The organism is Larkinella bovis, assembly GCF_042655385.1.
In the GTDB taxonomy this organism is placed as follows: domain Bacteria; phylum Bacteroidota; class Bacteroidia; order Cytophagales; family Spirosomataceae; genus Larkinella; species Larkinella bovis.
The window spans coordinates 173,015-288,357 of sequence record NZ_JBHSMA010000002.1; the positions used below are offsets into that span (position 1 = coordinate 173,015).

82 protein-coding genes, 2 tRNA genes and 1 pseudogene (2 of these 85 running past the window's edge) are annotated in these 115,343 nt (G+C 54.9%); 52 read left to right on the plus strand and 33 right to left on the minus strand.

The window, feature by feature from the left end:
• Positions 1-75: the 5' portion of a TerC/Alx family metal homeostasis membrane protein gene (locus tag ACFPMF_RS08095; protein WP_379842949.1), read on the minus strand. The gene continues 999 nt to the left of window position 1, outside the view; the window shows 75 of its 1,074 coding nt (coding positions 1-75); the start codon lies at positions 73-75; its stop codon lies off the left edge, out of view.
• Positions 76-477: 402 nt separating this feature from the next.
• Between ACFPMF_RS08095 and ACFPMF_RS08100 the strand changes: the two genes are divergently transcribed.
• The 4 genes from ACFPMF_RS08100 (at position 478) to ACFPMF_RS08115 (ending at position 1,948) form a co-directional block, all read left to right on the plus strand.
• A tRNA-Gly gene (locus ACFPMF_RS08100) sits at positions 478-553 on the plus strand.
• Between the two features lie 46 nt (positions 554-599).
• Positions 600-685, plus strand: a tRNA-Leu gene (locus ACFPMF_RS08105).
• Positions 686-1,047: 362 nt separating this feature from the next.
• Positions 1,048-1,209, plus strand: a complete 162-nt coding sequence (locus ACFPMF_RS08110; protein ID WP_379842952.1) for a helix-turn-helix domain-containing protein — start codon at positions 1,048-1,050, stop codon at positions 1,207-1,209.
• 448 nt (positions 1,210-1,657) lie between these two features.
• Positions 1,658-1,948: an integrase core domain-containing protein gene (locus tag ACFPMF_RS08115; RefSeq protein ID WP_379844554.1), complete on the plus strand. Its 291-nt coding sequence runs from the start codon at positions 1,658-1,660 to the stop codon at positions 1,946-1,948.
• A gap of 637 nt (positions 1,949-2,585) precedes the next feature.
• Here ACFPMF_RS08115 and ACFPMF_RS08120 read toward each other — a convergent pair.
• Together ACFPMF_RS08120 and ACFPMF_RS08125 are read right to left on the minus strand one after the other, a co-directional pair.
• Positions 2,586-5,264 (minus strand): permease prefix domain 2-containing transporter, encoded by a 2,679-nt coding sequence (locus ACFPMF_RS08120; protein WP_379842954.1) that lies wholly within the window; start codon positions 5,262-5,264, stop codon positions 2,586-2,588.
• A gap of 3 nt (positions 5,265-5,267) precedes the next feature.
• Positions 5,268-5,603: a PadR family transcriptional regulator gene (locus ACFPMF_RS08125; RefSeq protein WP_379842957.1), complete on the minus strand. Its 336-nt coding sequence runs from the start codon at positions 5,601-5,603 to the stop codon at positions 5,268-5,270.
• A 270-nt stretch (positions 5,604-5,873) separates the two neighbouring features.
• Here ACFPMF_RS08125 and ACFPMF_RS28040 point away from each other — a divergent pair.
• The 8 genes and pseudogenes from ACFPMF_RS28040 (at position 5,874) to ACFPMF_RS08175 (ending at position 18,190) form a co-directional block, all read left to right on the plus strand.
• Positions 5,874-6,865, plus strand: a pseudogene (locus ACFPMF_RS28040) (transposase).
• Between the two features lie 909 nt (positions 6,866-7,774).
• Positions 7,775-10,948, plus strand: coding sequence for a PVC-type heme-binding CxxCH protein (locus ACFPMF_RS08145; RefSeq protein ID WP_379842962.1), 3,174 nt, complete (start codon positions 7,775-7,777; stop codon positions 10,946-10,948).
• Positions 10,949-10,984: 36 nt separating this feature from the next.
• On the plus strand, positions 10,985-11,785 hold the full coding sequence (locus ACFPMF_RS08150; protein ID WP_379842965.1) for a 3-keto-disaccharide hydrolase: 801 nt from the start codon (positions 10,985-10,987) through the stop codon (positions 11,783-11,785).
• Positions 11,786-11,813: 28 nt separating this feature from the next.
• A complete protein-coding gene (locus ACFPMF_RS08155) occupies positions 11,814-12,896 on the plus strand; it encodes a Gfo/Idh/MocA family protein (RefSeq protein ID WP_379842967.1) in 1,083 nt (360 codons plus the stop codon).
• Between the two features lie 28 nt (positions 12,897-12,924).
• Positions 12,925-13,917, plus strand: coding sequence for a 3-hydroxyacyl-CoA dehydrogenase family protein (locus ACFPMF_RS08160; protein WP_379842970.1), 993 nt, complete (start codon positions 12,925-12,927; stop codon positions 13,915-13,917).
• 171 nt (positions 13,918-14,088) lie between these two features.
• Positions 14,089-15,912: a hypothetical protein gene (locus ACFPMF_RS08165; protein ID WP_379842973.1), complete on the plus strand. Its 1,824-nt coding sequence runs from the start codon at positions 14,089-14,091 to the stop codon at positions 15,910-15,912.
• A gap of 17 nt (positions 15,913-15,929) precedes the next feature.
• Positions 15,930-17,186: a mandelate racemase/muconate lactonizing enzyme family protein gene (locus tag ACFPMF_RS08170; protein WP_379842975.1), complete on the plus strand. Its 1,257-nt coding sequence runs from the start codon at positions 15,930-15,932 to the stop codon at positions 17,184-17,186.
• Between the two features lie 311 nt (positions 17,187-17,497).
• Positions 17,498-18,190, plus strand: coding sequence for a GDSL-type esterase/lipase family protein (locus ACFPMF_RS08175; protein WP_379842978.1), 693 nt, complete (start codon positions 17,498-17,500; stop codon positions 18,188-18,190).
• 60 nt (positions 18,191-18,250) lie between these two features.
• Here the strand turns inward: ACFPMF_RS08175 and ACFPMF_RS08180 are convergent, their stop codons facing one another.
• From ACFPMF_RS08180 to ACFPMF_RS08230, 11 genes are all read right to left on the minus strand, one after another.
• Positions 18,251-19,027 (minus strand): SDR family oxidoreductase, encoded by a 777-nt coding sequence (locus ACFPMF_RS08180; protein ID WP_379842980.1) that lies wholly within the window; start codon positions 19,025-19,027, stop codon positions 18,251-18,253.
• A 27-nt stretch (positions 19,028-19,054) separates the two neighbouring features.
• Positions 19,055-20,011 carry an aldo/keto reductase gene (locus ACFPMF_RS08185; protein ID WP_379842983.1) on the minus strand — a complete coding sequence of 319 codons (957 nt, stop codon included), beginning with the start codon at positions 20,009-20,011 and terminating at the stop codon, positions 19,055-19,057.
• Position 20,012: 1 nt separating this feature from the next.
• Entirely contained in the window at positions 20,013-20,819 is an 807-nt protein-coding gene (locus tag ACFPMF_RS08190) for an HpcH/HpaI aldolase family protein (protein WP_379842985.1), read from the minus strand.
• A 73-nt stretch (positions 20,820-20,892) separates the two neighbouring features.
• On the minus strand, positions 20,893-21,849 hold the full coding sequence (locus tag ACFPMF_RS08195) for an NHL repeat-containing protein (protein ID WP_379842987.1): 957 nt from the start codon (positions 21,847-21,849) through the stop codon (positions 20,893-20,895).
• Between the two features lies 1 nt (position 21,850).
• Positions 21,851-22,603, minus strand: coding sequence for a phytanoyl-CoA dioxygenase family protein (locus ACFPMF_RS08200; protein ID WP_379842989.1), 753 nt, complete (start codon positions 22,601-22,603; stop codon positions 21,851-21,853).
• Positions 22,604-22,674: 71 nt separating this feature from the next.
• Entirely contained in the window at positions 22,675-24,021 is a 1,347-nt protein-coding gene (locus ACFPMF_RS08205) for a hypothetical protein (protein ID WP_379842992.1), read from the minus strand.
• A 9-nt stretch (positions 24,022-24,030) separates the two neighbouring features.
• Positions 24,031-25,113: a dipeptidase gene (locus tag ACFPMF_RS08210; protein ID WP_379842994.1), complete on the minus strand. Its 1,083-nt coding sequence runs from the start codon at positions 25,111-25,113 to the stop codon at positions 24,031-24,033.
• Complete coding sequence (locus ACFPMF_RS08215; RefSeq protein ID WP_379842996.1) at positions 25,110-26,075, minus strand: 3-hydroxyacyl-CoA dehydrogenase family protein; 966 nt, start codon at positions 26,073-26,075, stop codon at positions 25,110-25,112. The genes ACFPMF_RS08210 and ACFPMF_RS08215 overlap by 4 nt, the downstream gene beginning before the upstream one ends.
• Before the next feature lie 38 nt (positions 26,076-26,113).
• A complete protein-coding gene (locus ACFPMF_RS08220; protein WP_379842999.1) occupies positions 26,114-27,433 on the minus strand; it encodes an aspartate aminotransferase family protein in 1,320 nt (439 codons plus the stop codon).
• Between the two features lie 8 nt (positions 27,434-27,441).
• The gene (locus tag ACFPMF_RS08225; protein WP_379843002.1) at positions 27,442-28,419 is read right to left on the minus strand and encodes a 3-hydroxyacyl-CoA dehydrogenase family protein; all 978 of its coding nucleotides are present in this window, start codon (positions 28,417-28,419) and stop codon (positions 27,442-27,444) included.
• 14 nt (positions 28,420-28,433) lie between these two features.
• Complete coding sequence (locus tag ACFPMF_RS08230) at positions 28,434-28,823, minus strand: RidA family protein (RefSeq protein WP_379843005.1); 390 nt, start codon at positions 28,821-28,823, stop codon at positions 28,434-28,436.
• 199 nt (positions 28,824-29,022) lie between these two features.
• Between ACFPMF_RS08230 and ACFPMF_RS08235 the strand changes: the two genes are divergently transcribed.
• The 12 genes from ACFPMF_RS08235 to ACFPMF_RS08290 all read left to right on the plus strand — a co-directional run bounded on the left by ACFPMF_RS08235 (position 29,023) and on the right by ACFPMF_RS08290 (position 43,454).
• Positions 29,023-29,895: an AraC family transcriptional regulator gene (locus tag ACFPMF_RS08235; RefSeq protein ID WP_379843007.1), complete on the plus strand. Its 873-nt coding sequence runs from the start codon at positions 29,023-29,025 to the stop codon at positions 29,893-29,895.
• A 145-nt stretch (positions 29,896-30,040) separates the two neighbouring features.
• The gene (locus ACFPMF_RS08240) at positions 30,041-33,262 is read left to right on the plus strand and encodes a SusC/RagA family TonB-linked outer membrane protein (RefSeq protein ID WP_379843010.1); all 3,222 of its coding nucleotides are present in this window, start codon (positions 30,041-30,043) and stop codon (positions 33,260-33,262) included.
• An 11-nt stretch (positions 33,263-33,273) separates the two neighbouring features.
• Entirely contained in the window at positions 33,274-34,749 is a 1,476-nt protein-coding gene (locus tag ACFPMF_RS08245; protein WP_379843012.1) for a RagB/SusD family nutrient uptake outer membrane protein, read from the plus strand.
• Between the two features lie 28 nt (positions 34,750-34,777).
• Complete coding sequence (locus tag ACFPMF_RS08250) at positions 34,778-35,827, plus strand: hypothetical protein (protein WP_379843015.1); 1,050 nt, start codon at positions 34,778-34,780, stop codon at positions 35,825-35,827.
• 148 nt (positions 35,828-35,975) lie between these two features.
• Positions 35,976-37,193, plus strand: a complete 1,218-nt coding sequence (locus ACFPMF_RS08255; RefSeq protein ID WP_379843017.1) for a sialidase family protein — start codon at positions 35,976-35,978, stop codon at positions 37,191-37,193.
• Between the two features lie 22 nt (positions 37,194-37,215).
• On the plus strand, positions 37,216-38,481 hold the full coding sequence (locus ACFPMF_RS08260; protein WP_379843019.1) for an MFS transporter: 1,266 nt from the start codon (positions 37,216-37,218) through the stop codon (positions 38,479-38,481).
• 10 nt (positions 38,482-38,491) lie between these two features.
• The gene (locus tag ACFPMF_RS08265; protein ID WP_379843022.1) at positions 38,492-39,526 is read left to right on the plus strand and encodes a hypothetical protein; all 1,035 of its coding nucleotides are present in this window, start codon (positions 38,492-38,494) and stop codon (positions 39,524-39,526) included.
• Between the two features lie 5 nt (positions 39,527-39,531).
• Entirely contained in the window at positions 39,532-40,491 is a 960-nt protein-coding gene (locus ACFPMF_RS08270) for a dihydrodipicolinate synthase family protein (RefSeq protein WP_379843024.1), read from the plus strand.
• Between the two features lie 41 nt (positions 40,492-40,532).
• A complete protein-coding gene (locus ACFPMF_RS08275; RefSeq protein ID WP_379843027.1) occupies positions 40,533-41,435 on the plus strand; it encodes a hypothetical protein in 903 nt (300 codons plus the stop codon).
• A 163-nt stretch (positions 41,436-41,598) separates the two neighbouring features.
• Complete coding sequence (locus ACFPMF_RS08280; RefSeq protein WP_379843030.1) at positions 41,599-42,522, plus strand: Gfo/Idh/MocA family protein; 924 nt, start codon at positions 41,599-41,601, stop codon at positions 42,520-42,522.
• On the plus strand, positions 42,522-43,310 hold the full coding sequence (locus tag ACFPMF_RS08285; protein WP_379843033.1) for an SDR family oxidoreductase: 789 nt from the start codon (positions 42,522-42,524) through the stop codon (positions 43,308-43,310). The genes ACFPMF_RS08280 and ACFPMF_RS08285 overlap by 1 nt, the downstream gene beginning before the upstream one ends.
• 18 nt (positions 43,311-43,328) lie before the next feature.
• Complete coding sequence (locus tag ACFPMF_RS08290; RefSeq protein ID WP_379843035.1) at positions 43,329-43,454, plus strand: hypothetical protein; 126 nt, start codon at positions 43,329-43,331, stop codon at positions 43,452-43,454.
• Between the two features lie 5 nt (positions 43,455-43,459).
• On the opposite strand, the gene ACFPMF_RS08295 is transcribed toward ACFPMF_RS08290, so the two are convergent.
• Complete coding sequence (locus ACFPMF_RS08295; RefSeq protein WP_379843038.1) at positions 43,460-46,351, minus strand: putative Ig domain-containing protein; 2,892 nt, start codon at positions 46,349-46,351, stop codon at positions 43,460-43,462.
• Between the two features lie 411 nt (positions 46,352-46,762).
• Here ACFPMF_RS08295 and ACFPMF_RS08300 point away from each other — a divergent pair, with 411 nt between their 5' ends.
• Entirely contained in the window at positions 46,763-47,683 is a 921-nt protein-coding gene (locus ACFPMF_RS08300) for a sugar phosphate isomerase/epimerase family protein (RefSeq protein ID WP_379843040.1), read from the plus strand.
• A 735-nt stretch (positions 47,684-48,418) separates the two neighbouring features.
• A complete protein-coding gene (locus tag ACFPMF_RS08305) occupies positions 48,419-49,057 on the plus strand; it encodes a response regulator (RefSeq protein ID WP_379843042.1) in 639 nt (212 codons plus the stop codon).
• Here ACFPMF_RS08305 and ACFPMF_RS08310 read toward each other — a convergent pair.
• Complete coding sequence (locus ACFPMF_RS08310; protein WP_379843044.1) at positions 49,047-51,143, minus strand: tetratricopeptide repeat-containing sensor histidine kinase; 2,097 nt, start codon at positions 51,141-51,143, stop codon at positions 49,047-49,049. The genes ACFPMF_RS08305 and ACFPMF_RS08310 overlap by 11 nt on opposite strands.
• Before the next feature lie 418 nt (positions 51,144-51,561).
• On the opposite strand from ACFPMF_RS08310, the gene ACFPMF_RS08315 reads away from it, so the two are divergent.
• The gene (locus tag ACFPMF_RS08315) at positions 51,562-51,981 is read left to right on the plus strand and encodes a hypothetical protein (RefSeq protein WP_379843047.1); all 420 of its coding nucleotides are present in this window, start codon (positions 51,562-51,564) and stop codon (positions 51,979-51,981) included.
• A gap of 252 nt (positions 51,982-52,233) precedes the next feature.
• Here ACFPMF_RS08315 and ACFPMF_RS08320 read toward each other — a convergent pair whose 3' ends face one another.
• Positions 52,234-55,716 carry a PVC-type heme-binding CxxCH protein gene (locus ACFPMF_RS08320; RefSeq protein WP_379843049.1) on the minus strand — a complete coding sequence of 1,161 codons (3,483 nt, stop codon included), beginning with the start codon at positions 55,714-55,716 and terminating at the stop codon, positions 52,234-52,236.
• Positions 55,717-55,726: 10 nt separating this feature from the next.
• Positions 55,727-56,968, minus strand: coding sequence for a GDSL-type esterase/lipase family protein (locus ACFPMF_RS08325; protein ID WP_379843051.1), 1,242 nt, complete (start codon positions 56,966-56,968; stop codon positions 55,727-55,729).
• Positions 56,969-57,378: 410 nt separating this feature from the next.
• Between ACFPMF_RS08325 and ACFPMF_RS08330 the strand changes: the two genes are divergently transcribed.
• From ACFPMF_RS08330 to ACFPMF_RS08380, 11 genes are all read left to right on the plus strand, one after another.
• On the plus strand, positions 57,379-57,717 hold the full coding sequence (locus ACFPMF_RS08330) for a hypothetical protein (RefSeq protein WP_379843054.1): 339 nt from the start codon (positions 57,379-57,381) through the stop codon (positions 57,715-57,717).
• A gap of 225 nt (positions 57,718-57,942) precedes the next feature.
• A complete protein-coding gene (locus tag ACFPMF_RS08335) occupies positions 57,943-58,569 on the plus strand; it encodes an RNA polymerase sigma factor (RefSeq protein WP_379843056.1) in 627 nt (208 codons plus the stop codon).
• Positions 58,570-58,650: 81 nt separating this feature from the next.
• Positions 58,651-59,754 carry a FecR family protein gene (locus ACFPMF_RS08340; protein ID WP_379843058.1) on the plus strand — a complete coding sequence of 368 codons (1,104 nt, stop codon included), beginning with the start codon at positions 58,651-58,653 and terminating at the stop codon, positions 59,752-59,754.
• A 121-nt stretch (positions 59,755-59,875) separates the two neighbouring features.
• Complete coding sequence (locus ACFPMF_RS08345) at positions 59,876-63,382, plus strand: SusC/RagA family TonB-linked outer membrane protein (protein WP_379843060.1); 3,507 nt, start codon at positions 59,876-59,878, stop codon at positions 63,380-63,382.
• Positions 63,383-63,470: 88 nt separating this feature from the next.
• On the plus strand, positions 63,471-64,982 hold the full coding sequence (locus ACFPMF_RS08350; RefSeq protein WP_379843063.1) for a SusD/RagB family nutrient-binding outer membrane lipoprotein: 1,512 nt from the start codon (positions 63,471-63,473) through the stop codon (positions 64,980-64,982).
• A gap of 66 nt (positions 64,983-65,048) precedes the next feature.
• Positions 65,049-66,008 carry an amidohydrolase family protein gene (locus ACFPMF_RS08355; RefSeq protein WP_379843065.1) on the plus strand — a complete coding sequence of 320 codons (960 nt, stop codon included), beginning with the start codon at positions 65,049-65,051 and terminating at the stop codon, positions 66,006-66,008.
• A complete protein-coding gene (locus ACFPMF_RS08360) occupies positions 66,005-66,778 on the plus strand; it encodes an HpcH/HpaI aldolase family protein (RefSeq protein ID WP_379843068.1) in 774 nt (257 codons plus the stop codon). The genes ACFPMF_RS08355 and ACFPMF_RS08360 overlap by 4 nt, the downstream gene beginning before the upstream one ends.
• Positions 66,779-66,897: 119 nt before the next feature.
• Positions 66,898-68,343 (plus strand): GntP family permease, encoded by a 1,446-nt coding sequence (locus ACFPMF_RS08365; RefSeq protein ID WP_379843070.1) that lies wholly within the window; start codon positions 66,898-66,900, stop codon positions 68,341-68,343.
• A 53-nt stretch (positions 68,344-68,396) separates the two neighbouring features.
• On the plus strand, positions 68,397-69,371 hold the full coding sequence (locus ACFPMF_RS08370; RefSeq protein ID WP_379843073.1) for a 2-hydroxy-3-oxopropionate reductase: 975 nt from the start codon (positions 68,397-68,399) through the stop codon (positions 69,369-69,371).
• Positions 69,372-69,445: 74 nt separating this feature from the next.
• Positions 69,446-70,561 (plus strand): mannonate dehydratase, encoded by a 1,116-nt coding sequence (locus tag ACFPMF_RS08375; RefSeq protein ID WP_379843076.1) that lies wholly within the window; start codon positions 69,446-69,448, stop codon positions 70,559-70,561.
• 25 nt (positions 70,562-70,586) lie between these two features.
• Positions 70,587-71,909 (plus strand): enolase C-terminal domain-like protein, encoded by a 1,323-nt coding sequence (locus ACFPMF_RS08380; protein WP_379843078.1) that lies wholly within the window; start codon positions 70,587-70,589, stop codon positions 71,907-71,909.
• A gap of 89 nt (positions 71,910-71,998) precedes the next feature.
• On the opposite strand, the gene ACFPMF_RS08385 is transcribed toward ACFPMF_RS08380, so the two are convergent.
• Positions 71,999-72,415, minus strand: coding sequence for a hypothetical protein (locus ACFPMF_RS08385; protein WP_379843081.1), 417 nt, complete (start codon positions 72,413-72,415; stop codon positions 71,999-72,001).
• 183 nt (positions 72,416-72,598) lie between these two features.
• Between ACFPMF_RS08385 and ACFPMF_RS08390 the strand changes: the two genes are divergently transcribed.
• From ACFPMF_RS08390 to ACFPMF_RS08400, 3 genes are all read left to right on the plus strand, one after another.
• Positions 72,599-72,952 carry a hypothetical protein gene (locus tag ACFPMF_RS08390; protein WP_379843083.1) on the plus strand — a complete coding sequence of 118 codons (354 nt, stop codon included), beginning with the start codon at positions 72,599-72,601 and terminating at the stop codon, positions 72,950-72,952.
• A 159-nt stretch (positions 72,953-73,111) separates the two neighbouring features.
• Positions 73,112-73,618, plus strand: coding sequence for a molybdopterin-dependent oxidoreductase (locus ACFPMF_RS08395; protein ID WP_379843085.1), 507 nt, complete (start codon positions 73,112-73,114; stop codon positions 73,616-73,618).
• A 400-nt stretch (positions 73,619-74,018) separates the two neighbouring features.
• The gene (locus tag ACFPMF_RS08400) at positions 74,019-75,839 is read left to right on the plus strand and encodes an SGNH/GDSL hydrolase family protein (RefSeq protein WP_379843087.1); all 1,821 of its coding nucleotides are present in this window, start codon (positions 74,019-74,021) and stop codon (positions 75,837-75,839) included.
• A 7-nt stretch (positions 75,840-75,846) separates the two neighbouring features.
• Here the strand turns inward: ACFPMF_RS08400 and ACFPMF_RS08405 are convergent, their stop codons facing one another.
• Both ACFPMF_RS08405 and ACFPMF_RS08410 read right to left on the minus strand, forming a co-directional pair.
• Positions 75,847-78,225 carry a TonB-dependent receptor gene (locus ACFPMF_RS08405; RefSeq protein ID WP_379843089.1) on the minus strand — a complete coding sequence of 793 codons (2,379 nt, stop codon included), beginning with the start codon at positions 78,223-78,225 and terminating at the stop codon, positions 75,847-75,849.
• Between the two features lie 100 nt (positions 78,226-78,325).
• Complete coding sequence (locus ACFPMF_RS08410) at positions 78,326-78,997, minus strand: dioxygenase family protein (RefSeq protein ID WP_379843091.1); 672 nt, start codon at positions 78,995-78,997, stop codon at positions 78,326-78,328.
• Between the two features lie 216 nt (positions 78,998-79,213).
• Here ACFPMF_RS08410 and ACFPMF_RS08415 point away from each other — a divergent pair, with 216 nt between their 5' ends.
• The 4 genes from ACFPMF_RS08415 to ACFPMF_RS08430 all read left to right on the plus strand — a co-directional run bounded on the left by ACFPMF_RS08415 (position 79,214) and on the right by ACFPMF_RS08430 (position 82,074).
• Entirely contained in the window at positions 79,214-80,278 is a 1,065-nt protein-coding gene (locus tag ACFPMF_RS08415) for a sensor histidine kinase (RefSeq protein ID WP_379843093.1), read from the plus strand.
• A gap of 5 nt (positions 80,279-80,283) precedes the next feature.
• Positions 80,284-80,757, plus strand: coding sequence for a hypothetical protein (locus tag ACFPMF_RS08420; RefSeq protein ID WP_379843096.1), 474 nt, complete (start codon positions 80,284-80,286; stop codon positions 80,755-80,757).
• A 12-nt stretch (positions 80,758-80,769) separates the two neighbouring features.
• A complete protein-coding gene (locus ACFPMF_RS08425) occupies positions 80,770-81,258 on the plus strand; it encodes a hypothetical protein (protein ID WP_379843098.1) in 489 nt (162 codons plus the stop codon).
• A gap of 99 nt (positions 81,259-81,357) precedes the next feature.
• Positions 81,358-82,074 carry a LytR/AlgR family response regulator transcription factor gene (locus ACFPMF_RS08430; RefSeq protein WP_379843101.1) on the plus strand — a complete coding sequence of 239 codons (717 nt, stop codon included), beginning with the start codon at positions 81,358-81,360 and terminating at the stop codon, positions 82,072-82,074.
• 42 nt (positions 82,075-82,116) lie between these two features.
• On the opposite strand, the gene ACFPMF_RS08435 is transcribed toward ACFPMF_RS08430, so the two are convergent.
• The gene (locus ACFPMF_RS08435; RefSeq protein WP_379843104.1) at positions 82,117-84,873 is read right to left on the minus strand and encodes a DUF1553 domain-containing protein; all 2,757 of its coding nucleotides are present in this window, start codon (positions 84,871-84,873) and stop codon (positions 82,117-82,119) included.
• A gap of 130 nt (positions 84,874-85,003) precedes the next feature.
• On the opposite strand from ACFPMF_RS08435, the gene ACFPMF_RS08440 reads away from it, so the two are divergent.
• The 3 genes from ACFPMF_RS08440 to ACFPMF_RS08450 all read left to right on the plus strand — a co-directional run bounded on the left by ACFPMF_RS08440 (position 85,004) and on the right by ACFPMF_RS08450 (position 89,607).
• Entirely contained in the window at positions 85,004-85,909 is a 906-nt protein-coding gene (locus tag ACFPMF_RS08440; protein WP_379843106.1) for a LysR family transcriptional regulator, read from the plus strand.
• 67 nt (positions 85,910-85,976) lie between these two features.
• Positions 85,977-87,173: a threonine synthase gene (locus ACFPMF_RS08445; RefSeq protein WP_379843109.1), complete on the plus strand. Its 1,197-nt coding sequence runs from the start codon at positions 85,977-85,979 to the stop codon at positions 87,171-87,173.
• Between the two features lie 232 nt (positions 87,174-87,405).
• A complete protein-coding gene (locus ACFPMF_RS08450; RefSeq protein ID WP_379843111.1) occupies positions 87,406-89,607 on the plus strand; it encodes an outer membrane protein assembly factor BamB family protein in 2,202 nt (733 codons plus the stop codon).
• An 85-nt stretch (positions 89,608-89,692) separates the two neighbouring features.
• Here the strand turns inward: ACFPMF_RS08450 and ACFPMF_RS08455 are convergent, their stop codons facing one another.
• From ACFPMF_RS08455 to ACFPMF_RS08500, 10 genes are all read right to left on the minus strand, one after another.
• A complete protein-coding gene (locus ACFPMF_RS08455) occupies positions 89,693-93,526 on the minus strand; it encodes a CotH kinase family protein (RefSeq protein ID WP_379843114.1) in 3,834 nt (1,277 codons plus the stop codon).
• Positions 93,527-93,631: 105 nt separating this feature from the next.
• A complete protein-coding gene (locus ACFPMF_RS08460) occupies positions 93,632-97,051 on the minus strand; it encodes a DUF7133 domain-containing protein (RefSeq protein WP_379843116.1) in 3,420 nt (1,139 codons plus the stop codon).
• A 263-nt stretch (positions 97,052-97,314) separates the two neighbouring features.
• Positions 97,315-98,532: a lanthionine synthetase LanC family protein gene (locus tag ACFPMF_RS08465; protein ID WP_379843119.1), complete on the minus strand. Its 1,218-nt coding sequence runs from the start codon at positions 98,530-98,532 to the stop codon at positions 97,315-97,317.
• The gene (locus tag ACFPMF_RS08470; protein WP_379843122.1) at positions 98,520-99,791 is read right to left on the minus strand and encodes an HlyD family secretion protein; all 1,272 of its coding nucleotides are present in this window, start codon (positions 99,789-99,791) and stop codon (positions 98,520-98,522) included. Before ACFPMF_RS08470 ends, ACFPMF_RS08465 begins: the two co-directional genes overlap by 13 nt.
• Before the next feature lie 3 nt (positions 99,792-99,794).
• A complete protein-coding gene (locus tag ACFPMF_RS08475; RefSeq protein ID WP_379843124.1) occupies positions 99,795-102,029 on the minus strand; it encodes a peptidase domain-containing ABC transporter in 2,235 nt (744 codons plus the stop codon).
• Positions 102,026-105,199: a lantibiotic dehydratase gene (locus tag ACFPMF_RS08480; protein ID WP_379843127.1), complete on the minus strand. Its 3,174-nt coding sequence runs from the start codon at positions 105,197-105,199 to the stop codon at positions 102,026-102,028. Before ACFPMF_RS08480 ends, ACFPMF_RS08475 begins: the two co-directional genes overlap by 4 nt.
• A gap of 147 nt (positions 105,200-105,346) precedes the next feature.
• On the minus strand, positions 105,347-105,487 hold the full coding sequence (locus tag ACFPMF_RS08485; RefSeq protein ID WP_379843129.1) for a class I lanthipeptide: 141 nt from the start codon (positions 105,485-105,487) through the stop codon (positions 105,347-105,349).
• Positions 105,488-105,668: 181 nt separating this feature from the next.
• The gene (locus ACFPMF_RS08490) at positions 105,669-106,607 is read right to left on the minus strand and encodes an LLM class flavin-dependent oxidoreductase (RefSeq protein ID WP_379843132.1); all 939 of its coding nucleotides are present in this window, start codon (positions 106,605-106,607) and stop codon (positions 105,669-105,671) included.
• A gap of 119 nt (positions 106,608-106,726) precedes the next feature.
• Positions 106,727-106,873 (minus strand): class I lanthipeptide, encoded by a 147-nt coding sequence (locus ACFPMF_RS08495; protein ID WP_379843134.1) that lies wholly within the window; start codon positions 106,871-106,873, stop codon positions 106,727-106,729.
• A gap of 256 nt (positions 106,874-107,129) precedes the next feature.
• Positions 107,130-108,698, minus strand: a complete 1,569-nt coding sequence (locus tag ACFPMF_RS08500) for a glycoside hydrolase family 43 protein (RefSeq protein WP_379843137.1) — start codon at positions 108,696-108,698, stop codon at positions 107,130-107,132.
• A gap of 128 nt (positions 108,699-108,826) precedes the next feature.
• Between ACFPMF_RS08500 and ACFPMF_RS08505 the strand changes: the two genes are divergently transcribed.
• Positions 108,827-109,048, plus strand: coding sequence for a hypothetical protein (locus tag ACFPMF_RS08505; RefSeq protein WP_379843139.1), 222 nt, complete (start codon positions 108,827-108,829; stop codon positions 109,046-109,048).
• A 14-nt stretch (positions 109,049-109,062) separates the two neighbouring features.
• On the opposite strand, the gene ACFPMF_RS08510 is transcribed toward ACFPMF_RS08505, so the two are convergent.
• Complete coding sequence (locus tag ACFPMF_RS08510; RefSeq protein WP_379843141.1) at positions 109,063-112,890, minus strand: PVC-type heme-binding CxxCH protein; 3,828 nt, start codon at positions 112,888-112,890, stop codon at positions 109,063-109,065.
• 281 nt (positions 112,891-113,171) lie between these two features.
• On the opposite strand from ACFPMF_RS08510, the gene ACFPMF_RS08515 reads away from it, so the two are divergent.
• The 3 genes from ACFPMF_RS08515 to ACFPMF_RS08525 all read left to right on the plus strand — a co-directional run.
• Positions 113,172-113,789: an RNA polymerase sigma-70 factor gene (locus ACFPMF_RS08515; RefSeq protein WP_379843144.1), complete on the plus strand. Its 618-nt coding sequence runs from the start codon at positions 113,172-113,174 to the stop codon at positions 113,787-113,789.
• Positions 113,790-113,871: 82 nt separating this feature from the next.
• A complete protein-coding gene (locus ACFPMF_RS08520) occupies positions 113,872-114,864 on the plus strand; it encodes a FecR family protein (protein ID WP_379843147.1) in 993 nt (330 codons plus the stop codon).
• A gap of 11 nt (positions 114,865-114,875) precedes the next feature.
• A protein-coding gene (locus ACFPMF_RS08525; RefSeq protein WP_379843149.1) for a SusC/RagA family TonB-linked outer membrane protein crosses the window boundary here: on the plus strand, positions 114,876-115,343 show its 5' end (the start). It continues 3,057 nt past the right edge of the window; only the first 468 of its 3,525 coding nucleotides appear in the window; the start codon lies at positions 114,876-114,878; its stop codon lies beyond the right edge, outside the window.

Here is a 115,343-nt window from a genome sequence, read left to right on the forward strand (position 1 = left end):
GGCTCCCAGGTCAAAGGCCATGACGAGCAGGACAAACAGGGCAAAACAGGTGAAAAATATGGTTTCGTAACTCATGAGTCAAAAATAACGAATTGTTGGGTTGGTGAGCGTTTGGTAGTTAAGACTAATGCAACATCAAAATTCGCGAAACGATCAGACAATTGTAAACCAAACTGGATAGGTGGTAAAATAACCGGATTGACCAATACAACTGCAATATACGGCTAATCCCTAACAGCTTAGGAGTTTGGTTGATTCCTTATTTTCCCTCCATGTAACCCAACAGCGGCAAGGCGGTTTTAAGGATCCGGTTTTCGGTCCAGTTTTTTAGGTTTTGGGAAAGATTTTAATTGGTTCATTATCAGAACAGAACTGGGTTGGCGGCTGATTTTGTCAATTTTTTTTCAAGAAAGTACTTGCCAAACGTCGAAGACCCCTTATATTTGCATCCACAAAACGCCGGTTAACGGCGAGAACGCGAAAGTAGCTCAGCTGGTAGAGCGCGACCTTGCCAAGGTCGAGGTCGCGGGTTCGAACCCCGTCTTTCGCTCCAAAAGCACCCTTCGCGGTGCTTTTTTTGTAGAATGCGGCCCCACCGCGCCGGGATGGCGGAATAGGTAGACGCGCAGGACTTAAAATCCTGTGGGCAGTAATGTCCGTACGGGTTCGATTCCCGTTCCCGGTACAAAACTCCTCTAACAAAGGAAATAAAAGAAACAAAAAGCCCTGAAAATCAGGGCTTTTTGTGTTTTGTGCCCTTGCCCGTTTTCCTATAATTTCCTTTGATCTGCGTTTGTTTGTTACTTATTTGTTACTCGGTTTGGTTGGATTTTCGTAAATTAACCTCGGAAAGAAAACCCATTGGCAGCAAATGGCGGTTGCCCTCAGAAAGAAATCACAGTTTAACGGCAAGATCAGTCTGTACGTGGACATCTATACCGGTGAAGAGCGTAAATACGAGTATGATGGTTCGAAATATCCGCTACAGTTGAGGTAGTTCTTCGTTTCTGGGAAATATGCTATTTTTGGTTAATCAATCTCTCACCTATGATAGCATCTTCCGTCCAAGCCCGTCAAACTTGGCTGGCGGTGTATCGACAAGTGGGCTCTGTAAGCGTAGCCGCTCGTCGATGTGGCATTGCCCGCTCAACACTCCAGCGGTGGATTAAACGACAAGCCACGGAAGGATTGACGGACCAATCTCGTTGACCCCACCATCTAGCCCGTCAGAAGTTTGATGACCAGGTGGAGGATCTGGTGCTTCAAATTTGTGACTCATTCGATGTAGGCAAAATTCGGATTAGCTCTCTTCTTTTTCAACAGCATAACCTCCGTTTATCCGCTTCAACTGTGGCCCGTATTCTCAAAAAGCATCGATGAGAGCCCATTAAGCGCTACCGTAAACAGCAATCCCTATTCGTTCATTCCCGTCCAGTGCCGGGAGATCATGTACAGCGGGGTGGCCCGCGCCATGGATATTTGTAAAATAGCGTCAGGGATCTATCAGTACACAGCCATTGATGATTGACACCTATAAACGCAGAACAGCCGCTAACTCGGTTGATTTTTGGAACGGGTACTCGAACAGTTTGTTTATCCCATTCAACGCACCCAGACAGATCGAGGCCGGGAATTTTTCGCTCATTCTTTTCAGGAAATGCTTCAGGAGTATTGTATCGCAGGCGAATGGCAATTCTACTATAATTACCAGCGACCACACAGTTCACTAAATGGCAAAACACCTGCGGAGGCTGCTGCTGAAAAGTCACCAGAAACACTGTTCTTTTGCCAAATACGATCCGGCAAAGAACGGATTCGAGAACAGTCGTACTATTGGGACAAGAAACGTGATGCTTTAGGAAACAGGCAAAAACATAGTTTTGTTTTATTTTTCTTCCCCTCCAACTGTAGCGCATCTATAGGACCACTACACTTTAGCCGGAATTGAATCAGGGTTGATAAAACACCACTATCAGACGGTTGTTTTAATGGACTAAAGTTGTTCTCAATTATGAGCATGATATGGCTTTACAAAACATTCAGTATTGATTGCTGTTTTATAACTATCTAAAAATCAGTCGAAATAGCATATATATGAAAAACCACTTTTTCACATTCTTTTTGGTAATAGGGGTATTAGGTTGCTTTGCGGGCTACTGCTACGCTATTTTTGATTGGGTGAGAGATTATCAAGCAGGGATTTACAGGAGTGACCCAATTGAGGCATTGTATGAAACTACAGCCCTTATTATGTATAGTTTCCTTGGCTTTCGTTTTTCAAACAAAAGAATGAACCTCTTTTAGGGAAGTTTTCTTTACTTGATTTTTGTATCACAAACTCATCTTCATAACAGAAATTGGAACGTTGATTTGTGATACAGGTTTTTGAGACCGGTATCTAAAACTGTATCAACCATACCTCATAAAGCCATCAAGTCAATAATAGCTTACACCGCACCACTGCAGAATCATTTTGTTAGGAACATGTTCTCCTTCTCGCCACTGGTAATCGGTCGTTACAGTCTCGTCATGTTGGCGCAGAATAGAATTAATTGTCTCGCCATCGTCCCAACCTGCCAGCTTTTTTACTCTGCTTTTAAAACGTTTACTGGTTCAATTTGCCCCGCTCGAATGGTTTGGGATAGGACAGTCAGAAGTCCGACTATAGCAACCAAACCAAAGGCTATGCTTATATTTATAAGACCCAAATCAAGGTTACTGCCCATTTCTGTTCTTAGTAAATTGCCACAAAACAAGCCAGATGGAACACCAATAAGGCCGGCAATGAGGATAAGTATGCCAAAATTCTTGGTAACTATCCACACCAATTTTATATTGGTTGCTCCTAATATTTTTCTGATACCCAGTTCTTTATTGTGCGTTTCGACGGAGTAACTGGCTATGCCTAAAATCCCTAAAGCAGCGATTATCAGGATAATCAGGGCCGATCCTCCAAAAATTTCCATTTCTCCACTGATTTCTCCTGAATAACGATACGCTTTTAAGTTATAAAGATTTGCTGTTTTCTCCGGAAAATGATCTTTCCATACCGATTGAATAGCCTTGGTCGCTTCCATTTCTGTATTTGGCTTTATTTTTATGGTCAAGGTGGTTATTTCATTTGGCAAATACCGATAGATTAAAGGGAGTTGTTGGCCAATAATGTCATTGGGTATGATGCCAATGACTTGTACAGAGGCAGAGTCCAGCAAAAGATTTTGTCCCACCAGGGGCTGTGATTTAGATTCCAGTAATTTTGCTGCAGCTTCATTCACTAACACATACTGCTCCGTACTCCGGGGCATAGTTGAAGGAAAATTTTGCCCAGCTAGTAAGCGGATACCTTCTGTTTCAATTGTTCGTGGGTCAATACTTACGTAATTTATTTCCAGCGTTTTATCGTTTACCGTTACAGAATCTTTACCCATTTTAATGGGCTCATAGTACCAGTTAGTGGCCAAAGTCGTTTCTACCTGACTTAACTGACTTATTTCGTTTTGCAGGTTTTGATATTTTTCACCTTTTAAATCCAGCGTCAGAACATTGGATGGCACAGTTGAGCTGATGATTGCATTGTTTTTTCTATCATAATCGCCGACTATGACAACCAATATCATAAACATAATGGTCACCGAAAATTGAACGACAATCAACGCTTTGTAAACAGCAACACCCCGGAATAGCTTAATATTCTTCATTTTACGCAAAACCTGAATAGGCTGAAACGCTGACAATAGCCAGGCCGGAAATGCCCCTGCGACTAAGCCAGTGATAACTGCGTAGGTCATCAAGGTCAATAGTAAGGCTATATCCCAGGAGAATGTCACATCATCCATATCGGGTATATAGTGGGCCAAAATAGTAACACATGGCACTGTAAACAATAAAGCAAAAAGGGCAACTAGGGTCGATTCCATTAAAAATTGACCGATGACTTGTCCTCTTGTTGCGCCTATGGTTTTGCGAACACCTACTTCTTGCGCCCGGGAGAAAGCACGCGCCAAGGCCAAACTGATATAATTGAAAGCAGCTAAAAGGGTTAACGATAGAATGATGACTAGCTGTGTTTTTACGTCTTCCCAACTAGTGCCCGCATTGGGATTATTTTTAAGATCGATTTTTCCAGGGGTAATATCTTCGAGGGGTTGTGCCAAAAATTGAAGAGTGCTCTTATCCACTTTCCGGCTATAGTTCCGGAGCGTTGCATTAAGTTGCTCTACATTACCTTCTGATTTTAAACGGGCATACATTGCTGAACTCTTGAAGGCTCCCCAATCTTGTGAAATACTACTGATTGCTCCTTTTTTTTCAAGCATTTCAGCAGAACGAATTGATAGCATTGCCTCAATGGGCAGATGTGTTTCTAATGGCGGGTCCTGGATTATTCCCCCAACGGTATAAGCACCCAACTTTTCCAATTGAATAGTTTGTCCTAAGACATTGGTGCTGCCAAATATTTTTTTTGCTGTTTTTTCAGTTAAAAAAAGAGAGGTGGGATTAATGGCAAGGCTTTGTGCATTGCCGGACAACAGTTTAAAGCCAAAAACATCAAAAAAAGAAGGCTCTGAAAATTTTATGTCAAGCGGTACGTCACCTCTGTCGGTTTGCAGGTTATGCTTTCCTGCCAGCCGTATTTTTACCGTTTTTTCAACCAAGGAGATGCTGTCCAATTGAGTTACCAACGGCAATGGAGCGGTTGCCCATTTGGTTGGTTCCCCCTCAGTTGTTTCCTGGGTGAGTATGCGTACGATTTGATTTAATTTTGGATGAAAATGGTCTGTATCAAAAGTGGCTTTCAGGCCTGTAAAAAGAATAACGCCAACCGCCATACTCAGTGACAAGCTCAGTATATTGACTAATGAAAACAGTTTGTTTTTCCAAAGGGTGCGCCAGGCGATTTTAAAATAATTGCGAATCATATCCGGATTGCTTAGAGATGGTGAGGGGTGTTCAGGAGTAAAGTAAGCACGGGTGGTAGCGAGTCGCTTTGGAAAGAAGGTTCTCAGCCAGTGGGTTCGCCTGGCCAATCGTCGCTTGAGGTAATAGGGCCGAATGACCTTTAGAGCTTCCAACCCATACCACCAGCGAGCCCGGCGATGGCCGACTTGGTCAACCTGCTGGGCAAACTGCTCCTCGAGATCTCCCTGCAACTCTTCCAGCAGCTCAGCGGGCGTCAACCAACTCAGTAGGCGGTCGGCCCAGCGGGGCGGGCGCTGGGCCGACTCTCGGTGCTCCGGTAGGCGCTGAGGTGAAGGCTTGTTCATGGGTTATGAAAAGAAAGGGGTGGGTAGGGCTTCCCAAAATCCTATCCGCAGTTGACGCATCTCCCGCAGCACTTGCTGCCCAGCGGCCGTCAGGGTGAATAAGCGTTTGCGCCGTCCGCCCCGGGCTAAGGTAGCTCCGCCTAATTCAGAGCCAACGAGGCCTTTTTCCTCCAGGCGATACAAGACCACATGCACCCCCGTCACGGACGTGGTTCGTTGGGTTCGTTGCTGGAGTTCGTCGGCAATCGTGACGCCATAGGCCCCTGTGGGTTGTTGTTCCAGGAGGGCAACGGCGAGTAAGACTAACTCTTCAAACTCGCCCAGGTAGGTTCGGCTCATCCCAAACAGGCTAAAAAAATGTATTTCTTTAGTACTTGTTGAACAAATAAAATGCCAATAATATTAAATGGTTGATTATCAGAAGCATATCTTGATTAATAGGGGTTAAATGTCCGGAATCGAACAAATACTGTCCGGAATAGGTCACCATAAACCGTTTATATAACCTCGGATATACACATGGGGACATTCTCATAAAACGCCCGTGGCTGTTGCACAACTATTCCAGTGCGTGCTCAATAGGTGGAGTTTTTGTACTTTCAGCTATCTATGCAAGGTAGAAAACACGACCACGAAAACCTCATCACCTCTTTTCAGCTTTCCAGCCGCATTCCGAAGGATAATTTCTACCATCGGCTGAAGGAGACGCTCGATCTGAGGTCCCTGTATGAGCACACCAAAGCCTGTTATGGCTCAACTGGCAATCCATCGATTGACCCCGTGGTCTTCTTTCATGCTCATCAGCTACCTGGAGAAGATTACTTCTGACCGAAAGCTGATAGAACATTGCTCTATGCGCATGGATATGTTGTATTTCCTAGGCTACAACCTGGATGAGCCCCTTCCCTGGCATTCCACCTTGAGCCGGACCCGGCAACTCTACCCGGAAGCACTTTTTGAGTTACTATTTGACAAGGTATTCCGCTTGTGTGTAGCTAATGATATGCTAGCCGGTCGACGAGTAGCCCTCGACTCAGCTCCTGTTAAAGCCAATGCCTCCATGGAAAGTCTATTAGAAAAACAACCTCAAAGGCCAGGGCAGGGCCTATGCTGCTTCCGCAGGCTGAAGATCGCAATGGATCCGTAGACTTGTTACCCAAACCCAGCAACCGTCAAGCTGCGTCGGTAATCACAGCTGCTGATCATCAGTTAAGACAGTTGAAAAAGCGCCAGCAGAATTCAACCTGCGTTCCCAAGAGTCAATGCCGACAGCTTATCCGAACGGCCAATGATTCCTTCTACCGGCGAGCCCTGGATCGCCAGCAAAGTCGGCGGGGCAAACGCATGAAACGGCTTCGTCAACGGACGTGGAGCCGGTTTTAGGCAGTCTGGTGGATTCCTATGGATTACGGAAGGTGAATATACGGGGTAAAGCCGGGGCTCACAAAGTGATGCTGATGGCGGCAATTGCCTTCAACCTGAAGAAGTACATGAAGTTTACGTCCAAGTGCACTCTCAGCCAGGCCATAGCGCTGAAAATGGAGTGGTCATTGGCTTCTCAAGCGACTTTTCTGAGCTTTGACGTACGTTTTCTCAACTGAGATGGAAAGGTGACAATGGTCGAAAATTCTTTTCGCCTATTCAGAGAATGAAAAAGCGATGCAGCAAGCAGCGTAACAGCCACGCTCCATTTTTGGGACATTCAATACTGTCAATGAAACGAGTGTTATTTTAAGATTTCATTACAGTAATCGCGTGCAACCGCCCAATTACAACCAGTAATCTTTTGCAGGTATCGGATCGCTTCGTTTGGGCCGACGTTTCGTAGTAGCCGCTCAACTTCGTTTTCTTCTTCGGTTAATCACTTCGGTTCGATATCGGACGTTTTCTTTACTAAATACCAATAAAGAGTTGTTGAAGAAATTGCATTCCTCCTACAATTGAATTACTCCTGATTTAACCTTACAGATTTGAAGCTTTCTTCAGGCATAAATGTAAGATAACGCATCTTGTACCTTTTCAACCAGCTTTCTTTTAGATTGCCGCCACATTTTAACAAAGGGCCCCTGGCAATGGTGGGCTTGCTCCGGCGTTCTGTAACCGCAGCTCGCATGTGGACGGATGTGATTGTAATACACAGGGTCAGAAGGGCAATCGCAAGTAGGAAAAACGAACCCTGGGTAGAAGCGGGCTGAAGGCCTGCCACCGTCAACAGGAGTCTCTTCCTTCTTCGACCCTAACAGCGTATTGATTGTGTTGTGGGGCGAAGCCAAAACACCCGAGCCGGGACGGCAATAAAATAGGGGATTTCAGAAATTGAACAATCCGGTGTACGATCGGTCGGTTCAGCTCGCATAAAAACGGTTGGAGCAGGAGAAGATTTTTGGGAGTAGTAATAATTGGCTGACATTCAGTAAATTTCCCGGCCAGGACCCCAAACAGGTTCCTGGAGCCTCCGGGTCGGCTAAAACCAGCTTTTTCGAACGGCTTTTTCCATGATCCTAAACCGTATGTCATCCTTTTTTTTATCCCGTAAAACCCGGTTTTTCCGCCAGGCGCACCGGCTGATGCACGGCAGCGTTGTCCTGCTGGCGGGCGTTGTTCTGACCGGATCAACAAACCCGCAGCCCCGCGAAACCCTCGGCTTTCAGGTGCCGGAGGGCTTCACGATCGAACGGGCCGTTTCCCCGAACTTGCTCTCGTACCCTATGTTTGCCAGTTTCGACGGCAGTGGGCGGCTTTTTGTCTTCGAGTCCACCGGCCCCAATGTGATGGGGACGGAAAAAATGCTCGCGGAACCTTCGTACCACATCCGACTCCTGGAAGATACCGACGACGACGGCCAGTTTGACAAAAGCCGGATTTTTGCCGAAAACATCCCGTTTCCGAAAGGGGGCGTATTTTACCGGGGGAGTTTGTACGTGGCCGAATCCCCGAATCTGGTGCGCTATACGGACACCAACGCGGATGGCGTATCCGATCAACGGGAAGTCATTCTGACGGGCTGGACGCTGCACGCCAACGGCGCCACGCTGGGCGGCCCGTTTTTGGGACCGGACGGCTGGCTGTACCTGACCGACGCCCGCCGGGGTTTTTCCATTACGACCAAAGAAGGTCAGCTCCTGAAAGGAAAAAGCGCCCGAATCTGGCGCTGTCGGCCCGACGGAAGCGGGCTGGAAGCGATGTCAGGGGGCGGTTTTGATAATTCGATCGAAATCGCTTTCATGCCCTCGGGCGAGACCATCGGGACGATGACGTATTTTGTCGACCCCCAGGACGGCCAGCGGGACGCCCTGATGCACTGGGTGGAAGGCGGCACCTATCCGAAACCGAATCCCGTGATTGCCGAAGATAGGCTGAAACTGACCGGCGATCTGATGCCGGTAATGACCAAAATGCCCCGGGTGGCCCCGTCCGGTTTGATGCGCTACCGGGGTGATGGGTTTGGCCGTGCTTATCAGGACAATCTGTTCAACGCCGAATTCAATACCGGCCGAATCATGCGGCACCTCGTTTCGCCGGATGGCGCGACGTATAAAACGGTGGATGAGGTTTTCCTGAAATCGACCAGCCCGGATTCTCACCCGACGGATGTGTTGCAGGATGCCGACGGCAGTATGCTCGTGGTGGTGACGGGTGGCTGGTTCATCGAAGGCTGCCCCCTGTCGCGGGTGGCCAAACCGGAAGTGCAGGGCGGTATTTACCGCATCCGAAAAACCGGTGTGTCCAAACCCGGCGATGCCTGGGGTAAAAAGCTGGCGCTGGCCAGTTTAGCGCCGGATCCATTAGCAACCTATCTGAAGGACGCCAGACCGGTTGTGCGCGATAAGGCCACCGAGCAGCTGGTGCTGCGCGGCCATTCGGCGGTCAATTCCATTGTACGGACCTTGCCGACACTCTCATCGGAAGAAGGGCGGGCGTCGGCGGTTTTTGCCTTGTCCCGGATCAATACCCCGGCGGCCTGGAATGGGGTTCGCGCGGCTTTGAACGATAAAAGCAGCATCGTCCGGACGGCAGCGGTGCGGGCGCTGGGGTTGCAGAAAGATGCGAAATCGGTCGATAAACTGCTGAGCCTGGTTCAGAATGATGCGCTGTCGGTCCGGCGGCAGGCGGCAACGGCGCTGGGGCAGATCGGTAACCCAAGGGCGGTTCCGGTTTTACTGACCGCAGTTGCCAAAACGACCGACCGGTTTGTCAGCCACGCGATCATTCATTCGCTGATCCTCCTCCAACAACCGGCTGTGCTGGTCAACGCCCTGGAAAGTCCCGCGCCCCCAACCCGCATCGCGGCCCTGATTGCGCTCGATCAGATGGACGGAAAACCGCTGCAGAAAGCACACCTGGCGGCTGCGTTGGCGGCCAAAGAGCCGGAAGTCGCCAAAACCGGCATCTGGCTGGCGTCTCACCACCCGGAATGGTCGGATATCGTGATCGGTTTTCTCGAGAAAAGCCTGAAGAACGGTGCGCTTTCGGATGCCGATGTAGGTTCGGTTCGGGAACTGATGTTTACCTTCGCGAAAGAACCGGCCTTGCAGAACTTTGTGGCCACGCAACTGGCCGATCCGGCCACCACGGCATCCCGGAAAGCACTGCTGCTGGATGTGATCGCTCGCTGTTCCCTGAAAAAACTGCCGCAGGCCTGGGTGACCGCCATCGGGAATCAACTGCAAACCAACGACGCCGTCCTGCTTTCTCCGTTGCTGGGTCTGATCGAATCCCGGCGGATTGAATCGCTCAACCGGCCTCTGAACCGGATCGTTCAGGAGGAAAAAACACCCGTCGATTTTCGGCTGAAGGCCCTGAGCGCCCGCATCATGTCGGCTCCCGCGCTGTCCGGGGCTGAGTTTCAGATGCTGCTGACCTACAGCGGTTCCGAGTTCGAATCGCCCGTCCGTCAGCAGGCGGTTCGGCTGTTAAACCGGGCCGAACTGACGAATGAGCAGTTGCTGGTTATTGCCCGCGACCAGATCGGCAAAACCGACGCGTTTCTGCTCCCGGCCTTGCTCGGAACGTTTGAAAGCAACCGGGATGAGCAGGTAGGCCGGGAACTCATTACGGCTTTGCAGGCGGTTTCGGGTCAGCTGGATAATCTGCCGGAACAGGATTTTCAAAATCTGCTGAAAGGCTTCCCGGCCTCCGTTCAGACGCTGGCGGCTCCGTTGCGCGAAAAGCTCCACGCGCAGCACGCTGAACGGCTGGCGCACCTGCAGAAAATGGCCACACAACTGAAAGGGGGCGATGTGGGCGAGGGCAGAAAACTGTTTTTCGGGAAAGCGTCGTGTTCGAGCTGCCATGCGGTCGGGCCGGAAGGAGGGCGGTTTGGCCCGGATTTGACCAACATCGGCGAGATCCGGTCTTCGCATGATATTCTGGAAGCCATCGTGTACCCGAGCGCCAGTTTTGCGCGGGAATACGAGACATTCCGCGTCGTGACGAAAACCACTTCGTATACCGGGATCATCAAGGAGCAGCTTCCCGAATCGATCGTGATTGAGATTGGCCCGGCCCCCGGTTTACGGATCGCCCGTTCGGAAATTACGGGCATTGAACCGCAGACGCTGTCCATGATGCCGCCGGGGCTGGATCAGCAACTGAAGCCGACCGAAATGGCCCATTTAATCGCCTTTCTCGAAGCCCTTCCGTACCGGCTGGACCGGATGATTCAGGCCAGTCAGAAAAAATAAGCCCAAACCGGGTCAAAACGTAAGATAGTTTTTCAAATGAGAAGAGTAGTTTTTCTTTTTGGGGTCGTTTTTTCCCTATTGGCAACAACCGAAAATACGGTTGCACAGTCGAAGCGGTCGAAAACCGTCCGGCTTTTCAACGGTAAGAATCTGGACAACTGGTACGTCTTCATCGAGAAGCGGGGGCGGGACCAGGATGAGAAGAAAGTCTTTTCGGTCGAAGATGGATACATTCATATTTCGGGCGAAGAATACGGCAGCATCGTCACCAACGATGAGTTTGAAAATTATCAATTGACCGTTGAATTCAAATGGGGTGATAAAACGTACGCGCCCCGCGCCGACCGTGCCCGCGACAGTGGTGTTCTGCTGCATTCGACGGGGCCGGATGGTGGCTACCGGGGCATCTGGATGTGTTCCATTGAAGCCCAGATCATTGAAGGCGGAACCGGCGATATGCTGGTAGTGGGTGACGGCACCGACACCTACGCGCTGACAGCCCCCATTGCTCCCAGAAAGGAAGGCGGAGGGCGCGTTTTTTCGCCGACCGGAACGCCCTTGACCATCCACAGTGGCCGAATCGACTGGTATGGCCGGGACCCCGACTGGAAAGACGTAAAAGGTTTTCGGGGGGCAAACGACCTGGAAAAACCGCTCGGCGAGTGGAACACAATGGTGTGCGTGGCCGAAGACGACCGGGTTTCGGTGTACCTGAACGGCACGCTGGTTAATCAGGCCACGCAGGTAAAACCGTCGAAGGGTCGCATCCAGATTCAGTCGGAAGGCGCCGAACTGTTTGTCAGAAAAGTAGAACTCCGTCCGTTAAAACGAAAATAAACCCGATTCCTGATAAAAAACAAGTAGTATGTCCGATCAGTCGAAACCGTTGCGCGTCCTGGTGGTAGGATGCGGAAATATGGGCTCCTCCCACGCAACAGCCTATCATACCCTGGATGGCTTTGAAATCTGCGGCATTGTCTCCACCGGCAAAAGCAAGGAAATTCTGAATGAAAAACTGGGGGGCGGTTATCCGCTTTTCAATGAGTTTGAAACCGCGCTGGCAACGACGAAACCCGATGCGGTTTGTATTTCCACCTATCCCGATACGCACGAAGCCTTTGCCGTCAAATCGTTTGAAGCGGGCTGCCACGTCTTTATTGAAAAACCGGTGGCCGACTCGGTGGCCGGGGCCGAACGCGTGGTCGCAGCGGCCGTGAAAGCCGGGAAAAAACTGGTGGTGGGCTACATCTTGCGGCACCATCCGTCCTGGGAAAAATTTGTCGCCCTTTCGCACGAGGTGGGCAAACCGCTGGTGATGCGGATGAACCTGAACCAGCAGAGCGACAGCAGCATGTGGACGCTGCACCGGAACCTGATGAAGAGCCTCAGTCCGATTGTGGATTGTGGGGTCCATTACATCGACGTGATGTGCCAGATGACCCGGTCGAAACCGGTGCAGGTCTACGCCATCGGGGCCCGGCTGACGGAAGAAATCCCCGCCGGAAACTACAATTACGGCCAGTTGCAGATCCGGTTTGAAGACGGTTCGGTCGGCTGGTACGAAGCCGGCTGGGGGCCGATGGTGAGCGAAACCGCCTTTTTCGTCAAGGATGTGTTCGGACCGAAAGGCAGCGTTTCCATTGTGGCCAAAGACGCCGGGGGCGAAGGTAAATCGGCGTCCATCGAAGCGCATACCAAAACCGAATCCATCCGGGTGCATCATTCGGACCTGGATGCCAATGAAAAATTTGCCAAACCCGACACCTGGATTAATCTGGAAGACGAGCCGGATCATCAGGAGCTCTGCAACCGCGAGCAGCGGTATTTCCTGAAGGCCATCCGCGAAAACATCGACCTGACGGATCACATGCAGGATGCGGTCAACAGCCTGCGCATTGCCTTCGCCTGCGACGAATCCGTTCGGACGGGCCAGGTTGTTGTTCTGTAAACCTGTTTTTCAAGCCCCATTATAACGTATGAATCTTGTTCCCTCCGAAATGCCCGTCGGCATTGTTGGCCTTGGGCTGATGGGTTGCAGCATTACGACCTGTTTACTGATTGCGGGCCATCCTGTGGTGGCCGTCGCGCCGATTCCGGATGACCTGACCCACGCGCTGACCCGCATTACCGAACACCTCGAACGGTCGCAGCAACATGGTTTGATTCCGCACCCGCCAGCTTTTTACCTACCGAACTTACTCATCACGGAGGACTACGCGGACCTTCGACCCTGTCGGCTCGTCATCGAATGTACCATCGAAAACCGGGCGATCAAGGCGTCGGTGTACCGGAAAGTGGAGCAAGTGATTGCTTCCGATGCCCTGCTGGCCAGCAACACCTCGGCCATTCCGATCAGTGACCTTCAGAAACTGACGCAGCACCCCCGGCGGTTTTTTGGGCTGCATTGGTCCGAACCCGCACACACCACCCGGTTCCTGGAAATCATCTGCGGCAACGATAGCGAGATTGCGCAGGGTGAATACCTCTACGAGCTTGCCCATTTGTGGCAGAAAGAACCGATTCTGGTGCGGAAGGATATTCCCGGTTTTATCACCAACCGGCTGATGTACGCCATGTACCGCGAAGCAATCAGCCTGGTGGAAAACGGCTATGCCACGGTGGAGGATGTAGACCGCTCGTGCCGTAACAATGCGGGATATTTCATGACGCTGGTCGGGGTGTTTCGCTGGATGGATCTGACCGGCGTTCCGGCGTACCATACCGTGATGAAAGACCTGCTGCCGACGCTCAACAACAGCACGGAAGTGCCGAAACTGATCGACGATATTGTGAAAAGTGGGGGGCGGGGTGTTGCCAATGCCCACGGTTTTTATGAATACACGCCGGAGGAAGCCAAACTCTGGGAGGAAACGTTTACGGAGTTCACCTATAAGATTCGGCAGATCGCGCTCCAGTATCCGGCGGATTATGTGAAGCAAAAGCTGAAAGAAAAAGAAGCGGACCACTGAGCCGATCGTGACGGGTTTGAAATCCCGCCGGGAATTGAAAGATAATACCAGAATTCCATAGAAAAGTAAAAGAAAGGGGCAGGCGCAGCGGCTAATTTTGTCAGGGATCGGTTGATTCCGTCGAAAAACCGGCGCGAAAACCGCCTGACTGAATTTTTACCAACGTTTTTCATGGAATCTGAATCGTCCAAAACCCGTCGGGATTTTTTGCGCAGTGGTTTGGTCAGTGCGGCCACAGTACCCGCCTTACCGAATTGGCTGACCACTACCCCGGCTGAACCCCAAACCGCCCCGCCCAAAAAACCGCTGCTCGATAACCACCGGAATCTGTTCAACGGCGACACCTGTACTTTTTTTTATAATCCCGAACTCTGGCAGCCCGAAGATTATTCGCTGAAAACCGTGGCGAATCCCCGCACCGGCAAACTGGGAACCAAGCCGGTAGCGGTAGGAGGACCGTTCAAAGCTTCCGCCATCCATCGTTTTGTCGATCAGCTGGCCGACAACGGCATTGACACGTTCGTGATCAACGCCAATGCCAACCGGGCCTGGTATCCCAGCAAGAAGTTTCCGAGCATCCTCGACGGGTACAAACGCGGGGATCGCGACTTTTTCCGTGGCCACGCCATCTGTCAGGGCATTCGGGAGCCGGAGGCCGTGGAGGAGTTTCTCGACAACTTCACGCGGTTTATGGACCGCTACCAGGACTTGATCGATGCGGGCGTGGACTGGCTGGCCGAAACGGCCAAAGCCTGTCGGCGCCGGAAAATCTCACCCTGGGTCAGCATCCGGATGAACGATATGCACGGAGCGGCCAATCCCGAAGGCAGTTTTTTCAACCATCCGCTGTTCAAGCAGCAGGAAATGCGGTTGCAACGAGCGTTTTACGGGTTTCAATCCCAGACAGATCGGCAAGGCTTCAACTTTGAGAAGGCCGAAGTGCGCGCCATGATGTGGGAGCAGATTCGGGAAGTGGTGGAGGACTACGACTACGAAGGGCTGGAACTGGACTGGTGGCGTCAACCACTCTGCTGCGAACCCAACGCGTCGCCCGAAACGATTGCCATGATGAACGACTGGTTCCGCCAGATCAAGGCCCTCACCCAACGAAAGGCGAAGAAAACCGGTAAACCGTACCCGTTCGGGATGCGCATTCCGGGATCGCTGGGCGCCTTGAAAGCCATCGGGATCGATATCGTCACGCTTTGCCGGGAAGGGACGCTCGATTTCATCATTCCGGGGGGATACTGGCCCACGACCTGGGACATGCCGAACGACGAGTTTCGGCAACAGCTGGGCGACCGGGTGACGATTTATGGCTCCATAGACGATGGAGCCAACAGCCTGACGACGCAGAATGAATCGGGAACTATCAAAGAGCGGATGCGGTACATCAGTGCCAGCCCGGAAATCGTGCGGGCCAATGCGGCCGGAAAACTGGCCACGGGCGTTCACGGTATTGAGTGGTTTAATTTTTTCTGTACCGACCAACCCAATATCCCGGGTATGCGGGCTGATTACACGGCCTTACGCAACATCGATAAGCTCAGCTTCTTACGCGGGAAACCCAAGCAGTACTGTTTCAGCACCGCCGGGGCATATTTTAACCCAACGCCATTTGAACAGCCCGCGCAACTGCCCGCCAGTATCGACCCGTTTGCGCAGCGTCCGTTTCGCCTGGCGATGTGCGCCGAACCCACCGACCAGGATCTGGAGCTGGTGGTTCAGGTGGTCCTGAAAGCCGGGGATAAACCGGTTCACCTCCCGGTTTCGGTCAACGGTTGCTGGCCTAACCTTAAAAACGAATCGACCCAGAAACTGCTGTTTCCGTGCGGTCCGCTGACGCATCTTACCCCCGACCATGTGGGCTACAAGTACCAGTTTCCGGTTTCCCTTATCACGGAGGGCTGGAACAAAATCGTGGTCGAAAACCAGAGCCGGGCAACCATTACCGTATTCGCCATTGAAGTGGCCGTCTGCCCCAAAACCGTTTAACGAACCAGCCGGCTACCATGAAAATCACCCAGGTAGAAACCATTTTGCTGACCGGCCCCTGCACGAACGATCCGTATCTTTCCGAAGCGAGGAAGGTACGGAGTGCGGCTTTTATTCGCATTGAAACCGATGCGGGGCTGAGCGGGTTGGGCGAAACCTATGCCGGTTATTTTTTCCCGGAAGGCGTGCCCGCCATCGTGGACTTTTTTGCCCCGATCCTGATCGGCCAAACCGTCGATAACATTCCGGACGTGTGGCAGCGGATGTACCAGTGCGGCAATTTCTGGTGCCGGGTCGGTTTGGGCGCCATCGTTCTGGCGGGCATCGAAGCCGCGCTTTGGGATTTGAAAGGCAAAGCGTTGGGTGTCCCGGTTTATAAACTGCTGGGCGAGAGCTGGAAAGACGGTTTTCCCGAAACCGCGACGCAACCGTTTACGCCCCCGGCGCAATTGCCCGCCTATGCCACGGGCGGGCCAAGTAATTATCCGCTGGAAAAACTGGCAGATAAGATTGCTTTTTACCAATCACTCGGTTTTCAGGGCGTTAAAATCGGGGCTGGAGCCTATTGGAAAGATCAGGGTTTTGCCATTTCCATCGACCCCGCCGAAGCCGCCGACCTGGAAGCGAAAAAAGCGGATTACGTCCGCCAGCAATTCGGCAACGACCTCCGACTCCTGTTCGATGCGCACATGGGCAACAGCCCGACACTAACCTGGGGGCTGGAAACCGCCACCGCCGTTGCGCGCGCCCTGGAACCGTATAACCTGTTTTTTCTGGAGGAACCGTTGCACTATACCCACCCGGACCTCTATGCCGAACTCCGCCGGAACACCAGAACCGTCATTGCCGGGGGCGAATGCCTGACGGCGGTTTGCGAATGGCAGACGTTCATCGAGCACGACAGTTTTGGCGTGGGCCAGCCGGATGCGTCGTTTACGGCGGGGCTCGATCAGTTCATGCAGGTAGCCGCGAGTCTGGCGCAGCGCGGACAGAAAATTGCGCCCCATGCCTGGGGAGCGGGCGGTTCGCAGATGCAGAACATTCACGCCGGTTTCGCCTGTCCGAATACGGTGATTCTGGAAGTGGCTCCGGCTTACGGTCCGCTGCATAGCGAGGTCATTGGCGATAGTTTGCTGCTGAAAAACGGGCATGTTCAGCGCCCCGAAAAACCGGGTCTGGGTATTGAACTGACGGAAGAAACCATCCGGCGGTTTCCGTTCGTGCCCGGCACCGGAGAATTCAACAGCGTTCCCGGTAAAATCCTGACCACCTGATCACGATGCTGAACCTAATGATTAATATGTACGGTGTACGAACCGGTACTTCGACAGTGGCGAACTGTACCGAATGTTTCGGTGGAGGTGATGACGCCCCCGGAAGAAAAAGTACGGCCCTTGCCGACAGAGCAGATTCGGGAGTGCGCGGGTAGTCCATTTTTCTACAAAATGTCGGACGGTTTCTCCGAGGCAAGACCCTCCTGAATGCATTAATACCGGCTCAATTAGCCGGTCCGTAGCAGATACTGTTTTATGGTAATTTTCGGCCCCGTTCAACCGGTGAGCTTGATCGATCACAAATGAATACAATGATTCAAAAACGACACAAATACACCTTACTCATTGGGTTGGTACTGCTTTGGAACAGTGCAACCTTCGCCCAGCAGGTAAAATGGGACAGCACGGCCCGGCCCGATGTGTATAAAGCGCAGGTCGAGCTTTTTCGTTCGCTGCCCCATTCCCGCATGGACATCGTATTTCTGGGGAACAGCATTACGTTCTGGGCGGCCTGGAACGATTTACTGGGTGACCTTCGGTATAAAAACCGGGGTATCCCGGGCGATATCACCTTTGGTGTTCTGGAGCGTCTGGACGAGGTGATTGACGGAAAACCCGCGAAAGTGTTTATCCTGATCGGCATCAACGACCTCGCCCGTCAGATTCCGGATGATGTTATTCTGGAGAATTACCGCCGGATGGTGCGCCGGTTGAAAGCCGGAACCCCCAAAACCCGGATTTATTTCCAGACCCTGCTGCCGACCAACGATACTTTCCAGAAACTAAAAAATCACTACAACAAGGAGAAAAATATCCAGTATCTGAACCAGGCGCTGAAAGAAATGGCGCCCCGCGAAGGGTTTGAAGTGATTGACCTTCACGCTCATTTTGTGGACGAAGCCGGGAAACTTCGGAAAGAATACACCTGGGATGGCGTTCACCTGACGCTGGCCGGTTACCAGAAGTGGGCCGAGATGCTGCGGAAAGGGAAATACATTCCGTAAGAGAAGCGGTTTTATACCCCGACCATTCTGCAACGGTCGGGGTACGAAAAAAACACAGGTTTAGGCATTAAGCCCACCATCCATCAGGATGTTCTCTCCATTGATGTAGGCACCGGCCTGCGACGCCAGGAGCACGATCAGGCCCTTGATGTCGTCGTTGTTGGCCATGCGACGCAGCGGCACTTTTTTGGTGTAATTTTCCAGAAACCGCTCCGGCTGATTATTGAACAAACCGCCGGGGCTGATGCAGTTGACCCGTACGTTTTTCCCGGCCAGCACCTGCGCCATGTATTTCGTTAAGTTGAGTAAACCAGCATTGTGAAAGAAATAGTCGGGTGGGGGAGTGCCCATGGTGGTGCCTTCGTAATTGGATAAATCAGGGCCGAACATTCCCATCATCGAGCCGATGTTGATGATGCTGCCCCCTCCGCTTTCCACAATCAGATCGGCCATTTCGCGCAGAATATCCATCGACCCTGTCGCATTGACGCGCATTGACTCGGCAAAGTCCTCAATGGGCGCATTATAGCCTTTCATCGGCCGCGAAACCGCATTGTTGATAAAAACGTCCAGCCTTCCGAACTGCGAACGGATTTGTTCTTTCAGCGCCCGAACCGAAGCCGGATCGCCCTGATCGACTTGCAGCGCGTGAACATCCAGACCCTGCGCCTGAAACCGGGCGGCTACTTCCTGCCCGGCGGCCAGATTTCGGGACGCCATTAAAACTGTCGAATCGGCTTCGGCCAGTCCTTCTACGATGCACTTGCCGTAGTTACCGGCTCCGCCCGTTACCAGGCTAACTTTATTTTTTAAGCTCAATAAGTCTTTGACATGCATAGAAATACGTGTTTTTAAAGAAAACCGCTACGTTAACCAGCCCATCCGGTCCCAGTGCGGAAGGTCCAGAAAGGCGGGGTCCGGGTACGCCAGCTTTTTAGCCCGTTCGGCGGTTTCAGTCGATAATTCCGGTCCATTGACGGCCGCCAGCGCCTGGTGCAGGTACGTCAGTTTGTCGATCCCGACCAGAATGGACGACACTTCCGGAAAAGCCAGCGCAAACCGAATCGCCAGCGTGGACAGATCCGGAACCGGTTCCTGAACCAACTCGTCAAACCGTCGAATGTGGTTTTCCACGTCAACCAGGGCCGGGTGCAATTGCTGGCCTTTGCTGGTGAGCAGCCCTTTCAGCAAAACCGACCGAATGACGATGCCGACGCCTTTTTCCCGGGCCTGCGCGAACAAAGCCGCCTGCCGCTGGTCCATGAGGTTGAAAGGCAATTGAATAACATCCCACACCCCGCTTTCAATGGCTTTCTGCGTTTCTTCGACGGAATAGGTGGAGACGCCCGTGCTGCGGATAGCGCCCTGCGCTTTTAAATCAGCAAAAATCCGGGGCAAGTCTTCATTCGCCAGAATACCCAGATCCGCCTGATGGAGCATGAAAACATCCACGTAATCGGTCTGTAAAGCCGTTAAACTTTCCAGCAGCGACGTTTTGATGATCTTTTTCAGCGCATCACCGTCCGGAAGTTCGCCGTTGCAGTCCCGCAGGTGCCGGCATTTGGTGCCGATTACCACCTGGCTGCGCCGGTCCCGAAAAGCTTTGCCCATGATGGTTTCACTGGCTCCGTATAGCCGGGCGGTGTCGAAAAAGGTAACGCCCGAATCGGTGGCTGCATGGAGCAGCTGGATCGCTTCCGTCTCGGAAAGCATATCCTCCGCGCCTTTCACGCCAATACCGTAGGGTAATCCAATCTCTACACCCCCGAACGCCAGTTCGGAAACCGTGATGCCGGTGGCTCCTAAAACGCGTTTTCTCATGTTATTTGTAACCGCCCTGCACTGGTTGGGTCGTTGTCGTTTCGTTGTTAAACCGGCTGACCAGACTGTGACAATAGGTACTCATGCCCACCACATCGGCGCCCACGCTCACAAACTGATAGCCCATACTGACAAATTCTTCCAGCCGGTCGATGCTGCCGGTGGTGGCGGCAAACTTGCCGTGTTTCCGGCAAACCTCCGCGACCCGTTTGCGGGCCTCCACGAGCTTCGGGTGGTTCCATTCACCGGGGGCACCAATGGCCTGACTGAAATCACCGGGGCCGAAAAACAGCATGTCCACCCCATCCAGCGCGGCAATTTCGTCCAGTTCGTCCAGCGGTTCGGGGTCTTCGATTTGCAGGACCACAAACCGTTGCTGATTGGCCTGCTGGAGGTACTCGTTGAAATCCAGGTTCGTATATAACCCGTCGGCATTACCACCGTCGATGGCCCGCATCCCAAGCGGGTGAAAGCGAGTCATTTTAATGACGTTTCGGGCATCTTCCACCCCCATGCAATGCGGTACCATAATACCGGCCGCATCCAGTTCCAACGGTTTTACATAGTCACTATAACTGCCGCGCGGCACCCGAACCATGACGTCTGTATTGTGGGCTTTCGCAGCCCAGACGTGCGTAGCCACTACCGACCAATCCTGAGCAAGGTGCTCACGGTCGACCCAGAGGCAGTCAAATCCCGCCATGGCGGCCAGTTCAGAAACCTGTCCGTCGCCAAAATTCACTTTTAAACAACTCACCACTTCACCGGCTCGTAACTTCTTCAATACCCGGCTTTCACGCATTTTCATAGCAGAATTTCATTTTGGGCTAAACCGCCCGTCTGGCTTTTCTAGTTTGGGTTAGCAAAAGAGCAGTAGCTTGTTACACCCGCTTCAGTTGCATAGGATACACTTTGTTGGCATTCCACTGACAAACGTAAACATTTTCGTCCGCATCGATGCAAACGTCATGGGGATGAATAAAAACCGGATTTTGCTGGGATTGCGGTTGTAATAGACCCGCGCGATAAACCGGTTCTGTACCGCCGGGCGTCGAAACAACCCGATCGTTTTCATCCAGAATGGTGATGTAACCGGAGCCAAAATTCCGGTTGGTTATCGAGCGAAAAACCGCAGCATACACCAATGGACCGTGAATGACTGGTCGGCAGACGAACGAACCGGGCAGCGAAATGGTACTTAGATAGCTTCCATCCAGCGTAAACCGCTTGAGCGTATTGTGATTCCGGGAGGTGATCAACAGGGTCGGCTGGTCCGGTTTTCGGGTGTCGAGCGCGATGCCGTGGACGCAGTCAAACTGCTCGTTCGCATCACCGCGTCCACCCCAATGCCGGATGTATTCCCCCCGGCTGGTGTATTGAATAACGTATTGCAACCCGTATCCGTCGGTGACGTATAGATCGCCAGTTGGGCCAATGGCGGTTTGTGTGGGCAGAAACTGCTCTGGCGACGTATAGTGACTGATTTCGCGGGGATAATCCAGCACCATCACCACTTTGCCCTGAAGCGTCATTTTGATGACCTGATGACGTTCAATATCGGTGATGAACAGAAATTCTTCCCCGTTTTCGTTCGAAAGCGTTAATCCGTGTGCGCCGGGATAGGTCGTGCCCCAACTGTCTAGCAACCGGCCCGAGCGGTCGTAGATCAGGATGTTGTTTCTGACTTCGTTGGTCAGTAGAAATAGCCGCCCGCTGGCGTCGATCACCATTTCGTGGCAATCGTTCACCGGGTGAGTGACCGGATCGAGTTTCCCCCAATCGGGAAAAACCCGGTACTGGTACGTACTGTGTCCGATAACAGGCGCTTCGATCACCATTTTATACACTCAATTCGGCTTTTAATTTTTGCTGGTAAGCCGCTTTGGCTTCGGTATCTTCCTGCGCCGATTCGGCCCAGTAAATAAACCCGATAGCCTTGCGGGTACGGGTTTCACTCCGGTTGGCTTCGGCCCAGTGAATGGTCATCGAGTGGTGAATCAGCAGATCACCCGGTTTGGCCGGAAAGGCCACGGCGTTGGCCTGATCGTCGGCGTTCCAGAAATCGGTAATTCCCTGCGAGAAACCGAGCGTTTGGGTTCGGCCATGCGGACGAACCCCGTGAAGGTGCGAACCGGTCACGTACCGAACGCAGCCATTTTCGGCATCAACGTCTTCCAGCGCCAGCCACATCGTCACGGCTTCCGCCGGTTTGAGCATGAAATAATAATTGTCCTGGTGCGGGGGCGTTGGTTTACCGATTTTGGGCGGTTTGTTGAAATATTCCAGTGTTTTAGGAATCACGGCGTCTTCCAGCAGAAATTCGGCGAGTTGCTTGAACTTGCTGTTGTGCAGCATGACCTCAAAATACGGGTCATATCGCTGCATGTCAATCAGCTGCTTTAAGGTCGTTGGATCGTTTTTGTCTTCGTAAAAGATATGATTGACGGGCAGAGTCTGGGCGGTTGAACGGATAAAATTCGTAACCTTTTCATCCAGTTCACGCACTTCTTCGGGTGATAAAAAACCGGGCAGGAAAACATACCCATTGGTTCGGAACGACTCTTTCAGGGCTTGTTTGTCTGGTGTTTCCATCGCAGATTAAAGGTTAGGAATTGTTTATTGTTGTCTGTTTATGCCGAATAAACCGGGCGTTTGGTCCTGGGTTATAGCAATTCGTTCAGCCGGTTCCGAATGATTTCTTCGGCACCCAATTCCAGAAAACTGGTTCGGCAACGCCAGGTTTCGTAGCCGCCCCGTTCGATTTCGTGGGCGGGCGGAATGTAACCGATATACCCGTTTGCCATCGTAATTGTAAAATAGGATGCCCGGTTTTCCTTGAGTCGAAGGCCGGTTTCGGCAAAAAACTCCCCGCCTAACGCCCCAATCTGGCCGGTACCGATCCGGAGGGCCTGCACCGGGAACAAAATCGTGTCCGGATATTCATTCAGCAAGACCTGTTCGCGGGCGTAAATCCGGCGCAACACGTCCATATCCACCTGCTGAATGGTTTCGTAGTACGTTTCGGCAACCAGCTTTTTAGCGGCTTCCAGTTCTTCCGCCGACGGTTTTCGGACGCCCGCTTCCACTTCGGCATACCGGGCCGACAAAGCCGGGTTTTCCTGCCAGGCCACGGTTTGCAGGGCGTCGCACACTTTTCTGGCGATGTCTTTGCCGATCAGTTCACTTTTGGCGAAATGCTCTCTCGGGTAGCGATCGGGGTCCAGAAAATCCCAGATGTTGGCTTCACCGCTGGTTCCGTTACTCATCATGCCGACAAAACGCGAATCTGCACCCAGGAGCCGACCGATTTCGTCGGAGAACACGCCGAAATAATCCGCCGTGATGGTGCCATTTTCCCAATCGCCGACGTAGTGCAGCGAATAGTTGGCGAGTACGCTAATCCACTGATTATCCAGTCCTTTTACAGCCAGAAAACCAACCTGCGGGTCAACGGGAACAACCCGGCGATCAATCTGGTGCTCGTCGCCGAACGGATTGGTTTTCACCCCATCGAGTCCGCCCGTGACGGGATTGAGGGCCCGATAGCCTTCCTTCATGAAAAACCGCCTACAAACCACGTGTTCCGGCACGTCCACCGCGCCAAATCCGATTTTTGCCGGACGCCGATTTTGCAAAGCCGCTTTGACGGATTCAACAATCAGACCGGGCAGCTTCTGTCGGTATGGCAAATCAGCCGCGCCCAGCAGCAGGCTGGCCACCGAGCCGGCCGCGTGCGTGTGGGTACTGGAGATTAAAATGTTGGCAGGAAGGATGCCGGTTTCGGCCTGAATGCGGGCTTTTACCTCATCCAGAAAATCCTTCGGCATGGCGCAAATATCGACGATGACGAGGACGATAGTCGTATCTCCCTGTTGCAGTACCAGTGCTTTGGTGTACAGCGGATCGTGGATGTAGCGGGCGTAATGGGTAATGAAATCACCGTTAATCAGCGTTCCCAGCGGGGGTGTAATATCCACCTGGGCCGCTCCGGCCTGAAAAGCTGCGTTCATGGGTAAGGGTTATTGCCAGGCCCGGCGCAAAAACCGGAGCCAGTTTCCGTGAAAAATGTTGTCGATGTCGGCGGGCTGATAACCGCGCCGGACCAGAATATCTTCGTATTTTCGTAAATCCGCAATCGAATTCATATCCCAGGGCGATTGTTCGGTACCAAAAATACCGTCGAGATCGCTGCCGATGGCTACGTGCTGACTGTTTCCGGCGATCTGGCAGATGTGGTCCCAGTGATCGACGAGCTGCTCCAGCCGGATGTTCAATTGCCAGGGGTCCGACACCGTGTCAATAAACCGGATATCCATCGCCCAGCAGTCCAGCATCCCGCCAATGACCGCATCGCGTTCAATAAGCCGACGAATCTGCTCGTCGGTTAATTGCCGCTGGGTCGGCACAATGGCCCGCACGTTGTGGTGGCTCGCCCAAACCGGTCCCTGGTACAGATCCAGCGCCTGATCGAAGCCTTCGTCGGTCAGGTGGGTCACGTCCAGAATCAGGTTCAGTTGGTCCATCTCCTTCAGCAAATCCAGTCCCAACGGCGTAATCGGCCCTTCCATTTTTGTGCCCGGCGCGTAGCGTCCCGGCCCGAAATGCGACAAACCCAGTGCCCGTAAACCATAGTCATAGGCCCGGTGCAGGTACGAAATATCCACCAGCGAATCCGCCCCCTCCAGGCTCAAAATGTAGCCAACTGGTTTTTTCTCGTCCGGTATTTCGGTGTTATTCCACAATGCCAGGTGGTTGTCCAGTTCGGTCAGGTTGGTGATCTGCACCATTTCGCCGAGGGCTTCCATTTCGCGGTACCAGATCAGTTGGGCCTGTGTCATGGCCCAGGCCTGCTGCGGAGAATGCCAGCCGGGCAGCGAACTGCCATAGGGCGTCACCCGCGACAACTGCGTGGCCACCACCAGCCCAATGCCGCCTTTCCGCAGTTCCGGCAAACAAACCGTGCCTTTGCCCCGGTCGGGCTTGTCGCGCATTCCCATTTCGCGCTGCCGGATTTCGACCAGTGGCCGCGAAAGGTCGCGATTCCATTCCAGGGCGTTCATCGCCAGGTCGAGGTGGGCATCAAAAATCAGGCGTCTAGTCATTGGACAATGGAATGATTCGCCGAGGATTGATTAACTTCTTCGTAATTGAACGGATAACGGCTGATCAGCTCCTGAATTTGCTGGCTGAACTCCCGGAAGGAGTATTCCCACTGCTGCGCTTCTCCCTTTTCGTACGAATAGAACCCTTTTCCGGTACCCATCCCCAATTCGCCCTTCTGCACCAGGTCTTCAAAAAAGCGGGGAATATGACGGGCTTTGGACAATTCGGGAAATAAGTCCTGCATCACGACGCCGTAGATAAACGTTCCCATCAAATCCATATACCGGAAGTGGCCGCCAAACGGCAGGTAATACCCCGGGTCGTTGCGGCAGGCCCGGTCAACATCCTCGGCTGAAACGTAGCCCCCTTCAATCAGGTAGAAGGCTTCCCGAATCATGGCGCACAGCATACGGGTCCGAATGCCCCGGTCGCTGTGAACCACATAGGGATCTTTTTGCCAACCGGCTTTCGCCTGTTCGCAGAAACCGTCGACCCGCTTAGGGTCATTCTGTTCATTGGCAATAATTTCCAGAAAATAGGTCGTATCGGCAGGTTCGGTCCAATTGGCGCCAATGATCCGCTCCGGATGACGGCTTCCCTGCTGAAGCGTACTGAGCGGGATGCTTTCGGTATTGATGGCAATCAACGCATCCGGCGAAACCACTGTTTCCAGTTGCTGAATCTGTGCCCTTTTCTGAAACTCATTCTCGTCCGTACAGACAATAATCAGATTAAAATCACCGGCTTCGTCCAGCCGTTCGATCACCTCCACCGATGCATCCCATTTTGGGATGGTGATCGTTTGGGGCGAAATTGGCCGGCACTCGGTTTCCTCAAAGCGGTTGCTGGTATACACCGCCACAGGGTGACCGGCCTGCCGCAGGCAGGCAATAATTCCCGTAGCTGCTTTGCCCCAGCCTGTTACCAAAATGGCGTCTCTTTCCGCGGATATATTACCCATACTATTGTTTGTTAATAGGCTTTCGCATGAGTCGCCTTCTAGCTCTTGCTTGTTTCTACTGCCATGCTTTCCAGCACCTGGCGGGCAGTCTGGATGGCGTGGTCGATGTCGGCTTCGGTATGGGCGGCACTGATGTACCACAGCCCCCGGCCAATCACGCGAACCCCTTTATCGTGCATGGCTGCAATGAATTTACCCAACTTGGCTTTGTCGTACGACAGCGTTGCCCGGTAATCCGTGACGGTTTCGAGATCGGTAAAACCGGTGTGAAACATGGGCCCCAGGCCTTGCACCCGCAAATTCTGGCCGGTTTCAGCCGCGGCTTTCGTCAGTCCCGCCATCAGTTTCTGTCCCAACCGATAGAGCCGTTCATGCGGTTGATCCCGCTCCAGCACCTGAATCGTCGCCAGGGCAGCCGCGACGGTTGGGTTACTGGCGTTCATGGTCCCCGCGTGAATGACCTTAGCCTCTTCGATCAAACTCATCCACTCCCGTTTGCCAACGATGGCGCTGATCGGGTAGCCACTGGCAATAGCTTTCGCAAAAATGGATAGGTCCGGTGTGATGCCAAAATAGTGTTGTGCGCCCCGAAGCGATACCCGGAAACCGGTAATCACTTCATCGAAAATGAGGGCGATACCGTATTGATCGCAGAGGTCGCGCAGCCCCTGTAAAAACCCTTTCTGGGGGGTAATACAGCCGTTGTTGCACATGATCGGCTCGGTAATGATGGCGGCCAGTTCGTGGTGATGTTCGGCCACGGTTTTCCGCACCAGTTCCAGGTCGTTCCAGGGCAGGATGATAAATTCGTCGCGGGCGTGGTCGGCCAGACCGGCGCTCCAGGGAAACACATTCGGATTTTCCCGATCTCCCATCGCTTCGGCCGAAGGAGCCGAAAGGCCCCAGGCTACGTTGTCGAGCCAGCCGTGGTAATGGCCTTCGAACCGGAGAAATTTGGACTTGCCGGTTTTGGCGCGGGCGACCCGGAACGCAGTTTGGACGGCTTCCGAACCGTCCAGGCAAAACCGCATGAGTTCAGCCGACGGAATCAGTTCGGCCAGTTTTTCGGCCAGTTCAATTTCCCGGATATGCTGTCCGGCAAAAAGCTGCCCCTGATCGGAATAGTCGTTAATGGCCTGTAGCACCTCCGGGTGCGAATGCCCCAGGAGCAATGGTCCCTGGCTCAGCGTAAAATCCAGGTATTCGTTGCCGTCGACGTCGTAAATCCGGCTGCCTTTGCCGTGCGTATAGAAAATGGCGTGCGGGTGATTGTATTTGCGAAATTCGGAGGAAACCCCTCCGGCCAGCACATTTTTGGCCCTTTTGAGCAAAGCCGCCGATTCGGAATAAGTTGTCATGGTTGGATCTAGCCAATTCGCCGGTCGGTCCGGAAGGGATACCGGGCGGCCAGTTGAAAAATATCTTTGTTAAAAACCGCAAAAGCGTGATCCCATTCCTTCGCTTCTTCGGCCGTATAATCGTACAAGCCCTGCTCGCTCTGCGTGCCGCGTAACTGCTTGTCCACCAGTGGTCTCATTAACTCGGGTACGTTATCGGAATTGGAGAGCAGCGGAAAAATACGCCGGAAGATTTCGGGGTAGTCCTGTAGCCCCGTATAGTCCATGCGCCGGAAAATGCCCATCATCGTAATCCAGGAACCGGCATCGTAGCGGAAGGCTTTATCGACATCGTCCATGCTGGCCGCCCCCGTCTCCACCAGGTGAAAGGCTTCCCGGTAAATGGCGTACATCAGCCGGTTGGTTACAAAACCGCGAATGTCTTTTCGCAGCAAGGTGGGCTCTTTTTTCCAGTAATGAGCCAGTTCAAACACCCAGTTGGCCCGCTCCAGCGACGTCAGCGTACCGCAGGTAATTTCCATAAACCGGGTCATGTAGGCCGGTTCGGCCCAATGAATACCCAGAAACCGTTCCGGATTCGGCACGTACTGCTGCAACTGGCTGATGGGAATGGCCGAGGTATTGCTGGCAATCACGGCATTGGTGCTAACCACGTCGGCTATTTTCTGATAAACGGTTTGCTTGATAGCAGGCCGTTCTGTGACGCACTCCAGCACCAGCTGGCAGTCGCTCAGAATGCTGTAATCGCCCGAAACCGTCAGTTGGTTTATATACGCTTCGGGTGATTTCGTCAGCAAATCCGCTTCCTTACCGTGTTTAATCTGATTCAGGATCCGCTCGGGGGCATCGGCCAGTTCGGTCGGCAAGGGCGCAATGGCCTTCACCGGATGACCCGCCAGCAGGAGAGCGGCCACAATACTGCTCCCCATCAATCCTAACCCTACTACGCCCACACTAATCTCACTCGTTTGTATCATTTGGTCCATTCGCCGAACGATTTTCAGGCCGGGAGTTTAACAATGCAATCAATTTCCACTTTCAATCCTTCGGCCAGCACCGACTGCACGGTGGTCCGGGCGGGCTTAATACCCGGAAAATAGCTGGCATACACTACATTATAGCGGTCGAATTCGGCAATATCAGCCAGGTGAACCGTACACTTAACAATATCGTCCATCGTTGCTCCCGCCGATTCGATGATGGCTTTGAGGTTTTGCAGGGTGCGATGGGTTTCGTCCTCAATCGTTCCCAGCACAAATTGGGACGTTTTAAAATCAACGGACGCCTGTCCGCTGATAAACAGGAAACCACCGGCAACAACTCCGTCCGAATAGGCACCGGTTGCAAAGGCCGGGTCGCGGTCGGGATGGATCACTTTAGTTTTACTCATGCGTGAAAATCAGATAGAAAGGTTGTTGTTGGAAATCCGGATTTACCGGATCACGAACTCACAACAAAAGTAGTTGTGTGAGTTTGCTATTTCTGTTACTTTTAATCCTATTTCTGATACTATTTTTCAGAGCATTCCGCCGAATTCAGGAATTTCGGTATACTTAGGGACCTCTTTTATATCATTAGTCATTTTTGCCATGAAAACAGTTGAATTTCGGTTACCGCAAGAATATGACAAATCTTTTATTGTTTTTCAGGAGGTTGGCCAATTTTTTCCTTGTCCCTGGCATTACCACCCGGAATACGAATTAGTTCTGGTTTTAAAAAGCACCGGTCGCCGGATGGTGGGCGACCATATCGGGTATTTCGACGCCGGTGATCTGGTCTTTATGGGGCCGTCGCTACCCCACGTCTGGGTAAACGATCCGGAGTTTATAAAGGGCGAGGCCGGGTATCAGGCCGAAGCCATTGTGGTACAGTTTGTCGACCATTTTCTGGGAAAACCGTTCATGGAGATTCCGGAGATGGAGGCCTTCCGAAACTTTCTGAAGCGGTCCAGCCGGGGCATGGAACTGACCGGGGCCACACGCGACAGGATTACGGAAATCATGAAGGGGATGATTTCCATGAATGGCCTGCGACGGCTTTCGGCTTTGTTGGAAATCTTTGATATCCTGGCAAATACGGCTGAATATGAGATGCTGGCCAGTCCCGGTTACGTCCAGAATGTGCACCTCAAATCGTCGGATCACCTCCGGAAAATTAACCAGTATATTATGCAGAACTTCCAGGAAGAGATTACGCTTCCCGAAATTGCCAGTGTGGCCAACATGGCCCTGACGACGTTCTGTTGTTTTTTCAAGGAGCATTACCGCGTCTCGTTTGTCGAATACCTGAACACCGTCCGGATTGGCCACGCGTGTAAATTGATCTCGGAAAAGGATTTAAATATCGTGGAAGCAGCCGCCGAAAGTGGGTTCAATAACCTGGCTAATTTCAACCGGCAATTTAAAAAGATTAAACATATGACGCCTAGTGAATACCGCAGAACGCTGAATGTAGCCGTTTGATGGACTTTCGCACGGTAAAAAAGTACTGGTACGGCTTTTCTGAAAAATAGTATTACAAATACAAATAAAAGTAGCAGATTCCGATAGAGACGAAACTTACTTTTGCTTTTGTCAAAATTAGGCACGAATTTCTATTTGGGATACTATGAAAAAGAGAATTTTACCTGCTTTTTTTATCGGAAAGCGCGTTTTTTTGCTGGTTGCCCTACTTTGTTGGAGCTTGGCGGTTTCTGCCCAGCAGGCCCGCTCGGTCAAGGGCAAAGTTACCGATGAGCGCAATGAAGGACTGCCCGGTGTCAGCATTGTGGTGAAAGGAACCACTTCAGGAACCACCACGGACGTTAATGGGCAGTATACACTCAACCTTCCCGACGACCGGGCGGTTTTGGTGTTTAGTTTTGTGGGGTATGTATCCCAGGAAATCCCGGTTGGTGGTCAGGCAGTACTGGACGTCACCCTGAAAGGCGACAGTAAAACGCTGAACGAAGTGGTGGTAGTGGGTTACGGCTCGCAATCGCGGGAAACCCTGACCACCTCCATTAGTAAAATCGACAACAAGGTCTTGGAGAATGTTCCGATGGCGAACCCGGCCTCGGCCCTGCAAGGGTCGGTTTCGGGCGTTCGCGTTCAGAGCACGTCGGGCCAGCCGGGGGCCGCACCCCGAGTAATCGTCCGGGGGGGAACCTCCATCAATAACCCGGATGGAGCGGCCCCGCTGTACATCATCGACGGGGTTATCCGGACGGATCTGAGCGACCTGAACGCCGACGAAATCGAAAGCATGCAGGTCTTGAAAGATGCCGCTTCGACGGCCATCTACGGTGCCCGCGGTTCCAACGGGGTAGTTATCGTGACCACCCGCCGGGGAAAATCGGGGCAGGCCCGGATTTCGTACAGCTATGACCTGACCGACTCCCGTCCGGGCAAACTGTATAAGCTGGCCAATGCCCGGGACTATCTAACCATCAACCGCCTGGGTGTTTTTAGTGACGATGCCAAATTTGGCAGCTATGCGTCGCGGTTGACGCTGCCCATGGGGTACGGTACGGGCAACGATTTGACCAAGAATACGGCCTTTACCACGCAGTACCTGACGCCGGCCAACCAGCATAAACTGAACGAAGGCTGGCAGAGCATGCCCGACCCCGCCGACCCGACCAAAACCCTGATTTTTCAGGATACCGATTTCCAGTCGCTGCTGTATCAAAAGGCCCTCTCACATAACCACAACCTGAACATTTCAGGCGGAAATGACAAATCGACCTTCAACGTCGGGCTGGGTTATCTGAAAGCCGATGGAACGGTCATCACCACGAAATATGACCGGTTAAGCCTGAATATGAGCGGTGAACTGAAAGTTCGGGACAATCTTAAAATAACGTCGAGTGCCATCTATTCCCGGGCTTCCAATAACGAGCCCTACAGCTCCACCGCCGTTATTTTCTACCGGAATGCGGGTCTGGCTCCGACCGCCAAGCTGTATTTTGAAGATGGGACCCTGGCGCCCGGCACGAACAACGCGATCGGAAACCCGCTGTATCAGATGACTACGCGGGTCAACGAAAATGTCAACGAAAAACTGACGCTGTCGTTCGGCGGGCGGTGGGATATTGCCCCCGGTCTGGCGTTCGAACCGCTGGTATCCATGTATAACACGACGGGTAACTCGTACAATTTCCAACCGGGTTACTGGAATGGCCCCACGGCGTATGTCGATTCCCGGGTGGCATCGGCCAGCAGTTCCAAATGGCTACAGTATCAGGTGGATGGGGTTTTCTCCTACAACAAGACCTTTAACCGGGTGCACAACCTGGATGCCCGGGCCGGTTTTGCGTATTATGACCGCAAAAACAGCGCGTTGAGCGCGAGTGGCCGGAATGCGTCAACCGATTTAATTCCAACGCTGAACGCTTCCGGGGAAGCCGTATCTGTCAGCAGTTCAATTTCGAAACATGTCATTATGGGCTACTTCGCCAGCGCCAATTACAATTATGACATGAAGTACCTGGTTTCGGTCAACATGCGCTACGACGGAGCTTCCAACCTGGGCGAAGCCTATAAGTGGGGCTTTTTCCCGGGGGTTTCGCTGGGCTGGAATGTGCACAATGAGAAATTCTGGGGCTGGTCGAATAATACGTGGTCGCAGTTGAAACTCCGGGCCAGTTACGGGGTCAACGGGAATATCAGCGGTTTGGGTGACTTTACGGCCCAGGGTGCTTACGGTGTCGGCGCCAAATATGCCGGCGCTGCGGCCATTCAGAATACCGTTATTGCCAATAAGGACTTAAAATGGGAACAGTCGAAAACGTTTAATATCGGTACCGATCTGGGCTTTTTCAACAACCGTGTAACCCTGATTGCCGATGTCTATAACCGGGTGACTGATAATTTGCTGACCAGCCTGCCGCTGCCTAACTCAACGGGTTTTTCGAGCGTATTGACGAACCTGGGTAGTCTGCAAAACCGGGGCTTTGACCTTGAACTCGGCGCCCGGGTGTTAGGCCCCTCTTCGCCGGTTCAGTGGCAGTTGAGCTTCAATGCTTCCAAGACCAAAAACAAGATTCTGAAGCTTCCCTATAACGGGGCGGAAAATAACCGCGTGGGTGGTTATCTGGTGTGGGATGATGCCGCGCAGGACTATCGCTGGAAAGGCGGTTTGCAGGAAGGACTCCGAATGGGTGAAATCTATGATCGTCAGTTCGTTCGGGTCTATCCGACCGATGAAGCCGCCCAGAGTGGACCGGTTGCCACCTACATTGTGGGAAACAACAAAAAGCAATACGGAGGAGATGTTGAATATTATGATGCCGACAAAAATGGCCTGATCGATTCCCGCGACAAGACGTACATGGGCAATCAGTTCCCGGTCTGGACGGGTGGGATGGCTAATACCGTCAGCTACAAAAACCTCTCATTGTACGTCCGGATGGATTACACGGCGGGGCATACCATCTTCAACTGGGCGAAAATGTTTCTGGATGGCAACATGTATGCCGATGGCAACCTGACGCAGGACATGGTGGATCGTTCCTGGAAAAAGCAGGGCGACATTGCCGAACTGCCCCGTTCCTACTGGGGGGGAGAGCGTGTACAGCGTAACCTGTTCGACGGCACAACAACGGGTGGTACGTCCCTTTATTATGGTTCCGGCGACTTCCTGGCCCTGCGCGAAATAACCCTGAGTTATGGAGTCCCGACCTCGTTCCTGAGCAAGTTCAAAGTTGCCAATCTCCGGTTCAACGTGACGCTCAATAACATTCATTACTTCACGAAGTACAACGGTCTTAACCCGGAAGAAGGCGGAAAAGACGACGGGCGGTATGCCCTGCCAAAGAATATCATTTTCGGAGCTAAACTGTCATTCTGATCGAACGCGCTATGAAAAGTCTTAAAATAGTATTGAGTATCAGTTTTATTCTGATTAGTTGTTTTTCCTGTAACGTCCTGGATGTGAGTCCGGTCAGCGTTATTACCAACAATTCGTTCTGGAAAACCGAGAACGATGCCGAAGGCGCCCTGAACGGGATGTATGTGAACCTGCGCGCCATTGAAGATGCCCTTACGGCGATCGGTGAGCAACGCTCCGAAATCTTCCAGGGCGGAGTGTATGGCACCGGTGGCAACGATATGCTGCACAATGCCCTGAGTGCGGATCAGCCCCTGCACACGGATTGGCGGATTTATTATACGGTGATCAACTCGGCCAACCTGATTCTGAAATATGTTCCGGGGATTACGTTCAACTCGGAAGCTACGAAGAATTCGATTCTGGCCCAGGCCTATACGATGCGGGCCTTTACCTATTTCGCCATGACGAAAACCTGGGGCGATCTGATCATCCGCACGGAGCCAACCGAAAGTGCCAGCGCCGACGTAACCGTAAAAGAACGTTCTCCGCAGGCTGACGTCTTCAAATTAATCAAGGACGATCTGGACAAAGCCCTGCAACTTTATCCCAATAACAATTTCCCGACCGGGCGTTTCAAATGGTCGAAACCGGCGGCCCAGGCCGTAAAGGCTGACGTCTACCTCTGGACGGCCAAGCGGTTGAACGGTGGTCAGGGGGATTTTACGACGGCACTGGCCGCAATCGGTGAAATCGAGAAAGCCGATGTGTCGCTGTTGCCCAACTATGGCGATCTGTTTCAGTATACCAATAAAGGCAATAAAGAGATCGTTATGGCCATTCGGTTCCAGGATCTGGATGGAGCGGCCAATAACCACTTCTGGCGTCAATGGATTATCGGCAGCGCCGTACCGGCCAATACCGACTCGGAAACCCTGAAAATAATCAATCCCGTGGGCGGTGGACAGGGTTTGCTGGTGGTGACGGATCTGGTCCGGAAGCAGTTTACGGAGGATGATACACGTAAAAAGGCCAGTTTCCACGAAGTGTATACCACCGACGCCAGCGGGAAGTCTACCTTTTACACCACGCTGACGATGAAAGGCCAGGGGCTCATCACGGGTGGAAACCGGCTCTTCCTGAGCGATATTATCCTGTATCGGTATGCGGATATTCTGCTGATGAAAGCAGAAGCCAAGAATGCACTGGGTCAGGACCCCTCCACCGAAATCAATCTGGTGCGGCAACGGGCCTATAAGGAAAACGCCAGCAAACACGTATTCGTTAACGGTACGAAGGAACAGAACGACGAGGCCATCCTGAAAGAGCGCCTGCTGGAACTGCTGTTTGAAGGCAAACGCTGGTGGGATCTGGTTCGATTCGGAAAAGCTTTCGATCTGGTGCCGAACCTGCAGAGCAAAAAAGGGCAGAACCATTTGCTGCTTTTCCCCATCGCCAACGGCGTATTGAGTCTGGAGCCTAAAGTGAAGCAGAATCCCGGTTATTGATTACCCGTTCCTAACCCCTTAACCACGAATGAAAATAGGAAAATACATATTGCTCTGGCTTGGGCTGATGGGCGTCGCAACCGTTCATGCGCAGCAGAGTGATGAAATCAGCGTGACCAAAATCTGGGATAAAAGCCCCCACGACGCTTTCCCGGACCTGATCAAATTCAAGAATTATTATTACTGCACAGTGCGCGAAGCCTCCGACCACGTCAGCAATAAAAGCGACGGGAAGGTTCGCGTCATTCGCTCCAAAGATGGCAAGCAGTGGGAATCGGTCAACCTGTTCGAATCCGACACGGAAGACGTCCGGGAGGCCCGCTTGTCGGTGCGTCCCGACGGAACGCTCATGGCCATTGTGGCCGCCGGGAAATTCCGGGATGGTCGCTACTGGACCTTAACGCCCTATGCTTCCTTTTCCGATAAGGCCGGCGAGAATTTCACGCCCTTGCAAAAAGTGACGTATGGGACAGGAATCCAACCCACGCTGGACTGGATCTGGCGCGTAACCTGGCATAAGGGCGTTGGCTACGGGGTCATGTATTCGATCACGTACACCGACGTCAACGGCAAGTGGAAACGTGACATGTATGCCCAGGTTCTGAAAACGACGGATGGGAAGAGGTTCGATAAGGTAGCCGATCTGCCCGTTGGGGGCAGTCCCAATGAAGCCACCATCCGGTTTGATGCCAAGGGGAAGATGTACATCGTAATCCGGCGTGAAACCGAAGATCAACTGGGTGTGCTCTATGCCAGTCTGCCGCCCTATCAAAACTGGAGCTATGAGAAACTGAATATCCGGCTCGGTGGTCCGAATTTCCTCTTCCTCGATAAGAACCATTTTGTTCTGGGGACCCGTTTCCACGAAGCAAAAGGCGCTTCGACAGCCCTTCATGTGATGGACCTGAAAGGGAATATTAAAAAAACGATCACGTTACCGAGCAGTGGCGACAATAGTTACCCCGGCCTGGTGATAGAAAAGGATACCTTACTGGTGGCGTATTATTCAAGCCACGAGAAAAAATCAAGCATCTATTTGGCCCGGGTACCGCTAAAGCTGCTTCGTGTGACCGACTAGAGACTAGCTGATCGACCCGGTTCCAGGTCTGAAGGTCTGCCGGAGAGTTGCTACCAATGGAAATAAATGGGAGCCAGGACCCGCCAGTACGAAAGTGCTTGGGGACTACGGTCTGGCTCCCGCTTTTTTAATTTGTTAACTTTTGTCTATGAAAAAAGTGTTTAAGCCCGCCTTCTGGCTATTCCTGACCTGCATCGCTTCTGTGGCGATGGCCCCTAGAATCGTATCGGAACCAGAACCTGTTATACCCAATGAGGCCCCGCGCGAAGCAAAACCGCAAGCCCGGAAAGTAAAAGACTTCGTCATTTATCAGGACGAGCGGTTTTACGCTTCGTTTCCTTCCATCATCAAAAAGCCGAATGGAGAGCTTTTTCTAGCCTTCCGGCGGGCACCAGACCGGAAAGTTTTTGGTGAAAAAGGAACTTCCCACGTCGATCCGAACAGCTATTTGGTGGCCCTGCGCTCGAAAGACGGTGAAAACTGGACGAAAGAGCCGGAACTGATTTATTCCCACGCCTTCGGCGGTTCGCAGGACCCCTGCCTGCTGCAACTGAAAAACGGCGAGATTCTGTGCGCCAGTTACGGCTGGTCCTTCCTGCGTCCCGAAGGGGTTAAAAACCTGAAAGAGCCGTTCTTTAAAGGGGGCGATGCCTATTTCCTGGGCGGCTATCTGGTTCGCTCGACCGACGGTGCCAAAACCTGGCAGGGACCGATTTATCCGCCACACATTGCCCCGGAAATCAATTTCAGCGCCTACAAAGGCGAACCCCTGCCAGCCTACAACCGGGGTGCGTTATACGAAGGCAAAAGTGGTCGTATTTACTGGATTGTGGCTTCCAGCGATTCCAATTCACCCAAGAAAACCTCCAATCACCTGATCGTATCCGATGATAAGGGGCTGACCTGGAAATACCAGGGGGTGGTCGCCATTGATGACAAGGCGTCTTTCAATGAAGCATCGGCTTATGAAACCCCCAAAGGTGATATTATTGGTTTTCTGCGCACCGCCGACATGGACGATCAGGCGTGTATTGCCCGCTCGACGGATGGTGGAAAAACCTTCAAGTGGGAGAAAATGGGCTTTCAGGGACACCCCATGCAAGCGCACCGGCTGCCCGACAACCGGGTACTGGTCGTTTACGGCTATCGCCATAAACCGTATGGCATCCGGGCACGCATCCTGAACGCGGAATGTACCGATTATAAAACCGCCCCTGAAATCGTCCTGCGGGAAGATGGCGGCAACGGCGATATTGGTTACCCCTGGTCGGTGCAACTGGATAAAAACCGGGTGCTGGTTACCTATTATTACAACCTGAACAACGGTACCCGGCACATTGCCGGATCAATTCTGGAACTGAAGTAAACGATTACCCACCGTAACAATCATGAAACCCGAAACGATCGAGATTTCTCCGAAAACCGCCGTCCTTCCGGCCCGGGCCTGGCTGGTCGTGGCGCTGCTCTGCGTGGTCGGCTGCCTGAATTACCTCGATCGCATCATGATCACCACCATGCGTGATTCGATCAAGGCCGCAATTCCGATGACCGACGCGCAATTTGGTTTACTGACGGCAGTTTTCCTCTGGGTATACGGTTTGCTGAGCCCCTACGCCGGTTTTCTGGCCGACCGGTTCAACCGGAGCCGGGTCATTATCGGGAGTCTGTTCGTCTGGTCGCTGGTGACCTGGCTGACGGCCCATGCCACCACCTTTGAAGAACTGCTGGCGACCCGGGCGTTAATGGGCATCAGTGAAGCCTGCTACATTCCGGCGGCTATGGCGCTCATTGTCGACTACCACCGCGGAGCAACCCGCTCCCTGGCTACGGGGATTCACATTGCCGGGGTCATGGTGGGGCAGAGCCTCGGTTTTCTGGGCGGCATGATTGCCGAAAACCGCGATTGGAGTGCGGCTTTTAGCGTCTTCGGTCTGGTTGGTATAGCCTATGCCGTAGTGCTGGCGTTTTTCCTGCGCGATGCCCCCAAATCGGTGGAAGCCGAAACCGTAGTTCATAACACCGAGGAGCCGGTGCGGTTCGGAGAAGCCGTCCGGAATCTGTTCAGCAAACCGGCCTTTAGTCTGTTGCTCCTGTTCTGGGCATTACTGGGTGTGGTCGGCTGGCTGATTGTGGGTTGGTTGCCAACCTTTTACCAGGAACAGTTTAACCTGTCGCAATCGCAGGCCGGTCTCTACGCCACCGGCTATTTCCACACGGCGGCCCTGGTGGGCGTTCTCGTGGGCGGGGCGCTCACCGACCGCATCAGTCGGGGCAACCCACGTGGCCGGATTCTGGTCCCGGCCCTGGCACTCTGCATTGCGGCCCCGGCCATTTTTCTGGCCAGTACCACCCCGGTTTTGGTGGTCGCCATTGTAGGGTTTATCTGCTACGCTTTTACACGGGTGTTTGTAGATACGAACATGATGCCGATTTTGTGCCTGATTGCCGACGAGCGGTACCGTGCCACGGGCTACGGGATCCTGAATCTGGGTAGTTGCATCGTGGGCGGATTTGGACTCTACGCCGGAGGGATGTTGCGGGATGCGCAGGTCAGTTTCAGCCAGCTATTTCAGGTCGCAACGGTTTTGCTGCTGATTTGTGCAGCCACGCTGTTCTGGCTCAAATCCAAAACGAACCTAAAGTCGGAAGAATAAGCCCCTCCCAATGAAAAAGTTACTGCTATTCCTAACCCTAACCGTTTTCCGTTCTGCGCCGATTTGGGCGCAGAACGGTCCTTTTCCCGACTACGTGAGCGTGACCAAAATCTGGGATCAGCCGCCCCACAGCGCGTTTACGGACCTGGTTTTGTTCAACAACGAATTTTACTGCACGTTTCGGGAAGGTCTGACCCACGTTGATACGACCAACAGCGGCAAAATACGCGTGCTGAAATCCAAAGACGGAAAAGACTGGACCAGCGTCGCGCTGCTGGCCATTCCCAAAATTGATCTGCGCGACCCCAAACTGACCATCACACCGGATAAGAGACTGATGGTGACGCTGGCGGGTGCGGTTTTTGGACCAACGGACGGAAAGGTAAAGGTGCAGTGGATCAAGCCCATGGTTTCCTTTTCGGATAAAAAGGGTGCAAATTTTTCGGCCCCGCAGCAATCGACGCTGGACCCGGCTATTTCGCCTTCCAAAGACTGGATCTGGCGAACGACCTGGCATAACGGCATCGGGTACGCCATCGACTATCAGGTTGTAACCGATGATCAATGGGTAATTTACCTGCTGAAAACCAAAGACGGGATTCGGTACGACAAAGTCTCCGATTTCGACGTAGACGGAAAGCCCAACGAAGCCACCGTTCGTTTCGACAAAACCGGCAGGATGTATGTCCTGATCCGGCGCGAATCGGAAGATCAGATGGGCGTTATGGCGGAAAGCAACGCACCGTATACGAACTGGGCGTACCACAAAATGGCGATCCGGCTGGGCGGGCCTAACTTCCTGTTTCTGAACGACCAGAGGCTGGTAATTGGCTCCCGGAATTACGCGTCGCCGAACAAGATGGCGCTGTATCTGACCGACCGGCGCGGCAACATCACCAAAACGATTCCCTTTCCGAGCAGTGGCGACGCGAGTTACCCGGGCATGGTGATTTACCAGAATAAACTCTGGGTGTCGTATTATTCGACCCACGACGGCAAATCGGCCATTTACCTGGCCCAGGTTCCGCTCGACAAACTCCACTAGTGCCGATGGTGACAAAAACTGCATCCGCCCACCGTCCGCTGGAATCCGCCGATATTCGTGGTATCTGGGGAACCTTGATGCTGCCTGTCCATGAAGATGAAGCCATCGACCTGGGGCGGCTGGAGCAGGGACTCGAACGAATCCTTGAATTTGGCATCAGTGGCCTCTATTCCAACGGCACAGCGGGTGAATTTTACAACCAGTCAGAGAGTGAGTTCAGGCGTATTAACCGCATATTGGCCCGGCGCTGTCGGGCGGCCGGAATACCGTTCCAGATCGGCGTCAGCCACATGAGTCCCTGGATTTCGCTCAGTCGGCTGAAATGGGCCGTTCGGCAGGAACCGGGTGCGGTGCAGGTGATTCTGCCCGACTGGTTTCCGCCCACCGAAGCCGAGATGATTTCATTCTTAAAGAAAATGGCTGCCGTTTCGGCAGAAGTGCGACTGGTCTTGTACCATCCGGGCCATGCCAAAGTCCGGTTAACGCCGGAGCAATTCGGTCGGCTGAAAGACGCGGTGCCGCAACTCGTGGGCGTTAAAGTGGGCGGAGGGGATGCGGTTTGGTACCAGCAGATGCGGGAACACATGGCCGATCGACTGGCGGTTTTTGTGCCGGGCCACCGGCTGGCGACCGGTTTTCGGGAAGGCGCTCACGGTTCGTATTCCAACATCGCCTGCCTGCATCCGCAACTGGCGCTGGATTGGTACCGACTCATGCAAACCGACCTGGACGAAGCCCTGCGTTGGGAGTCTGACATTCAGCAGTTTATGCATGGGTATATTCTGCCGTATATTCTGGAACAGAACTATTCCGATCCGGCCTGCGACAAGTTTCTGGCGGCTGTGGGCGGTTGGTCCGCCGGTGATACCCGGATGCGCTGGCCGTACCGCTCCATTCCGATGTCGGAGGTGGCGGTGGCCCGGGCCGCAGCCCGGCAATTGATTCCGCATTTTCCAACCGACTAAGCCCAATGAACCAACTTCGAACTCTGCTTTTTCTTATTTTTATGATGATTACTAGTGCTGAAACGCCAGCCGCCGATCCGCCAGCTACCGATGCCTTGCAGGATCAGTGCCTGGTTGAACTTCGAAATTTGCTCCGCACCGAGAAAGAATGGATTAAAGTCCACGCGGCCGAATTTCTCCTGTGGGTTGGTGAACCCGAGGGGGTCCAGGTGGTTTACCTGAACGAATTGCAGCAATTTGCGGCTAAACCCCAATACCGGATCGGCATCTGGCGGGTCCTGGCCCAGGCGGCTGCCACCCCGGAGGAAAAGAAAAAATGGACCGATCAGATTGCCGACGCGTTTACCGACCCCGTGGGTCCCGACCGGATTCATGCCGCCGAAACCCTGGCGAAGCTGGGGATTTCACCCACGACCCTTGACGCCGATGTGACCCGCCGGGCCATCGCGGGCGAAAACCGCCCGCTGTCGCTGTACACCTTATGGGGGGCGTCGCTGTCAGACGCCCAAACCGCAGCATCGAATCGCCAGAAATTTATGGCCCTGGCGCTGGATCGGCAGGAAGAGGCTGCACCCCGGAGACTGGGGGCGTTTATCCTGCGCCGGTTGGGCGGGTTGACCAGCTCCGAATGGAAGCAACTGGCCGAAGCCGCTTTGTCGGAACCGCTTTCGTCGGGCATTCAGTTGAACCTGGTGCATGCGGCTTTGGTCACGGCGTCTCCGAGTGCAACCCGGTCGGAACCGTATCGTCTGCTGCGGATCAAAATGCTGGCGGCCCAACAATCGGGATCCGTTGGAGACCTCATGGAACTGGCCGCGGCTCTGGCCGAAAAAGGTCAGCCGGCCGATGTGGCGGTTTTAACCCCGCTGCTCAAACATGACTTCGCGGATCTGCGCGCCAGTGCGGCCTACGCCATCTTGAAAATTAAAAAACGATCCAAATAAGACGATAGACACCACCGGTTTGGCCCGCCAGCTAGTGCGCGTGATAGGCTAGAAGGTCCGAACGAGGGGCTGTTTCCTGAGCGGTTTAAACCGCGATCGATTTTCAACTAACCCATTTTTTTGACAACCCGGGGTGTAAGCCGCGGGTTTATTCCGTACCACTGTGATAAAATTAGGAATTATTGGCATGAGTCCGGGCAACGCCCACCCGTACTCGTGGTCGGCCATCATCAATGGTTTTTTTGACGCCGACGAAATTAACCGCGTGGGGTATCCCGGCGTATCGGCCTACCTGACCGCCAACCGCGATTTGCTGGGCATTCCGGGCGCGCAGGTGACGCACGTCTGGGCGCAGGACCGGGCCATTTCGGAAAGCATAGCCAAAGCCGTTCAGGTCGAGCACGTGGTCGACGAAATGACGGATCTCATCGGTCAGGTGGATGCGGTTATTCTGGGCCGCGACGATCCGGAAAATCACGTCGAAATGGCTAAACCGTTCATCGATGCGGGCGTACCGATTTTTATCGACAAACCGCTGGCAAGCAGCCGGAACGATCTCGCCTATTTCTCGGAGCAGGTCGCCAATGGCAAGTTCATTATGTCGTGCTCGTCGATGCGCTACGCCACCGAACTGCGGGCGGTGAAGAATGAATTTGCGGCCCTGGGGAAGCTGCAACTGGCGACCTCGGTAGGCAAGAAGGACTGGATCAAATACGGCGTTCATATGCTGGAGGGCTTGTTTATGGTGCTGGATGATCCGACGCCGGTTTCTGTCCGGCACGTTGGGCGCGATGGGGGTGATGTAGTCTATCTGGAATTTGCCGATGGCTTGCAGGCTACGGTACATTTATTCATGGACATTGCCCTGACCTTCCAGATTTCGCTGTTCGGCAAAGACGGCTGGCGGCTGATCGAAGTCAAAAACTGGTTCGGAATGTTCCGCGATAACCTGATCGAGTTTGTTCGTTCTGTGGAGGAAAATAAACCGCGTTTGTCGTTCGACAAAACCGAAAATATCATCCGAACCCTGCTGGCCGCCCAGGAAAGCCTGGCGCAGGGCGGTCGCATCGTTTACCTGAATTCATAATGGATTTATTCACGAACGCCTTCGGTTTACACGGAAAAGAAATCTGGGTAATTGGCGGAGCCGGTTACCTGGGCCAGGCCACGGTCCGGTTGTTGGAGGCTGCGGGGGCCAGTGTTCTCTGCGCCGATCTGGAAAACCGGGCCTTCACCTTTGTGGAGCAGGCCGGTTTGGGTACGAAGGTAACCCCGGCTTCCCTCGACATTCGGCAGGGGGCAGCCATTGAGGAGTTTGTCGCGACTCATATCGAAAACCGGGGAGTGCCGCACGGCCTGGTTAATCTGGCATTTGCATCGACCGGTAAAAAGCTGGAAGATCTCACGGAACAGGATTTTGACGAGGTGAATCACGGGGGCCTGACGGCTACGTTTCTGCTGGCCCGTCAGGTTGGGCAGGCGATGGCCCGGTTAGGACGCGGGAGTATGGTACTGTTCTCCAGTATGTACGGTTCCGTGTCGCCCGATCCGGCGGCCTACGAAGCGCCAATGAACAAAAACCCGATTGAATACGGCGTTGGCAAGGCCGGCATCATTCAGATGACCCGCTACCTGGCTGTTCACTGGGGGCGGCAGGGGGTGCGCTGCAACTGCATTTCGCCCGGACCCTTTCCGAATCCGACGGTCCAGCAAAGCGAACCGGCTTTTGTGGAGCGGTTGGCGCAGAAAACCCCACTGGGCCGCGTGGGCCAATCGCCCGAAATTGCGGGTGCGGTGACGTTCCTGTTGTCGGATACCGCTTCCTACATAACCGGTCAGAATCTGTTTGTCGACGGCGGCTGGACAAGCTGGTGACGAGAATGAGTCTAAACAATGATAACCGACCGGGAAGGCGAGGGCCCCAACTCCGGTTTTTCGGACGGGGAGGAAGTCGCAGTACGGATGCTTTTAAAACACAAAAACCGCCGGACTCCGGCGGTTTTTGTGTTTGATGCCTAGACCTGTCAGGGCTTTAGCAGTTTCAGCGTCACCGTTTGGGCCGCACTCGTGCCCCGGAGCAGGAGCAGACCCGCCGGTTGTTGATCTACCCGAAACGTCTGTCGTTCGCTGGTTCGGGCCTGTTCCACGAACCGCTCCGCCACCAGGCGGCCCTGGCTGTCGTGGAGCTGTAGCCGGAGCGGTTTTCCGGCGATGCCCCGAATGTCAACCTCAACGGTATTTCCGTTAATGGGGTTGCCGAGCACGACCAACTGAAAACCGCCGGTGGTTTCGGCCGATAAGCGGGCGGGGGCGCACTGGTACGTTTTGGGAGATCCTTTCAGGACGAACGTGCTGCCCAGCACCCGCGCCCGTACCGGATCGCCATTCTGTAAACCGGCTGGGGCCGTAAAGTTATACGCGTGGGCACCGTTGCCTTTGCCCGCATCTTTCAGGTCGGGCCGGTAGATATTCGCCACGGTACTTCCCAAAACCGTCGTGCTGGCTGGTGAGCCGGCTTCCAGGTAAAATTCCACCGTCAGGGGCGTATTCGGTTTTTTACGATCCCAGACCCAGCCCCGGATGCCCCCGCAATCCAGTTTGTCGAGGTACCCGTCGAAATCTCCGGTGACAGGGGTGCCTTCCTCGTTCACCGTCAGCTTGAAGCTGACGCTGTTGGTGGCGCCCGGGGCGTCGGTAGCCGAATACGTCAGCAGGAACGTGCCGGCGGTGGTGGGCGTCCCGCTGATGACGCGCGTAGAAGCATCCAGACTTAAACCGCTGGGCAGACCGGTCAGGGCGTAGGTCAGCGGACCTTCTTCCGGATCGGTGAAGGCCACCAGGGTGGCGGAGAAGGGGACACTGACCTGGGCCACGAGCGGGGTGATCAAAACCGTCGGCAGGGGCGCAACGGGCGGTTTATTATCGGGCGGAACCGTGCTGTTCGTACAGATAATAGCTTTCGGGGTATCCTTCAGGACAAAATCACTACCGGTTACCGTGGCGGAGAGCAGAATCGACGAACCCTCTTTCAGCGCGTCGGGGATCGGAAACCGGAAAGCGTGTTTGCCGTTGCCCTTGCCTTTATCGAGCAAATCGGGACGAAAATCACCGGCAGCCAATGTCGTCAGATAGGTTGCGCCATTGTAAATATCGACCGAAATAACAGTGTTGGGTTTGTTCCGATCCCAGGCCCACCCCCGGAAACTGTCGCAATCGGCCCCGTAAACATAGCCGTCGAACGACCCGCTGGCCGCTCCCGGCGTGACCACGACGGTGGCCGACCCGGGTCCGCTGGCGCAGCTCCCCACCGTGCAGGTGGCCGAATAGACCAGGGTTCCGGCCACGGAGGTGGACACGACAATCGGGCTTCCGGTGCCGGTCGTACCGATGGAATTTTTCCAGTTGATGGTACCGCCCGCGCAGCCAGTGACGCCCAGATGAACCGCCGGGGCGTTTTGGGCGACCGTTAGGCTGGTTTCGCCAGCGGAAGAAACAACCGGAGGGGTGGGGGCATTGCCCTGGTATTCGAAAGCGCCGATGTCGATGCGCTCATTATTGAAAAACCGGGGGTTACCGGCCTGATCGGTGGTGCCGCTGGTCGTGGTGGTGCTGGCCGGATCACCCGCGTTGATGGCGGGAGAGCAGGCTTTGAGTGGCAGATCCGCATCGCTTACGAACGGCGATTCCGCAGTGGTCAGGTTGCCGGTTCCGGTATAATGGGCCACCGCCGGATCGAAGAGACAGTAGTGGGCGTTGAAAAGATGGCCGCCACTCAGACCGGTCAGGGCTTCATTTTCGTCGTTATCCCAGAAGATGCAATTCGTAAACGTCACGTTACCAGTGCTGCCATTATAGACAACTCCACCGCCACTGATAGCCGTATTTTTCGTAAAAGTGCAATTGGTGAACGACTGAATGGTGTAGTTGAACGATACGCCCCCTTTATCGGCCGAATTGCCGGTAAAAAGACAATTGGAGACTTTCGGACTGCCGCCCTCGTTGGCAATGGTTCCGCTGTTGCTGGTGGCCGAATTGCCGGAAAAATGGCAACGGCTTACGACCGGACTGCTGCTCCCGCCGGCCGTAGCGCCGTTGTACAGGGCGCCCCCGATTCCGGCGGTATTGCCGGTAAACTGGCAGTGGGTAATGATCGGGCTGGCGGCATCGCCAAAATCCGCCTGATTCAGGATCGCTCCCCCGCTTGGTGCAGAATTGCCGGAAAAAACACAGTTCGTAATAACCGGGCTGGCCGTACCGGCTATTGTCACATAATTGTACAGGGCCCCACCAAAGGTACTGGCGAAATTTCCGGTAAAGTGGCAGTTTCGAACCGTGGGACTGCTGCTTTGGTTGGCCATTCCGCCCCCGGTTTTGTTCAGATCACCGGGCCCATCGGCATAACCGCCCGTAACCACAAAACCGTCGAGGATGGCGCTGGTGGTTAGGGTCGTGGTGAGGTTGTTGACCACGTGGTACGAATTGTCCGTGGTGCTGCTGCTGCCAATCTCTCCGCTGAGGGTGGTACTGGAAGGAGTCGTCAGGTCGACGACCGGACGCTCGCCCAGTGTCAGTTCGGTTCCCGCAAAACCGCCGTAAAGGGCGACGTTGTTTCGCATCGTAAAACTGATCGAACGGTTGAGGTCGCTGGTCGGTTTGTAAAGGCCAGCCGCCACCCAAACCTGTACTTCCTGATTCCCGTTGCCGGAGGAATAGGTACTCGCGGTTTCGATGGCGGTTTGCAGTTGCGTGCCGCTGAAGGCGTTTTCCCAGGACGAGCCATCCTGCAGCGTGCTTCCTCCGCTGGTGGTGACGTAATAGATTTTCTGGCTGTATGCCGTCAGGCCTGTCAGGAAAAGCAGCCCAAGAACCATCAAGAAACAGCGACGGAGCCGTCCGGTACGTAAAGAAGTGTTCATCAGAAAGGCGTTTGGTGTGTGAAGGGAAAAGCGGATTCGTGCAGGAAAGGTCGTTAGTTACCGGGCGGCCGGCCCGCCGAAGTTAATAACCGGGGCGGCCGGGTTCATAACTGACGAAAAAGAGCGACCCAAAGGCACAACTGCGTACCCGGTTTTGGATGAGACTATGGTCATTTTTTTTCCGCTGGTCAGTTCGCCAGCAGAGACCCGCGAAAAATACGAATCTGCCAGCGGGAACCCTTGTTAAATTTATTTAGCGAGCCAGAAAATCAGCGCGTTATATGCGAGTGTTCGTGGGTAGTTCGGGCCTTGGCTGTCCGGAAATTCAGTAAATACCGGTGGGGGCTTGTCTTTTACAGGCGTGTGGTTCGGGGAGCGGTTTTCAATTTCGGTTTTAGAAGCCTTGTCGATATGGATAAACGAGCAGTAAACCGTCGGAATTTTCTTGAACTCGCGCTGGCTGGTGCGCCGGTTGTCGCCAGCAGCCCGTTGGCGACGCCGTTGCGAACCCAGGCTGCGATGCCGAAGAACATCCGGTTAAGTTGCAATCTTTACTCGTTCAACGAACCGCTGACCAGTGGTAAAATGACACTGGAGCAGGTGCTGGTGTTTTGTTCCGAGCTTGGTTTCGACGCGGTTGACCCAACCGGTTATTATTTCCCCAACTACCCGGCCTTGCCCGACGACAGCTTTGTGTACCAGATCAAGCGGAAAGCCTTTCGGCTGGGCCTCGACATCAGCGGAACCGGTGTTCGCAATGATTTTACCGTGCCCGATCCAGGCCGCCGGAAAGCAGAAATCGAGCTGGTTCGAAAATGGGTTGGTTTTGCGGCCCGGTTCGGAGCTCCCGTTCTGCGGATTTTTTCCGGAACGGCGAAGGAACTCAAGCCCGGCCACCAGCGCGATGAGGTCATAAATTGGGTGGTCGATGCCATCGGCGAATGCGCCGATTATGCCGGGCGGCAGGGCGTGATGCTGGTCCTGCAAAACCATGCCGATTTCATTCAGACGGCGGAGGATGTGCTGACGATTCTGCAACGCGTGAAGTCCGACTGGTTAGCGGTCAACCTTGACATCGGTAGCTTCAAAATCGGCGATCCCTACGCGCAGATTGCCCGGGTGGCCCCCCACGCAGTGACCTGGCAGCTCAAAGAAAATCTGTTTGTCGAGGGACGGGAAGTCGAAACCGATCTCACCAAGATCGTGCAGATTGTGCTCCAGTCGGGCTACAAAGGCTACCTGCCCATCGAGACGCTCGGCAAGGGCGATCCGCGGGTGAAAGTCCCGGTTTTTTACGAGAAAGTAAAAAAAGCGTTGATGGGAGCGGGATAAGCTCCCGGTCCTTCCCGGTTTTGGGGTGTTAAATGGATTGTATTTTTTAAAGATTTTTTTATTCTTTAAAGTGCAGGCCTACCCGGATTGATCCTTGCCTGTCAGTCGGTTTGGTCGTTCATTCGATTAAAACCAACAATTGGCTTTCCCGAAAAAGGAAGCGGTTTTGCTCCCGAGTATTACAGCTACCGGGATGGATTGGCCGGCCTTTTGCCACCTATAAAGATCGTTAAAAGACTACTTTCCGGCCTTCGGCGGTAGATATAATTTTTTTAATAAGCTTAACGTATATAGTAACGGTTAGTTGTAACGTTTTAATTATTAAACTATATTTGGAGTATAAATAAGTAGTAGTGAAGATTTTATAGGATAGTTATTCACTTTCGGGTCGTTCTCTTTTGAGCCATACAGATTCCTCGTAGGGGCCTCTGTATACTACCTGAGAGCCATCGTGTATCCGTCAGTGGGTTGACAAACCTGAAGGTCAATTTCAACGTAAAATCCATTTTTTTCTGTTTACCTATGCCTGGCCTCACCCGCCAGGCTTTTTTGTGGTGCCCTTACCGGAATCTAAAGCCGGGTGAAATCAGCCCGGAAATGGCTTAGAAGACTGCCGAAATCCGCCGAAAAATCACCCGGTTTTTCAGGTAACTTCCTTTTACTCAAAAGTTCAGGGAGTTCTCTGAAAAAAAAACGAGTATTGTTGCAGATTTTGCTTTGAACCCTTTTTGACGAATGAACTATCGAATTGCGCTTCTGGATGATCACCAGGTGGTGCTGGAAAGTTTTGCGAATTTGCTGGCAACTTCCAGTCGCTTCCGGGTAGTCGGGATGGCCTCCGACAAACGATCCCTGCTCCATATTCTGGAACAGAACCGCCTGGAGGGTGAGCCCGTGGATGTCCTGGTGACCGACCTGATTATGCCGGATCTGAACGGTGCTGATCTGGTGCTTGAGTTAAAAAAATACGATCCGAACCTCGCCATCCTGGTGCTGTCGGGCTCCGATGATCCGGAGCAGATCCGGCGGGCCTTTCAGGCGGGTGCCAACGGTTTTGTGACCAAAACCGCCGATAAAGCCGAGCTGTTCGACGCCATTCTGGCCGTGGCGGCTGGTCGCCGGTATATGGACAGCCGGATTATGCTGTTCGAGGAAAAGGCACGGACGGTGGCGGCCGACGCCCTGCTGACCGATCGGGAAACCCAGATTGTCCGGCTGATTCTGGACGAATTATCCAGCAACCAGATTGCCGAGCGGCTTTTCATCTCGTTCAATACGGTGGAAACCCACCGCAAGCGGATTTACCAGAAGCTGGGCGTTACGACGGCGCTGGGTCTGATGAAATTCGCGCTTCACCAGGGATTCATCCGGTAGTCAGCGGAAGTAGTACCCGGGCGGAGGTTCCGGTTTCGGCCCCGGATTCGAGCCAGAATTGAGCACCGATCGTTTCGGCGCGTTCCCGGATATTATCCAGCCCGAGCCCCCTGGTGATTCGGTTGTTCATGCCGATCCCGTCGTCGTTGACCTGCACAGCCAGCCAGTCGTCGTTTCCTACCAGCTTGATCTGCGCCTGATTAGCCCCCGCATGCCGCAGAATATTGGTACAAAGTTCCAGGCAGATAACGTACAGGTTGAACTTGACCTGCGGACTCAGTGACAGGTGTAAAGCGGGTTCATACTTCAGTGAAAACCGGGTTTTTTCCGCCAGATTCAATTTTTTGACCAGGCTTTTGAGCGACACCAGCAAATCCTGCTGGAGCAGTTGGTCGGGCTGGAGGTTGCGCGACACCTGCTGGACCTGCGTAACGGCGTCGTTGAGCAGGGTCAGGCTATTCTCGTACCGTTTTCGTTCGCGCGGGGGCAGGATGTCGGCATCGATAGTCTGGAACGTCATTTTGGTGGCACCGAGCAGGCTGCTCACCCGGTCGTGGAGCTCGGTGGCCACGCGTTTTCGCTCAATGGTCTGGCCTTTCAGCAGGGCGGCTTCAATCTCCCGGTTTTTGGTCCGCAGGGCCTGGTTCGAGCGTCGGAGCCGCAGGCTGTAGTAAAGCAACAGGAGCCCCAGCAGGCTGATGATGGCGAGACCGGTCAGCAGGAGATTGCGCAGGTTTTCCTGCGTCGATAGGCCCAGGCGCAACTGGTCGATTTTTAATTGTTTGATAATCGCCTGCTTTTGCGCTGCGGCATTTTTCAACTGCTGGCTTTCCAGCCGGTGTTGCAGGTCGCGGGTTTGCGAGATCCGGAGCAGTTCCTTGGTTTTGAACGTATGATTCAGCCGGTCGATTTCGCCCTGTTTCGCCAGCATCTGATACCGCTGTTGTTGCACCAACTGCTCCTGCCGGTGCGAGGCTTCGAGTCGCTCCCGGTCAAATTTAGCTTTCGTCCGCAGGCTTTCGGTCTGGTTGATGGCCTGCTGTTCCTCCCATTTCTTGGCGTTATAGAGCCGCTGGTAGTCAAAGGCATTCTTCCAGTCCTGCTGGTGCTGGTAGGCTTCGACCAGCACGGAATACGCCGTTAGCATGGGCGCATACACTTTCTGGTTTTTCGACAGGGCTTCTTTGGCGCAGGCAATCGCTTCCGGATATCGGTTCAAGCCGAGGTACGAAACCGCCAGATCGGCCAGCGCATCGGCCTGGGGGAGCGGGGAATTGAGCTGCCCCCAGTACGCTACCGACTGCTTAAGGTACGGAACGGCCTGCGAAAACTTCCGCTGGCTGTTGTAAATCTGACCGAGATCGTTGCTCAGAAAAGCCTTGTTCGACAGGGCCACTTTCGGCTGCTGGTTGAGCACTTCCCACGAAATCACGTAGTGCTTCTCGGCCTTGTCCAGTTGCTGCTGCCTTTTATAGGCTTCGGCCAGCAGACGATGCAGGTCGGAGAGGTGAACCGGGTCAATTTTTTTGTCTTTCTCGAACCAAACGATGCTTTTCTGCAAATACCCGACAGCCTCGCTAAACTCCCCGATGGAACTGTTGATGTGGCCCAGGTTCCGGTAAATCCGCCAGAAATAAAGGCCGTAGGTGGCTGGGGCAGATTCAATCAGCGCCAAAAGCCGGTAGTTCAACTTGAGGGCTTGCGGATAATCGATTTTGTACACCCGGTAATAGCGTTCGATCAGCAGCAAGCCTTTGATCTGATACTTTATATTCCTTTTCCGTTCGGCCACCTGAACCAACTGGCTGGCTTTCAGCAGGGCACTGTCGCGGTGCGCCATGCCGTTAAAATGGACGGTTGCGATGAAACACTGAAACTCCATGCGGGCGGTATCGACGGTGGGCGAGGGGGGCAGCCGGTCCAGATCGCGCAACCGGTTTTTGGTGGCCTGTAACAGGCTGTCGACATAGCGCCGATCCATGCCCCGGTCGAAGTCGAACGGTGGCGTATCGTAACGCTGGGCCCGGGCGAATCCGAAGACGCCAAGCCCTGCCAACAACAGGATTACTTTCTGGAACGATTTCATGGTGTGTAGTGCCGTCTGTATGCTTAACCTGCTTTCAATCACACGTTTACCTGGCGGACTGTCTAAAATCACCGAATTCCGTGACACAAAATCACCGATTTCCGGGATTTTCTCTGACGCAGGAAAGAGAGACCTTTGTGCTGTTAATCGTTTGATCCACACGGTGAAATTAAAACCTCCAGCGCGTTATCCGATCGATCACTTACTGAACGGTAACTAATGGGTCGGTCTGGTCGGTTTTCGCGTTTGAAAGCCCCGTTTTACCCGCCCGGTTTCAAGTCTTCCAATCCTGATGCCACCGACCGGTCGTCTCCCGGGATGCAATAACGATCGTTTTATGGCCAGTAGGAATGGGGGAGCGATTGACGGTTTTCCACTCGCTTTTCGACGGGTATTCACACCATTTTTACACAAAACAATGAAAATCACAACACAACAAATCGTGAGCACAATCCTGGTGAGCCTTTTTCTGACGGCCGCAACTCCGCGGGTCCAGGCCACCGATACCGAAACCGGTAACGCAGCCGCCCAGTCATTCGAGGTGGGGATGTACGTAGGCATCAGCAAAAAACTGAATCTAGCCGTTTTAGTCCGGGGAACAAAGCCCGTTATGATCTCGCTGAAGGATTCGAATAACCGGGAATTGTTCCGCACCCTTCGGAAACGGTCCGAGACGAGCCACCGGCTACGCTTTAATTTTGAAAATTCCGTATCCGGGGTTTATCACATTGAGGTCAGCGACGGGCAGCAAACTGTCGTTCGGGAGGTGGAAGTGGTGGAAACGGCCCCCGTGGAAGCCCAGCGTTACATTGTCTACAATCCGTCGGTCGCCCGGTAAGATTCGTTTTCTGACGGACGGATACTGACTGTCTTCCTTTTTGGAAAAAAGGCCACCGCTTGAAAACCGTACGCCCGCGCAGGGACGACGGAACCGGAACCGGCTATGATCCCGGTAACCGATTCCGGCCCGTCAACCTGGTTGCCCCAACCGGCTGGCAATAGTTTTTAGTAAATGGTTTTTAATAATTGGTTAAGAGAGCGAAAGAGAAGCTGGCATGGATAGACCGGCTTCTCTTTTTTGTTTGCGGGTCTACCGGCCCATCACCAGTCGGGTTTGCGCGGCATTGCTCTCGGCATCAAGGAGCTGGACGTTTAAGGGGCCATCTTTCTGGGCGCTCCGGTCGATCGCCAGCGTCAGGGTGTGCACACCCGCTGGCAGGTCGGTCACCACACCCTGCGGACTCAGTTTAAGCGATTTACTGCCTATCCAGGCGCTCATTCCGGCGGTAGAATTAAACGCCAGCTGCACGTTTCCTTTGCTCACCACTTCAATGTCGAACCGGACGACGCTGTAGCGTTTGGCCGCGCTGGCGTCAACAACCGGCACTTCATCCAGCGGCAGATCGCCGGAAACTTTGCTGTACATCGGTTGCCAGTAGGCTTTGGCGTTGTCTTTCACCAGATAACCGGGCCCTTCCGCCAGCAGTTTTTTACTCAGGTCTTTCGTAGGCGCAACTGCGTTCCAGCGCCGGACAAACCGGGTTGTCGGTACGCGGAATTGGCCTGATTCGCCCAATTTAGACAGAAAGCCGACCAGATTGATGAACTCCTGCTTATCCAGACCGGCCGTTAACCCTGCGGGCATCAGCGTACCGGGCACTTTCTCGATGGCGCTGATCTGGCTTTTAGGTACCGAAACTTCCGAACCGGAAACATCCCGCAGCACAATTTCCGACGGGGCGTTGCTGACAATGTAGCCCATGATTTCACCGCCATCTTTTTTCACCAGCCGTTGCAGTTCATACCCTTCCTTGATGGACTGGTTCGGGTAGAGGATGGAACGAGTAATGGTTTCGATGGGGGAACTCGTTCCGAGGCTGCTCAGATCCGGCCCAATCCGCCCTCCGGCTCCACCAATGGCGTGGCAGGCCATACAGGTCAGCGCGGCCCGGCGGTAGACCAGTTCTCCCTTCTCCGGATCGGCGGTTTCACGGACAGCAGTTGCCAGCCGCGCGATTTCCTGATTGTTTAGTTCCTGGGGCATTTTTTCGGCGGGCAACACCCCACCCGATGCTTCGAGGGCTTTTGCCAGCTGTTTCACTTCCTCCGTATTGCGCAGGAAATACGACACCCGGCGTTGCAGCACCTGCCGGCCTTCTTTGGCCCGGTTTTCCGGTATTTTCCGGGCGTTCAGTTCGTCGGTGAGTGCCTGGGCGTTGGCTTTGCTGGTCAGAAACGCCTGGAACAGGTCGGCAACATCCGTCTGAGCCGGTAAGGTCCGCAGCAGATCGGCCCCGATTCGGGCGGCTTCCGACGCCTTGATCGCAACCATCTGGGCGGTGGCCGCGACGCGCAGTTCCGCCGGATTTTTGGCACCCGTCAGGTCGGCAATGGTCTGGCGGGCTTTGTCGGTTTTCAGCGCTGCCAGTGCTCCTAAGGCTGCTTTACGAGTATTTTTATCGCCTTTCTGGGCCAGATTGACCAGCGTGCCGCTCAGGTCTTCGAGCCGCCACGCACCGATCAGGCGGATGGCGCTCGTTGCCACGGCATCGTCCTCGTTTTCAATAAAACCGGTAATGCGGTTCAGGTTTTGTGCCGGTTTGGCCCCCCGGCGGGCGGCTTCTTCGAGTGCACTCAACTGCGGGCCAAGGTTTTTGGTCGCGCCGGAATTGCTCTGCACGGCTTTGTCAAGCAGGATCGTCAGGTCGGCCGGTGAGCCAAACCGGGCGATTGAACCCAACACGTCTTTCTGGTATTCTTCCGGAATCTGGTCCTTCTGGTATAACTGGGCCAGGTGCGAAACCGCATCCGGGCCACTGGCCGATTTGAGGGCAAAAACCGTCTTTTTGGCATTTCCGAAGAAAGAAGGATCTGATTTTATCCGGCTGACCCACTGCGGCTCCAGTTCCCGGACGGTTTGCCAGAGGGCAAAATCCAGAAACTCGTCCATCGACTGGTCCAGCACCGATAGGGCCAGGCGGGCCGATTCGGCGGTTGGAACTTTCCGGAGCGCGATGACGGCTTCCAGGCGGACCTGCGGATGGCTGTCGGCCACCGCTTTCGTTAGCAGCGCCGGTACGTTTCGGATTTTCTGGTGCCAGAGTTCCAGTGCCCGCAGGGCTGCGGCCCGGGCGTTGTGGCTTTTGGCGTTCAGCAGCGTCAGCAGCAAGGGCTCGTTGACGACCTCCAGCGTCTGGTAGGTCCAGAGGGCTTCGAGCAGATGGTGTTCGTACTCCGCATCGTTTTTATCCAGGTTCTGCACCCATTTTTCCAGGGCCGGAATAACTTCCTGAGCACCCCGGGCCTTCAGCACCTGCTTGGCCTGCGAACGGGTCCAGTCTTCGGGTAGTTTCAGGGCGTCGAGCAGTTCGCCGACGCTGGCTTTGGTCAGTTGCGGTTTTTTCACCAGCGGGCGGTTTTTGGCTACAATCCGCCAGATCCGACCGTGTTGCTGATCCCGGCGCGGATCGTGAAAATCGACCTCGCCGTGCTGAATGATGGGATTGTACCAGTCGGCGACGTAAATAGCCCCGTCGGGTCCGACCGAAATATCCACCGGCCGGAAGGCGACGTTGTCGGTCCAGAGTAAATCCTCTGCCTGTTTCGACGCGTACCCGCTGCCCTGTTCTTCCAGCCGGAACCGGTTGATGCGGTTGGCTCGGAAGTCGTTGGTAATCACACTGTTTTTCCAGGAGTCGGGCAGGTGTCGGCCCGAAATGACATCCAGACCGCTGTGTTTAGGCTGGCCCGGATTCAGTCCGCGCAGAATCCGGGCGGCTCCCGGCGCCGTCACAAAAGTCGCGCCCGGAAAGGCATAGTTGATGCCTTCGCCCCCCGCACCGTCGGTCAGGAACGATTGTCCCCAGCGGTCGAACTGAAGGCCCCACGGATTGATCAGACCCCGGGCGTACACGTCCATATTCCGCGATTTCGGGTCCAGTTGCCAGACGCCACCACCTTCGAGCCGTTTGATGCCCTGGGGCGTTTCGACGTGGCTGTAGATATAGATCGACTGGTTGAAATACAGCTTTCCTTCGGGTCCCCAGCGGAACGTATGGATGAGGTGGTGCGTATCGCCTGTACCGAAACCGTTCAGAATCCGGCGTCGTTTGTCGGCTTTGCCGTCGCCGTCGGTATCGGCAAAATGCAGGATTTCGGTCGAGTTGGCGACGTAGACGCCCCCGTCGCCGGGCAGAATGCCGGTCGGGGTGATGAGTCCTTCGGCAAAAACCGTCGATTTGTCGGCCTTGCCGTCGCCGTCCGTATCTTCCAGGACGTACACCTTGTCATTGGCTTCTTCGCCGGTTTTCAGGTGGGGGTACGCCGTGCTGCTGACGACCCATAACCGCCCGTCGGCGTCCCAGTTCATCTGGATGGGTTTGGCCACCAGCGGATCGGCGGCAAACAGGGTGATTTCAAAACCGTCGGCGATTTTGAACGATTCGAGTTCCCGCTTGATATCCGGGTTGGGGTTATCTTTCCGGTCGTCCTGGTGGACGGACGAGGTAATCAGCAGAACGGCCGGAATCAGGAAGAGGCTGCGGAGAAAAGTCAGCGATCGGAATGTTTTCATGCCGTTTATATTACTTCAGGAGGGTGAGTTGATAGACTTTTGACTTGGGTGTGCGGTTTAAGGCAATTTGCCCTTCCAGCCATTTGATGAGGATATTCTGCTCCTCCAGCCCTTTGACGTGCCGCCCCTGTTCGTAGTTACGAAAACCGGTTATGTAGGTTTCGTTGAGTGGGCGGTATTGAAAAAAGAACAGTTCGTTCTTTTTCACAATCAGGTGGCGCAGTGCCCGGGCCTGATCGTACGACGCCCCGTGGCGGAGGGGAACCCCTTCCGCCCACTGTTTCGCCGAGGCCGAAATGAGCTCCGAACCGTCGGCGGTCAGCGCATAAAATCCTTTTTTCAGGCCGGTTATTTTCAGGGTCCGCACATCGGGAACGGTTTGCTGGTTGGGCTGCGGAAGGGGCAGCGGCAGAAACGACTCGTCCAGCGTAAACGTCAGATCATCCGCTTTCAGGAGTTTCGCCGGGGCGGATGCTTCCGGACCGGTTTTGGACACATTGATCGTAATGACACCGCCCTGGGGGGGCAGGCCCAACCCTTTTTCCAGGGCAGTGGTCAGGTAATAGTATCCGGTTTCGTTCAGGTGAACCCCGTCGTCGGTGATCGCCAGCGTTTTGCTGACTTCCTGAATCGGTTTGAACACATCGATAAACCGCTTGCCGCGCTCTCTGGCCGTTTTGGCCATATCGGCCGCGTACACTTCCAGCATGGCATTCCGGCGGGTGATGGTCTGGGCCGAATCGCCGGCGATCACCGGAATGGGCGACAGCAGAATGGTGCGGGCACCGAGCTGATCGATTTTGTCCATCAGTTTGGTGAGTCCCTCCCGGAAACGCGGTAAACCGGCTTCACCACCTTCCGACTCAACACCGCCGTAGGCCAGAAAAACCACCGTGGGCTGGGCTTTGGTCAGCTGGTTCAGGAGGTGTTCGTACGGCGTTGGCGGGTTGGTGAACGTGCTGCGTGCTTCCCCGAATACATTGTCGCCGACCCAGCCGAGGTTCCGGAAGGTAACATCCCGGTCGGGGAAGCGGGTGGTGAGCGCCAGTTCGAGATAACCATACTGAAAGTCATTCTCAAACAGCGAGTTACCCAGGAAAACCACGCGGTCGTCCTTTTTCAGTTCAAAACGTGCATCGGGGGCTTCGGAGGCACTGGAAGGTTTATTCTGGGCAACGGCCAGTCCGAGGGGAAGGAGAAGGAATACAACGAGCATGCTACCCAGCGTAGCCGGTACCTTAAATTTTCTCATGCTTTCTTTTAACATACATACTGGCTTGACGGCCAAAACGGCTATCATTTCGAAAAAATGGAACAGTTGGTGGAATCGGTGGGGACAAAAAACGCCGACAGCCCGGTTGAAAGGAGGAAAGGCCACAGAGCGGGCGGATTTACCCAATAAATCCCCCAAAAATTTCGTGATGGATTGGAAGAAACACGGCTGACGGGGACGGTAACATTTTTATAAATTGGAGATCATACTTGTCAAATTTACCAAAATGTATGGATTTTAACCCCCGGAATCACGGTTTTTTCACGTAAATCCCACCGGGACGGCTGCGTTTCATGGCCCATTTGATAATACTTTTCCCGGAATTAGTAACCCAGGGCAATATTACGGTAACCTGGCCGTACAAGGGGTAGTACCTTACCACCTGCACAATGACATACCTCCCCAAACCGAATCGGTATTACATCGTCCAGAAAGAGCCGGTTTTGCTGACGGAAAAACACCTCCGCGAGTTGTCCCCCGAAGGTCTCCAACCCATTAAACTCACCAAGCCCTGGCTGACGGCCTTTGGTTTCGAACCCGACCGCTCGGCCTATTCGTGGGGACTCGGTAACGTCCGATTCGTGGCCGGTATGAACTGCTGGCTGTGCATCAATACCCGGCGGTACGTCCAATACGTCCATGAATTACAGGACCTGTTCGAAGAGCAGTTTCAGGATACCAAGCTGGAACTGAAGTCGCACAGTTTTTACGTGTCGGGAGCGGCCTGAAAACCGGGTTCCATCTCCGCTACCCGACAGGGGAGTGGAGTCTAAAATCCCGACAGTGGCCGGGGGTTGCCCTCGTGTTATCAAAGCCCAGCAAACGGCTTGCCCGCATCAGTAGGGGTGTTTTATAAAATTCTTTTTATTTTTTGAAAAAATAATCTTAAAACGGAGGTTAACTTTCCCGAAAACCGTGCTCTTATCAGTACAAGCACTGTAACTCTGTACGGTATGAGTAGACGGCTCCCTTCGGAAGAAGCACAACAACTTTGGCAGGAATACCGGGCGGGCGATATGTATGCGCTTGCCAAAATCATGCAAAGTTATTACTCCGACCTGTTTCACTGGGGGATGCGGCTCCAGGCCGAGCGGGAGTTTGTGAAAGACTGCATTCAGGAGGTGTTTCTGAATCTCTGGAAGCAGCAGAATTCCATTCATCCGGTTGAAAATGTACGGTCCTACCTGCTCGTGGTGCTCAAAACCCGCATCCTGCGCGAATTGTCGCGCAAGCATACGACTCACCAATCCACCCTGTCGGACGAATACACTTTTTCGGTTGAATTTGCCGCCGATGTGCAATGGATCGAAGAAGAAAATGAAGTCTATCAGATCCGCAAACTCGAGCGGGTGATCAATCATCTGCCTGACCGTCAGAAGGAATTGATTTATCTGCGGTTTTACCAGAACCTGAGTTTTGAACAGATTGCGGACGTAATGCACCTGGGCCGCCAGTCGGTCTACAACCTGCTCCAGAAATCCCTGATCAGCCTGCGTAAAAACTGGACAGTGAGCAGTGTTGCGATTCTTATTCAGTTTACGGTTTACGGTTTTCAGTTTACGGTGGCCGGCGCTTGCTAGCTGTCGCCCGAATAGGAACACGTGTATGAACCGGTGTCCGCCACCGTAACTGAAAACTGTAAACCGAATACCGGACAAGCTATGAAAAACTACAATACCTATAAAGTCGAGGACTTTATTCAGGACGAGGAGTTCCGGGACTGGGTGCAGGGGCGCGGGCATCGGGATGCGTTCTGGCGGTCGTTTCTCCAGAATTATCCCGAAAAACGGGCCGCTTTTCAGCAAGCCGAGCAGTTTATCCGGGCCGCGCACCTGGCACCCGAACCGCTCAGCGAAGCGGAAATCCGGAAAGAAACCGAAAAGTTTATCGAGAAGGCTACTGCGTATATAGATGACCGTTCTGGCTTTTCCGGCCCATCCCAGTACGAAAACCGGGGGGCTTATCTGCTGCGCTGGGGCACGGCCGTTGCTGCGGTTTTTGCGCTGGTGATCGGCTTGGGCTGGCATTTTTCGGCTCGAAAACAGGTGGCTGCCGCCCCCCGCTTCGCCGATTCGTTAGCCGGGCAACTGGTGGAAACGCGGAACGACAGCCACCACCTGCTGCGGGTAGTACTGAACGACAGTTCGGAAGTGTTGCTGAGTCCGCAGAGCCGGTTGCGCTACCCGTCCCGGTTTTCGGGAAATGCCCGGACGGTATACCTGCAGGGCGAAGGCAGTTTTTCGGTCAAGCGTCAGGGGCAGCCGTTTATGGTGTATACGGGGGACATGGTCACGAAGGTGTTGGGTACCCGGTTTGTCGTGAAAGCGTTCGAAAAAGATAAAAAAATTACCGTCCAGGTGCTGTCGGGAAAAGTGTCGGTCTACAAAAAAAAACCGGAACGTATACCGGACAATAAGGAAGTGAACGGCCTGATTCTGAACGCTAACCAGGCCGCCATTTTCGAGAAAAACGATGGCAATCTGACCAAGACGCTGGTGGCCAACCCGGCACCGATTGCGAAGCGCGCGAAAGCGGCTCCTTTTATCTATGATGAAGTTCCCTTGCCTGTGATCCTCAAAGAGCTGGAGACGAGTTACGGCATTCCGATCCAGTTTGATGAGCAAACGTTTCACGCGTGCAACATCACGGCCATTTTATCGAGTGAATCGCTGTATGAAAAGCTGGATCTGCTCTGCAAGGCCTCGTCGGCGACTTACGAAATAACCGATGGCCAGATTGTGATCAGCCGCAAAACCTACCGATGATGCGTAAAAAAAGGCAGTGACAACGCCACTGCCCACGGTTTGTTCGCTGAGAGTCGACTCGCCAAAGTAACCACTCAGTGAAAATCGTTCCGAAACAGAACTATTCAACCTTAACAAAACTATGAAAAAACACCTTTCCGGGCAACTCTGGTTGAAACTTATGCGGTTTTCACTGACACAAAGTTTGGTCATGTTCTCGCTGGTGGGCGCGTCGTTTGCTCACCCGAGTAACGCTCAGGAATACCTGAGCAGACGCTTAACGTTACACGTTGATAACCAGGATATAAAACGGGTATTGGCGGATATCGAAAAGGCAACGGATGTACAATTCGTGTACAGTTCGCAGGTTATCGAGCGGAGGCAGAAGATCAGTATCGAAGCGAACAACTCGACGCTGGAGGAGGTGCTGGTCAAGTACTTCAAACCGCTGCCGGTCAACTACGAAGTGGTGGGCCGGAAGGTGGTGTTATCGGCCAGTACGGTCCCGGATCTCGACAGCCGGTTTATCGATCTTCGGGAACGAACGGCGGAACTGGCTCCCCAACGAACGGTGTCGGGCAAGGTGACCGACGAAAAAGGGGCGGGTTTGCCCGGCGTTACGGTGTTGATCAAAGGCTCCCAGCGCGGCACAAGCACCAACGCCAGCGGTAATTTTCAGCTGGATATTCCCGACGCCACCGTGAGTGGAACGGTGTTGATTTTCAGTTATGTAGGCTATGTCAGCCAGGAGCTTACCCTGGGCAACCAGAGCCGTCTGCAAATTTCGCTGGCTCCGGAAAGCAAAGCCCTGAACGAGGTGGTGGTGACCGCCCTGGGGATCAAGAAGCAGACGAAAAGTCTCGGTTACGCCACGGCAACGGTGGGTTCGGAAGAAATGACCGTAAACCGGACGCCCAACTTCATGAACGCATTGCAGGGGAAAATGGCGGGTGTCAACATTACGCCCCTGGGATCGGGACCCGCCGGGACCAGCAAAATCCGGATTCGCGGACAGTCGTCGTTTGGCGGTAACAACTCCCCGCTGATCGTGGTCAATGGCGTTCCGATCGACAACACGAACTACGGGGCCCGGGGCGATGTGTCGGACCGGGGCAGCAACCGGACCTCCGACAGCGGAGACGGTTTGAGCAGCATCAATCCCGACAACATTGAAACGATGACGGTATTGAAAGGGGCGGCCGCTTCGGCCCTGTACGGTTCACGGGCGAAAGACGGCGTCATCATGATCACGACCAAAACCCGGGGAACGGGCAACGGTATCGGCCTGGAATACAACACAAATTTCACATCGGATACACCCCTGGATTACACGGATTATCAGTACGAGTACGGACAGGGCGAAAACGGTATTCGTCCGACCACGCCCTTCCCGACCTCCGGCCAGTGGAGTTTCGGCGAAAAATTCCAGCCGGGCATGACGCAGGTGCTGTTTGATGGCATCGAGGTTCCGTACGTGCCGCAGCGGCACCAGATTACGGATTTTTACCGGAAAGGCGGCACCTGGACCAACACGCTGACGCTGTCGTCGGGTGGCGACAATGGCGGTTTCAGCCTGTCAATTGCCAATCTGGACAACCGGAACATTTATCCCGGTTCGAGTTACAACCGGAAAAATATCAACCTGGGCTTTACGCAGACGCTGGCAAAAAGGCTGACCGTGTCCGGTAATATCAATTATTCCAAGGAGTTTCGGAAGAACCCGCCCAACATTGCCGAGCAGGATTTCAGCCCGGTCATTATCTTCAGTATGGCGAATTCGATGCCGCTGGACATTCTGGAAAAATACGCGACGGATGCCAACGGCAACGAGACCACCTGGTCGCGGTTTACGAACCGGACGAACCCCTACTTTGCCCTCAAACGGTTCGAAAACATCGATACCGACCGTGTTTTTGGCAACCTGACCGCCCGCTATAATTTTACGAACTGGCTGTTTTTGCAGGCCCGGCTCGGACAGGATTTCTACGCCCGCGAACAGGAGTACAACCTGCCGACGGGTACCCAACGGCAACCCGCGGCCCCGGCCGGTTTTGTCAATGGGCAGTATGTGCAGGACGTGCGGAATGTCCGGGAATTGAACGCCGACTTCCTGCTGAATGCCAACAAAACGTTCGGGGTTTTCGGGGTGAACGTAAATCTGGGCGGGAACCAGATGTACCGGAAAATCAGTCGGCACAATGTATTGGTGCAGGATTTCTACGTCCGGGACCTATACACCATCGGCAACGGTCGGCAACGGGACGCCATCTATGATCTCTCCGAACGGCAGGTCAACTCCCTCTACGGTTCGGCTGAACTTTCGTACAAAGACTTCCTTTTTCTGAACGGGACCGTGCGGAATGACTGGTTCTCAACGCTTTCGCCCGCCAACCGGAGCATTGCCTATCCATCCGTAACGGCCAGCTTCGTGTTCTCCCAGGCGTTTGCGACCTCACTGCCGGTCTGGCTGACGTTCGGGAAAATCCGGGCCGCTTACGCCGAAGTGGGGAGCGATACCGACGTGTCACCTTACGCCAACAACCTGTTTTACGGCATCAATGCCCAGCAGTTTCCGTCGCCCAGTGGTACGGCCCAGCCGCTGGCGAACATCAGCGGAACGACGGTTCCCAACGCTGACCTGCGCCCGATGCGGGTGTCTGAAAAAGAATTTGGGCTGGAGTTGCGGTTGTTCAACAACAACCTCGGCCTGGACCTGACGTATTACGATAAACTCTCGTCCGACCAGATCCTGCGGGCGCAAACCTCCGATGCGGGCGGCTATCAGACCCAATTGATCAACGTCGGCAAAAGCAGCAACAAAGGGCTGGAAATGCTGGTGAACATCACGCCCGTTAAGCGGAATAATTTTAACTGGAACCTGACGTTCAACGCGGCTTATAATGTCACGAAAGTGCTCGATCTGGGTTCGAGCGTCAGCGACAACATGATTACGGTCGGCACCGGCGAGTTCACCGGAGAACTCCGGCAGGTGGTTGGGCAGCCGATGGGCCAGCTTTACGGGTTTGGCTACCAGCGTGACGCGCAGGGGCGCCAGGTGTTCGATGCCGGAAACGGCCGGCCGTTGCGAACCACCACGCAGATTCCGTTCGGGAGTGCCCTGCCGAAATGGGTGGGCGGTATTACCAACGGGTTTAGCTACAAAGGCATTAACATGTCGGTTCTGGTGGACTTCAAACTGGGCCACAAAATGATTTCGGGCACCAACCACAACGCCTGGCGGCACGGGTTGCACAAAGCCACGCTGGTGGGCCGCGAAGAAGGCTACGTCATCGGCGAGGGCGTCAATCCGAACGGCGAGGTGAACCAGACCAAGTCGGGGGTGCAGGCCTATTACGAAACCGTGCGGTCGCAGAACATCGCCGAGGAGTTTGTCTACAACGCCGGTTTGTGGCAATTGCGGCAAATCACGCTGGGCTACGACTTCACGAAGTTCCTGCCGACGGGCGCGAAATTCATCAAGGGATTGCGGCTGAACGCCGTGGCCAACAACGTGGCGGTGATCAAGAAATGGGTGCCGAATATTCACCCCGAGCAGTTCGGTTTTCCGTCCGACAACCTCGTCGGGCTCGAAGCCACCGGCTTGCCGATTACGAGAAGCATTGGTTTTAACCTGAATGTGAAATTTTAAAAGGGTGTTACCCAGAGTTAATCAGGGCTTATCAGAGATTCCTTGATCAACCCTGTGCAACAACCCCCTCCAAACCCGTACCAAAACCATGAAAAAGATACTAATCGGCTTAGCCCTTTTTCTCACTGCCTGCGACAAGGGATTCGATGAGATGAACATCAACCCGATTGCCCTGACGGCCGTCGAACCGGCTTTCCAACTCAATACCGCCATCGTCAACAGCGCGGCTGGTTACGGGAACCTGAGCTACGAAACGACCATTGTGAAACAGATGATTACGCCGTTCAGCGGGCAGGGGTCGGCCGCCAATTTCAACCAGGATAACCGGGGCGTTTCGAACGGCAACTGGAACACCTATTACCGGACGATCATCCGTGAGTTAGTGGATATCATTGCCAAAACCAAGGATGATCCCAACCGGGTTAACCTCTACAACATGACCCGGATCTGGAAAGCGTATTCGTTCATGGTCGTGACGGATACCTACGGCGATGTGCCGTACGTGCAGGCCGGGAAAAGTTACCTCGAAGGCATTGTAAAACCGGTGTATGATACGCAGGAATCCGTTTATACCGATATCCTCAACGAACTGGATGCGGCTTCGGCGGCTCTGGATGCGTCGAAAACGAAAGTAGCCAGTGATGTGCTGTACGATGGCGATGTGGTCAAGTGGAAACGGATGGGGTATTCGCTGCTGCTGCGGGCGGCCATGCGGCTTTCCAAAGTGAATCCGGCCAAAGCCGCTGAATACGTCGCCAAAGCTGTTGCGGGTGGGGTAATGCAGTCCAACGCCGATAATGCCATCATTCGTCATAACGCCAGCTTTACCAACCCGATCGGGAGCCAGCTGAACGGCGGACAATCGGCGTTTTTCTACCTGGACGAAGAATTTGTCAGTTTCCTGCAGAAAATGAACGATCCACGGCTGGCTTCCATTGCCGTTCGGTACGTCGGGGCTACGAGCGGGGCGCAGCAGGTCGAGTCGCGGGCCAACCGGACCCCCGGCGTACAGATCGGGGCACCCCAGGGCTACGACAACACGACGATCAGCGCGGCCGTGACGGCCAGCAAACTCGCCAGTTTGTGGGATTACAGCCAGCTGGATAAAACCCGCATGGCTTCGCTGACTGCCCCCAGTTTTCTGGTGACCTACGCTCAGACGCAACTTCTGCTGGCCGAAGCCGCTTTCCGGAAATGGACCACCGGCAACGCGGCCACGTTCTACGCCAACGGCATTCGGGCGCATATGCAGCAACTGGCAACCTACGGGGCGAATACCGCCGTGGCGGAAAGCGCCATAAACACGTTTGTCGATGCGAATCCGCTGGCCGCCGGGCAGGAACTGGAGCAGATCAATACGCAGTATTGGGTCGCATCGTTTCTGATGGGACCGGAAACATGGGCCAATTTCCGGCGGAGCGGTTTTCCGGTTTTGAAGCCCAATCCGTACCCCGGCAAAGACCTGAAAACCGAAGCGTTTATCCGTCGGCTGACGTACACCGATGCCGAATTGAACGTGAATAAAGATAATGTCGATCAGGCCATTAGCCGTCAGGGGCCCAATTTGCTGGATACCCGCATCTGGTGGGATAAAAAGTAACCGGAGCGCTGGTCGGGAAAGTCCGTTGACCTGTTTTTACCCGTATTGACCAAAACCCTTTTGACGATGGAATCCAGTCCGCACCCAATCCGGAAGAAAACCGCCCGGTTACCAGGCCGCCGTGCCGTGCTGGGCACGCTCGCGGGGGTTGGCCTGGCGCAGCTTGGCTGGGGGGCGGTTTCGCCAACGCAGGATCGGTTGGAAAACCGGGTGGCGGAACCGGTGATCGAATGGAATGCCCACATCTTTAGCCCGGATCTGGCGCGGTTTCCGTTTCATCCGCAGGCCACCTATCAACCGACGGTGGCGAAAGAACCGGCGGATCAACTGGCGGCTTACCTGCAACGGCTCGATCGGGAGAAAATCGACCGGGCGGTGATCGTGCATCCCGAACCCTACGGGGATGATCATCGATTGCTGCTCGATTGTCTCCGGCGCGAACCGAACCGACTGCGGGGAACGGCCCTGTTTTTTCCGAAAGATCCGGACGCTCCCCGGAAGCTGGCCGCGCTTGTTCGGCAGGAACCGCGAATTGTGGCCACCCGGTTTCACGCCCACCGGGGTAAGGAAACCTACCTGAACACGCTGGCGGACCCGGGCGTTCGGGCGTTGTGGAAACAGGCGGCAGAGCTGAATCTCATCGTCGAATTGCATATCGGGCCTAATTACGCCCGGCAGGCCGGGGAGGCTATAGCGGCTTTTCCGGATTGCAGGGTGCTGATCGACCACCTCGCCGAACCGAATCTGGGCACCGGGCCGGAATATGCCGACGTGCTCGAACTGGCGCGGTTTCCGAACGTCTATATGAAACTTTCGGGCCTGGGCTATTTTGCGAAGGATGCACCGTATTATGAAAGTGCCATTCCGTTTACCCGCCGGGTCATCAGGGAGTTTGGGGCGAACCGGATGGTTTGGGGAGGAGACTCGCCAACGGTTGTCGACAAACACATGGCCGATTATTCCGAGGCCGACCGCGACAAGGTGAAAGGAGGAAATCTCCGCCAATTGCTGAACTGGACTGTATGAAAAATCTGAAAAAACGACTCAAACAAGGAGAAACATTAAATGGCTGCTGGCTGAATCTGGGCAGTTCGCTGACCGCCGAAATTGTGGGACAATCCGGTTTTGACTGGGTGCTGATCGACCTCGAACACGGTGCCGGTTCGGAAAAAGATGTCCTGTATCAATTACAGGCGCTGGAACATACGGGAGCCGGTGCCATCGTTCGGGTAGAAAGCTCGGAAAGTCAGCGGATTCACCGGGTGCTGGACATGGGTGCGGAGGGGATCATGTGTCCGAAGATTCTGAATCCCGAAGGGGCCCGGAAAGTCGTCAGCGGGCTGCACTACCCGCCCCACGGCAGTCGCGGAGTGGCCAAGATGGTGCGGGCGACCGGTTTTGCGCAAAATTTTCAGCGGTACTACGAAGAAGCGCACGATACCATCCTGGGCGTGGTGCAGATTGAAACGGTGGAAGTGCTGAACCACCTGGATGAAGTGGCCGGTATCGATGGGGTGGATGTGCTGTTCATCGGGCCCGCCGATCTGTCGATGGAGCTCGGCATTTTCGGGCAATTCGATCACCCCCGGTTTAAGGAAGCCCTGCGCGAAACCGTCAACGCGGCCCAAAAAGCCGGGAAAGCCACCGGAATCCTTTTTTTTAACCCCGACGATTACCAGCGCTACCACGACCTGGGCATCCGGCTGCTGGCCTGCGGGGCCGACGGAACGTTCGTCGCCGACGGAGCCCGCAATCTGGCTGCCAAGTTGAATGCTTTTCGGAACGTATATAAGTAGCTATTACACAGGGTTAATTAGAGGATATCAGAGGTAAGCAGGGCCACTGATTAACCCTGATATTCTCAGATCAACCCTGTGTAATAACCCTTTTTTCCTAAACCCTTAAAAACGTATTAATGTCTGATCCGCTCTTCATTTTAGCCGTTGGTGTTCTGATTGTGGTCGGTGGCATCATCGGATTAAAGCTCCACCCGTTTTTGGCGCTCCTGCTGGGCGCTTTCATTGTAGCCCTCCTGACCCCCGCCGAAGCCATTGAACAGTTTGCCATCGCGAAAGGAACCGCCCCGGCGGCCGCGCAGGCGCTGGCGAAAAAAAGCATCGGCGAACGCATTGCGACCGAATTTGGCAGCACCTGTGGCAAAATCGGGATCCTGATTGCGATGGCCGCCATCATCGGCAAGTGCATGCTCGAAAGCGGGGCCGCCGAACGCATTATCCGGTCGATGCTGCGACTGACGGGCATCGAAAAGGCACCGATTGCGTTTCTGGTCAGCAGTTTCTTTCTGGGTATCCCGGTTTTTTTCGATACGGTTATTTTCCTGATGATGCCGCTCGCCAAAGCCATGACGCTGCGAATCGGGAAAAACTACCTGCTGCTGGTTCTTTGCATCATGGCCGGGGCCGCGATGGCAAACTCGCTGGTGCCGCCCGCACCGGGACCGTTGTTTCTGGTCGGTGAGATGCACATTCCGATTGGGTTGATGATGATGGCCGGGACTATCGTCGGGCTTTTTACGATCACCGCCGGGTATTTCTTCGCGCTCTGGGCGAACCGGCGGTGGCCGATTCCGCTGCGCGATTCACTCGATGCAAAACTGGAGGATATCAAACTGATTGCCGCCAAGGAAAATCATCACCTGCCCGGTCTGGGCGTGTCGCTGCTGCCGGTTTTGATTCCGCTGGTGTTCATCTGCGCCGATACGGCGCTCAACACGATGGCTACACCCGGCCAACCGCTGACCGAGTCGCCATTCTTGAATACGATCCTGAAACTGATCAGGTTCTTCGGCGATAAAAACATTGCGATTGTCACCGGTGGTATTGCTGCCCTGCTGATTCTGGCCAGTCAAAAGAAAGACAGCAAGGAAGGCCTTACGCCTTTCGTGCAGGCGGCTTTGATGAGCGGGGGCGGTATTATCCTGATCACGGCGGCTGGCGGAGCGTTTGGGGGGATGTTGCAGCAGACTGGCATCAGCACACGGATTGCCGACATGACCAAAGAATACCAGATGGCACTGATTCCGCTGGCGTTCCTGATTGCTGCCGTTGTCCGGACGGCGCAGGGATCGGCCACGGTCGCCCTGATCACGGCTTCGGGCATTTTGTCGGGCATGGCCACCAACGCGAACCTCGAATTTCACCCGGTTTATCTCGGTTTGGCCATTGGTTGCGGCTCCAAACTGGTGCCCTGGATGAATGACGCCGGATTCTGGATTATCTGTAAACTGAGTAACCTGACCGAGCGGGAGGCCCTGAAAACGATTTCACCCCTGCTCGTCGTCATGGGCCTGACCGGGCTCATCATCATCATGATCGGGGCAAAACTGTTCCCTTTACTTTAATCAATAGCCGGTTTTCGGTTCACGGTTTACGGTTGGCTGGCGCCCGAATACGGATGGCTAACCCAAAACGTCAAGTACCGAAGCGTCGGCCCGGCGCAAACCGTGAACCGAAAACCGGGTACCAAAAACGTATGGAAAAAATAGGATTCATTGGGTTGGGCATCATGGGAAAACCCATGGCGTTGAATTTAATCAAGGCCGGTTTTCCGGTATCGGTACTGGAAACGAGCCAGGCGGCTGGGGAATTGGTTGCGGCTGGTGCCAGTAGCTTTTCAGACCGCAAGGCGCTGGCGCAGACGAGCGATGTGGTCATCACGATGTTGCCGGATTCGCCGGAGGTGGAACAGGTGGTGCTGGGGCCGGACGGCGTGCTGGAAGGCCTTCAGCCGGGGGCCTTGTTCATCGATATGTCCACAATTTCGCCCGCGACGGCCCGGACAATTTACCAACAATTGCAGCAAAAGGGCGTCGAAGCGCTGGATGCGCCGGTATCGGGCGGACAGGTGGGGGCGGTTGCGGCTTCGCTGTCGATCATGGTGGGTGGGAGCGAAGCGGCTTTTCAACGCGCTTTGCCGGTTTTTCAGGCGATGGGCAAAAACATCGTGCTGATTGGCGAACCGGGCGCGGGGCAAACCACCAAAGCCTGCAACCAGCTGATTGTGGGCATCACCATTCAGGCGGTTTCCGAAGCCTTCACGCTGGCGAAGCAGGCCGGTGTCGATCTCGAAAAAATGCGGGAGGTCTTGCTGGGCGGTTTTGCCCAAAGCCGGATTCTGGATCTGCACGGCAAACGCATGATCGAACGGAATTTCACGCCCGGTTTCAAAATCAGACTGCATCACAAGGATTTGGGCATTGCGCTCCAGTCGGGCGAAGCGTTTTCGGTGCCGCTGAAAGCGACCGCCCTGGTGGCCGAGCAGATGCGAGCCGCCATCGAGGCCGGTGACGGGGAACTGGACCATAGCGCGATTATCAAACAGCTGGAAACCGCTCGTCAGGATTTGAACGGTCCGACGATTCGGTCCTGACGCTATCGGTTGCGGATTTCAAATCCCGAACAGCAGACAGTCCTAAATAAACCATTCACAAAGCCCTTACCACGATGAAACGAAAGGAATTTCTCAAAGTTGTTACGGCTAGCTCCGTTGGTGCGGCTGCCTTTGGTCCCGAATCGGCGCAAGCGGAAAACCGGGTTGTACCGAAAAAAGTGCTCATGAAAGTCGGTTGCCAGTCGGGCGGTACGACGGTCGAAAACCTGGAGTTCAAGGCCCGTCACGGTGTTTATAACCTGGACGGCGGATCGCCCAAAAGCATTCCCGGCAAAGGCTGGGATCTCGACGACTCGATGCGGAAGCGGGAAGCCTGCGAGAAGTACGGCATCAGCCTCGATGCCTACCACTTTCCATTGACCTCGGCGGGCATCGACAAGGTTGAATACCCGAATATCATGCTCGGCAAAAGCCCCGAACGGGACCGCGAAATCGAGATTCTTCAGCAAATGATCCAGGTGGCCAGCAAAACCGGGATTAAAGTCCTGAATTACAACACGACGATTCTGCCGGTTTTGCGCACCGGGCGGTATACCGACCCTAAACGCGGGAATGCGGAGTACAGCGCCTGGAATTATGAGGAAGCCCTGAAGCAAAACAAGCCGAAAACCATCGCGGGCGACGTCTCGATCGAGCAGATGTTCGAGCGGATTACCTACCTGCTGGACCGGATTCTGCCGGTGGCGAAAGAATATAAAGTCAAGATGGCCAACCACATTGCCGATCCGCCGACGCCCGTGGGTTACCGCGGCATTACGCGCTGGAACAGCCCCGACGTTTTCAAAGGTATTCAGCGGTTTGCAAAACTGTACGACAGTGAATACCACGGTTTTAACTTTTGCATTGGCTCGATTGCGGAAGGCTTGAAAGATCCGAAAACCGAAATTATGCCGATTATTAAGTGGGTCGGTGAGCGAAATCAGATTTTTAACGTTCATTTGCGGAACATCAAAGGCGGCTGGAAAAATTTTCAGGAAGTGTATCCGGACAACGGCGATATGAATTTCCTGCACGTGGTCCGCGCCCTGCGGGATGTCGGTTTTTCCGGGATGGTGATGCCCGACCACGTTCCGCACCACCATGATCCGGGCAGTACGTCGCAGGCGTTTTCGTTTGCGTACGGCTACATCAAGGCACTGCTTCAGGCGGTGTCCGACGAAGTAAGTTGATTGAGAACAGAACCATACCCTTAGCATGACTGGAAGGTCCCTCGTTGCCGGCAAGCCCGGTCCGCGCATCAGCGCGATCACCGTAACACCCATTGCCGTTGTTGATCCGCCGTTGTTGAATGCCGCCGGGTTACACGCTCCGTACGCTCTGCGCACGATTGTCGAACTGGTCACTGACGACGGTATTTCGGGCATCAGCGAAATTCCGGGAAACCGCGACATCGACCAGGCGCTGGAAGCGTCCCGCGAACTGCTGATCGGGCGTGATGTCTTCCAACTCAGCGAAATCCGGCAGGTGCTGGTCGCTCACTTTGGGACCGATACGGCCGCCCAGCGGGGGGAAGCTCCCTGGGACCAGCGGAAGATGGTGCACATTTTCAGTGCCATTGAGGTCGCCTGTCTGGACATCATCGGCAAGGTGGTGGGTCGTCCGGTGGTCGATTTGCTGGGCGGTAAAATGCGGGACCGCGTGCCGTTTTCGGCCTATCTGTTTTACAAATACGAAGGCGCGGGCGGTCAACTGAGCTTCGGAACCGATCCAAACGCGACGGGTTGGGCCGCAGCTAGGCAGGCCAGTGCCCTGAATCCGGCCGAAATAGTAGCCCAGGCCAAAGCCATGTGCGCGGAATTCGGGTTTCAATCCATCAAGCTCAAAGGGGGTGTTTTTGAACCCCGGCAGGAAGTCGATGCGATGTTTGCCCTGCATCAGGAATTTGGGCCGGAGGTGCCGTTACGGATCGACCCCAATGCGCTCTGGACGGTAGAAACCGCCATTCAGTATGGCAAAGAAATGGAGCCGATTCTGGAATACCTGGAAGACCCGACGCGCGGGCAGGAAGGCATGGCGAAGGTGCGGAAAGCCGTCAAAACCCCGCTGGCAACCAACATGTGCACCACTTCGTTCGAAGATATTCCGAATAGCATTGCCCTTGGTTCCGAGGATATTATCCTGAGCGATCACCATTTCTGGGGCGGTTTACGGTCGTCGATGACGCTTTCCGGGATTTGCGACACCTTCGGGCGCGGGTTGTCGATGCATTCCAACAGCCATTTGGGTATTTCCCTGGCCGCGATGGTGCACCTCGGTGCCGCTTTGCCCCGGGTTCCGTACGCGCTGGACACGCATTATCCCTGGCAGTCGGATGAGGTGATTGTCGGGGGGCGGTTTCTGTTTGAAGAAGGTTCGGTGGCGGTTCCGCAGGCACCCGGTTTGGGCGTGGAACTTGACCGGACGGCCCTGGCGGCCCTGCACCAGAATTATCTAGCCTGCGGGTTGACCAAACGGGACGACGAAACCGAAATGCAGAAAGTCCAGCCCGGCTGGAAATTTCAGTCCGTCCGCTGGTAGGACGCCCGGACTGAAACCCGGAGGAGTTCGTCGAGCGAATCACTGCCGATGCTGATCAGTACGGGCTAAGCCACTGTGCGTATTTCGCGCTACATCAAATTCAGTTGGACAATGACCGACAGAAACTGGTAGCAGCCGGCTTTCGTGCGGGCAAAGTCCTCCGACAGTTCCACAAACTGGACCGGCAACAGGCTGGTTCGGCTAAACCGCACAGCTCCGCAGGGCACGGGATGATCGGCGGTGCAGGCACCCGATTCGCAGATCAGCTCGGACTGCATCCGGTTGAACCAGGTCTTCAGCCGGGAGAGTTGCTGGTGGTAATCAATGGCCCGGTGGCGCAGGCCTGCGTGGTTATAATGGGCCAGAACATCGTCGAGTAACGCCAGTAACTGGTTGGTTTCCTGCTTGTAATGGGTCAGTTCAAGCGCCCGGCGCTGGTTTTCGGTGCGGCAATAGTCCAGTTGAAGCCGATCAGGACTGGCAAGTGATTTCTTCGATGATTCCATGCGATTGACATTTTTGTAAAACTGCCGGTTTGTCCGGTTTTCGGGCATGACATCCGTCAGCTTTCCTCCTGAGGCTGGTCAGTCAGCCCGGCAATGCAAATCAGGCACCGGGCTAATGACCGTCATCCCTTCGGCGCGGGAAACCGGCAATCTTTGTATCATCAAACTATGATTGATACGACGATGAACACGAAACTTGCCCTCCCCGCCCAACCCATTGCTGCCCAACCCGTAAGTCATAGCTGGGCGGCTCGTTATAACAGCCTGGTGAATCTGCTTGAAACCGGCGATTACCGGTTTACGCTGATGGGGGCCATGCTGCTCATTCAGGGGTGTATCCTGACACCGGTTGCGCTGCTGGTTTTTCAATATTTTGATTTCGGATACAGCGATATTTACGCCGGTATTGCAGTGGTCGCCTTTTTTGCCGTGCTGGTATCTAACCTTGGGCTACTGTCTGTACGGTTTTGCCTGAACCTATTCGCGGTCAACGTTCTGCTGCATCTGGTTCTAATCGGTATTCACCTGATTCACTGAGACATTCTTTTTAAACCCACCACCGCTTCTTGTTTTGCAAAGGCGTTATATTTGTCAGAATATAACGCCTTTTGTTTGGCCGACCGATAGAGAAATCCTACAGAGGAGGTCGTTCCGAAAGGCTTTTTAGGAATGGATTGATTTTTAATGAGCTGGATTATGACCCAAATACCTTCAATGTGTTTCTCCAGCTGGCGTATCGCCCTGGGGTTGATGCTGTTATGCTGCGTCGCCGGAACCAGTTTCGGACAACTGACCATTTCGGGGGAAGTGGCCAGGCCACTGACGCTTCAGGCGGCCGATCTGAAAGCCATGCCGCATACGCAGGTAACGGGCAAAGACCGCGACGGGAAAGAACACCAGTATGCGGGGGTGCCGCTGGCCGATCTGCTCAAACAGGCCGGCGCCACGCTGGGTGCTGAGTTGCGGGGCAAAAACCTGATGAAATACGTCGTGGTGAAAGCGGCCGATGGGTACGAAGCCCTGTATGCGCTGCCCGAACTGGACCCCGAATTTGCTACCCGCACTATTCTTCTGGCCGACAGTATCGATGGAACGCCGTTCCCGGCGGGTGTCGGGCCGTACCGGATCGTAGTGCCCGGTGAGAAAAAACCGGCTCGTTGGGTGCGCGAAGTGAAATCGATTGAAGTACGGTTTGCTAACTAATCGACCTGTCCCGTCACTTCTATAAGGGTGGGCATACGTTTCCTGGATTTAACAGACATTGCTTGGGCAGTGCCCTGCGGAAAAATTTAATGAAATCAGCTCGTCAGCACCGTTGGGATGCCTCCGGATTTAGTAGTGTGCCGAGATTATATAGGATATATGTAACTAAATTAAAGTGTGAAGTAACATTGGCATTCGTTTTGCCTAATATTGCGGTAATGGTTACTACACTTGTGTAGTAAAATAGGACAGAGAAAAACGTTACATCACCCGGCCAATATGGCCGGGTCTTGTTTTTTTAGGCCCCCGGTGGCTGCACCGGCGTGTTTCTTTTCTCAACTTCCTGCGTAATTTTGAGCGGTTTCACGCTGCCTGTTGGCCTTATTCCTGACCCTGTTCCATGAAAAAAATGCTGCTTTTCTACGGCCTGTTTTCGTATCTTTTTTGCCTTGCCACGCTTGCCCAGACACAGGTCGACTACGTCTGGTGGAATCCGACCGACGCCGGTTTTCCGGTGATCGAAGGGCAGGGCTGGCGGGGTAGTGCCATCCGGGGTCCGTATGACCGCCTGCCTGCCGAAGCCGAAAAAACCGTTCGACCGCCCGTCTGGAATTTGTCGCGTAATGCCGCCGGACTGCTCATCCGGTTTCGGGCCAGCACCGATCAACTAGTGGTTCGGTATACCGTGACGGGGAAACACGCCATGCCGCACATGCCCGCAACGGGGGTCAGCGGGGTGGATTTGTACGCGGGCAACAGCGACGGCGACTGGCTGTATTGCAACGGAAAGTACGCCTTCGGGGACACGATTCAATACCAGTTTACGAACCTCGAAGCCAACGATTCGTACCACCAGAAAGGCCGAGAATACCGCCTGTACCTGCCGCTGTATAATTCGGTCAAATGGCTTGAAATCGGGGTTCCGAAAGGGGTAACGCTGACTCCGCTCCCCGTCCGGGCCGATCAGCCGATTGTGGTGTACGGCACCTCGATTGCACAGGGCGGTTGTGCGTCGCGCCCCGGTATGGCCTGGACCGCGATTCTGGGCCGGAAACTCGACCGGCCCCTGATCAACCTGGCGTTTTCGGGCAACGGGCGGCTGGAAAAGGAAATTGTGGACCTGCTGCCGCAAATTGACGCTAAAGTGTACGTGCTGGATTGCCTGCCGAACCTAATTATTTCGTCCGAACGCAAACCGGAAGACGTGAAAACCCGCATCCTGGAATCGGTTCGGACGCTGCGGCAGAAAAAACCGGCGACTCCGATTCTGCTGGTCGAACATGCGGGCTATACCGATGGCGGAATCAGTCCGTTGCGCCGGAATCAGTATATGGAAGTCAATGAGATTATGCGGCAGGCTTTTGCGCAATTGAAAGGAGAGGGCATCGCCCAGCTTTACCTGCTGCCCAAATCGCAAATCAACCTGGACATGGACGCGATGGTGGACGGTACGCACCCGAACGATCTGGGCATGCAGCAGTACGCCGATGCCTACGAACGCTCGCTCCGGGCTATTTTGAAAGAACCGGTCGGCCCTTTTTCGACCACAAAACCCCGCATACAATCCCGCGATTCGAGAATCTACGACTGGGAAACCCGGCACCGTGACATTCTGGCCCGGCTGAAAACCCATCCACCCCGCATCGTTTACATCGGCAATTCCATTACGCATTACTGGGGGGGCGAACCCAACGCCCCGCGCGCGCAGGGGTCCGATTCCTGGAAAACCGTGATGGAACCGCTGGGTGTGCAAAATCTGGGCTACGGCTGGGACCGCATCGAAAACGCGCTCTGGCGGGTGTACCACGGTGAACTCGAGGGTTACCGGGCGGAACAGGTGGTTTTGATGATTGGTACCAACAACATTCACATCAACTCGGATGCAGAAATTGCCGCCGGACTGAAACTACTGGTGGAGGCTATCAAAGTCCGCCAGCCCACCGCCGACATTCTCATGATCGGCCTCTTGCCCCGTCGAAACGAGGAAAAACGGCTGGAAAAGCTGAACGAAGAACTGGCGCAGGTCGCCGGGGAAGTCAATGCCACGTTTGCGCAACCCGGTTTGGTTTTCCTGAAACCGGACGGAAAAATCGACGAAACGCTGTTCAGCGACGGGCTGCATCCCAACGCGGAGGGCTACCGGCGGTTTGCGGAGAAGCTCCGGCCGTATCTGAAAAAAGCGCCGGAACCGCAGCCCAAAAGCAGGAAAGGCACGAAGTAAACCGGCCTCAATCCGGGTTTTCGGCCTGCCGGATGCGCGGCCCCTTGATCTCTTTTTTGCCCAGCTTGTACGCAACCGTTAGCCGGATGTGCTGATTCTGAACGCGGTATGTTTGCGTTTGTCGAAAGGTGTCCGTTACGGTTTCTTCCGTAATGAAGGTGTGGGGCGTCAGAATCGTGTCCATGCGGAGGCTCATGACGAAGCGTTTGCTTTTCGATTCCCGGCTGACCGTCAGGCTGTAGTATTTCCAGCCAGTCCGGTAGCCCTGCAACTGGAGGGTGTTGGCGTCGAAAAAACCGTAAAAATCGACGCTGAAGCCGTGGGGCAGTTTGTAACTCCCGTTCAGCACGAATTCCCGCATCAGACCGTGGTTGCTTAGGTTCAGCGCCCGGCTTTTCAACCAGACGTACTGTGGCGTCATCGTCGCACTCAGATTCAGCCGGGCCGACGGTTTCCAGTTGAGTGTCAACGATACGCCCAGTCGGCGGTTCTGGCCCACGTTCTGCCAGGTGCTTTCAAAAACGCCGTCGGGCCGGGCCGTTCGGATGCTCTCGATGCTGTTGCGGTTATCGTTGTAAAACAGGCCGATAGCCGTAAAAAACCGGGTGGCGTTGCGGACATAATTCAACTGGTACCGGCGGGTCAGTTCGGGGCGGAGGTGCGGGTTTCCAAACTGGATGTTCAACGAGTCGCTGTTGTTTACGGTCGGATTCAGGAGGGAAAAATAAGGGCGGACCAGTTTGACGGTATAACTGAGCTTCAACGAACTTTTCGGACTCAGGGTACGACTGATCAGCAGGTTGGGAACGACGTTCTGGAACGACGGCATGCGGAGGGGCGTAGCGCGAAAAACCGCCTTCAGATCCGTTTGCTCGAAGCGGGTTCCTGCCACCAGTTGCCACTTATCCAGCCGGACGCTGAAACTGGTGTAGGCGGCATACACGGTACTCTCGTACGAAAAGAAATTCGAACGGATCGGGTCGTTCTTATACGTTTGATGATCAAAATCGTAGGTGCCGAACCGACTGTCGCTGTTCAGCACTTTCCGGGTTAGTTTGCCCCCGGTTTCCCAGTTGAGCTGCTTCGTAAAGGAATGCGTATAATCGGCCTGAAGAATCAAATCGCGGTTTCGGGTTTTGCTGTTGAAGATTTCCCCGTAATCGATCTCGTTGCGGGTCACTTGCTCCAGTTCGTAGCCATTGGTTCCGGTGAACAGAAAATACAGGCCCAGCAGTGAAAACTCTTTCCGTTTATCGTTCGACGCTGCCGTGTACCCGGCGCTGAACGTACTGCCGGTGTTGCCAACCGGGGTATCGATATGCCGCCGGAAAGCAGGCTGAAGGGGTTCGTTTTCGCCGTAAAAATGATTCGAAACCGTCCGGGTCCGGAACGGCGACCAGCGGGCGCGGTAGCCGAAGGTGACGGTTTTCAGCGAATCGAGGCTATACAACACGTTGAAACCGCCGACGAGAAAATCGCCGATCTGCCGGGATTCATTTTTCTGGACAATATGCAGCGATGGGGCTTCCCGTTCGAGAACGGCGCCGTTGCGGTTCCAGAACTTCTGGTAAAAACCGTCGGCTTTCAGCAGCCATTTGCCGGATTTGTGCTGCCCATCGCTCATGATGTTTTCGGTACGGTTTCCCAGAATGGCGCGGAGGTTGCCGTTCGTAGCGTTTTCGGGGCTTTTGCGGGTCGTGATGTTTACCACGCCGTCGGTCCCTTCGGCCTCGTAGCGGGCCGAAGGGTGCGTGATGACGTCAACCTTGACGATGCTTTCTCCGCTGATGGTTTTTAACGCATCCGCCACCGACGACGCATAAATTTCGGACGGTTTGCCATCGATGAACACCCGAATCCGGGAACTGCCGCGCAGGGAAAGGCTGCCGTTGGCATCGACAGACAGCAGGGGCACTTTGCGCAGCACATCCGCAGCGTCGCTTCCGGCGATGGCGGGCAGGTTTTCGGCATTGAAAGTAAGCCCGTCGACCCGCTGCTCGATGAGCGGTTTCTGGCCCCGGACGGTGACGGTTTTCAGCATTTTCGCATCCTGACTAAGGACAATCGTTCCTAACTCCAGCGTGGGATGTTCGGCGCTTAGGGTCCAGACCGGTGTTGGCACCGGGCGGTATCCCACCGAGCTAATCGTCAGGTAATACGTACCCATCGGAATTCGTACCAGGGCAAACCGGCCCAGGCTGTCGGTCAGTGTCCCGGTCACTAACGAATCGCCCCGGAACAGCGAAACCGTCGCAAACGGTACGGCTTTCTGCGTCAGCGAATCCACAACGGTTCCTTCGACGCGGCCCTGATTGCCAGGCTCCTGCGCTTGAAGGCTCAGTAGACGTAAAACGAGGAGAAGAAGGATAAAAATGAACGGCTTCATGGCGGACGGACTGGGCAAAAACGGGCTGCGGATCGGCGGTCAGGGCAATGCAGGAGCAGCCTCGCGTTGGCGAAGAATGGGTCTGGTTCGGGTTGTTGCGTTACTTCCGGGTTGCCGGATAATTCGGGATGTTTTTGCCGAGGTAGATGTTGCGTTCGCCTTTGTACATGTTGCCAGCGTCTATGAGCTTGACGATGCCGCTGCCACCCCGGTTTTCCAGTTTTCGGCGTTGATCGGCGGTCAGGAGGGGGTCGTCATCGAACAGAAATTCGTCGATGTAGTATTCATTGAGGCCCGGTTCTTTGATCGTAATATGAATATGCGCCGGATCGGAATGGCCGGGGTAGGGAGCTGGTCGGAGGGTGCCGAATTTGTAAAAACCGTTGGCGCCGGTACGCATCCAGCCCCGAATGGAACCGTGCCGCTTTTCCCACCCTTTGGCATCCGATTTAGCCGTGTAATGCCCGGTTTCGTCGGTATGGTAAATGTACAGGACGACACCCGCTGCGGGCGTGCCGTCGGCTTTGTAGACGGTGCCATTAATACCCAGCGGTTTTTTGCCTTCCCAGGTCACATCCGGTAGCATCACGGTACTTTTTAGGTTTTCAAGCGGAACGGGCGATTCGTAAATCGCTTCGCAGCCTTCGCAGGGACCGCCCACTTTCTGGGCGAAGGTGTTCGGTGAAACGAGACTGGAACCGGTCAGTAGCGTGAAGAGGATCGCAATTCGATGAGTTTTCATTGTCGTACGGTTTTTCGGTTGGACATCCATTAGCTCCTGAAACGGCTAATCGACCTGATGCAGTAAACCAACACCGGTTTTGGTGGATCCCCAAAAAAAGTAGAGGAACGACCCGGAAAGTAGATAAGTGATGCCGCGGGTGCGTTTCCTCTACTTTTTCGGTCGCTGGTCGATATAATTTCAATCGAACTTGTCTTTTGCTTTCATTTACAGTGAAATACAGGCATACCTAGTTGCTCGCTGATCATGGATTTTCTGGACCGCCCCCTGAAACTGCCGCTTTCCAACCGCACCGTTCCGCTCAAATACGCGCTGGTGCACGCGGCCTACTGGATCCTGATTACCGGTTTTTTCCTATACGAAAAACGGTATCTGATTTACAAGGCCAGTTTGTCGTATTTTACGGTTTGCGTCGTGATGCGGGTGTCGTTGCTGATCGTCATTGCGTACCTGAACCTGCATTATTTCCTGCCCCGGTATCTGCTCAAAAAGCGGTATGGTCGCTATTTTTCGCTGGTCCTGCTGTCCATTCTGGGGTATCTGCTGGCGCAGAGCCTGTTTGATTATTACCTGTACGGCTACGTCATCGGGCCGATGCGCAACAGTGATTTATGGGAAAGTCTTTCCTACAATTTTTTCAGTACGTTATGGTACCTGGGCCTGATGGTGGCGCTGAAGCTGAGTATCGACTGGTACGAGCAACAGCGTATTTTGCAGAAAATCACCGTCGAGAAGTTGCAGGCCGAAGTGAATTTTCTGCGGTCGCAGGTCAACCCACATTTCCTGTTCAACATCCTGAATAACCTGTACGCGCTGACGCTCAAAAAGTCGGATCTGGCGCCGGATGTGGTGCTAAAACTGTCCGAAATGATGGAATACATGCTCTACGATAGCGACGATGTGCGGGTACCCCTCGAAAAGGAAATCCGGTATTTGCAGAATTACATCGAACTGGAGAAAATCCGCTGCGGGGATCATTCGGATATTGCGCTGGAAATCAATGGGAAGCCCAACGGGCAGGAAATTGCCCCTTTGCTGTTGCTACCGCTGATCGAGAATGCCTTCAAACACGGTATTGGCCGTCAGGCCCGGGAAGCCTGGCTGCACGGCAGAATCAACCTCGACGCTTCGGCGGTAGAACTGACGGTGGAAAACAACAAACCGGCGCTCCAGCCCCCGGAAGCCAAAGGCGGCATTGGGCTGGCTAATCTGAGAAAACGGCTTGAACTCCTCTACCCCGGTCGGCACACGTTCCAGACCGAGGAAAAACCGGATCGTTACAAAGTATCACTGAGTATTCTGTTTTCCTGAAACTTATGAAATCGCTAGGGAATTGGCTTTTAATCCTGCTGGCAATCGGCTTTGTGCAGGCCAGCCGCGTGTCGCCCGACCAGGTAACCTTTCGGGCCACGAGCCCCTGCGACCGGATTCCCCGGTCGATGTTATCCATTCCGACCACGACGGAATGCGAAATGATCCAATGGAATCTGGCACTTTACCGTGACCCGCGTAACCAGAACCCGACGGTTTATAAACTCCATTATACCTATGGTATGTCCAAACCGTCGACGACCGGTTTTCAGGACGGAATGGGCAGCGGTACGAAAGAAGGGAACTGGTCGATGCAGCAAGAAGGCAAAAACAAAACCTTTTACCGGCTGGAACCATCGGCGTCGGCTCCCGCGATTTCGTTCGTCCGGCTGGACGATAATCTGCTGCATTTGCTCGATCCGGACGGAAAACTGATGATTGGGCACGCCGGATGGAGTTACACCCTCAATCGAAAATAACCGCCTACGATCATGAAAAGCCACTTTTTATACACCTTGATCGTTGGTTTGCTTGGGGTGGGCCACCATGCCGATGCACAGGACGCCCGGGCTACGACTTCCCAAACGACATCCCGCACACCCATCGCGGAAGGTGCGACGGTGTTTGGCGTTTTTGACGGACGGTTTCCCTGCGCCGAAATTTATAAAGATTGGAAGCAGCCCGTTCGGCCTGAGTGCGTCAAGATGAAGTGGAGCCTCACCCTTTATCAGGATGCCCAAACCCATCAGCCAACGACGTATCGGTTAAACCGCTCAGTCCGCGAAGGGAAGTGGGCCATTGTTCGCGGTATCAAAACCGATCCGGACGCGGTAGTGTTTCAACTGGATTCGGATAAACCGGACGTTTCCATTTACCTCCTGAAAGGGGACGACAATGTGCTGTTTGTGCTGGATCAGCAACGTCGCTTCCGGGTCGGGACGGACTATTTAAGTTATACGCTAAACCGGGTTGTAAATTGATTCTGCGTTTACGGTTTTCGCCAGACCGAGCATCGATGATCGGGTAAGGGCGGAGCCACTGTAAACCGGAAACCATAAACCGTATACCGCCCCCTGCTTATGCTGAGATGCGTGGTGATTGATGACGAGTCGCTGGCTCGTGAAGTTCTGGAAGGGTATTTGAACCGGGTGGATTTTGTCGGTTCGATCCGCCAGTTTGGGAACGCCCGCGATGCGCTCGATTATCTGAAAAGCCACGAAGCGGATGTGCTGTTTCTGGACATTGAAATGCCCGAAATGAACGGCATCGAGTTCCTGAAAACCCTGCCCCAGCCACCCCTGACGGTTTTTACGACGGCTTACCGCGACTATGCCTTCGAAGGATTTGAACTGGGCGTCATCGACTTTCTGTTAAAACCCATTGCGTATCCCCGGTTTTGGCTGGCCATTGAAAAAATTCGGGATTTTTTAGCGCTGAAAGAGCAGAATGCCCGGCTCGAAGACCGCCCGGCTGATGGGCCGCTGGGAGCGGTTTTTGTGAAGAGCGGGGTGCAGCGCATCAAACTCCAGTTTGAGGAGGTGACGTACATTCAGGGCCTGAAAGATTACGCCATCATTCATACCGACACCCGCAAAATCGTGCTGAAAGGCTCTATTAAAGCCATGCAGGACATCTTCCCGCCCAGCCATTTTGTGCGCGTGCACAAATCGTTCATCGTGGCGGTTTCAAGGGTTGCCCGGATTGAACGAAACCGGTTGGTAATCAATCAAAATCAGATTCCGATAGGTCGTAATTACAAGGAGGAGGTGGAAAAGCTGTTCGTTCAGAAAAGATGAATGGCCAACAATCTTGTCTTACTCTCGCCGGTCGTTCGAAGCTCACTCCTTCGTCACCACTTCGTCCAGGTTCAGCATGGCGTTGGCGGTAACGGCCAGGGCTGCCAGCTCGGGTGTGGCTTCGGTGCAGGCCAGCAGTTTACGGGCTTCCTCGGGTTGTTGCTGGTATTGCTGGTGGGTTGTTTGGTAAAGCCGGGTCAGAACCGCCAGTTTGGCAGTGGGCAGGGACCGGAGCATAATTCGCCGAAAACCGGCCTGAATCTGTTGTTCGGGCGTTTTTCCCTGAAACCGCATCCAGTCGGCCAGATTCTGGGCCGCTTCCACGTAAACCGGGTCGTTGAGTGTGACCAGGGCCTGCAACGGCGTATTCGTGCGCAGTCGGCGGAGTTGGCAAAACTCCCGGCTGGGGCTGTCGAAGGTAATCATCGACGGATAGGGGGCGGTTCGCTTCCAGTAGGTGTACAACGCCCGGCGGTAGCGGTCTTCGCCCTGACTCAATTTCCAGCTTTCCGGGCTGTAGGGCGACTGCCAGATGCCCTCGGGCTGGGCGGGCATTACGCTGGGCCCGAATTGCTTTTTGCTCAGCAAACCGCTGGCGGCCAGTACCTGATCGCGCACCTGCTCCGCACTCAGCCGGACGCGGGGCCCCCGCATCAGGAAGATATTGCTGGGGTCGTGGGCCAGCGCTTCCGGCGAAGCTTTGGAATTTTGCCGGTATGTAGCCGACGTCACCATGCGTTTTAGCAGTTTCTTCACACTCCACTGATCGGTTTCCATAAACTCGGCGGCCAGCCAGTCGAGCAGTTCGCGGTGCGTTGGGGGAATACCCTGCGTGCCCACATCTTCGACAGTTTCGACGATGCCGGTGCCGAACAATTGCTCCCAGAACCGGTTGACGGCCACCCGCGCCGTCAGCGGCTGTTCCCGACTCGTCATCCACCGGGCCAGGCCCAGGCGGTTTTTGGGTAAATGCTTCGGCATGGGCGGCAGCGATTGGGGCACGTCGGGCGTTACTTTCTGGCCCTTCACGAGCCAGTTGCCGCGCTGAAAAACAAAGGTTTCGCGCGTCTGATCACCGGTTCCTTCCTGCATCACGGGCAGCAGATCGGCTTTGGCGTTCAGGAGTTCTGCCAGGACGCGATCCTGTGCACCGAGGGCCGTTGGGGGCTGTCCGGGTAAGGCGGGCTGGAGGGCTACCCATTTCACCATCACCCACTCTTTCGGTTCATTCGGATTATGCAGCTTGAGGTACAAATGGTGCCGCCCCGAAACCGCCGGAAGGGCGAACACCAGAGTCGTATCTTTCCACGGGCTGCCGGTTTTCGGAACGGGTTGCTGCACAAGGATGGGGCCGTTCAGGCTGTCCTGATGAACCGTCACGACGGCCTTGGGCGACCGGGTTCCCCAGGCAATGATCAGCCGGTTTTTACCGGTTAAATCCTGGTTTTGGATCCGGGCCGAACCGTTGTGCTGGATGGCCGTGTACATGGCCCCCATCAGCGAGGCATTGACGTATTGATCGAAACTGTGAGAATTTACCTTCGGCTCCGTTAAGCGGGTAAAACGGAGAAAGTCCGCTTTCTGCCGGGGCAAAATGGGCTGTTGCGTGATCCAGGTCTGTAATTCCCGGAGTTTAACCGAGTCGGCGTCTTTATAAAACCGTAGCGTCGGTGTATCGCTCGGCACATCCTCGTCGCGGGTGTTGTTGAAGAACGCCAGGTACTTGTAATAATCCTCGTGGACGAACGGATCGTACGGATGGCTGTGGCACTGCACGCAGGAAAAGGTGGTTCCCTGCCAGACATCCCAGGTCGTGTTCACCCGGTCGATCACCGCCGATACCCGAAATTCTTCGTCCTGCGTACCGCCTTCGTCGTTGGTCATGGTGTTGCGGTGAAAACCGGTTGCCATCAGTTGATCATCCGTCGGATTCGGCAGCAGATCGCCCGCCAGTTGTTCGACCGTGAATTCATGGAACGGTTTGTCCTGGTTGAAGGCCCGAATCAGCCAGTCGCGGTAGCGCCACATCGGGCGCGACAGGTCGGCTTCGTAGCCTTTTGTGTCGGCGTAGCGGGCCAGGTCGAGCCACATGCCCGCCCAGCGTTCGCCGTACGCGGGCGACGCCAGCATCCGGTCCACCATTTTTTCGTAGGCATCCGGGGCTTTGTCGTTCAGAAAAACCGCTACCTCCTGCTCCGTCGGCGGCAAACCGGTCAGGTCGAGGGCCACCCGGCGGATGAGCGTGATGCGGTCGGCTTCGGGCGACGGTTTCAGGCCTGCCGGTTTCGGTTTTGCCAGGATAAAATGATCGATTTCATTTTTCGCCCAGTTCGTTTCGTCGCTTTCCGTGACCCCCAGCCGCGACCAGAACGTGCCAATGGCCGGTACTGCCGGTTTTTCAACGGGCTGGTACGCCCAGTGTTTCCCCCAGTTGGCCCCCTGGTCGATCCATTTTCGGAGTAATTCAATGTCTTCTTCTTTGAGCGGGGGCGCATCCAGCGGCATCCGTTCCTCCGGGTCATGGAGCGTCAGCCGGCGGATCAGCTCACTGGCGTCGGCGTCACCCGGAACGATGGCGGGCTTGCCGGATTTGGCCGGAGCCAGGGCTTCGTGTTCGAACAGCAGGCTGAAATTCGACGCTTTTTTGACGCCCCCGTGGCAGGCAATGCAGTGTTTGTTGAGCAGCGGTTTGATCTGCGTATTGAAATCGACGCGGTCTTCGCGCGTGCTCAGCCACACGACGGACGTCAGCGTCAGCAGGACGGCGAGGGCAATACTGAAACGAAAAACCGGTTTCATAACGGATCTCCTTTGACGGAGGAGCAAAGTCGGGTCAGGAATATCCAGCCAATATACTAAAATTTGACCAGCTTCGGCCGTTCTGCCATTCGATTCGGATGCCTTATCTTTGTGGGAAAGCGGAACTGCTATGCTGTCTTTTCGACACGAACTTTTTATGGAAGTGGCCCGGCTGCTGAGTTTTACGAAAGCCAGTCAGACCCTGTTCATTAGCCAGTCGGCCCTCAGCAAGCACGTCAAAGCGCTGGAATACTTTTACAAAACCGCCCTGTTTGAGCGGCACGGCAACAGCATCAGTCTGACCAAAGCCGGTACGGTTTTGTACGGTAAATTGCTGGTGGCCGACGAGTTACAGAGCGAGCTGCACCAGGAACTCCAGCTCATCAACGAAAACTTCCTGCCACCGACCAGGCTGGCGATCGGGGCCAGCACCACCATCACGCTGTATGTGCTGCCCCCGGTTTTGTCGGCTTATCTGCGGCAAAACCCGTCGATTCAGATCAGCGTTTTGAACCGCAATTCGAACAATGTACAGAAAGCCCTGCTCGATCACGAAATCGATCTTGGCATCATCGAGAGCCTGACCCGCGTCAACACGCTGACTTACCTGCCGTTCATGACCGACGAGGTGCTGGCGGTTTGTTCCCGGAACAGCCCGCTGCGGGAACAAACCCTGACGATTCAGGACCTGCCCGCGATTCCGCTCGCGTTGCGGGAAAACGGGTCAGGAACGCTGGCGGTAGTCGAAAAAAAACTGGAGGAAAACGGCCTCGGCCTGTCCGATCTGCGGATTTTGATTCGGCTGGGCGGAACGGAAGCCCTTAAAAATTTCGTACTGGCGGATACCTGCCTGGCTTTTATGCCTAAACGTGCCATTCTCAAGGAGTTAATCAGCGGTGATCTGGTGGAAGTCCCGATTCGTGATCTGACGGTTCAGCGTTATTTTCATTTTATCCAACGCAAAGGGACCGAAAACAACCGTCTGATCAACACCTTTATTCGATTCACGCAGCGCTATTATTCCAAACCGGAATAACCCATCTCAAAACGTCGTTTGCGCCCTCTGGTGCCGGTTTTCAACTTGCGGGAAAATTCGGCTACCTATGAATACAATTGCCACATCCTCCTTATTACAAAATCTGGCGTGTTCGCACTGCGCGCGGGAATACGCTCCGCTGGCGGGTCAGACCCTGTCGGTTTGTTGCCAGGCACCTATGTTGTGCCGGTATTACCTCGACGAACACAGCTTTTCGCGGGACGTGTTGCCCGTGGGTGTTACGTCGCTCTGGCGGTATGAAAAACTGCTGCCGGTTTTTATGGCCCAGAACCGGATCAGCCTGGGTGAAGGCGGAACCCCGTTGCTGCCGCTCCGGCGACTGGCTGGTGCCTACGGGTTTCAGCACCTGAGCCTGAAAGATGAAGGCCTGAATCCGACCGGTTCGTTCAAGGCGAGGGGCTTGTGTCTGGCGGTTTCGAAAGCCAGGGAAAACGGCGAACGCGCCTGTATTATTCCGACGGCGGGCAATGCCGGGGTAGCGATGGCCGCATATTGCGCCCAGGCCGGTCTGGAAGCGGTGGTGGTGATGCCCCGTCACACGCCCGATGCGTTCCGGGAAGAGTGTCTGGCCTATAATGCGCGGGTAATACTGGTGGATGGACTGATTAACGACTGTGCGGCTAAAGTCCAGGAAATGAACCGGGAGGGGGCTTATTTTGACGTTTCTACGCTGAAAGAACCGTATCGGCTGGAAGGGAAGAAAACGATGGGTTTTGAAATCGCCGAGCAACTGAACTGGCAACTGCCGGACGTGATTGTGTACCCCACCGGGGGCGGCACCGGCCTGATCGGCATCTGGAAAGCATTTCACGAAATGAAGGCACTGGGCTGGCTGGCGAAAGGACAGCCGCTCCCGCGTATGGTGGCGGTGCAGGCCGAGAATTGCCGCCCGCTGGTCGAAACGTTTTGGGGACGACAGGCCAATTCGAAGCAGTATGTTGGAAAACCGACGGTGGCCAACGGGCTGGCGGTTCCGCGCCCGATTGGCGAACCGCTGATGCTGACGGCTTTGCGGGAATCTGCCGGAACGGCCCTGGCGGTTTCGGAGGATGAGCTGATCGACGGCGTGCGTGAACTGGGACGACAGGAGGGGCTTTTTGTGGCCCCGGAAGGGGGAGCCATCTGGGCCGCCACCCGCAAGCTGCTGCGGCAAGGCTGGATTCGGCCCGAAGAACACGTTTTGTTACTGAATACCGGTTCGGGCCAGAAATACCTTGAAAACCTGAAAGGAAAAATAGCCTGACTACGTAAACAAACAACAAGCGGAGGCTGATCGTTGAACCTGATGCAGAAGGGGAAAGGGCGGCCTCCGCTTCTTTATGGTGCCTTACTACAAAGAAGCGGAGGGGCGTTTTAATTCAACCGGCTAATCCGTATTTTCGGACGGGCATTTCCGGTAGGACGTTACGGATGTCGAACAATGCTAAAAACCGGTGCGGACAACCGTGCTGCCCGGTATTCCTAAACCTGATACCATGAAGCATAGAAAGCCATTTGCTACCGCACACCAACTGGTCGTGGGAGGGTTACTAGTGGGCTGCGGCCTGTTGTACGGCATGCAGGAACGGCAGACGCCTGTGGAAACCGGGCGCGACTGGCCCAATTACGGCGGGAACAAAGCCGGAAACCGGTATTCACCCCTTACCCAGATCAACACGCAAAACGTCAAAAACCTGGAAATCGCCTGGCGGTACGATGCGTCCGAAAAACCGGATCCGAACAATCCCCGGCGGGGTGGCCGGGCCATTCAGTGTCAGCCGATAGTGGTGAACGGTGTTTTGTACGGGACCACGCCCGAACTGAAGCTGTTTGCGCTGAAAGCCGGGACCGGCGAGCAGCTCTGGAAGTTTGAACCGAACAAAAACGACCGGCTGAATTCCAACCGGGGGGTGATGTACTGGGAAAACGGCAACGACCGGCGGATTTTTTATACGGTCGGATCGAGTCTGTACGCCGTGAATGCCGAAACCGGGCAGATCGTTCCCGGGTTTGGGGTCGATGGTCGGGCGGATTTGCACGAGGGGCTCCAGACCAACCTCGACCATGATGTCAGCAAACTGTCGGTGACGGCAACTTCGCCCGGTATTATTTACCGCAACACGATCGTCATGGGGTCCAGCGTGTCGGAATCCGGCGACGCGGCTCCGGGCCACATCCGGGCATTCGACGCCGTGACGGGCCAATTGAAATGGGTCTTCCATACGATTCCGCAACCGGGTGAACCGGGTTACGATACCTGGCCGAAAGATGCTTACAAGAAGATCGGGGGCGTTAACAACTGGAGCGGCATGGTGCTCGACGAAAAGCGGGGTGTGGTGTATTTCGGAACCGGTTCGCCGGCTTCGGATTTCTACGGCGGTGATCGGAAGGGAGCCAATCTGTTTGCCAACTGCATCCTGGCGCTGGCGGCCGAAACCGGCAAAATGAAATGGTATTACCAGACGATTCACCACGATCTCTGGGACCGTGATCATTCCTGTCCGCCCAACCTCATCACGCTGAAGCGAAACGGGAAAACCGTGGACGCCGTTGTGCAGGTGACCAAAGACGGACTGGTGTACGTGCTGGATCGGGACAGGGGGACATCGCTGTTTCCGGTGGAAGAACGCCGGGTACCCACGGACGGGTTACCGGGGGAACACCCGTACCCCACGCAGAAATACCCCCTGAAGCCGCTGCCGCTGAACCGGCAGGTATATACCGAAGCCAACATCACCGACCTGTCGCCGGAAGCGGCTGCTTACGTCAGGGAGCGGTTTCTGAAACTCAAAGCCGACCACAAGTTTACACCCCCGAATACAACGGGAACCCTGTTGTTTGGTTATAGCGGAGGGGCGGAATGGGGCGGTAACGCCATCGATCCGAACGGAGTGCTGTACCAGAACGTCAACGAAGAACCCTGGGAACTGATCATGACCGAGCGGGCCAGCCTGGACCAGAACAAGGCCCCGGTTACGGTCGGAAACGCGCTTTACATTGCGAATTGTGCGGCCTGTCACGGGCAGGATCGGAAAGGGAGCGGGCCGGAATTGCCTTCGCTGGTGGATATTGGCAAAAAGCGTACGGCGGACGACATCAAGGCCCTGCTGAAAACCGGTAGCGGGCGGATGCCGTCGTTTCAGCATTTATCGGAGCAGGAACGGGATGCCATCGTCAACTTTCTGCTGGGTCGGGAAACGGGTCCGGCGAACATCACCCGTAAACCGTCGACAGCCCCGGCCAACAAAGGCGGTTTTCCGTATGTGCCGGCTTACGTCAGCAAAGTCTGGCAGCGGTTTACGGACCAGAATGGCTACCCCGGCATCAAACCGCCCTGGGGTACGCTGAACGCCATCGACCTGAACACGGGTGAATTCCTCTGGAAAGTGCCGCTGGGTGAATACCCCGAACTGGCGAAGAAAGGCGTTCCAACCACAGGAACCGATAGCTACGGGGGGCCGGTGGTTACGGCGGGGGGGCTGGTATTCATTGCCGGCACGAAGGACGAAAAAATCCGGGCGTTCGATCGGAAGACCGGGAAAGTGGTGTGGGAGTATCAGCTTCCGGCGGGCGGTTTTGCTACCCCGATTACCTACGAAGTTGGTGGAAAACAATACGTTGTGATTGCTGCGGGTGGTGGACGCGGGCAGAAACCCGGCGGCAACTACATCGCTTTTGCGCTGAAAGACGGGCGGTAATCAATCAAAACCGATATAAACATTGTGCGCCGGACGGTTCAGGTCTGGCGCACAATGTCATTAAGGCAGGTGTAGAACCAATCGTTTAGGGTTGAATCAGCACCTTCCGGCTGCGCAACTGATTGCCTTCCCGCAGCTGAATCAGATAGAGCCCATTGGCCCCCGACAATCGCACCTTCAACCGGTGGGCACCCGTGCCCTCTAGTTGTTTCCGATACCAATTTCGGCCCAGTTCATCGAGAATTGATAGTTCACTGGCCGTCGGCTGGGTGGTGCTAAACTGAATCTCAAACTCCCCGGACGTTGGATTCGGGGTCACCACCAGCCCCGCATCCTCAGACTCGGTGGACGCCCCCACCCGGGCGTTGGGCGCGCAGGTGAGTTGTTTGGGTGACCAGGCCAGCGTATAATTGCTGTTTTGCACTTTGGCACTGATCGAAACAGCCTGCCCGGTTTTGACCGAGGAGGGCGTGGGGAAGTTGTAAACGTGGTAGCCATTACCCTTGCCGGCATCTTTCAGGTCCTGGCGGAAGATATCGGCGCGGGCGGTGCCGATGGATTGCCCATTGGCAAAGAACTCCACCGTAAAGGCTTCGTTGGGTTTGTTACGGTCCCAGACCCAGCCCCGGATGGATTCGCATTCCACCTTATCGAGATACCCCTCAAAGTTGCCCGTGACGGTGGCCGGGGGGGGCGTTGAGGCATCGGTGATGGTCAGCGGGACGGTGACGGAGGTACTCAGGGTACCATCGCTGGCCGTGTAGGTCAGGCTCCGGGTGGTCGTGGCGGTGGGGGTTCCGGCGATGGTCCGGGTGGCGGCCGTGAAGCTCAGGCTCGAAGGCAGACCCGTCAGCGAGTAGGTCAGCGCGGGTGAATCCGGATCGGAGAACGCCGGTAGCGTGGCCGAAAAGGCGGTATTGACTTTGCCCGTCAGGGCGGTCACGCTGGGTGCCACCGGCGGCTGGTTGACAGGTGTTCCGCTGCCGGCACAGGTCAGGGATTTTGGGGCCTGTTTGAGCACATAATCGCTATTCTGCACTTTGGCACTGATCGAAACCGCCTGCCCGGTTTTGACCGAGGAGGGCGTGGGGAAGTTGTAAACGTGGTAGCCATTGCCCTTGCCGGCATCTTTCAGGTCCTGGCGGAAGATATCGGCGCGGGCGGTGCCGATGGATTGCCCATTGGCAAAGAACTCCACCGTAAAGGCTTCGTTGGGTTTGTTACGATCCCAGACCCAGCCCCGGATGGATTCGCATTCCACCTTATCGAGATACCCCTCAAAGTTGCCCGTGACGGTGGCCGGGGGGGGCGTTGAGGCATCGGTGATGGTCAGCGGGACGGTGACGGAGGTACTCAGGGTACCATCGCTGGCCGTGTAGGTCAGGCTCCGGGTGGTCGTGGCGGTGGGGGTTCCGGCGATGGTCCGGGTGGCGGCCGTGAAGCTCAGGCTCGAAGGCAGACCCGTCAGCGAGTAGGTCAGCGCGGGTGAATCCGGATCGGAGAAAGCCGGTAGGGTGGCCGAAAAGGCGGTATTGACTTTGCCCGTTAGGGCGGTCACGCTGGGCGCCACCGGTGGCTGGTTGCCCGTGGGGGGCGGGGTCGTGCCGGCACAGGTTAGTTTTCGTGCAGAGTCTTTGAGGGTGAATCCCGTTCCCCGAATGCGCGCACTGATGGAATGTAACTGGTTGTCCTTCACGGTTTCCGGTACGGTGTAGGAATAGCTATGGCTGCCGTTGCCTTTACCGGCATCTTTCAAATCCTGGCGATATACCCCGGCAATCAGGGTGGTGATCAGGTTCTGGCCATCGAGGATATCGACGTAAACCGGCGTATTGGGTTTGTTGCGGTCCCAGGCCCAGCCCCGGATAAAATTGCAGTCGACGCCCCCCAAATACCCTTCGTAACTGCCCGGAATGGCATTTTGCGGATAGACATTGACCTTCACGGTAGAGGAAGGAGCGCTTTCACAACCAATCGCCTGTCGGCATTTTGCCGTGTAGGACGTGGTTTCGGTCGGGTTGACCATCACGACCGCACCGGTTTGCCCTGTATTCCAGACTACCGTTTGTGAACAGCCGTTGGCGGTCAAAACCACGGATTGGCCCGTAGTAACATCCAAAACGCTGGCCCGGATGTTGGGAGCCGGGGGGGCGCTGGGGCAGGTGTTTCCGCCCAGTTGAATGGTGGCGCTATAGGTAGCGGTTTGGCCGGTAAAAATCTTCAGCCGGTAAAACGCCGGCGAGGCTGAATGGGCATGCGTAAACTCATAGGGACCTTCGGCAGTGGGGCCGTTGACCGCTACGGTTCCTACCGTGCCGAAATCGGTGCCGTTGCCACTGTGTTCGATCTCGACATTGGTGGCTTGGGTTCCGGAACGGAACGCCCACTTCAGCTTGTTGGAGCCGGAAATGGGTTCACCCTGGAAATAAGCCAGCCGTTTGCCACCGGTTTCTTCCGGGAAGAGCGAAAAGTATTCATCCAGAAAATTTACCCGGTTTTCAAGCCAGGTATTGACGGCCGGAAAATCGCCCGGATTCAGCGTTCCGGGCCACTTCATGGCTTCCCGGGCGTAGCCTCCTTCGGCGGTGAGCAGGTTGTAATTGGCCGCCAGCGCGTTTTTCAGAGTGCTAAGTGCGAGTTCATTTTGCCGCAGGGCAAACCATCGTTTGCGCATTTTTTGCTTGAAACCGTCGGGGTCGAGCGCCAGTAACCGATCAAAAAGACCATTGCCCTTGATGAGCCGGGCTTCCTCCGAGCGGATACCGATCGGGTTATACCCAAACGTTGCGTCCATGTCCCAGGGAATCAGGAAATACGGCTCGTTTTCCTTGTACCGGGCGATAAACTGATTATTTCCCCAGTGATCGTCGGCGGCCAGCAGGTTCAGCAGAATATAGTAATCGATCAGGTTATCGACCCGGAATTTTTCGGGCAGTTTACTGCTGAACTCGTTGGCGGGTGCCTTGACGGCATACGCCAGCAGGCTGTACAGATTGTCCCAGTAGGGATCGGGATAATCCATCTCAAAACCCGACCATTCTTCGACATTCGGATCGGTGGGCGGGGGCGGAACACTCAGAAACTGGTTGGCGTTGCCAAAGCCATCGGAGGTTTTGTACAACTCGCCCCGGAGCGCCCCATTATCGCCGGTTTTCTTCAGTTTGAGTTGCTTCCGGTCCATATCCTCCCCCAGCATGTAAATACCGGCGTAGCTATTATTGACAAACACATCACAGTATTTCATGCGAATGGCCGAGTTGGCATCCGGCTCCGAAGCTTGGTAATACAGCTTGTGCATGTTCAGCCACAAGGCCTGTGAGGTCGCATTCTGAAGCCGTAGCGGCTCGTTGTACATCGCAAACAGCAGAATTTTGCTGTCTTCCCGCAGGCCCAGCAGCGACGTTTCCAGTTCTTCATCGCCGTTTGGGTCTTTCCAGAGCTGGACGTTATACTGCTTTTTGGGAAAACCACGCGAGATATTTCCCCGGATTCGGATGCCCATTGGCGTGCTAAACAGAGGATCGTTTCCGTTGGCCAGGGTGATTGTCCCCTTCGTCCGGGCGTTGGTGGTGCTGATGGCCTGCTGGCCGGCTGTCGTGATTTTGACGAGGGGGAAGTTGGTGAAATACAGCGTGTAGGGGGTGCTGCCGGTTTTGACCGGATACCCCTGACCGACCTGAAAGGAACTGACCGGTTGGGTAAACACATAGTCCTTGTCGAACCGAATGGTGGGCAGCGACTGACCGCGGGGGAAGACCGGAATCTGATTGCAGATAATCAGTCGAAGGCTGTTATCAACCTGGTAGCGCTCGCTGGAAACGGTAACTGATTGTGCCTTGCCTGTCGTAGTCTGGAGAAGAAACCAGAGAACGTTTACAATAATCCAGGCGTACCGAAGGGGTAGATGTTTTTGGTTCATAATGACTGATGCAGATGGTTTTCCAATATGTTACCGAAAGATAGGTTTTATTTACATCCCGGTAACACACTGGAAAGCTATCTGCATCAGAAATTATTGCAATTTTTACTTTAAATTAGCTAGAAACTCAACCACGTCCCGGATTTCGCGTTTTGACAGGATATAGCCCATGGGAGGCATGCTCGACGGCAGGTTCTCCCGTTTGTCGATGCGGGCCACCGGCACTTTCAGGGGTTCGGCTTCGGCGGTTTTCAGAACCAGTTCGTGGGCATTCTCTTCGCTTAAGACCCCACTAACGGTTTGGCCGTCTTTCAGCGTGAGCGAGACCATCCCAAAACCGGGGGCTAGCCGAACGCTGGGTTCGATGAGAGCCTGTAAAATCTGTTCCCGACTCAATACGCTGCCGATGTTCGTCAGGGAGGGGCCTACGGTTCCGCCCTGTCCGCCGATGGCGTGACACCGGACGCACTGTGCCGTGGAATTGGTGTTGAAAATCCGGCGGCCCATCTGGGCGTTTCCGCCAAAAAGCGCATCCTGATAATCGGCAGCCCCGGTTCCGGTTTTCCGAAGCGGAGCCAGTTTGGCAATTAAAGCCGCCGATTTGGTGGAGTCCACGGCTTCACCCAGTTCCAGCGCCAGGCTCGGCGGCAATTGCTTGCTGAGCATTTTGTCGATGGCACCGGCCAGAATCGGTTCGGTTTTAGCGACCGGCATTCCGCCAAGTACCCGTAGCAACTGTTGCTGTTCCCGCACGGTTCCTTTCTCAAAAACCGCCTTGGAAACCTCCGCCAGCGTTTCCGCCGACAGGTTCAGGCGGCTCACCAGCCCCAGGGCCGTGGTGCGCACATCCGCATCCGGATCGTTCATCCCTTTTTTGATCGCCGACTCAATCCCGCTGTATTGCAGTTGGGATAAAGCCGCTAAAACCGCAGCCCGAACCTCCGCCGAGGAACTGGTTTCCATGAGTTTAGCCAGACTGCCGGTTTGATCCGTCATGCCAAGATTACTCATCATTTGCGCCGTGGCCACCAAAACCGCCGGTTCTGAATCCTGCAGCAGGACTTGGATCTGCGGCTGGAGTTTCGCTTTCACCGTCGCCGGACTGCGCTCAACGGGCCCGCGGTAGCGACCATCCACCCGGTCGAGCACCGACGGATTGGCCCAGGTTCCGAGGGCGGCCAGGGCTTCGGCCCGGATTTCTTTGGCAACATCCTTGCGTTGGGTAAAGGCAATCAGGGTGTTCAGTTGGTCGTCACCCCCGACGCGCAGGTTGGCGTTGATGGCCCGGCGCAGCAGCGGTTCGGATGTAAACCGGGTTTCGTTCAGGGTTGCGGCCAGGGCGGGCAGCGCTTTTTCGATGGATAGATCATCGTTGATGGCGCGGGCGGCTTCGGCCACAATGTATTCGTCTTTGTCCTGTAAGAACACGCTGATCCGGTCGCTGCTCAACCGGCGAAGTACCAGCACGGCGGCCAGTCGCAGCGATTTGTTCGGATTAGTGGCTAAGGCCACCATCGGTTCCACCTGCCCGATGCGCGACAGGGCCAGCACGGCGGCATGACGCAGGTACACGTCTTCGTCGTTGTTGGTCTTGATCAGCTGGAGCAGGGGTTCGACGGCGGGCTGATACTTGATCCGGCCCAGCGCCTGAGCGGCAAAAAACTGAACGCGCGGATTCGAGCTTGCCACTAACGGAACCAGCAGCGGACCGGCTTCGGGCGCGGCTGCATCACCGAGCACCTTGGCGGTTTGGGCGATGATTTCCGAATCCGCATCCTTGAGCAGGGGCAGCAGCGAAGCCGTGTAGGATTGGTCGGTCCGCAGCAGTTGGCCCATGCCCCAGATTCCGTGAATACGGGCGAGCTGATGGCCGGTTTGGGCAATGGCTTTCTGCAGAACCGGAGCCCCTTTGGCTCCGCGTTTCGCCAGTTCGAACTGCGCTTTTTGGCGGATACGCATGTCGGGATTCGAAAGCAGGTTGTACAGCATGTCTTCCGTTTGCGAACCGTAATTCAGCGCCATCAGGCGTTTGGTTTCGGCCCGCAGGTCCTTCAGGTCATTCTTTTCGTCGGTAACATCCAGTTTCCAGACCCGGCCGTAGTTTTTGGTATCCCAGCCGTTGATCCAGTCGGCAATGTACAGTGCGCCGTCGGGGCCGAACCGAATACCGGTGGGCAGAATCCCGGTCAGAATGTTTTTCTCCCTATCCAGTACAAACGAAGCGCCCTTCGGTTTCAGTCCGAACGACCAGATGGGCGAACGCGCGGGGTTGCCCACAAATTCAACCAGGAAAAATTTGTTCTGCCATTCCCTGCCCAACGCCGTACCGGGGTTGTAGACCATCCCCGTCGGGCCGTTGTGAAAATTCTGGATCGGCGGAATGATGTAAGCCGCCTGACCGTCCCAGCGCGGTTTATACAGCTTCTCGTCCATCCAGACTTTGTAGCTGTTGTTTTTCGGATCCGTGTATTTGCCGTACTGCCAGTTGGCCCGCCAGCCCGCATCCGAGCCTTCTACGACATGCACCAGCCGCTCGCTTTCGCCGGGGTGATCGCCATCGTTATCGGAGCTGATGAGGTTGCCGTATTCATCGAATACAAATTCGTGGGTGTTGCGCAAACCGCCCGCAAAGATTTCAAAATCAGAACCGTCGGGGTTCGACCGGGCAATGATGCCCTCGTTGGAGCGGTTATGATTCACGCCTTCCTTGGTGGTGATGTTGGCACCAATGTCACCGATGTTCCAGTAAATCTTGCCGTCCGGTCCTTCGATGGGGTTCGACATACCGTGGCCGCCAAAACCGATGTGGACGCCGTAACCGTGGCTGATGGACGTTTTCTGGTCCAGAATCCCGTCGCCGTTGGTGTCTTTCAGCCGCCACAGGTCGGGGGCAATCGCCACGAAAGCGTCTTCGGCCCGGATCAGCAAACCGCCCGCGACGTCGGATACCTCTTCAAAAAAGTCATTCAGAATCCGGGTCGCTTTGTCGGCAATGCCGTCGCCGGACGTATCTTCCAGCCGCCAGACTTCGTCTTTTTCGACGGTTAAATCCTTCCAGTCGTGGCTACCATCCCCATTGAGGTCTTTCAGCCAGCTATTTTCCTTGCTTTTTTCAGGCGCGAACGTACTGCGCAGGAAGGCCCGACGGTCTTCCACGGTTTTCAGGGCGATGGAGGACGTCATCCAGTGCCGGAACCCGCGAATGTCGAATTCGGAGTTTTTCTGCCGGTTGGTCCGTGTCAGGTACACCCGGCCCTGATCGTCGATGGACATGGATACCGGATCGGGGGCCAGCGAGTCGGATGCCCACAAATCGAGTTTCAGGCCATCGGCCAGTTTGACGGCGGTATTTTCCCGGATTTCTTTCGCCCGGGCCCTGGCCTGCGCCGGGTCTTCCTGAACCACCAGCGGAGCACTGGCGGTTTTTGACGAACCCGACGGACTCATTTTCATGCAGGAAACGACGGCAATCGCAACGGCGCCCGAAACGAGCAGAGGGGTTCGAAAACGTTTACGCAAAATCATTGGGTAAAAGGTAGTTAGCGTGTGTTGTGCTTTGTTGGGACGTAGCCTTCCCGGTAATCACATCTACGAAGATAAAGCATCCGGTTCACGAACTTTACCCATTGGAGGTATTTTATCCGTCTCGTTCCTGGGTTAGATGTCGCAGCAAACCGAAACGGCGCGGAATCGTGGGAATGAGGAAAATCCGATAGGCAACAGCCATTAAAACGGTATCAAGGCATGGGCCAAAAAATAGCCAGGCGGTTGAAACCGTCTGCCTCCGTTCATTGTAACAGAAAGGCTCGCTCCCAGGCGGTATCGGCCCCGAGTTGCGCCAGCAGGACCAGGCCGGTGCTGGCTTCGCCTTCCAGCAGATCGAAACTGCCGCGATGGGACAGCAGGGCGGTTTTCGGGCTGCCGTCGTCCGCAACTGCGGGTAGCGAATGCGTCAGCGTGACCTCGGACCAAAACCGGGCAGTTTCGGCAAAAACCGGGTGCGGATACCAGCGGGCAAATTTCGAAAACAGGTGGGCGAGTCCGGCGGAGCCGTGGCAGAATCCCAGGTCGGAAACCAGTGATTCCGGCCGGCTTCGGCGGGAGGCCGCTTTCCGCATCGTGTAGTCGGCGATCTGCGTCCAGCGCGGATTGCCCAGCGTTTCACCGGCTAGCCGGAAGGTGTGCGCAATGCCCGGGTCGCCGTAGCACCACGCCATCCGGCAAAATTCGTCGCGGGGCTGGCCTTCAACGAGTAACTTGGGGAAAACCGCCGGATGGTTCTTATTCCGAACGTTCCACAACCACCGCAAACCGCCGTCGATCAGCCGGGCGCAACTCCGCTGGGCGTACCCGTGCCGGTGCAGCAGACACAACACGGCGACGATACTGGCCGTGCCGTGCGACAGACTCGGATTGTACGTAACCGGCTGGCTGGCGGCACCAGCGTCAAAACCGTGAAACCGCCAGGTGATCGAACCGTCGTCCTGCCGGATGGAAAGGGTCTCCAGTTGCGCGACCAGCTGCGTCAGGTAGGATTCGATGGTGGCGGAACGCGGGCGCTCCAGAAAATACAGGCAGACCCCCAGACCGCCGTGTAAATAATCGAATTGACCAGCCCGTAAATCGTCCATCGACAGCAGAAAAAGCGGTTCGTCAAGGGCGGCCACTACGTCCTGCGGGTCGTCGGCACTGTCGGCCAGAAAACCGTGGTTGCTCAGGTGCAGATAGCCCCAGGCAATGCCCGCCATACCTCCCGCAAAGGCGTGATCGACGCTGCCCGTTGCGATGGCGTCGATGCTGACTTCCAGTCGGTCCCAGATGCGGCAGTTATCCGTCAGGCCGAACTGGCGCTGGTAATAGCATTCAAAGAGGGCGTAGCCAATCTGCCCCGAAAACAGCCCGCAAAGGCCGGTTACGGGCTGGGCTGCGACGTTCGCATACAGCCGGTGCAGCTCGGTTTCGAGCCGGATGTGGGTGGCGGACAACCCGACGTTCACTCGGTCCATTCGGTGGTTACTTTTCGGAAATGGCGGAACGTGTAGTCGTACAGGGTTCGTTCGTCGAAAATGATGTTGCAGGTTCCCTGCATCCCAATCCGGACCCGGTTGTCAAGGCGCTGGTAATCGGTGAGTTGAACCTGCACATTGAACAATCCTTTTTCGTCGGGTGTGAGCGACACCTGCGAGACTTCTCCGCGGACAGTTCCCCATTCGTAGACCGGATAGGCATCCAGTTTCAGCACCACCGGCTGCCCCACGTTCAGCTGCCCGATCCGCGACGAGTTCACCTGGGTGTAGGCATACAGCGGAGCCGGTTTGTAAATCAGTTTCAGCAGGATGGCGCCCGACGCGGCTTCTTTCTCCCCATCGAACACGAACGAAACCGTTCCGGCCTGTTCGGCTTTCAGAATCAGGTGGTTGTTGGGGGTAATGTCGAACGGGCCAAACCGGCCTTCGATCTGTTTCCGGACGGCTTCCCTGGAACTCCGAAGCTGAGCGCCTTCGCCCCGCACGTCGGTTTTCTGTTTGGCCAGTTGGTTTTCCAGACTCAGGATCTCCAGCCGGTTGGCCTGAATCTGTTGCCGTAGTGTGCGTTCTTCCTGACTGACGTTCTGCAATCCGGTCTGGTAGGCCGACTGCGCCCGCAGCAGCGTCGCTTCGTAGTTGTTGAGGTCGTTTTTGCTGATGTCGCCGGTGCGGTAGAGCTCCCGATTGATGTTAAAAATTCGCTGGGCGTCGTCCCGTTCAAACCGCAATTTTTCCCGTTCCGTCTCCCATTTGGTTTTCAGTACCTTCATCTGCGTTTCTTTCAGTTGGCTGTCTTCCCGAAGCCGGGTCACCGTCAGGTCAATGATCCGGCGTTCTGTATTGGCCGAAACGGTCCGGTAATCCTGGTAATGGCCGAGGGCGGTACTGGCGGCTGCTAACTCGGCCACCAGCGCGGCCACGTCGGGGGCGCTGATTTCGAGCAACGGCGTTCCGGCTTCGACGACCTGCCCCGGTTTGACGAACGTTTTTTCGACGTACATCGCCGACGGAAACCGGTAGATTTCTTCCCCCACCTGCGATTTGACGACGAACGGCACGGTAATCATATCCGGAAACTGAATTGTGAAACCCATGCCGGCCCCAACGGCGGTCAGCAAAACCGCCAGCCAGCCCAGGCGGCTCAGCACCCGCCGGCGAACGTCGGCGATGGGCGCATCATCGACATGGTACAAGTCCTCAAACTGGGTCGATTCCAGTTCCGCGAGTAAGGGGTGCATGGCTTAATAGTCGATGTAGGTTTTGATGAAATCGTAATAAAGGCCCTGATTGTCAATCAATTCGGTGTGGTTGCCCTGTTCGGCGATGGTCCCGCCGTCGAACACCAGAATCCGGTCCACGTTCTTGAGCGTGTTGAGTCGGTGCGCAATCGAAAGGATGGTTTTGCCTTTGAACCGTTCGTAAATATTAGTCAGAATCCGGCGCTCGGTTTCCACATCCAGCGCGCTGCTGGCTTCGTCCAGAATGATGATGTCGGGCTGGTCGGCCACGAACAGCCGCGCAAACCCAATCTTCAGCACCTGGCCACCCGACAGATTGCTGCCAAAACTGCCGATCATGTGGTTGTAACCCAGGTGGTTGGATTTGATGTAGGCATGCAGGTCGGCCAGCTGGGCGGCTTCGGCGATCTGTTCCATCGAGGCCGAAAGGTTGGCGCAGCGGATGTTTTCCTTGATGGTGTCGTTGAACACGTAGGTATCCTGCGGAAACAGGTGAACGTGTTTGCGGAGCGTTTTCGGGTGAATGCTGCGCAGTTCGGTCTCGTCGCAGAAAATCTGCCCCTCGTAGTCGGGGTAGAGATTCATCAGCAGTTTGACGAAGGTGGATTTGCCCATTCCGTTCCGACCCACAATCCCGATCCGTTCACCGGCGCGGATTTCGCAGTTCAGGTTTTTCAGGACGTAGTTGGCGTCTTTCTGCTGGTAGCGAAACGACACGTTCTGAAACCGGATCGTTTTGCCCGAAAACCGGGTTGTTTGTTGCTGCACATCGGCTTGTTCCTCGTCTTCCAGGAAAATTTCGTTTACTTTTCCGAAACTGACGCTCAGTTGGGTCACCATCATCCAGAGCATGCTGACGCTGTTGATTGAGTTCATCAGCATCATGAAAATGGCCGTGAACGCCATGTATTGCCCGATGGTCAGGTCGCCCGTGAAAATCTGGTAGGCACCGACCCAGTACACCGCAATCTGGCTGAAAATGAAGATCAGCCGCTGCATCGAATTGATCAGAATCTGCTTCTCTTCGTCGGCCATCACCGAGTTGATGGACTCGCGGTGGAGGTGTTTCCAGCGCACCAGTTTGTATTTTTCGAGCGACAGCAGCTTAACGGTTTTGATCCCCAACACCGTATCCAGAAAACCGCCCAGCGACGCCTGATTCTTGTGGTACACCTTCGAGCGCAGGTTTTTGACGACCGGAATGAAATACACCGTCGTCAGCCCGTAGGCCGTAAAACACACCAGCGCGATGCTGCCCAGTTGCGTATTGAATCCGAACAGAATCGGGAAGTAAATCAGCATGAACACCACGTCCAAAAACTGCTGGATGATGATGGGGTTGGTCAACGCCCGGATGCCGATTCCCTCCTGAAACCGGGCCATAAACTCTTCGCGTTTGCGGCTGTCGTAGTACTTCTGTTTCAGCGAAATCAGTCGCTCGAAAAACTTGCCCATGAACTCGGTTTCGAACCGGAACCGGTAGTGCATCATCAGCATGCTGCGGCCGTACGTCAGCACGACCTGCACGACGAAAACCAGCATCAAACCGGCCAGAATGCCCACGAGCAGTTTTTTATTCTGGTTGACCAGCACGTTGTCGAGCATGGTTTGCGTAAACAGCGGCAACACCAGCCCCACCAGTTCGAGCACCAGCGAAAACAGGAAAATCTCGGCCAGCACGCGCTGGCCTTCCTTCAGAATGGGGAGGTACAACTGCCGGAAAATCGACGCTTTTTTCTGGTTGTGTTCCCGGACTGCTTCGGTCAGTTCGGGGCTTTGGTGAAACTTTTCGGTCGGTTTCAGTTCCAGCACAATGCCGCTCCATTTGTTGCTAAATTCCTCCTTCGAATACCGCGCCTTCCCAAACGAAGGATCAGCCACCCGCACGTAGGTATCGGTGGCTTCGTACACCACCACAAAATGCTGGCCTTCGTAATGGGCGACGCAGGGCAGTTGAATCTGCTGCAAATACGAATAATCCAGTTCGTAGCCTTCCGCCTTGAAACCGAAACTTTCGGACACTTCCATCAGGTCGTACAAGCTGCTGCCTTCGGTATTGACTTCGGCCAGTTTGGTCAGCTGGTACCGGACATCCCCGGCGCCGTAATGCCGGAAAATCATCGCCAGACAGGTCGGGCCGCAGTCCATACCCGCGCTCTGCTCGACGTGAGGAAACCGGTCCACAAGGGCGTAGGGACTCATTTTGCCACCCAGAATCGTTTTGAATAGATTTTTCATGGCTGGCAGACGACGGGTTGCGGGGCGACAGATTTCCGGGCCAGCACGGTTTTTCCGTAAACCGTCCGGTACTGTTTATGGAGATGGTAGTAGAGCGAATATTCGACAAACCGCTGCCGACTGCGGAACAATCGGTTGACGGTCATGTGAATCAGGCTGCCGAGCAACGCAAACAGCGGCATTTCCAGCTTTTCCTCGTTGGTCAACTGACAGATCGTCCGAATGAACGGCTGCAAACTTTCCCGGTGGAGCCGGTTCAGGGCGTAGAAAAACCGGTGCTCGTCGTTCGTTTCGGCCCACAACTCGGTCAGGGCAGTTTCGATGCTTTTGTAGCGGGTGTCCAGTTGCTTCTTCAATGCCGGATTGTAGCCAAACTCCTGTCCGTAGGCCGTGGCCTGGGCGTTCGCAAAATCCAGTTTCTGCTTCAGATCAAACCCGAATTCGTCGAGCAGCGAATCGATGAGTTTCATACCAAACCGCCAGCGGCATTCTTCGCCCTCCGAACTTTCGATCAGGCTCAGAAACCGCAAAACCGTCAGGCTGTCGTGGTGGAAATACTGCTCCACGGTTTCGATGGTGTGGTAGCCGTAGCGTTCCAGTTCGCGGGTGTACGTATCGTTGACGATGGCCGTCACGATTTTATTCGTCAAGTACGGGGCCAGTGCGTCGTGTAATTCCTGCACCACCAGCCCCAGATAAGCGGGGTTGACCAGGTGAAACCGGAACCGGATGTGAAACGCCGGATCGCGGTACCGGATGAAGAAAAACCGGTCGGTCCAGCCCCGTTTGGCAAAGCGTTCTGTCAATGGAAACAGCACCTCGGTCAGCAGGAAGTCGGCGGTTTTGATCCCCGTATAGAGCTTGTAATACAGCCATTCCGAGCCAGTGAAAAACGTCCGGGTGACCGCCCGCTCCGGTTGGGCCAGAACGGGAGTGGGTTGGGCCGGGACCGCTTCCGGTTCATTTTTGAAGGCCACGATAAACTGGTTGGTATGCCAGGTTTCGGGCGATTGCACCACCGCGTTGTCGGCCCGGTGCAGAAATTCCCTGATGCGGAACGTGTCTTTGGATTTGATCTCGTTGACGAAGGTTTCGGCCAGCCATTGATTTTCCAGGTCGATGTACAACTCGTTGTCGTAATCGAGCAGACAGACATGACGTGGAATCCCAAATTGGGTTCGCCAGTGGTCGATTTCGGTTTTCAGCGTGCTCCAGTCTCCTTTTTTGAATGCAGCCACCAGCGGTTTGACGTGCTCGGCCCGGAGGTTCCAGCGGGCTTCCGACAGGATGATGTTGTCCAGCACGATGCGGGGGATATACACAAAAACCGCATGAGCCGCACCCAAAGCCAACCCGATCCACGGCCGAACGCCCTGGCTTTGCAGTTCGCACAGAAAATGATAGATGTCCAGCGAATTGGTCTGGGCAAAATAGTGGGCGTTGGACAGCCGGGGAACGATGATTTTGTTCAGCGATTTTGACCGCAAAACGATGCGGTCGCCAACCACCCGAATGACCAGATCCGTCACCGGAATCTGATGCTCCTGGTCTACCGACGCCTGGCCGAGGTACGGAATCTGGTAGTGTTTCAGTTGGGGCCGGATGATGATATTTCCGGTGCGGGCTTCGGGCAGGTGGATGATGTCGGCAAAAATGACGTCCGGCCAGATCCGGTCTTCGGCCTCACTGATTTGCTGCAAAAGACCCTGTACGGTTTCGTCGGTATGCCCAAACCGACCGAGCAGCGCGGTGCCGGTGGTGCCGCCGAAACTGTCGAGCAGCAGCATTTCCTGACCCTTCTCCCGAATTACCGAGAACAGGGCGGCATTGGTCGGCGGCAGATTCGGACGAACTGGTTCCGTGTTTGGCAAATCCGCGTCCGTCAGCGAGATCTGGGCCGCACGGTTGAATTGGGCCTCGGCTACTTTCTGGAAAAGAACCGATTGTTCGGGCGAAACCGTGAAGGTCTTTTGGGCTGCGGCACCGGAACCGGCTACCAGGCCGTCCACCAGCGGAGACTCATCGAGCGGTTCCTGCGTGACTGGAAAACCGATCCCGATTTCGGGGTCGAGAGCCACCACCAGCGGGATTTCTTCGTCTTGGTATTTTTCGTAAAACCGGCTCCGAAACTCATCCAGCGCCCCGTTGCTGGTGGGCGTCAACTTCAGGAGCGCGGGAATTTTGGCGACCAGCTTATTGATAAGTCCCCGGTTTAGCTGGCCGCAGAACGAGGGTACATACGAATCGATCTGGAAAAGTACCTTCCGGTCGAAGGGCGTTGACAGAAGGCTCAGGGTATTTTCCACCTGCCGGAGGGTTTCGACGGTGTTTTCCGCTCCACCGGTTTCCAATCCTTTCAGATCGGTTTTTACCCGCTGCAACAAGGCCATCATTCGGCCAATTTCCTCCGAAGGATGCTGGCCGTGGATGGTTTCCAGAATGGTCAGAATCTGTCCTAAAAAATCGTCACCCGTTAGCGAGGGCTCCAGCTCACTGACCAGCAACTGAGCGTCAATCACCGCATCCACGAAATCCCGGGCTTCGTCCGCGCTGATTTCGTCGCTGACCAGTTCGGTTACCAGGGTTTCAATCCGGGCGCCGTTGGCGCAGGTGCGGAGCAAAGCGGTCAGGTAGTCGCTTTGCTCGGCGCTGCTGAGGTGGTGAATCCGCTGGCCGTTTTCGTACCGGCAGGTGACGTACCGGTATTGATGATTGATTTCGTAGAGGCTGGAGTTGGGGAAAAACCGCAGGTACGGTTTGACATCGGTCTGCTTTTCCAGATCCTGCGCCAGGGCACAGAGGTAGTTCATGTCCAGCCGGGCGACGCGCCGGATGCTATCGGGCTGGTCGATCCGAACGCGGGTGGGGGCGGTGTCGATCGGGGTGGTGGCAAACCCGCCAAACAGACCAAAGGGTGTACAACGGGTGGCGTACCGCGATAAGTATTTGATCAGTGAATACAAAACCCGCCGGGATTTTTCCTCGGGCTGACGGCTGAAATCGAACGGGAGGGCTTCGTCATACAGGGCGGGCGACGCAATGTACAGTGCTTCCCGAAAAGCCGGATGCTGAAGTTGCTGAGCGAGACGGGCCCAGTCGGGATTGTCGATGGCGGCAAAACCGGCCATTGGAACCCGGACAAAAGCGGTCTCGAAAGCAGTTGTTTTCATGACCAGAAGGTATAAGATGGGTATTTGTTGTTGTCAGGCAAGCGAAAGGACGAAGGAGAATTGACCTCCCTCGTCCCGGTTTTTAGAGTGGAAAAGAAGGAGCGAATCGATTCTTTCCCGGATTTGTACTTTGCGGAAGAGCAGAGATTACGGTTCGCAGATCTTGCTGGTGCAGGCGGATTCGGTTTCCCGTTTCGGACGGCCCCCCACGACGTTCAGGGCTTGCGCTTTGGACAGTGAAAGAATGGTGTCAGTTTTCAGCGTGATTTTTGAAACTTGCTTTTTCATTGGTATTTGTGCGTTTACTGGTGTGTGATAAGCCTAGGCTGTGTCGTTCCTTCCCGTGGCCTTTTGGGTTGGGCCGATACAAAGATGCGGAGCCGTCGGACGTTCCGGAAAACGCAGCTTGTAACGGGTGGAAATGGGTTGGTAACTGGCGGAAAACCGTCCGTGACCGGTTGCCTTCGTTTCAGGCGGCCGTTGCCAGCGTTGCCGGAACGAAAACAGAACCGGCGTAGGCGCTGCGGTGCCGGGCCAGCAGTTCGATGCCGTTCCGTTTGTGGGCGGTTTCTTCGGCCATGTTCATGAAAATGAACTCATCCACGCCGTAGAGTTCCTGCCACTTCGCCAGTTCATCCAGAATGAAGGTCGGGGAGCCGATGAGTTCGTTGTACAGCCCAAACGGCCGTTGCAGCTCTGCCTGGATTCGGCAGGCCTGTCGGGTGGTTTCGGCACAAATCCCGGCTACAGCCAGGTTGATTTCCGGCTCCCGCCCGTGCTTTTCGGAGAAAACCGCCCGGTATTCCTGCAATTTTTCGGCTTCCCGCTGGTGATCGATAATCTCGGTATGGAACACCGATTTGCAGAGCGAACCCGCCGGGCGGGCCAGCGCCGGAATATTGTTGAGGTTGGCACTCAGCGACCAGTAGGTAGGCACATACCCGCCGACCGGTGCAATCAGTCCGGTGTTTTTCTCGGCGTATAAATACTCGTACAGGTCCGTACTGTTTTTCACAAACCGCGCCACTTTCACTGCCGGAACCGACAAATCCACCTCCGGAACCAAAAGAGTCCGGATTTCCGGCGGAACCCCGCCCCCGGCCACGCCCAGATCGATGCGGTTGGGAAACAGGTTGTTCAGCACTTTAAACGTCGACGCCACGCGGTACGGATTATGAAATGCCATCAGCAAACCGGCCACCCCGACCCTGATCTCGCTGGTCATACCGGCAATGATCGGCAGCAGTACTTCGGGATTGCTGTAGGGGGCCACCGTGCCGTAGTGTTCGCCGAGCCAGAACCGGGTGTAGCCCAGTTCTTCGGCCAGTTGCGCATACTCCAAAATAGTATCGACGATGTCCAGCGGACTGACACATCCCGTTCCGAACTCAAGAAGTCCCAGTTTCATGATTGTGGGGGTGACTAATGGACGAAGTGAAGAGAATAGAAAAGACAAAGCAGCATTTGGTGAAAATGCTGCTTCGACATCATCGGGTTAGGGGATTGGGCCAACCCGGTCCGGTCGGATTAGAGCTCCGTCGGGCAATAGCCTTTCGTGGTGCAGCCGCCATTGGTTTGTTTCGGACGGCCCCCCACGACGTTCGCAGCCTGTGCTTTGGACAACGAAATGATTTGATCAGTTTTTAGCGACAATTTGGCAATTTGCTTTTTCATGGTGTAAAAAAATGGTGTGATTTTGTGTGCCTACTCTGCGTCGGTTTTCGGCTTCCCCGGCGGCTTTGTTGGTGTTGCCGGTACAAACTTGACATTCTGGGGGCGAATCCTGAAATCACATCTTGTAACGGGTAGAGATTTATTGGCAACTGGCAGGAATCGGCCCATAGGTCGTTGGCGGGTGGTTGGGTTGGGCAATAATGCTCTACCCGTGGCAATCGCTCGGTCTGAAAAAGAAGGAAAACCGGGCAACCCGCTAGTCGTACATCAGGTTGATAGCGCGAACGGCACCCGCCTGACCGGTTTCGCCCGTGACGCTCAGGCCGACGCGCGGGGCTCGGTCCCAGCGGGGCAGAAACGAGCCGTCGATTGGGGTTTCGGTCAGGGCCTGAAACCGGGTGCCCGGGGTGGCCCAGCCGAAATGGAAGAACTGCCCGAACCGGCTGCGGACCTGTAGGGTGACAGCCCCGACGTTATCGGGAAGGGGGGCGGTTTTTAAAACGGTCCGGTTGCCGTCTTTCACCTGCCAAAGTTCCAGCGACCCCTTGCGAACCCCCATTCCCAGGGCGTTGGCGGCATCGCCGTAAATTGTAACGCTCTGCAAAATAGCTGGTTGGGGTTCGATTTCGGCGGAGAGCGTATACGTGCCTTTTTTGATTACAAACCCCAGGAAACTACCCGCTGCGGTTGCTGCGGCAGGGGTGAGGTGCAAGGCGTTGTTGTGAACGGCAAAAGTTGGTTTGGGCTGGCTTACATCCCACACCCAGGTCGTTTCAGGGGCGTTTTTTGAGAAATCCAGTGCCAGATCGGTACCCGGTTGCTGATCGTTCCGCAGCGGGGATTCGGCCTGGGCGGGCGTGGCGGTTCCGTACCGAAACGCGGGCCATTGAGTTTTCGGGTCCCAAACCAGTTCGCTCAACACGCCCTGCCGACCGGTGAAAGTAAAATCCGTTCCGTTGTAGGCGTGGTGCAGGTAAAAATACCGGTTGTCGGGCGTCGTCACCACCGTGCCGTGACCGGGACATTTCCAGGCATTGTCGCCCACCAGCACCGGGTTGCCGGCGAATTTTTCCCACGGCCCCTGCAATTTTTCCGCCCGGGCCAGCCCCACCTGGTAATTACAGTTCGCTCCGCAACAGGCATTGCCCGAATAGATCATGTAAAAATACCGGCCGCGCTTGAAAATCGCCTGCCCTTCCGCACCGCCCCCTTCCCAGGTATTGCGTTCGGCGGTCAGCAGCGTAAAGGCTTTGCCGGTAACTTTCAGGCCGTCGGCTGCGAGTTCGGCCCCCAGAATTTCGATGTCTTTGCCTTTGTCCAGTCCGTAGGCTTTCCAGGTAATGTACAGTTTGCCACCGTCTTCGATGACAAAGGCATCGATGGCTTCGGTGGTCCACTCGATCAGTAAACCGTGGTCGGTGAAGCCCTGCCGGAGGTCGCGGGTCGAGGCCACGCCGATGTACGACCGTTTGTCGGCTTTCCGGCGGGCGGTGTAATACACGAAATAGGTCCCGTTGCGGTAATATAGTTCCGGTGCCCAGTAACTGCCCATGGTCCAGTCGGGTAAGTTCTTGAAAACCGGTCCGATGTACGACCAGTTGACGAGGTCTTTCGAGGTATACATGGGGTAGGCCGGTCCCCATTCCGAGGAGGTTCCGACGGCATAATAGGTATCGCCCACGCGGATGACTGACGGATCGGCAAAATCCCCGGCAATGACCGGATTGCGGTAGGTGGCGGTTTTTCCGGGCGTCCGAACGGATTGGGCCATGCTGTTGACGACCACGAAAAGGGCAAAAACGCAGGCTATGAGACGGGTATTCATCGGCTGATTTTTCGGATTGGCTTCTAAGGTCATAAAGGTAATCATCCAAATGGAGTCGGCTTCGAACCCGATAAATTTACCTTTACCATTCAGCGGCCGTTGCTACCGACCTGCTGATTAAAACCGCCATGGAAGGGCAATGGGTTGATTGCCCATTTGCAGCCGATCCGGCGGCTAACCTGAGCGACCACTGGAACAACGCCCAAACCGTGGTTTGCGGTCTGGACGGTGATGAATCCATCAGAAAACAACCCATCGAGCGACTGAAGACAGTCTATCCCGACGGAACCGTCATCACCCGCGGGCGGTTATGGAATGGCAAAACCGGTACGGTTTCATCCCAGCGATAAAACCGTACCGGTTTTTATTTTTTCGCCTGTTTCACCGGCTCACTGGTCCGCAGAAAGGCCACCAGGTCAATGATTTCGCTTTCCGTCAAGGCATCGAGTAAACCGGTCGGCATCATGGAGTTCGGCGTTACTTCCCGCGATTGAATCTCCGATTTATTGAGCACTACGGGATCCTGACCCACCACGCGCAAGGTGAGTTGTCGTTCGTTTTCGCCGGCAACATTGCCCGAATACGTCCGTCCGTCGCGGGTCGTGATCACCACCATTTTGTAATCATCCTGAATTTCTCCGCTGGGATTCAGGATATTGCTCAGCAAATAATCCAGGTTGGCGCGGTTCGAGCCCGTAATGTCCGGGCCAATGTTACCGCCTTCACCGTACATTTTATGGCAGGGGCCACAGGTGCGCTGGAAAACCAGCCGTCCTTTCGCGGTATTGGCCGCCACGAGCGCCCGGTCGGAAAGCAGTTTCTGGTAGCGGGCGTACGCTTTTTCGTCAATGCCATTTTGTTCGATCGGCCCCCAGACTTCCACAAAACCGCTGCCGACGACCCGCAACAACTGCCGGGCCGAATACGTCGGGACATCCCGTTTCGGAAGGCGGTTATTCTTCAGCGCCTGCGTCAGTTGCCAGCCGTAGCGGGGCCGCGACGACATGGTCTGCACCACCTGCAATTTATCGGCGGCACTGAAATCCGGGTAACGGGCCAGCAGCAATTCGCCCAGCGACTCCCGGTCATACCCGGCAATGGCCCGGATGGTTTCGGTCCGTAGGTTCGGTTCGGTCAGCAGGTTGGGAAATTCGGGCAGTAATTCCGGGCGTTGCCGGGCCGCCACCGATTTGAGGGCTTTCAACCGCTGATCGAGGGGCGCTTTCCGGTTTTTCAACGTGGCCAGCGACTGCCGGGCGGTTTCTGTATCGCCGAATTGCTGGGCAACCTGTTGGGCAAGCTGGGCGGTTTTGGGATTGGTTTTCAGTTTGGCATAAACCGTATTCCAGTTGGCCGGTGTTGCCAGATCCGAGCGGCCTTCCAGTCCGTCGCGCATGCCTTCCAGCAGACTGATCTGGGTTTTGGGCGATTTGCCGAGTGCCGTTATCAGCGTCGCCGTCTGGTCGGCATCGACGGTTCGACGGGCGATAAACCGGGCCACCATCGGGATTTCGCAGCGGGCGGCCAGGTCGAGCGCGCGGGCCGGATTCTGTTTAACGAGCGGTTCGAACCCAAACCAGATCATTTTCGGGAGATTATGGTCGTCCTTGTCCTCGCCGTGAAGCATCAGCCCGCCCGCCAGTTTCCAGGCGGTTTCGGCATCGACCCGCTGGAGCGCCGAGGCCAGATACAGCCGTACCACCGGGGATGGGTCTTCGCGGGCCATCCGAACAAACTTCTCCAGCGCGCTGGCCGGTGCCGACCGGTCTTCGCACAGCAGCTGAACGGCCCAGGCCCGCACATGCGCGTCCGGATCGTCCAGGGCTTTCACCAGGGCAGAGGGGTCAAAACCGCCGGTGGTGTGCAACGCCCACATCGCCCGCAACCGGTAGTCGGCATTGGGCTGGTGTTCAAACAACTGGCGGAGTTGCGCGTGGGTCTGGCCGTCGAGTTTCCCTTTCGTCGCCCGGTTTTGCAGAATAAGCCGGGCGCGCCGGGCGTGCCAGTCGCTTCTGGACGTTTGCAGATTCACCAGTTGCTGGTCGGTCATTTTGGTAAGGTCCGAATACCGGCCCGCGAAATTTTCGGCGCGTGACGTTTTGGGCATTACCCGGAAAATCCGGCCGGTTTCGCCGTTCAGCACTTCCTTGCCGCAAATGTCGGCATCGTGCCAGTCCAGCACGTACAGCCCGCCATCCGGCCCGATTTCCATGCTGAAACCGACCCACTGGGCGTTGTTAGCCTGCAAAAAGTCATCGCCGTGGTGCCCGGCATACCCCGAACCCTTCGGTTCCAGCACATCCGATAAAACCGCGTGTTCGTGGATATTGGCCATGAAAATCCGCCCCTGTTCCGAGGTTGGAAAGGCATCGGACTGGTAGACCCGCGCTCCGCCGTGGGCTGAACGGTGGCTGTGGTCGGCAATGGTTTTGATGTCGTTGTAGATGTACGGATTAAAGTGCTGCCCGCCCTGCCGGTGGTAAATACCGCCCGGAATGACGTGCCAGAGGTGCGGAATGACGCAGGCCGTCATCACCAGCTGTCCCTTCGCGTTGTAGTCGATGCCCCAGGGATTGCTGAAACCGTGCGCCACTACTTCGAACCGGTCTTTGATTGGATGATACCGCCAGACGCCCCCGTTGATGTCCGTGCCTTCACCCTGCAAAATGTCGTCGGGAAACGGGTCGTTATGTTTATACAATTTCCCTTTGCCGTTCGGTTTGCGCACTTTTGAGGGGGTGGCAAACCCCTGTAAGCCGTAGAGCCAGCCGTCGGGACCCCAGTGCAGGCTGTTCAGGGTTTCGTGGCGGTCGCGGATGCCCCAGCCCGTCAGCCGGACTTCAATGTCTTTGACATCCGCCCGATCGTCGCCGTTGCGATCCGGAACGAACAGCAAATTCGGGGGAGCGCCCAGATACAGGCCGTCGAAACCGACCGCCATGGCCGCCGGAAACGGAATGCTGTCCAGAAAGACCTTCTGGCTGTCGGCCACGCCGTCGTGGTTGGTGTCTTCCAGAATCAGAATCCGGCTGTTACCGGCTTTCGAAAAACCGTACCCCCGCGATTCATAATCCCGGTTTTCGGCTACCCAGAGCCGCCCCCGGTCGTCCCAGCAAAACGCCATCGGCTGCGTAATCATCGGTTCCGACGCCCAGACGTTAACCTGATAACCGTCTTTGATCGTCATGCTTTTGACGGCTTCGTCGGGCGTCAGGAATTTGGCTTCCAGCCCTTCTTTCTGGGCGATGTTCCAGAGCGATGCGGTTGAATTCTGCCCGCTGAATTCGCTCCAGGTCTGGGTTAGTTTCACGTCGTTCAGCTCGCCCGTATAGACCACCAGTTGGTGACGGATGATTTCGGTATCGCCTTTTTCAATTTTCCAGTCGCCGTTGCGCGCCCGGGCCGGACCAATGCCCATTTGGTTGTCGACGCGCCAGGTTTGCGGGTAGCCCTTGTTTTCGGGATGGTCGAAAATGGCAATATGCGCCAGATCGTTCCGGCCTTCAACCTGTATGCCCACATCGACCCACATCGACCGTTGGCCTTCGGCTTTTTCGTTGCGTTGCCGGGCGGCATTGATCACTTCGCCTTTGATGCCTTCGCGCCAGGGCATCCGCAGAAACAAACCGCCATAATCGTATTTCCCGATCGTTACCTCGGTATTGGCTTTGCCTTTCCATTCCAGATCCAGCAGGAATTTGCCGTCTTTTTCGCGCATCGACCAGTTTTGGGTTTCGGTCAACACCGCCGTTCCTTTTTCATCCAGGAGGTCGTAAACGGTTTGCCATTTCACTTCCGTTCCGGTAGTTTGCACCACCTTGGCCGACACCCGGCGCCAGTAGTCGCCCTCCGGGTGGTGGAAGTAATCCCGGCCGTTGACGCGCGTAAACCCCCAGTACAAACCGGTCTGGTGCTTGTGGTGGCCGGGGCTGTATTCCGTCAAAATTCCTTTGCCGTCGGGGGCCACGATGGGGTGGAGGTAGGGCCGGAAATCCGGTTTCGCATTTTGCACCAGAATAGGCGTTTTTCCCCCCACGCGGAAGACTGAAATCGAGCCGGTTTTAAGGTCCTGTTTGAGCAGCAATCTGGGGGCAGCCACAGGCGGTTTTTCCAAGTGGGTGAACCGGGAATGTAACAGGATGCTGCCCGAGCAAATGATGAATAAGGCGAGAAAGACAACTACGGATTTCATGATGGTTGAGGAGCCTGGGCGGTTGAAGGCCCAATTTAGTACTAAAGGTCCTGAAATAAACAGAACTACTGACGTCATTCCCGGGAATATGCCGATTCGGGACCGCAAAAACCGCCCCGTTGGACCGAACGGGAATTCCCTGGAAATGAATTGACATTATCTCGGGCCTTTATTCGGCTTTAGGAAAACTTTTTATTGGAATCGTACGATTTTAATGCATACATTAGCTAATTGTTACTACGTTCTCCAATCAGGGAACTGAAACGTTCAACGGGCATTTCATGCGGATCCGAAAAGTACCCATTCGGTTAGGCCAACATGCTGAAAAGGAGGTCGCCCATCGACTGAAAATGGGTGAGGAGAAAGCTTTTGAGGAAATTTTTTACCGGTATTACAAACACCTGTACGCCATCGGTCTCAAGTTTCTGAAGCATCCGGATCTGGCCGAGGACGCCGTTCAGGACGTCTTTCTTAAATTGTGGGATCACCGCGAAACCCTGGACGAAGCCTACGCCATCAAGAACTTCCTGTCGGTTTCGATGAAAAACCACGTCCTGAACGTGATTCGCGACCATCACCAGACCATCTGGGAATACATTTCGGCCGACGTGGAAGAGCGCCTGGGAGAAGATACGACGAGCGCTGCGTTCCAGTTGCAGGAATACGGTGCGATTCTGGAACGGGGCATGAAGGAATTATCCCCCCAGCGCGAGAAGGTGTTTCGGCTACGCGTTTTCAACGGCCTGAACAACGAGGAGGTTGCCGGACAGTTATCCGTATCGGTCAATACCGTCAAAGTGCAGTTTTCGCAGGCTACGAAGTTCCTGAAAGATTACCTGAACCGCCACGCCGATCTGGAGGGCATCCTGCCCATTTTGCTTTATTTTCTGTTCTTCTGATATTTTTTCGCGGACCAATAATACTTCCCGGGTTGTAATGTGTATCTATTAAGGAAAAGTAGAACTATTCCTGAGTACGTTGATGGATACATCTCTTCTACAAAAGTATATACGCAACGAGTGCACTCCTGAAGAAGCCCAGGCGGTTTTGCTGTACCTGGCCACCGTTGACGGACAACGTCAGTTGCAGCATTTGCTGGAGGCCGACCTGACGGAACCGATCGAAATCGCCCTTGACGCCACCGACCGGCAGAAGGCCCAGCAACTTTTCAACCGCATCCGAGCCCATCGAAAAACCGTACCTGCTGAACCCGTCAGTGTACCCGTTCGCCGGATCCGGACAACCTGGCACTGGCTGGCCGCGGCTGCTGTCGTCGCCCTGCTGCTGGGCGTTGGGTGGGTGACCCTCTACCAACCGCTGTTCCCGCCCGAACCGATCTCCGTAAAAACCGAATACGGCCAGACCCGGCGGGTGGTGCTGCCCGATCAGTCGGTGGTGACCCTGAACGGTAATACGACCATCCGGTACGCCGGTCAGTGGACAAACGATATGCCCCGCGAAGTGTGGGTGGAAGGCGAAGCCTTCTTTGAAGTTGTTCACACGCCGGATCATCAGCGGTTTCAGGTGCACCTGCCGGGCCAGATGGGCGTCGAGGTGCTGGGTACGCGCTTCAACGTATACACCCGGAAAACCAAGACTATGGTGGTGCTGAACGAAGGCCGGATTCAGATGCGGGTTTCGGGTGATCCGAAAAATCACCTGGAGATGAAACCGGGCGAAATGTTTTTTGCCGACAGCCAAACGCAGTCATTCTACAAAAAGATGGTGAACGCGCAGGCGCGTTCGTCCTGGCGTACCGACAAGCTGATTTTTGAAGGAACGACGCTCGGCGAAATTGCGCAGATGCTGAACGAGACGTACGGTCTGGAAGTCGAAATCCGGGACCGGGAGTTGCAACAGCAGCAGGTGACGGGAACCATCCCGAGCAAAAATGCCGACACCGTTCTAAAGGGCCTTTCCGGCCTGTTTGACCTGAAAATTACCCGAAAAGCTAATCATATTGTCATTGAATAAACTCTATAGGCATGAAAAAGATAGTATTGTTGCTGTGGGGCGTGGTTTTGGTTGGAACGCTGCCGACCCGCGCCCAGATGATTGCAGCGAATGGACATCGGGTGTGGCAACAGGAAAAGGATGTGGCGGCACCGATGGTAACGCTCCGCACGGCTTTATCGGAACTGGAAAAACAATACCGGGTGTCGTTCATTTACCGCACGGACTTGGTCGATACCAAAGTGGTTTTGAATGGGCACCGGGAACGTACGGTCGAGGAAGCGTTGACGAACCTGCTGTCGGACAAAGGATTGACATTTGAAAAAATTCAGGCCAACTTTTACGTCATTGTTGCCAGCAAGGAAAAAGGAACCCGGTTTTTTCGAAAAGTCAACCAGATCGAAAAGAAAGGGTTTGATGCACCATCGGGCAACGAACCCCTTACCTCGGCCGATCTGAACCTCATCAAACTGGAGCGAATCGGCTATTCCGTCCTATCG

What these genes read in the sequence shown, in the direction of transcription:
- ACFPMF_RS08110 (WP_379842952.1), top strand. Translation starts at nt 1,048, where the DNA reads ATGATAGCATCTTCCGTCCAAGCCCGTCAAACTTGGCTGGCGGTGTAT.
- ACFPMF_RS08115 (WP_379844554.1), top strand. Translation starts at nt 1,658, where the DNA reads ATGCTTCAGGAGTATTGTATCGCAGGCGAATGGCAATTCTACTATAAT.
- ACFPMF_RS08120 (WP_379842954.1), bottom strand. Translation starts at nt 5,264, where the DNA reads ATGAACAAGCCTTCACCTCAGCGCCTACCGGAGCACCGAGAGTCGGCC.
- ACFPMF_RS08125 (WP_379842957.1), bottom strand. Translation starts at nt 5,603, where the DNA reads ATGAGCCGAACCTACCTGGGCGAGTTTGAAGAGTTAGTCTTACTCGCC.
- ACFPMF_RS08145 (WP_379842962.1), top strand. Translation starts at nt 7,775, where the DNA reads ATGTCATCCTTTTTTTTATCCCGTAAAACCCGGTTTTTCCGCCAGGCG.
- ACFPMF_RS08150 (WP_379842965.1), top strand. Translation starts at nt 10,985, where the DNA reads ATGAGAAGAGTAGTTTTTCTTTTTGGGGTCGTTTTTTCCCTATTGGCA.
- ACFPMF_RS08155 (WP_379842967.1), top strand. Translation starts at nt 11,814, where the DNA reads ATGTCCGATCAGTCGAAACCGTTGCGCGTCCTGGTGGTAGGATGCGGA.
- ACFPMF_RS08160 (WP_379842970.1), top strand. Translation starts at nt 12,925, where the DNA reads ATGAATCTTGTTCCCTCCGAAATGCCCGTCGGCATTGTTGGCCTTGGG.
- ACFPMF_RS08165 (WP_379842973.1), top strand. Translation starts at nt 14,089, where the DNA reads ATGGAATCTGAATCGTCCAAAACCCGTCGGGATTTTTTGCGCAGTGGT.
- ACFPMF_RS08170 (WP_379842975.1), top strand. Translation starts at nt 15,930, where the DNA reads ATGAAAATCACCCAGGTAGAAACCATTTTGCTGACCGGCCCCTGCACG.
- ACFPMF_RS08175 (WP_379842978.1), top strand. Translation starts at nt 17,498, where the DNA reads ATGATTCAAAAACGACACAAATACACCTTACTCATTGGGTTGGTACTG.
- ACFPMF_RS08180 (WP_379842980.1), bottom strand. Translation starts at nt 19,027, where the DNA reads ATGCATGTCAAAGACTTATTGAGCTTAAAAAATAAAGTTAGCCTGGTA.
- ACFPMF_RS08185 (WP_379842983.1), bottom strand. Translation starts at nt 20,011, where the DNA reads ATGAGAAAACGCGTTTTAGGAGCCACCGGCATCACGGTTTCCGAACTG.
- ACFPMF_RS08190 (WP_379842985.1), bottom strand. Translation starts at nt 20,819, where the DNA reads ATGAAAATGCGTGAAAGCCGGGTATTGAAGAAGTTACGAGCCGGTGAA.
- ACFPMF_RS08195 (WP_379842987.1), bottom strand. Translation starts at nt 21,849, where the DNA reads ATGGTGATCGAAGCGCCTGTTATCGGACACAGTACGTACCAGTACCGG.
- ACFPMF_RS08200 (WP_379842989.1), bottom strand. Translation starts at nt 22,603, where the DNA reads ATGGAAACACCAGACAAACAAGCCCTGAAAGAGTCGTTCCGAACCAAT.
- ACFPMF_RS08205 (WP_379842992.1), bottom strand. Translation starts at nt 24,021, where the DNA reads ATGAACGCAGCTTTTCAGGCCGGAGCGGCCCAGGTGGATATTACACCC.
- ACFPMF_RS08210 (WP_379842994.1), bottom strand. Translation starts at nt 25,113, where the DNA reads ATGACTAGACGCCTGATTTTTGATGCCCACCTCGACCTGGCGATGAAC.
- ACFPMF_RS08215 (WP_379842996.1), bottom strand. Translation starts at nt 26,075, where the DNA reads ATGGGTAATATATCCGCGGAAAGAGACGCCATTTTGGTAACAGGCTGG.
- ACFPMF_RS08220 (WP_379842999.1), bottom strand. Translation starts at nt 27,433, where the DNA reads ATGACAACTTATTCCGAATCGGCGGCTTTGCTCAAAAGGGCCAAAAAT.
- ACFPMF_RS08225 (WP_379843002.1), bottom strand. Translation starts at nt 28,419, where the DNA reads ATGGACCAAATGATACAAACGAGTGAGATTAGTGTGGGCGTAGTAGGG.
- ACFPMF_RS08230 (WP_379843005.1), bottom strand. Translation starts at nt 28,823, where the DNA reads ATGAGTAAAACTAAAGTGATCCATCCCGACCGCGACCCGGCCTTTGCA.
- ACFPMF_RS08235 (WP_379843007.1), top strand. Translation starts at nt 29,023, where the DNA reads ATGAAAACAGTTGAATTTCGGTTACCGCAAGAATATGACAAATCTTTT.
- ACFPMF_RS08240 (WP_379843010.1), top strand. Translation starts at nt 30,041, where the DNA reads ATGAAAAAGAGAATTTTACCTGCTTTTTTTATCGGAAAGCGCGTTTTT.
- ACFPMF_RS08245 (WP_379843012.1), top strand. Translation starts at nt 33,274, where the DNA reads ATGAAAAGTCTTAAAATAGTATTGAGTATCAGTTTTATTCTGATTAGT.
- ACFPMF_RS08250 (WP_379843015.1), top strand. Translation starts at nt 34,778, where the DNA reads ATGAAAATAGGAAAATACATATTGCTCTGGCTTGGGCTGATGGGCGTC.
- ACFPMF_RS08255 (WP_379843017.1), top strand. Translation starts at nt 35,976, where the DNA reads ATGAAAAAAGTGTTTAAGCCCGCCTTCTGGCTATTCCTGACCTGCATC.
- ACFPMF_RS08260 (WP_379843019.1), top strand. Translation starts at nt 37,216, where the DNA reads ATGAAACCCGAAACGATCGAGATTTCTCCGAAAACCGCCGTCCTTCCG.
- ACFPMF_RS08265 (WP_379843022.1), top strand. Translation starts at nt 38,492, where the DNA reads ATGAAAAAGTTACTGCTATTCCTAACCCTAACCGTTTTCCGTTCTGCG.
- ACFPMF_RS08270 (WP_379843024.1), top strand. Translation starts at nt 39,532, where the DNA reads ATGGTGACAAAAACTGCATCCGCCCACCGTCCGCTGGAATCCGCCGAT.
- ACFPMF_RS08275 (WP_379843027.1), top strand. Translation starts at nt 40,533, where the DNA reads ATGATGATTACTAGTGCTGAAACGCCAGCCGCCGATCCGCCAGCTACC.
- ACFPMF_RS08285 (WP_379843033.1), top strand. Translation starts at nt 42,522, where the DNA reads ATGGATTTATTCACGAACGCCTTCGGTTTACACGGAAAAGAAATCTGG.
- ACFPMF_RS08290 (WP_379843035.1), top strand. Translation starts at nt 43,329, where the DNA reads ATGATAACCGACCGGGAAGGCGAGGGCCCCAACTCCGGTTTTTCGGAC.
- ACFPMF_RS08295 (WP_379843038.1), bottom strand. Translation starts at nt 46,351, where the DNA reads ATGAACACTTCTTTACGTACCGGACGGCTCCGTCGCTGTTTCTTGATG.
- ACFPMF_RS08300 (WP_379843040.1), top strand. Translation starts at nt 46,763, where the DNA reads ATGGATAAACGAGCAGTAAACCGTCGGAATTTTCTTGAACTCGCGCTG.
- ACFPMF_RS08305 (WP_379843042.1), top strand. Translation starts at nt 48,419, where the DNA reads ATGAACTATCGAATTGCGCTTCTGGATGATCACCAGGTGGTGCTGGAA.
- ACFPMF_RS08310 (WP_379843044.1), bottom strand. Translation starts at nt 51,143, where the DNA reads ATGAAATCGTTCCAGAAAGTAATCCTGTTGTTGGCAGGGCTTGGCGTC.
- ACFPMF_RS08315 (WP_379843047.1), top strand. Translation starts at nt 51,562, where the DNA reads ATGAAAATCACAACACAACAAATCGTGAGCACAATCCTGGTGAGCCTT.
- ACFPMF_RS08320 (WP_379843049.1), bottom strand. Translation starts at nt 55,716, where the DNA reads ATGAAAACATTCCGATCGCTGACTTTTCTCCGCAGCCTCTTCCTGATT.
- ACFPMF_RS08325 (WP_379843051.1), bottom strand. Translation starts at nt 56,968, where the DNA reads ATGAGAAAATTTAAGGTACCGGCTACGCTGGGTAGCATGCTCGTTGTA.
- ACFPMF_RS08330 (WP_379843054.1), top strand. Translation starts at nt 57,379, where the DNA reads ATGACATACCTCCCCAAACCGAATCGGTATTACATCGTCCAGAAAGAG.
- ACFPMF_RS08335 (WP_379843056.1), top strand. Translation starts at nt 57,943, where the DNA reads ATGAGTAGACGGCTCCCTTCGGAAGAAGCACAACAACTTTGGCAGGAA.
- ACFPMF_RS08340 (WP_379843058.1), top strand. Translation starts at nt 58,651, where the DNA reads ATGAAAAACTACAATACCTATAAAGTCGAGGACTTTATTCAGGACGAG.
- ACFPMF_RS08345 (WP_379843060.1), top strand. Translation starts at nt 59,876, where the DNA reads ATGAAAAAACACCTTTCCGGGCAACTCTGGTTGAAACTTATGCGGTTT.
- ACFPMF_RS08350 (WP_379843063.1), top strand. Translation starts at nt 63,471, where the DNA reads ATGAAAAAGATACTAATCGGCTTAGCCCTTTTTCTCACTGCCTGCGAC.
- ACFPMF_RS08355 (WP_379843065.1), top strand. Translation starts at nt 65,049, where the DNA reads ATGGAATCCAGTCCGCACCCAATCCGGAAGAAAACCGCCCGGTTACCA.
- ACFPMF_RS08360 (WP_379843068.1), top strand. Translation starts at nt 66,005, where the DNA reads ATGAAAAATCTGAAAAAACGACTCAAACAAGGAGAAACATTAAATGGC.
- ACFPMF_RS08365 (WP_379843070.1), top strand. Translation starts at nt 66,898, where the DNA reads ATGTCTGATCCGCTCTTCATTTTAGCCGTTGGTGTTCTGATTGTGGTC.
- ACFPMF_RS08370 (WP_379843073.1), top strand. Translation starts at nt 68,397, where the DNA reads ATGGCTAACCCAAAACGTCAAGTACCGAAGCGTCGGCCCGGCGCAAAC.
- ACFPMF_RS08375 (WP_379843076.1), top strand. Translation starts at nt 69,446, where the DNA reads ATGAAACGAAAGGAATTTCTCAAAGTTGTTACGGCTAGCTCCGTTGGT.
- ACFPMF_RS08380 (WP_379843078.1), top strand. Translation starts at nt 70,587, where the DNA reads ATGACTGGAAGGTCCCTCGTTGCCGGCAAGCCCGGTCCGCGCATCAGC.
- ACFPMF_RS08385 (WP_379843081.1), bottom strand. Translation starts at nt 72,415, where the DNA reads ATGGAATCATCGAAGAAATCACTTGCCAGTCCTGATCGGCTTCAACTG.
- ACFPMF_RS08390 (WP_379843083.1), top strand. Translation starts at nt 72,599, where the DNA reads ATGAACACGAAACTTGCCCTCCCCGCCCAACCCATTGCTGCCCAACCC.
- ACFPMF_RS08395 (WP_379843085.1), top strand. Translation starts at nt 73,112, where the DNA reads ATGACCCAAATACCTTCAATGTGTTTCTCCAGCTGGCGTATCGCCCTG.
- ACFPMF_RS08400 (WP_379843087.1), top strand. Translation starts at nt 74,019, where the DNA reads ATGAAAAAAATGCTGCTTTTCTACGGCCTGTTTTCGTATCTTTTTTGC.
- ACFPMF_RS08405 (WP_379843089.1), bottom strand. Translation starts at nt 78,225, where the DNA reads ATGAAGCCGTTCATTTTTATCCTTCTTCTCCTCGTTTTACGTCTACTG.
- ACFPMF_RS08410 (WP_379843091.1), bottom strand. Translation starts at nt 78,997, where the DNA reads ATGGATGTCCAACCGAAAAACCGTACGACAATGAAAACTCATCGAATT.
- ACFPMF_RS08415 (WP_379843093.1), top strand. Translation starts at nt 79,214, where the DNA reads ATGGATTTTCTGGACCGCCCCCTGAAACTGCCGCTTTCCAACCGCACC.
- ACFPMF_RS08420 (WP_379843096.1), top strand. Translation starts at nt 80,284, where the DNA reads ATGAAATCGCTAGGGAATTGGCTTTTAATCCTGCTGGCAATCGGCTTT.
- ACFPMF_RS08425 (WP_379843098.1), top strand. Translation starts at nt 80,770, where the DNA reads ATGAAAAGCCACTTTTTATACACCTTGATCGTTGGTTTGCTTGGGGTG.
- ACFPMF_RS08430 (WP_379843101.1), top strand. Translation starts at nt 81,358, where the DNA reads ATGCTGAGATGCGTGGTGATTGATGACGAGTCGCTGGCTCGTGAAGTT.
- ACFPMF_RS08435 (WP_379843104.1), bottom strand. Translation starts at nt 84,873, where the DNA reads ATGAAACCGGTTTTTCGTTTCAGTATTGCCCTCGCCGTCCTGCTGACG.
- ACFPMF_RS08440 (WP_379843106.1), top strand. Translation starts at nt 85,004, where the DNA reads ATGCTGTCTTTTCGACACGAACTTTTTATGGAAGTGGCCCGGCTGCTG.
- ACFPMF_RS08445 (WP_379843109.1), top strand. Translation starts at nt 85,977, where the DNA reads ATGAATACAATTGCCACATCCTCCTTATTACAAAATCTGGCGTGTTCG.
- ACFPMF_RS08450 (WP_379843111.1), top strand. Translation starts at nt 87,406, where the DNA reads ATGAAGCATAGAAAGCCATTTGCTACCGCACACCAACTGGTCGTGGGA.
- ACFPMF_RS08455 (WP_379843114.1), bottom strand. Translation starts at nt 93,526, where the DNA reads ATGAACCAAAAACATCTACCCCTTCGGTACGCCTGGATTATTGTAAAC.
- ACFPMF_RS08460 (WP_379843116.1), bottom strand. Translation starts at nt 97,051, where the DNA reads ATGATTTTGCGTAAACGTTTTCGAACCCCTCTGCTCGTTTCGGGCGCC.
- ACFPMF_RS08465 (WP_379843119.1), bottom strand. Translation starts at nt 98,532, where the DNA reads ATGGACCGAGTGAACGTCGGGTTGTCCGCCACCCACATCCGGCTCGAA.
- ACFPMF_RS08470 (WP_379843122.1), bottom strand. Translation starts at nt 99,791, where the DNA reads ATGCACCCCTTACTCGCGGAACTGGAATCGACCCAGTTTGAGGACTTG.
- ACFPMF_RS08475 (WP_379843124.1), bottom strand. Translation starts at nt 102,029, where the DNA reads ATGAAAAATCTATTCAAAACGATTCTGGGTGGCAAAATGAGTCCCTAC.
- ACFPMF_RS08480 (WP_379843127.1), bottom strand. Translation starts at nt 105,199, where the DNA reads ATGAAAACAACTGCTTTCGAGACCGCTTTTGTCCGGGTTCCAATGGCC.
- ACFPMF_RS08485 (WP_379843129.1), bottom strand. Translation starts at nt 105,487, where the DNA reads ATGAAAAAGCAAGTTTCAAAAATCACGCTGAAAACTGACACCATTCTT.
- ACFPMF_RS08490 (WP_379843132.1), bottom strand. Translation starts at nt 106,607, where the DNA reads ATGAAACTGGGACTTCTTGAGTTCGGAACGGGATGTGTCAGTCCGCTG.
- ACFPMF_RS08495 (WP_379843134.1), bottom strand. Translation starts at nt 106,873, where the DNA reads ATGAAAAAGCAAATTGCCAAATTGTCGCTAAAAACTGATCAAATCATT.
- ACFPMF_RS08500 (WP_379843137.1), bottom strand. Translation starts at nt 108,698, where the DNA reads ATGAATACCCGTCTCATAGCCTGCGTTTTTGCCCTTTTCGTGGTCGTC.
- ACFPMF_RS08505 (WP_379843139.1), top strand. Translation starts at nt 108,827, where the DNA reads ATGGAAGGGCAATGGGTTGATTGCCCATTTGCAGCCGATCCGGCGGCT.
- ACFPMF_RS08510 (WP_379843141.1), bottom strand. Translation starts at nt 112,890, where the DNA reads ATGAAATCCGTAGTTGTCTTTCTCGCCTTATTCATCATTTGCTCGGGC.
- ACFPMF_RS08515 (WP_379843144.1), top strand. Translation starts at nt 113,172, where the DNA reads ATGCGGATCCGAAAAGTACCCATTCGGTTAGGCCAACATGCTGAAAAG.
- ACFPMF_RS08520 (WP_379843147.1), top strand. Translation starts at nt 113,872, where the DNA reads ATGGATACATCTCTTCTACAAAAGTATATACGCAACGAGTGCACTCCT.